Genomic DNA, 115,343 nt, shown 5'->3' with positions numbered 1-115,343 from the left:
GAGATCATTGATACCGATGCAGAGGGACGCTTAATTTTAGCTGATGGAATTGCCTATCTAAATAAGAACTACAGTCCGGATGTAATGATAGACGTGGCTACCCTTACCGGAAGTTGTGTGCAAACCTTGGGCTATGTAGCAGGCGGGTTATTTACGAACAATGATGACCTTGCCCATGGCTTAACGACTGCCGGAGACCGGTGTGGGGAACGTTTGTGGCGACTTCCTTTGTGGGATTCCTATGAGGGGGATATAAAATCCGATATTGCCGATGTAAAGAATTATAGTGGCAAGCCCATTGCAGGAGCTATCAGCGCTGCGAAATTTCTGGAGTTTTTCACCAATGCACATACCAATTGGGCGCATTTGGACATTGCTGGGGTGGCCTTTGGTGACGCGGAATTCTATACCCAGAAAACGGCAACCGCTTTCGGGGTTAGATTGCTTACAGATTTTATTGCCGGTTTGGAGAAATAGTTTCCTATAGGCCCATAATTTCCTTTAGCCTCTTTTTGGGTTTTGGCAACTTAATTGAAGGGTAACAATCTTAACTAGAATCTTAATAAATAGGATAGGAAGTTTTTTTGCATGGTTTCTGATGCTAATTAGGGATTATTGGGTATTTTACAGTTAATAAGTTATACCTCACTACCATGACAGGAAATTCCGATCAAACCACTTTTTTGTGTATTAGCAGTTTTTTTAAGGGAGAGGATTTTATAAGGTCCTGTAAGGCTTTGGGCAACAAGGTGTTGTTGATCACCTCCAAGGGATTGGAACACAAAAAGTGGCCTCGCGAATCCATAGATGAAATTTTCTATATGCAGGAAAAGAGGGAAGGGGTATGGAATATGGACGACCTTATTTCTGGTCTCGCTTTTTTAATGCAGAACCAGAAAATAGACCGGATAGTGGCCTTGGACGATTTTGATGTCGAGAAAGCCACTTTAGTGCGCGAGCATTTTAGAATACCTGGTATGGGGCAGACTACAGGCAGGTATTTTAGGGACAAATTGGCCATGAGAATGAAAGCTGCGGAGGCCAATATTCCAGTTCCATCCTTTACTCCATTGTTCAATAATAGAGAAATAGATGAATATACAAAACGTGTGCTTCCACCTTGGTTGATCAAGCCACGTTCCGAAGCTTCTGCCACGGGGATACGCAAAATATTCTCTAAGGAAGAGTTATGGGCAGTGTTGGAATCTTTGGGCGATCGTAGACATGAGTACCTGTTGGAGAAATTTGCTCCGGGCGACGTTTATCACGTAGATTCCTTATCTGTGGATGGTAAGATTGTTTTTACACTGGCTTCGCAATATTTAAGTACCCCTATGGACGTGGCCCACGGACACGGTATCTTTAGATCCGTTACATTGAAGATGGATTCTCCGGATTCCTTGGGCTTAATGGAAATCAATGAAGAAGTCCTAAAGGCCTTCGGAATGCGATTTAGCGCCTCGCACAGCGAGTATATTAAATCTCGGGATACTGGGGAGTTTTATTTTTTGGAAACGGCCTCTAGGGTCGGTGGGGCCCATTTGGCGGAAATGGTGTCCTTTGCTTCTGGAATTAATTTGTGGGCAGAATGGGCAGTGATCGAAGATGCCATGGCCAAAGGAAAACCATACAAGCTGCCCGCGGTAAAAAACCAATTTGCGGGTATTGTGGTTTCCTTATGCAGATTTCAATACCCTGACTATTCCTGTTTTACAGATCAGGAAATATGCTGGCAATTGCAGAAGGAGTACCATATAGGCCATATTGTACAATCGGAGAGTCAGGAAAGGGTGCTGGAATTGCTAAACGAGCATACCAGACGTATCCAAATCGACTTTCACGCAAGTACCTAATATGTCTTGGGAAGAGCTCTAAGGAGGTGAAAGATTTTAAAGTATCTCTAGTCTTCAAAGAAACCTACACTGGCCCCTACCCAATCTTTGTCTTTGTTATAGCGAACCCCGACCATTTCACCCTTGCTTATACGCACTAGATTGTTGACTACTCTGGCCTTTTTTTCGCCTTTTTCCCATATCATCAACATCCTGATTTCACATTTGGCCGGACCTGTTGGGGTCTTTATAGCCGGTGCATAAGCCACTTTTTTCTGCAAGATGTAGTTTTCCCTATCTTCTACTGCGTCAAGATCTTGTTTTGTGACATTGATGAGTACTCCCGATCCGGCAAATGAAAATAATGGCTTTAATACATAGTTTTCCAAGTCCTCTGGATACTTTTCCAATTGGTGCAAGAAATGGCAGGCGGGAACATAAGGGCTGTTGATCAAGGGCATAGTAAATTTACTTATCCTAAAAAACCAATTGGGATGCCCTATCCATTCTACATCGTATTCCTTGGTAAAATCGAATTGTCGCTGAAGATCGTCCCTTTTAAACAGCTCGTCAAAAATAACCCGATTATAAATTCGGTGTACTTGGACTTTTAGACCCTGTCCATTAAGGTAAAAAACATTTTTCCCTTCGGTAATCAATTCGCTTATACAAACTACTTTTATTCCCAAATGGTGGGCCGTCCCCAAAAAATCAATTTGGGTGGTCTGTTTATGAGGTTCAATTTCCAGAAGTATCACATTTTCCGGGGAACAGTCACCTACAATAATCTCCCTTAGTTTCTCAACATATTCTGATGAGGAAATGCCATGTAAATGATGATAGTTGGATGGAATTTTAAAGTGGTCCCTATAGCCCTTGGCCATTAGTTCCTGAAAAAAATAAAGGGTTGGAAAACCTTGCACTTCCACCATTTGGGGCATTAAATTTCCTTCCCTATCCAAGCATATTCCAAAGTCCATTTGAAGAAATGTAGTGTGTTCATCTTCCCCCGGGACCAATCTGGATATATCTTGAAGGGCGTTTTGGGTCAGCTCCTTAAAATTGGGACTGCAGATAACATTGTTCACCTCATCGCAGGCTTCCAATAATCTATGTTTTAGGTATTTGGGAATAAAGATAGGGGTCTCAGCGATGCGAAAGGAAGGTTTGTGGTTGTAGGTCGAACGGATCCCTTCTAAAAAAGTATTGTATTTATCATCCGTGAATGCGGCATTGTACTGCTGACGAAGATGTTCTACCATGAAAACCTATGTTATGAGAGTTGTTTGGATAATCCAATCTTTTTAATGGCATTGTCTATAAATCCCGGTATTATGGAATTGTAGGTAGATTCCAAATTGTCCGTATCCCTTATGTGGGTCATCATATTGTCATATTTCCTTTTCCCATAGGTGGCTACTACCTTTTCTTCGTTTTCCGGTTTGGCAAAGTGCGCTTCCATACTCACCGGTTCAGCCTCGGGATGAAATTGTACACCCACAAATTCATCGGAAAAACGAACCGCCATAATTGCCCTCTCGTATTCAACATGTGTCCGGATTTTCTCCAGAGCCAATATTTTGGCGCCTTTTTCCTCAAAAACCTTCAATCGTGGTTGAATAAGCTGCCAATCCCTGGAATCCACTGCAAAGAACGGATCGGGCAATTTGGAAAACAATGCATCGGCTTTACCATGTTTGGTCTTATGGATGGGTAAAACCCCAAAAGATGGGGATTTTCGTTTTGTAATTTCTCCTAGACCAAAATGATGACATACCATTTGATAGGAATGGCAAATAAAGAAAACGTATTTCTTGGGATAATTGCCATTTGCATTATGTTCCCATAATTGGTCTATAAGGGAATAGTATTTCTTATCCCATATGCCGTTTCCTTCCAAAGGATTTCCCGGCCCTCCGGAAGATATGTAAATATCATAGCTGGTATCGGGAATTTCATTTTTGGTCCTAACGTCAAAAAATTGGTAATCGGCTCTGGCGCTGAATTTATCCAAAATTTCACGTATACATCTGAGTCCTTGATTTGGAATTCCATTATATAGGTCCAAAACGGCAATCTTTTTTTTTCTATCCAACATTTTTCTTGTTCATTTAAATACCTGCAACCGTCTCCTTCAAAATAAAATCGACTACATCATTAAGGCTTTTGGTTTTTTCAAAAACGGCCAATTGTCTGTCCGCCCCTGTCCCTTCATTTAAAATTTTATGGATTTTATTGATTTCATCCCTGCTTCCGAGTTCATCTACCACATCATCTACAAATTCCAGCAACTCCAAAATTAATTCTTTTGTTGGAACTTCTATAGATTTTCCAAAGTCGATCATCTTGCCATCAATTCCATATCTTGAGGCCCGCCATTTGTTTTCGTTGATCAATGCCCTTTTGTAAATAATAAAGTTGAGGTTGCTTCTTCTTAGAATATAAAGCTTGGCCACCAAAGCCTGAATTAATGCCGTTATGGTAACGGTTTCATCTATTGTTAAGGGGACATCACAGATCCTAAATTCAATAGTCGGATAAAAAGGGTGCACCCTTACATCCCACCATATTTTCTTGGCGTTGTCTATGCACTTTGTCTGTACCAGAAGATTAACATAGCGCTCGTATTCCCCGGCACCTGTAAAGAAATCCGGAATACCGGTACGCGGAAATTTATCAAAAACTTTGGTACGGAAAGATTTAAAGCCTGTATTTCTACCCTCCCAAAAAGGGGAGTTGGTAGAGAGTGCGTAAATATGGGGCAAAAAATATCGCACGGAATTATAGATGTGGATGGCCATTTCCCTATCCTCAATACCCACGTGTACATGAAGTCCAAAAATGAGGTTGGACCGGGCGGCATCCTGCAATTCCTGAACAATTTCATCATATCTCGGGTGCACTGTGATTAATTGCTTTTCCCATTCCGAGAATGGGTGGGTACCTGCTGCGGCTATGCGTAGGCCTAGACCGGAGGCAACCTCCGATATTGTTTTTCGCAAATGTGTTACTTGGGACCGAACCTCTCTAATGTCCTTGCAAATGACCGTACCCACTTCAACTACGGCTTGGTGCATTTCTGCCTTTACTTGTCCTTCCAAGATCTCATCGGCAATTTCTACAATTTTTTGCTCATGGGAAGTCAGTTCACGAGTATTGGGATCTATTACTTGATATTCTTCTTCTACTCCTAATGTAAAATCCATTGGTCTCCAGGTATTTCAGTTTGGGCATTGTCAAAATTATTTTGACTTGCGTTTGGTTGTTGTGGCCTTTTTGACCGGTTTTTTGGTGGCGGCCGTTGTTGTCTTAGCTGGGGTTTCCTTTTTTGCTTTGGTCGCTGCTGCTTTTGCCGGAGCTTTTTTTACCGCCGTGGCTTTAGCGGCAGGTGTTGTTGTTTTTGCGGGGGCCTTTTTTGCGGGAGTTTTTTTGGCTGCAGGTTTTTTTGTGGTCGGGGCAACCGCATTCTTGACAAATGTTCCCCAGGTAAGGTTCATCTGGCCTGGTTTGTGCTCTTGTGCTCTTTTTATGGCCATATTTGCCGCTGTCTCCACAACCCATTCAAAGTTTTCTAGCCCAACGGAATTAATATCGGCATCCGGGGCAGGATTGCAAAAATCTATAGCGTAAGGTATACCGTCCCTTACAGCGAATTCTACGGTGTTGAAATCATACCCTAAGGCTGCATTTAGTTTTATGGTGTAGTCCTTGACCGTATCCAAAAGTTTTTGGCTCAAGGGAGGTCCGTCATGTACATATCTTAAATGGTGCGGGTTACGGGGTTCGTATTGCATAATTCGCACCTCATTACCGCCAAGGCAATAGCAACGGAAATATTCATTGAAGACGATTTCCTCTTGTAGCATCATTATAAGTTGTCCAGTTTCGCTGTGACTCTTAAAAAACTCATCGGCATTATTAAGTTTATAGACATTTTTCCATCCGCCTCCAGCAAAAGGCTTCATATATGCGGGAAAACCGATATGTTCAAAAATACCATCCCAATCCATGGGATATTTTAAATTTCTGAACGAATTTTCCGTGGTATCATCTGGTCTTTCCTTTGAAGGTAGAAGCACGGTTTTGGGTACTGGAACCCCAGTTTTTATGGCCAGTGCATTATTGAAAAATTTTTCATCCGCGCTCCACCAAAAAGGATTGTTGAGAACTGCTGTGCCCGATATGGCCGCGTTTTTTAGGTATGCTCTATAAAAGGGAACGTCCTGGGATATACGATCTATGATAACGGCATATTCCGTAGGGTCGGCCTGCATTACCTTGTCTATCATGACGGCCTCGGCCATTATCCCATTTATTTTTTTTTCATTTATTCTATCTATAAAGGCTTGGGGAAAGGTATTTTCCTGGCCGAATAGTATTCCAATTTTTTTCATACGGTTTATGTATTAAAGTTTACATTAAGGATAAATAATGGGGAAACATTTCGCGCCATATAGGCCAGTCGTGACTTGCATTGGGCCGATTGTCCAGCCAATGATCAATACCTTTATTGGATAATATTGCCGACATTCCGAGGTTGGCACCCAAACAAATATCATGTTCGCTGGTACCTAAAATTATTTTCATATTATACAGATCGGGATGATTCATGTTGGGCAGGTAATCCACAGGATTATTAAAATAAACATTGTCGTCGTAATACCCATCCAATTGGTCCCTGATGTCGAAAGCCCCGCTCATGGTGAATAGGTGGCTAACCTTTTCGGGATGTCTAAAGGCAAAATTTGCTGCGTGATAGCCTCCGAAGCTACAACCTGCAACGGCTACTTTGCCAATAGGGGATTCGTGTTGTACTTTGGCCACTACTTCCTCCAAAATCATTTTGTCGTACCAAATATGGTTTTTAACACGGTCCGCAGGATGTATGGACCTATTGTACCAACTGTATTCGTCAATACTGTCCAAGCAATATACCTTCACCTTGCCTTGTTCTATGAACCAGGCAATGGAGTCTATTAAATGAAAATCCTTGCTTTCGTAATACTTCCCTCTGGTTGTCGGGAAAATTAACAAAGGATAGCCCCAATGACCATAAACTATCATTTCCATTTCCTTGCTCAGATTCGGGGAATACCATTTATGATAGTTCTCTTCCAAAATGTATTTATTAAAGGTTGGGGAAGTATCTCCTTGTCTTAAAGTTAGCCAAAATTATGATGCCAACAAATCTGATTTAAGGAAAGATCGGCATTTATGGATGTGCCTCAAGGATAGTTTTTCCCCATCACAAGTGGAAATGATTCAAAAGCATTGATTATCAATGCCTTTGAATTTAGGTCAAAAATAGAAAGGAGTATCTGTAAAAGGTAAATTTTTGTTTTTCAGCCTCTATCACTGCCGCCTAATACTCATCCAAATGTTCTGGATATAGAAAGTTATTATATGGAAATCTGGTTATATGAATGTCCCGGACCTCGTCATATACACGTTTTCTGAATTCTTCCAAATTCTCCTTGTTCAGGGCCGAAATAAATAGGGCCCTATCCCCAACGCGTCGCATCCAGGTATTCTTCCACTCTTCAATAGTGAAGTGTTTGTTTGTTTTTTCTGTAATCAAATCATCGTCATCAATAGTCTTGTGTTCGTATTGATCTATCTTGTTAAAAACCATAATGGTTTTTTTGTCAGAACTTTTTATTTCGGTAAGAATTTGGTTTACAGAATCTATATGCTCTTCAAAATTGGGGTGGGAGATATCAACTACGTGCAACAACAGGTCTGCTTCGCGCACCTCATCCAAAGTACTTTTAAAACTTTCTACCAATTGTGTGGGCAGTTTTCTAATGAATCCCACCGTATCACTCAATAAAAAGGGAAGGTTGCCTATCACCACTTTTCTAACCGTGGTGTCCAAGGTTGCGAATAGCTTGTTCTCGGCAAAGACATCACTTTTACTAATAACGTTCATCAGGGTAGATTTGCCTACATTGGTATATCCTACCAAGGCTACACGGACAAGTGCCCCGCGATTACCTCTTTGTGTTTCCATCTGCTTATCTACCTTCAATAATTTTTTCTTTAAAAGCGAAATTCTATCACGGACAATACGTCTATCGGTTTCGATCTCCGTTTCACCCGGCCCACGCATTCCAATACCCCCCTTTTGTCTTTCCAAGTGGGTCCAGAGACCGGTAAGTCTTGGGAGCAAATATTCGTATTGTGCCAATTCTACTTGGGTACGGGCGTAACTGGTCTGTGCCCTTTGGGCAAAAATATCCAGGATTAGACTGGTACGGTCCAGGATTTTACATTTTAATTGTCTTTCAATGTTTCTCTGTTGTCCCGGTGTTAGTTCATCATCGAATATTACGGATCCAATATCATTGCTCTTCACATAGGCCTCCACTTCCAACATTTTACCGCTTCCAATATAGGTTTTAGGGTTGGGCAGATCTATTCGTTGAACAAAGCGTTTACAAACCTCACCTCCAGCAGTATAGGTAAGGAATTCCAGTTCATCCAGATATTCGTTTACCTTTTCCTCATTCTGGTCCTTGTTCATTACCCCTATGAGCACTGCCTTTTCATATTCTATGGTCTTCTTCTCTAGCATATACTTATTTAAAGTACAAATCTAATCAATACTTGCCAAGGGTTTTTCGTATTTTAGCAATGGATTAAATATTTTGGATGAAATTTTCATTTTTTAAGAAAAAATCGATCAATACTCTCCATACGGTGGCTTTCTATAATCTAGAAAACCTATTCGACGCCAAGAATGACTACAATACCTTGGATGATGATTTTACCCCCAATGGATCTAAAAAATGGACTCCAAAGCGCTATCAAAACAAATTGTCAAGACTTGCCAAGACCATAAGCCAAATTGGGCGGGAATCTGCAGGGTTTCCTCCTGTCCTTGTTGGAGTAGCCGAGGTTGAAAATGGAAAGGTGGTTCAGGATTTATTGTCTACAGATCCCTTAAATGGGTACAATTATCATTATGTTCACTATGATTCCCCGGATGAGAGGGGGATAGATAACGCCTTGCTTTACAATAGGGATAATTTTGAAGTAATGGGATCGGAGGCTATTCCATTGATAATACATAATGATAATGGCCAACGCGATACTACACGGGATATTTTATATGTAAACGGCGTTCTAAATGGGGAGGAGGTCCATATTTTTGTAAACCATTGGCCCTCCAGAAGGAATGGGGAGGTAGAAACCGATTATAAGCGGATTGCTGCAGCGAAAACCATTATTGCGTATATGGAAAACCTGGAGCAAAGTATTGAAAACCCCAATTATATTGTAATGGGAGATTTTAATGATGGTCCTACATCTGCCAGTCTCCAGACCCTGATGAGTAGGAATAGTTTGCACAACCCCATGGAGAGATTAAAGTCACCAGATCGGGGAAGTGCCAACTATAAGAGGTCTTGGAGCCTTTTCGATCAAATTATTGTATCCCATAATTTTTTCAATTACGAACGGGGCACCCATAGTTTTGCCGAGGCCAATATTTTTGATGAGGCCTTTCTCGCGGAATATAAGGGAAAGTACAAAGGTAGCCCACATAGAACCTATGTGGGAAGGCGATATATGGGAGGTTTTAGTGATCATTTTCCGGTTTACGTTCAATTTAAGTTCAATATTTAAAATAATTCTTTCCATAAAGTGAACCGTTCATGTTGTTTTTTTGACAGTTCACAACAAAACCATGCGGTTCATCGAATAAAAAGGTGCGTTAATCGATAATATTTGCTTGTTGTAGTATATTTGTAGTCCAAATCTTACTATAAACTTTATCATGGCTTACGCAAACCTTACTTTGTTAAAGATTAGCAGGAGTTTACTTCCAATAGCTTTTTGCCTTGCTACCTATAGCTCGTTTGCACAAACCGAGAAACAAATCCACATCATTAAGGATAAGTACCGCAGTTCAAAATTAGGCGTGTTTACCAATGACCTAAAAAGGAATTTTGATAAAGAAAACAATAACTTGTTACAGGCCGCTAAGACCAATGGCTGGAAATTAACGGAAAGATTGGCAGATGGAAATTTTAGCGAACTTACTGCTATTGGCGATGATGGAACACCTCTTTACTACAGTACTTTCAGCACAGAACTAAATACAGCTACTAGGGCCAATGCCTTGCATGATAATGGTTTATTGGATTTAGGTATTAACGGAGAGAACATGTTGGTAGGGGTTTGGGACGCGGGAGCAGTTCTAACAAACCACAAGGAATTTGGCGATAGGGTACAGACTTTGGATGAAAGTGAAATTGTGGATTCCCATGCCACCAGGGTCACAGGTATTTTGGTTGCGGAAGGTTTGGATAAAAAGTCGAAAGGAGTTGCTTACAAGGCAAAGGCCGTTTCCAATGACTGGAGAAGGGATAAAATTGAAGTTGCGGAAATGGCGGCCGATGGCCTGTTGTTATCCAACCATTCTTACGGAATTATGTCCGACCGCGTGCCGGATTGGTATTTTGGATCTTATATCCAAGTTTCTAGGGATTGGGACAAAATTATGTACAATGCGCCCTATTATTTAATGGTGACCGCCGCTGGAAATTCCCAAAAAAGCAAGGATAATGAGGCTCCAATTTTTGGTTCGGCTTCCAATGGTTTTGATTTGATGTTGGGATTTGCGACTTCCAAAAACGGAGTTACTGTTGCTGCGGCAGATATTGAGACCAATGATCAAGGGCAATTGTTAAGGGCATCTGTAACTACATATTCCAGTTTCGGACCTGTTGATGATGGCCGTATTAAGCCGGATATTGCCGCATATGGCACCAACATTTATACTACTGGAATTGCCAATGACACCAAATATGAGACCGCTAGTGGAACTTCGGTAGCTACTCCGGGTGTAACCGGATCTATGTTGTTGATCCAGGAATATCACGAACAAATGGAAGGTAGTTTTATGAGGGCCGCCACTTTAAAAGGTTTGGTTCTGCATACTGCAGACGATGTTGATGCTCCAGGTCCCGATTACAAAATGGGCTGGGGAGTTATTAATTCAAAATCGGCCGTAGAGGTAATAGCGAACAAAGGATTTTCCTCCATTATTTCTGAAGAAACACTTACAGAGGGCGAAACTAAAACCTATAAGGTTGTGGCAAATGGAACAGAACCATTGTCAGCCTCTATTTCTTGGACAGATCCTGCTACGGGAGCGGTAAATTCAGGAACTTTAAATGATATGTCGGCAGCCTTGGTCAACGATTTGGATATTCGTATCACCAAGGACGGCAAAACCTTTTTACCTTGGAAGCTTAATGCGGCCAAGTCAGATGCTCCAGCAGTTAACGGAGACAATAGGGTGGATCCATTTGAAAAAATAGATATAGAGAATGCCCAAGGGGATTATACTATTACAGTAACCCATAAAAATACCCTTAACCAAGGACCACAGAATTTTTCCATCATCGTTACGGGGGTTGCCCTTACCGACTGTGTTCTTGTTACTCCTGAAGATATTGAGCTGACCACTTCTGATGACACTGCGGTAACGCTAAACTGGACAGCCAATACGGATGCCCTTTTTCAAATTGAATACAAAGAGAAAGCTAGTAGCGAATGGAATGTGGAAACAACCTTCGATAACTTTATTAGCCTAAATAATTTAGTTGAGGGAATGGAATATAGCCTTAGGGTGAAAACATTTTGCTCCGAAAATATAAGTTCGGAATACAGTGAGGAATATGAATTTACCTTTAAGGGAAGCGAAACCGAACTTTTAGACTATATGGAGTATGAAACCTTAACTTTGGAGGTACAGTTTTCCATTTTTCCCAATCCGGTACAAACTTCAATGACCATTAATGGCGATGTTTCCGAAGATGCCATGTATAAAATAGTTTCCCTAAACGGGATCGTGGTGAAATCTGGAAAGGCCGAGCAAAAACAAATTTATATTGCCGATCTGACCACTGGCCTGTACGTGCTGACCTTAGCAGATCTGGAAGGATCAAAATCTATTAAGTTTTACAAGTCCTAGTCTTGAAAATATCTCTTGTAACTGCCCTAAATTCTTTTAATTTCACTTTCATCCAATAGTTCATCATTCCGTAAGCGTAGGAATACCTGCGCTGTTGTGATCACGTCCAATTCGCAATATTTTACAATGCGGTCCAGGTCCTTATCCTCATAGTAAACGGTTTTAACCATGCTGCCGTCTATATCCTCTTTTGGAGAGGGAATGCCTAGGATATTTGCCATAAGCTTAAGGGAGGTATAATGCTTGAAGTCTCCAAATTTCCACAGTTCCATAGTGTCCAAATGAGCTATTTCCCAAGGCTTTTTGCCAAAAAGATCCAACTTGTTGGGCAAATCTACCCTGTTGATGATCATGCGTCTTGCGATATAGGGAAAATCGAATTCCTTGCCATTGTGACCGCACAATAGGTGGTGGGGACGATTGAAATGCGTATCCAACAAATTTTTGAAATCCTTGAGGATCTTAATCTCTTCTCCATAAAATGAGGTAACCCTAAACGTTCGAGTGTTTCCTTTATAATTAAAATAACCAACGGAAATAGTAATGATCTTTCCGAATTCTGCCCAAATTCCCGCCCTGTCATAGTATTCTTCGGCCGTAAACTCATCTTTTCGTTGATAGTGCGACTTATGCTCCCAAAGTTCCTTTTTAACGTCGTCCAGCTTATTATAATTCTCTTCCTCAGGAACTGTTTCTATGTCCAAAAAGAGTATGTGCTCCAAGTTAATTTTATGTAACATCCAAAGTTGATTATGACGTAAATGGGTTGATTATAATTTTGATAAAACAAGGGGAATTATAAATATACAAACAAATTTAGAACTGTTGTACAGGGCATTTTACCTGTTGTATAGCGGCACTTTGTGGTATGCATGATTGGAAGAACAAGAAGGTATTAACCGACCATACGGTTGGTACACAACTTGGAATTACCGTGGCGGATTGGGGATGCTTCCATAAAGAACACAGATATATCGATGTAAGTCGGCAATGGCATAGAAATATGCCTGTAAAGGATGATGTACCGACCGAAGGGTCTGTGAAATTAAAAGAGGGTCTGTTGTTTTGCGGGACTTTCGTGTTCCAAAAGCCATTTTTTACGATGCAATCCACCCGCATATCCCGTTAAGGAACCATCGCTGCCTATAACCCTGTGGCACGGGACTACTATCCATAACGGATTTTGGCCATTGGCCGAAGCAACGGCCCTTATGGCTTTGGTATCGCCTAAGGTTTTGGACAGTTCCAGATAGGAAACTGTTTTACCATAGGGTATTTGTTGTAGGGCTTGCCAAACTTTTTTTTGAAAATCTGTTCCTTCGGGATTGAGTGTTAAGCTAAATTCCTTTCTTGTACCTTCAAAATACTCCCGAAGCTGATATACGGCATCTTCGAGCAATTCAGGAATAATATCAGATAGTTCTTCCTCACTATCATACACAGTTATAGAAGTTAACCCGTCTTCATCACCTTCAATTTTTGCAATACCCAAAGGTGTGTTGATATAAACGGCCTCCATTACTCCTGATTTTTATTTCCTTGAATTATTCCTAAACGTTTGGCCCTTTCGTTCCAATTTTTCCGCGCCAGATGTTGTAGGTTCTCAACATTGTCGCTTTCGTCCATTATTTCAAGGCCCAATAAGGTCTCCAATATGTCTTCCATAGTTACCACCCCACTAATGGAACCATATTCATCCACAACTAGGGCTATATGTTCCCTTTGGGAGATAAAGGTTTCAAATAACTCGGGTATCGGAGTTTGTCGGTTACTTACCAATATTTCCCTTTTAATACTGGAAAGTGGCGCGCTCCCATTTTTTTTAATTATTTCCTCCAAAATCATGTCCTTCAAAACAAACCCGGTTATGTTATCCATTTTTTTGCTGTAAACAGGAATTCTGGAAAATGGCATTTTGGGGTTGGCATTATAAAATTCCTTGATGGTGGTGGATTCCGAAGCAATTTTTACCACCGCCCTTGGGGTCATGATGTCCTTTACCTTAATTTCGTCAAAGTTGAGGAGATTTCTAATTATCGTGGATTCCGATTCTTGAAATACGCCTTCCTCGTGGGCAATATCGGTCATGGCGCTAAAATCTTCCCGGCTAAATACACTTCCATGAACGCCTTTTTTTCCGACCAGTCTTGTAAAAAGCTGCAATAGCCAAAGAATTCCGGTCCAACGAAGGGCCCAGACCATTATTTTTAGGGATGTTGTAGAGGCATGTGCCAATTGTTTCCAGTAGGTAGCACCTATGGTCTTGGGGATTATTTCCGATGCCACCAAGATCAGGATGGTCATGACGGTAGAGACCAATCCTACCATAGCGGCTTCCGTAAATTCCATACCTAAAATGGAGTTTACGGTATTTCCATATAATTCAGCATAAGCAACTTTTGCCTGCACACCCACTAGAATTGCCCCAACAGTGTGTGCTATGGTGTTTAAGGTGAGAATGGCAATAAGGGGCTTGTCCACATCTTTTTTTAAAGTTTCCAGCTCCTCGGCAAAGGATTTGCCTTCTTTTTTCTTTAGATTGATAAAAGTTTGTGGAACACTCAATAATACCGCTTCCAGAATAGAGCATAGAAAGGATACGAGGATGGATATAACTGCATAAAATATAAGTAACCCCATAAAAAAGTATAAAATACTAATGTACTAATAAAATAAGAAATTCTTAACTCAATCGATCAGAGAGTCGTAAAACACTTGCTGCACCGCGGAGCGAATATTAAATTTATAAATATTGGCATGCTCCCTGCTGGGGTATACCCGGTTGGATAGAAATATGTAAACCAATTGGGTTTGGGGATCGGCCCAAACAAAGGTTCCTGTAAACCCACTATGTCCAAAACTGTCCGGACTGGCACTTGGCGCAGGATAGGAATCGGCCAGAGTGAGCTCATGATTGTTTAGATCGGGCTTGTCGAAAATTAGACCTCTTCTGTTTTCGTTTTCCGGATATTGTACTTTGGTAAATTCCTTCACCGTAGCTTCGGACAAATACCGCTTACCACCATAACTACCATAATTCATGTACATCTGCATCATTTTAGCCAAGTCCGTTGCCGATGCAAATAGACCCGCGTTTCCGGAGACCCCGCCCATTAAGGCCGCGTTTTCGTCATGGACCCAGTCTTTGGTGAGCTCATGTCGGAATAAGGTGTCTATTTCCGTGGGCACTATTTTATTTTGATAGTTTTTGGTTTTGGGATTGAATCCCATAGTAGTTGCCCCAATAGGAGCATAAAAGTTTTGGGTTACATAGGTTTCGTAATCCGTACCGGTCAATCGTGAAATGATTTCGGGATAGAGCAAAAACGTAAGTCCGGAATATTTGTATTTTTTAATATCCGACACTTTAGACCTGTTGATCTTTCGGTATATTTTGTTCTTAAACCTATCCTTGATATATATATTATCATAGGCTTTGGTACTGAATCTACGACTGGGTTCATGTCTTACAAAACGATTTTTAACCGAACCATTCTTCTTCATCACCTCTTGAAGAAAAATGATATAGGGAACTAACCCGGCCTGATGCGCAAAGACTTCCCTTATGGTCAGTTCCTTTTTATCCTTTCTGTTGTTCCATTTAGGCCATAAGGTACTGAAGGGCGCATCCAAATCCAGTTTTCCTTCATCATGTAATTTCATCAAGGCGGGTAGCGGCCCCATTATTTTGGTTACGGATGCCAAATCATAGATATCCGTAAGACTTACAGCTTGTACACTGTCATAGGTATGAAATCCATAAGCCTTATGAAAAATGATCTTGCTGTTTTTGGCTGCCAAGACCTGTGCTCCCGGAAAGGCTTCCTCTTTAATGGCAAAGTTCATAATGGAATCTACCTTGGAGTGTATGAACAATGAATCCATTCCTACAGCAGAAGGATTTTCATAGCTAAGTGCCTCAGGATTGGGTGATTGTGCGTGGGATAGATGTGCGTTAAAAAATATACTTAACAGTATAATAATGGCATCATAATTACTTTTTTTCATAGCGAATCAGTTACCAACCCACATATGTTGGGGGTTCAATATTATTAAGGTTTAAATATACAATTAATTGTCCCCGGTGATGGGTTACATGGTCCTGTAACAGATTTAATATTTGTAGTTTGGTTTTTTCACCGGCGAAGAATTCCACATTTTCCGAAAGTGCCTCGGGAGGAAGGTTTTTCAAAATAGCGCTGACCCCATCAAATGCGTTGACCAATAATTTTATAGTCTCTTCCTTTGTTAATTTGGAATTATTGCCACTTCCCTTGTCGCTCAATTGCCTGCCAAAATAAGTACTGCTCAACCAATCCATATTTCTTTTTATATGTAGCAATTGATCTTGAAAACCCTTTTGTCTTTCGGTAGGTTTAAAATCATATTTCTCTGACGGCATGGCTTCCGCAATGGATACTAAATAAGATTTAGAATTTTCCCATTTTTCCAAAAAAGTGGGAATCACAAAGTCTTGGGATTGTAGCGGGTTCATAAAAAGAATTAGAAGTATAAAAAGTAAATTTTTCATTTAACTATTACATAAGTTGAGCGAAATAATAACTTTTGGCTGCCCTTAGGTGAAATTTTTTTGATCTGCCTTATCCCAATACACGGACTACATCCTTGGCAAAGTAACTGGCAATGATATTGGCACCGGCCCTTTTAATGGCGGTCAATTGCTCCATCATTACGGCATCATGATCCAGCCATCCTTTTTCGGCTGCGGCCTTTACCATGGCATATTCTCCTGATACTTGGTATACTGCTACAGGAACATCCACCTCATTTTTTATTTCCCTTACAATATCCAAATAACAAAGACCTGGTTTTACCATTACGATATCTGCACCCTCATCAATATCCATTTCAGTTTCCTTAATGGCTTCGAACCTATTGGCATAGTCCATTTGATATGTCTTTTTATCGCCAAAACCTGGAGCAGAATCCAAGGCATCCCTGAAGGGACCGTAAAATGCACTGGCATATTTGGCACTATAGCTCATGATTCCAGTGTCTATAAATCCTTCATCTTCCAAGGCTTCCCTAATGCTCAAAATTCTACCGTCCATCATATCGCTGGGTGCTACAAAATCCGCTCCAGCTTGTGCGTGGCTCACGCTCATATTGGCCAAAACCTCCACGGTGTCGTCGTTCACTATCTGTCCGTCCTCCACAATTCCGTCATGTCCATACGAGGAATAAGGGTCCAAGGCTAGGTCTGTCATCACCAGCATCTCGGGACAGGTATTTTTAACTGTTTTAATGGCCCTTTGCATTAGCCCCTTGGGATTTACGGCTTCCTTGCCTTTATTGTCCTTTAAATGGTCCGGGACCTTAACAAAGAGGAGCACGGATTTAAGTCCCATGGCCCAAAGGTCTTTTACCTCCTTTTCCAATAGATCTAAGCTATATCTGTAATAATTGGGCATGGACGCGATTTCTTCTTTTACCCCATGGCCTTCCACGACAAAAAGGGGCACTAAAAAGTCGTTAGGTGAGATAATGGTTTCTCTGACCAGTGATCTAATGGACTCATTGGTACGCAGTCTTCTATTTCTTCTTAATGGGTACATTTTATGTTTATTTTGAAATTCAAAGATAAAGGAACATGTCCTAAAATTTATAAATTGAATTGGTTAATCCTTTTATTATTTCGCTTGACCTAAATACATCCATAGGCCGTTTTCCTTTACGAATTCCGACTTTTCATGAATCACATCCACCTTGCCATTTTCAAAAAAATATGCGTTAAAGGTAACGGTGCCTTTCAGGTCACTTATTTCTCCCTTTTCCTTATCCAAAACTTCCAGCCTGATCCAACTTACGGATTTTGCCCAAGCTTCTATAGATTTCTTTTCCTTAACAGGCCTGGTAGAGGTGTGGTGACTATCCATCAAATAATTTCCATTGCCCATTACAAAAGCAGAGTATCGGGAACGCATTAATTGTTCCGCTGTCCTAACGGATTTGAGGTCTAAATGTGCCAATTCACAGCAATCTGTGTAGGATGTATGGGATCCACAGGGACAATCCATGTTTTTTTATTTAATGATTTATACTTAACTCAAGACTTATGCACAATTGATTAGTTATTGATCTGATCTTCCTCGGACTTATGTTGTTCCCGATGATTGGCCATAATGGTCTTTAGTCGCTCTTTACGGGTTTCCTTCTCTTTTTTTAGTTTGTTTTTTTTCCTGTTAAGGAGTTTGGTATGTTTTGCCTTGTTGAGCGTATTTTTTTCCTTGCCTTTTTTGCCCATAGTCCTACGTTTAGATTTGTTATACCCAGTCTTTGGGTTGGGCAAGTACTTTTAACAGCCGCTCTTCTTCACTCCCTTTAACTGGATGATGGTCATAAACCCATTGTACATGTGGTGGTAAGCTCATTAGGATGCTTTCTATTCTTCCATTGGTCTTTAGTCCAAATAAGGTGCCTTTGTCATGAACCAAGTTAAACTCTACATAACGGCCACGACGGATTTCTTGCCAATCCCTTTGTTCTTTGGTGTAGGGCAAGTCCTTTCTTTTCTCAACGATTGGCACATAGGCCTCCAAGAAGCTATTGCCCACTTCTGTTTCAAAATTGTACCAATCTTCCATACTCATCGTTTTGGTGGCTTTGCAGTAATCATAAAACAATCCCCCCACACCACGTGCTTCATTCCTATGTGTGTTCCAAAAATAATCGTCGCACTTCGCCTTATAAGTAGAATAGAAATCTGGGTTGTGTTTGTCACAGGCGTTTTTGCATATTGTATGAAAGTGTTTGGCATCCTCATCAAAAAGATAGTAAGGGGTTAGGTCTTGTCCTCCACCAAACCATTGATCAACCAATTTACCTTCCTTGTTGTACATCTCGAAATAGCGCCAATTGGCATGTACCGTGGGAACCATGGGATTCTTCGGGTGGATAACTAGGCTGAGACCACAGGCAAAAAAATCGGCGTCCTTCACTCCAAAATAATTTTGCATGCTTTGCGGGAGGGCACCATGGACTGCTGAAATGTTAACACCGCCCTTTTCAAAAACAGCGCCATTTTCAATGACCCTGGATCGTCCTCCCCCACCTTCTGGCCTTTCCCAATGGTCTTCCCTGAATTTTGCAGTTCCGTCCAAGGCCTCCAATTTGGAAGTAATCGTATCCTGTAGTTGTTGAATGTAAGCGTAAAATTTATCTTTCATTTTTTTTGTTTTCGGTTTTATCCTTAGACCTACAAGGTTTTTGAAACCTTGCAGGTCCTGTTTTGCGTTCTATTGGTTGCCTAACCTGCAAGGTCTTCCCGACCTTGTAGGTTTTTTTCCTTAGCCTGGAACAATCATTTTGTTCAGTTTTCAGTTTGTAGACCCACAAGGTTTTTTGAAACCTTGCAGGTCTTGCCAACTGCTCAACCTTGCAGGTCATTAATCCCAGTTCAATTTGTCAAGACCTAAGCTTCTTTTTTGCTCATGCAAATATTCAAAATTCTCAATATCCTCAAAAAGATTTATTACTTCTTCTTTTGCAATCGGCATTAATACCGTGTCGTTTGAATCTGAAATAGTGGTCTGAAAAGATGAATATTTGAATGTTTTATAATCTTCCGTGACTCCATGACTTTCCGGGTTTGTATTGATATAGATTATTAGGTTCCTTAAATAATTAGTGTCACCAATTTTAATCCTTCGAAAGTGCTTTTCAAAGAGACTTCCCGTTCTATTGTGCATTTTATTAAATGCTTTGGCATAGGCATTGAAAAGATTTGAAAATGCTTGGGTAACCATTTTTTCTTCTTCAAGGACCTGGATTGCCATATGGTAATGGTTGTCCATTAAACAATATGCAAGAATGGAAACTTTGTTGGACAAATACTTGTTAATCAACTTTAGAAAGTAGCTTTTGTTTTCGTTGGATTTAAATATTGGGCCACCGTTTATTCCTCGGTTGTATATGTGATAATAACAATCCTGTTCGAGTTTTTCTTGTTTCATTTTTTTTCTTGTTTCAGACCTACAAGGTTTAGGAAACCTGGCAGGTCTTGGCTTGCGTTCTGTTGTGTGCCTAACCTGCAAGGTCTTCCCGACCTTGTAGGTTTTGTTCCTTTGCCATCGGCTTATCGTTTTTCCGTTTTCTGTTTATAGACCTACAAGGTTTTTGAAACCTTGCAGGTCCTCTCAATCTCCTAGCATTTCAGGACCTGGGTTGTTTGCTTTTGGTTACCCAACCTGCAAGGTCTACTTGTCTTTATAGGTTTTGTTCCTTTGGTATTGACCAATCATTTTTTATTCTTAGACCTACAAGGTTTTTGAAACCTTGCAGGTCCACTCAATCTCCTAACATTTCAGGTCCTGGGTTGCTTGCTTTTGGTAACCTAACCTGCAAGGTCTACCCGTCTTTATAGGTTTTGTTCCTTTGGTATTGACCAATCATTTTTTCTGTTATTACCTCAGACCTACAAGGTTTTGGAAACCTTGCAGGGCTGGGAGTTAACCAATTTCTTTTTCCGATGTTATTAGTTCCACTGTCCTTATGGTTGCCGCTGTTACCGATAGTGGAAGCACTAGGATTACACCAATTACCGGAATAAATAGAAAGAGTATAAAAACAATTCCATTGCCTATGGCAATGCCTTTGTTCTTTCGAACAAAGTTGAGACTTTCTGCGTATTTAAAATGTCGCTCCAAGGTATAGTCCATATTGCCAAAACCGGCATAATAGGCCTGTATTAAAAATATAAGTACTGTTGAAACCAATCCGATTACCGGAATTAAACCAATTAACAGAATTGGGATGGTCAACAAAATTTCCATCATCAGGTTTCTTAGGTTGATGCGGATGCCGCGCCAAAGTTGTTCCGTGAAAGAAGTATCTCTATGGTTTACGTCCTTTCTTCCCAATAAATGAGCTTCTATTTTTTCTGAAACAGGGCTCATAAAAGGTGCTGAGAGCGCCATGACAATATGTTTGTACAACATAAAGCCAAATACAATTATTAGAAGGCCGCCAAAGATTTCGCTGATCAGAATCACTGTTTGCTTTCCCCAGTCCCAAGTCCACCATTGCGAAAGAAATCCACCAATATTGTCCGAGAGTCCATAAGCAGAGGTAAAAATTATGACGGCAATTACTACACTGATCAATATGGGAATCCAAAAATACCGCCAAAGTCCCAGCTGGGAAAGGATTTTAAAGGTGCCAAAATAGGCTTTAATACCACTTAGTATATGTTTGATCATACTTTTGGTTTTGCGTAAGCGATTGCAGTGACATCCTTTTATTTTTTGGAATTCTGTGTGCTGTGCCGTTTGTTTTTTAGATAAACAAGGCAACAGTTCCATAAAAATAAAAGATATAACGGAAAGCGCGACCCTTTTTTCCTGAAAGGAAGAAAAAAAGGGATACGCCCTTCTAATTCTGTCGGTACTCCTTTACCGAATCTATAAAGGCCTTGGCGTTGTCCAAGGGAACATTTGGCAAAATACCGTGGCCAAGATTTACTACATATTTATCCTTGCCAAATTCATTGATCATTTGAGTTACCATTTTTTTGATTACTGCCGGAGGAGAAAGCAATCTTGCTGGGTCAAAATTCCCCTGAAGGGTTATATTGCCTCCTGAAAGGTAACGTGCATTACGTGCGGAACAGGTCCAGTCCACTCCAAGGGCAGCGGCTCCTGATTTGGCCATATCGCCCAAGGCGAACCAGCATCCTTTACCAAAAACGATTACGGGAGCCTCGTCCTTAAGGGCATCTATAATCTGTTGTATATATTGGAACGAAAATTCCTGGTAATCTACTGGTGACAACATACCTCCCCAAGAATCGAATACCTGCACGGCATCTACACCGGCATTAACTTTTGCCTTTAGATAGGCAATGGTAGTATCGGTGATTTTTTGCAGTAGCTGATGTGCCGCAACTGGATCGGTAAAACAGAATTCCTTGGCCTTGTCAAAGGTTTTGCTACCCTGGCCTTGTACTACATAGCATAAAATGGTCCAAGGTGAGCCTGCAAAGCCGATTAAGGGGATATCATTGTTCAAAAGTTCCTTTGTCGCTTTTATGGCCTGCATAACATAATCCAGTTCTACGTTTACGTCAGGGACTATAACTTCATCCACTCCTTTTTGATCGTTTACAGGGTTTGGAAGATAGGGACCAAAATTGGGTTTCATTTGCACCTCTATATTCATGGCTTGGGGAATCACCAAAATATCGCTAAACAAAATAGCGGCATCCATGCCATACCTGCGTATTGGCTGTACCGTAATTTCACTGGCCAGTTCAGGGGTCCTACAACGGGTAAAGAAATCGTATTTCTCCCGAATGGCCATAAATTCCGGTAAATATCTTCCTGCTTGGCGCATCATCCAAACTGGGGGACGCTCTACGGTTTCTCCTTTTAATGCTCTTAAGAATAAATCGTTTTTAATACTCATAGTTTATAGCTGTATTATTGCCTAATTAGTTCATCGCATTCCCAACAATCAATTCGGCAGGGATGTCCGTTAAAGAGGCCATATTTAGTTCATTAATGTATTTCTATATTCTACCACCTTTTCCAAGACACTTTCTACCGTGGGTTTTTCAGCAATGATAATCCTTTTGGTGTGCTTTTGCGCTTCGGAGGCAGTGGTGGTGCCAATGCAAAAAGCAACGCTATTTCTTAATGTATTCCGGGCCGTAAAGCTAGCTATACCACTAGGGCTAAAAAACAATACGCCATCAAAATCGGAGGTAAAGGTAATGGGATTTGGACTATTTTGGTATACTATCTGTTCCTTAAATGTTACCTTATTTTTGGTTAGGAAGGAGGGAATTTCATTCCGTCTTTTATCACCGCACAGGAATAAAAAAGATTCAGTTAGGTACTTATTTACCAATATCTTCGCCAATTCTGCTCCATAATGTGTCATTTCCATGACATTTATGGCATTTTCTTCTAAAAGCGACTTTGTTTTTTCGCCGACGCAAAAGGCAGTGTATTTATTGTTTGCGAGGTTTTGGGTCCCTACTGTTTGTAGAAAAGCCTTTACGGCATTCTGGCTAGTGAAAATGATATTTTGGAAATTCTGGTCTATTTGGGTAGTTAGGTAGTCTATCTTGATGGCATCATAATCTTCAACCTTGATGTTGGCCTTGGTCAGGATGGATTTTTGGGAGGAAGTCAGAATTTTGGTGGATAGAATGGTCATGCTCATTGTACTTTGGGTTCTAGTTGCCGAGCAGGGGTTAAGCCAGTTCTTTTTTTATCTTTTTCATCATTTCCTTGCCTCCGTTATTTAAAATTTCCTGGGCGCACAGTTTTCCGAAGTCGGTATAATTTTGGGGGGAAATCGATTTTTTGATGGATAATTTTCGTGTCCCGTCCAAGGACAACAAAATTCCTTCAAAATGGAGCCTGTCCTTGTCTATTTTGGCCAAGGCGCCTATGGGTGCGGTGCATCCACCTTCCAAAACCTGTAGAAATTCCCTTTCCACATGGGTGCATATATCCGTATCGGAATCGTTCAGCTGGCGTACTGCATCCGTTGAAAACGTATCGTTTTCCATACTAACAACTACCATAGCACCTTGGGCCGGGGCCGGAACCATCCAATCCAAATCTATATGGTTCTGGGGAAGTACTTCTATGCGCTCCAAACCTGCCTTTGCAAAAATAGCACCGTTCCAAGGATTGTCCTGAAGTTTTTGAAGTCGGGTGTTTACGTTGCCCCTAAGGTCTACCACCTTATGGGTAGGGTACTTATTTAACCACTGGGCCTGTCTTCGTAAGCTTCCGGTGGCAATGGTGCCGTTGGATTTTAAAAATTCCAAATCTTTATAGACCAAAATATCTTGGGTATTGGCTCTTGGCAGAACAGCGCTTTGAACAATTCCCTTGGGAAGTCGGGTGGGAACATCTTTCATGGAATGTACGGCAATGTCAACGGTGCCATTGATCATTGCGATATCCAAGGTTTTGGTAAATATTCCAGTGATGCCCAGTTCATATAAAGGCTTGTCCAAGAGTAGGTCGCCGGTAGATTTTACGGAAATTATTTCGGTTTTATAGCCAAGGGATTCCAGTTGGTCCCGAACAGTATGTGCTTGCCAGAGGGCCAACTGACTATCACGGGTACCAATGCGTATTATTTTACTCATTTAGACTCCAATTCTAGTTGAAAAACTCGTTGTATAAGCTCTAAACTGGTATCGGAATCTATTTCGGTATCTTTAAGGTGATTGGCGAATTGTTTGGTGATTTTCTGAATTATGCGCTCGGAGATAATATCGGCCTGTACGGAATTGAAATCTACAAGTTTCTTGCTTTGGAAGTCCAATTCCTCATCCTTCATAGTCTTCAATTTCTTCTTAAGCGCCTTGATTACGGGAGCAAACTTTCTAGTTTCCAGCCATTTTATAAATTCGTCCTTTACTTCTTCAATGATTGCTTCCGCCTGGGGTACGGATTCCTTCCTTTTCTCCAAGGTGTCATCCGTCATTTGGGATAGATGATCTAGATGTATTACCGTAACATTCTCCAAATCCGTTACATTGTCGGATACATTTTTCGGAATTGAAAGATCCAAGATCAGCAAAGGCTTCTTGGTGTAGATCAATTCTTTAGAAATAGTGGGCGAGTGTGCACCGGTGGCTACTATAAGCACGTCGGTGTTTCTGATTTCGGTCTGTAGGTCCCCGTAATTTTTGACTACCAGATTAAATTTACCTGCTATGCGCTCAGCCTTGTCCTTGGTACGGTTAATAAGGGTGATGTGCGAATTTTTGGTATGCTTAATTAAATTTTCACAGGTATTTCTACCTATTTTTCCCGTACCGAACAACAATATGTTTTTTTCGGATATGTCGGGAATGTTATTTATGATATACTGTACCGATGCGAATGCTACCGATGTGGCACCCGAAGAAATATCGGTTTCGTTTTTTATTCTTTTACTGGCTTGGATTACGGAATTGCACAAACGCTCTAGAAATGGGTTGGCTATTTGCTGCTTTTTTGAACGGTTGAAGCTCTGACGTAATTGACTAATAATCTCAAAATCGCCTAAAATTTGACTATCCAAACCTGTACCCATCCTGAATAGATGATTAATGGAGTCGTTATTCTTATACACATAGGCTACCTCCTGGAACTCCTCTACGGTGCCATGAGTATTATCGCACAATAATTTTATTAACTGGTAGGGGTGCTGTGCAAATCCATGCAATTCGGTACGGTTACAGGTAGAGGTTACCAAGAGACCGTCCAGGCCTATCAATTTGGCCTGTTCCAATATGCGTTCTATGGCATTCTCATCCAGGCTAAATTTACCACGCACTTCGGCATCCGCCTTTTTGTAGTTAAGGCCAATGGTATAAAATGAATTATGTTTGGAAATATGATAATCTTTCATATGTACTCTTGAGAGCGCCACAAAAATAAGTGCATCAAACTTATAAAAATAACGCTAGAGGAACAATTAGTATCGTTTGTGGTTTTTTAACGCTGTTTTGGGTGTTAAAACCCCTGAAATAGTATATTTTAGCGGTGTTAAGGGAATTCTTGTCAATAGTAATTTAGAACGTTTCTAAATAGATAAATTTAATATAATGTCGACATGGAGGAAGAAAATATCGCTCAAGGGTCATTCGAGGAAGTGTTAATTGAAGACGGGTTCTACGTATTAAAAATCCAAAACGATGGTATTCATAACCAGACGGTTACCCGAGAAATTGACAGTTCCTTTATTCAGTTTCATTTCTGTTTGAAGGGCAGTGCCAAGTTTGTATTCAATGAAGGACGGTATGCCTTGGAGGTCAATGAGGACAATTCCCTTCTCTTGTACAATACCCAGGTAGATTTACCGCTTAATCTGGTGTTAAATGCCAATTCCTGGATGGTCTCCATAATAATGACCATCCGCAAATTCCATTCCCTATTTTCCAAGGAGGCCGATTATATACCTTTTTTAAGTCCGGATAACAAAGACAAAAAATACTATTCACAAGAGGCCGTATCCCCTGCAATAGCTGTTGTTTTGAGTCAGGTAATGAATTATAACCTTCATCGTTCCATAAAGGGGCTGTATATAAAGGGGAAGGTATATGAATTGATTTCACTGTATTTTAATAAGAGTCAGGATGCCGATGTGGAACAATGCCCTTTTTTGGTGGACGAGGATAACGTTAAACGCATTAGGAAGGCCAAGGAAATAATTATTTCTAGAATGGCAGAACCACCTAGCTTACAAGACCTTTCGGAAGAAATTGGGCTTAGCCTTAAGAAGTTGAAAGAAGGATTTAAGCAGATATATGGGGATTCTGTATATAGTTTTTTATTCGATTACAAAATGGAATATGCCCGTAAAATGTTGGAATCGGGCAAACACAATGTAAATGAAGTAGGCTTAAAAGTGGGTTATAGCACTTCTAGTCATTTTATAGCTGCCTTCAAGAAAAAGTATAGTACCACTCCAAAAAAATACCTCATGTCCTTGGCCAACGGATAGCTTGGTATTGTTGTTCAGCTTATATTTTTCCCAATATTCTTAGTTTTTTGATTTTGTACTTTACACTTCATAACCTTTAAAGTTGGAGATTTTTATTTCTAACAAGAAGGAGTATTATTGTGAGAACTCTGGTATATTTTGGAAATAATGATAAATTTTGTGTTTTGTTGCCTTAAATTTTAGATATTTAGAACTTCAAATTGATAATCGAAAATTTTTATGCGCTTATTTAGATGTACTATTGCTTTGATTGCGCTAGTAACGGTGATTGGATGTGGTAGCACCAAAATACAGGAGGAGGTTACTTTAAATCCAAACCTTCATAATACGCCTGTACAAATTCCAGAAAAAATAATTTCTGCCAATACATTGGCAAAAGATAGGGTTTTGGTATTTTCCAAAACCAATGGTTTCCGCCATAAGTCCATTGAAAAGGGGGTAGCCACCTTTGTGAAATTGGGCGTTGCCAATAATTTTGCGGTGTCCCATACCGAGGATTCGCTTCAATTTAATAGCGAAAATCTTAAAAAGTTTAAATTGGTGGTTTTTTTAAGTACCACTATGGATGTGTTGGGAGACGAACAACAAGCGGCTTTTGAGAAATATATACAAGACGGCGGAAGTTATATGGGGGTTCATGCTGCGGCGGATACAGAATATGAATGGCCTTGGTATAACAAATTGGTTGGGGCCTATTTTTTAAGTCACCCCAAACAACAAACGGCTACGATAAACGTAGTGGATCATAACCATCCAGCAACCAAACATTTGGCCGATATCTGGACCCATTTTGATGAATGGTACAACTACAAAAATATTAATTCAGAGGTAAATGTGCTCATGAAACTGGATGAAAGCTCATATGAGGGGGGTAAAAATGGTGATAACCACCCCATTGCCTGGTACCATGAGTATGATGGCGGACGCGCCTTTTATACTGGCTTGGGACATACGGAGGAAGCTTTTGACGACCTTAATTTCCGTCAACATTTGGTGGGCGGAATCGAATATTGCCTGAAGAGGGATTAACTCTTAAGCAATTACAAAACAAAGTTAAATACCAATACTTTGTAATTTTAATAACCACCAACCTTTACTGTAGTCCTGCAAGGTTCTATCGACATCCAATCAACCAATACTAAAATTTATTTAGTGTGTCGGTAACAATCTCGCAGGACTTTTTTTCTTCAATTTTCTCTGGACCCTTTTTAATGGATGATTTGTGAAAGCTGTTTGGTTATAGGGCATATGCCCCCTAAAACATCTAAGCTGTTGAAAATGCCTCTCAATTCGGCTCAAATTAAATATTTATAGCAGGGAAATCTGTATTATTTAAGGTCTTAGAACAATTTTAAAATAGACCGGATGGTCGGTTAGATATGTTTTTGGGCAACCAGACGATAAAATAGCGGTATTTCATAGATTTTGTTGCGTTTTATATCGAAGTATCATGGCCAATCTAGATGTTTGGATTCAACGGGAACCGACCAAGCGGTTGGATTTGAAATTTTGCACAAAACCGTATGAGGAGGCCAAATATGGAAGTTAATAACCAGGTGAAAGATGCTAACCTTAGTTCTTTTTGGGGCTTTTTGGAAAATGTACTTCTACCTTGTCGTGCATGGTATATAGTCTAAACTGGTCTCCATCGGGAACTAGGATTCCACTTGATCTATTTTCCTCCATTATTGGATTTTGAGGGTATTTTTTCCAATGCACCAAGTCTTTGGATGCTGCTACATTGGTAGACCACAGGCTCCAGTCTTCGAAAGGGGTGCCATGGTAATAAGCATAATACCATCCTTTGTATTTGATGATTTGATTTAGGGCTACGCCATATTTATCGTACTCTTCGGGTCCCATAGTTATAACGGGTTCATCCTGAACATTGGTCCAAACTTTTAGATCTTTGGAGGTGGCGAGCCATATCCCCAAGTCGTTTCGCTCATAAAACAGATACCATAGGTTGTTTTCCCGCCAAACGGTAGGGGTGCCATAAGGTCCTTTGCTCAATGGGGAACCATCGGCATGGCGTATGTCCAGCGATCCATGGTCTGTCCAATGAATGCGATCGGTAGAGGTAAGCCTATGGGCTACATCATTTTTTCCTTCGGCAAACATATGATAGGTGCCATCCACTTTTATGACCATCATGTCCTCGGTCCAACTCTCATCAAAAACGGGGTTACTTACATGGCGCTTCCAAGAAATGCCGTCTAAAGAGGTGGCATAACCTAGGGAAAGCAACTCTTTTTCCTTATTAAAGCCTGTATACCACATATGGTAGCTGCCCTCTTCCTTTAGGATATACCCACGTTCACGAATTTTTTGATCCCAAGTATCCATACCTGTGCCCGTAAAAATTGGGTTTTCGTCTGGGGTTTGAAATTGTGTCAGTTCCCTTGGAAATGGTACGGAATCTTTGGGTGTAACAATGGCAACTTGCTCAGAGTTCACATTTTCTTTGTTTTTTTGTTGGTCTTTGCAGGACAGAAGAAATACTATCAGGGACGTAAGCAGAAGGAGAGGTGTTTTCATAATCCGGTTATTTGTATTGAGAGGGTTTGTTATGGTTATTTGGTACAAGTAAGATAATAATTCCTTTTTATGCGGTGCAGATTAATGGTAAAAAATAGTCAATCCATATGCTGTGCTGTGTGAGGGATAGCAGTGAAAAGCCCACAGGCCTGCAGCCGAGGACTTGAAACGGATAGCCCGGCCCGCTAGGGACACACCAAAACTCTTTACTTACAAGGTGGAATTTGGACGCTCCGTAGCTTGCCCGACCAAATGTTAGTGGTGGTTTTCTTCCGATGTCTCGTGGGCATACATTTTTTTGCAGAAAGGCCTGCCCATAGGTAAGTGACATAATGGTTAAAATTGTAACAGTTTTTGATAGAATCTGCCAGATAATCTCGCTTTAGGAGTGTTACCTTGCTTTTGATCCAAACCGTTTATGAAGTGTTGTTTTGGCCTTGGAAATTTTCCATTGAACAAGTATCGGCTTAGAAGTACTTTTAGTCAAATCTTTTATTGTGTACAATCTTTAAAGCATACAAATCCATTCCTATGAAATTAACGCCTGTATTTTTATTCCTGTTTGTTATAGGATTTGCCTTTGCACAACGCCCGGCCCAGGGACCTATGTCCAAAAAACGGTTCAATCCTGAAAAGCAGGGTTATAAATTGGTATGGGAAGATCAATTTAAGGGCAAATCTTTGGATACTTCTAAGTGGGCCGTTCGAGGAGTGGGGCCAAGGGCCATAGCTTTTGTATCCCAGGAGGCTGTAAAAGTGGAAAATGGATATTTAAAATTATACATCCTTAAAAAAGGAGATTCACTTTTGGGCAGTGCCGTAGGTACCCAAGGTAAGTTCATGTCCAAGTATGGCTATTATGAATGTAGGGCCAAATTACAGAAATCACAGGGGGTATGGGCCGCATTTTGGCTGCAGTCTCCCCAGATTAGCCAGGGGGAAGATCCGTCCAAATTTGGGGCCGAAATAGATATAATGGAGTTTTTTAAAAAATTGGGTACCGATATTGTATCCCATAATGTGCATTGGGCCTACGGACCCAATCAACAATCTACCAAGGGTATGCAGAGTTACCGTAGAGGGGTAAGTTTAGGGTTTCATACTTTTGGATTGGAATGGTTTCCGGACAAATATATTTTTTATGTGGATGGGTATAAGTATTATGAGGTTACGGACGGTATCTCCAATATAGAGGAGTATATGATCTTGAGTATGGAATATCCCAGTAAAAAGGAAGAGATTTTAAAAACCATTTTTCCCGATGTTTTTATGGTCGACTATGTTAAGGTTTACCAAAAGAAGGAAGGCTATTAAAAATGACCAAATAAGTTTAATTAAATTTGCAAATTATCATAACCCTAAGTTTTTAATTTTAAATAAGAACCCATGAAAATAGCCCTACTACAAGAATCCGATATAAACCCAGATCTGGAACAACAGTTGGCAGGATTGTTCCGCCAATTGAATGCCGACATAAAACAGATAAATCTTAAACAGGTACTCGACCCTGAAAATCCTATATGCCTTGTATATTGCAGGGAAGGTAATAAGGTGTTGGGAATGGCTTTAATGTGCACCTATACCGTAATATCCGGTATTAAGGGCTGGGTTGAGGATGTTGTGGTAGATGTGGAACACCGGGGAAAGGGCATAGGTAGGAAACTAATGGAAAAATTGGTGGAGTTGGGAAAGGATAAAGGACTTACCGAAATCCTTCTTTTTAGCGCAGATAAGCGAATAGAAGCTATAAATCTGTATAAAAGTTTGGGCTTTAAGGAAAAGGAAAGTCGCATTTATGTGCTTAAAACGGAAGCTCTGATTAAAAAGGAATAAACCTTATAGCCATGCATTACAGCTGCAGCCTTGCCTCTTGCTGCAGCTGATTATAGAATACAGTCGATTTACATTGAACCTACCGAATCTGCCCAGGAAATTGCGGGGGATCCTCCCATGGCATGATGTATATTGGAAACTGGCCCATAAATTTTTACACTTAGATGGGGTTAAGAAGCGACTTTGGCAGTTTTTCTTAATTTCTCTACCTCTCCAGTGCAACATAGGCACGGTTTTTTCCTAGGGTTAAAATTATAGTAGTTTTTGAGAGAATCTCAGACATTATGTTTGCGGATATGTTTTATATTGCTATATCCCTATGATTGTTGTACTTAGGTGTATGATAATGTTGTTGTAGTAACTGCAGCTATCATGGATTTTTGTGGATAAAATAGTCAATGTAAAAATCTAATAATCTATAATTATGCAGAAGAAAAAATCTAAAAAATCTGTGGATTCACGCAGATCATTTATTAAAAAAGGTGCTATGGCTTCCTCCATCTTTTTTGTGCCTAGGCATGTACTTGGGGGTGTTGGGTATACAGCTCCAAGTGACCGATTGAATATTGCAGCTATTGGTGCTGGAGGAAAAGGGGCCAGTGATATCCGTAATGCCTCTGTAGGAGGAAGGGAAAAAGTAGTAGCCTTGTGCGATGTGGATTTCTCCGGATCGGCTAAAAAATCAGTTGAACTCTTTCCAAAAGCAAAACTTTATGCGGATTTCAGGGAGATGTTGGACAAGGAAAAAGGGATCGATGCCGTTACCATTTCCACCCCAGATCACGTTCATGGACCGGCAGCTGCTTATGCTATGGAGCGCGGGGTACATGTATATGTGCAAAAACCAATGACACACAACATACGGGAGGCAAGAATGCTTACCGAGATGGCTAGAAGCAAGAAAATAGTGACCCAAATGGGGAACCAAGGAGGTTCCAACCCCTTATTGGGCATGGTTCAAAAATGGGTGGATTCCGGGGAGCTTGGTAAGATTTCAAAGGTACAGGTATGGACCAATAGACCTGTTTGGCCACAAGGTGGTGCGTTTCCCAAACCAGATCCAAGTGCAAAACCTAAGGACCTTAATTGGGACCTATGGTTAGGGCCATCGGAATTTAGACCTTATACTCCCAATTTACATCCCTTTGGATGGAGAGGTTGGTGGGAATACGGTACCGGGGCGTTGGGAGATGTTGGATGTCACTTAATCGATATTCCTTTTAGGACCTTAGGACTCAAGTATCCAACAGATGCGGAATGCAGTGTAGGTGCAGTTTACACCAATATGTGGAATGCCGATTATCATCCGGAAGGTTGTCCGGCTTCGTCGTTCATAACCTTACATTTTGGGGCTACGGATAAGAGCAAATCACCGATTGAGATGACTTGGAGCGATGGAGGTATAAGGCCTGCACATCCAGAAATTATTCCGGCCGATCATGAAATTGGTGGAAATGGAAGTCAGAACGGGGTATTGATGATAGGGGAAAAGGGAATTATTTCTACCAATATCAACGATAGCTCCCCATTAATGCCAAAGTTGTATATGAACGATGGCTCAACGGATTTTGGTCCTGAAGTGGAGCCAAATGATGAGCCGGAATACGGACATCAACGCTTATGGATTGATGCCTGTAAGGCTGGGTTTGGTAGCAAGGAGCACCTTGGTCTAACATCTTCCTTTGATTATGCCGGACCTATGACGGAGACCGTTCTTATGGGGAACCTTGCCATTCGCAGTTATTTGTTACAAAGGGAAAACGAGAAAGGAAAAATGGAGTTCTTTGCCCGTAAAAAATTACTTTGGGACGGGGAGAATATGCGCATAACCAATCTTGAGGAAGCAAATCAGTTTGTTACAAGAAATTACAGGCCTGGCTTTGTGGTTTAATAAATAGCGTAGATTATTGAACACCCTTAACGGCTTTTAAGTAAGTCTTTAAGGGTGTTTTGTTTTGAACAATTAACTAAAATTTATAAATCCATTGGAATTATGGTATTAGACGACGTTGGGTATTTTGCTATATTTGGCCCTTAAAAAAGAATAACTATGAAGATTACACTTTTTGCTATGGCCCTCGTGCTTTTTATTTCTTGTGATACCGAGAAGAAAACCGAGGAGGACATTGATTATGTTGCCAAGAACGAGGCGGATATCCAGGCATATGTTGAGGAGAACAATTTAACAGCCGTACGGAGCAATTCAGGACTATATTATGTAATTGAAGAAGAAGGCACGGGAACACAGGCAGAGGCCAATTCCAATGTAACGGTGGCCTATAAGGGGTACTTTCTTAATGGATCGGTCTTCGATCAAAGTGATGCAGAGGGAATTACTTTTGGTTTAAACCAAGTTATAGCCGGTTGGACAGAGGGGATTACCTACTTTAAGGAAGGTGGCAGCGGAATATTATTGGTGCCCGCCCATTTGGGATATGGCAGCAGGGATTATAACGGAATCCCAGGGGGCTCTGTACTTATTTTTGAGGTCTCTTTGATTTCTGTGAATTAAGAACACTTATCTTTTTTACTTGCTCTTTGGCATTCGCCCAAAAGTAAGAACAATTTCAAAAACCAACCGCAAGGTTGGTTTTTGCTTTTGGTCGAGTATGGAATTTTGATAAAATATCAGATTTAGTGTTTTATTTGCCGACGAAGAGCCTTTTTTAGAGCTGTAATCGGCCCAATATGATAATGAACCGACCAACTGGTTTGATATTGAATCTCAGAAAAGTAATAATTCTTTCTTTTTTTACTGCATAAAAGTGGATACTTACTTAAAATTCTTCTTCATGATACATCATGTCCTTATATTTAAAGTTTCGAAATAATCCCTGGATAGTTAAAGCATCCCGGTATTAAAAGTTTACCAAAAAGTGAAGCTAAAACGGAGAAGAAAACCGATTACTTGTCCAAATATTTTGGATCAGTCTGTTCGGTTTAATCCCTTTGTGTTCAGTCGCACCTTTTTGTTGTGGGCCGTTCTTGGTTTGATGGGCGGATTTATTATTCCTTTATTTTTTGAGGGGGTTAGCCTGGGGTTAATTTTGTATATATTGTTCCCCTCCATTAACCCAACCTTGGCCATAATAAGTTGTATGGCTGCCATAAATGCCTGTGTTGCCGTAACGCCGATGAGCACCACAATTCTTTTGGTTACTTTGATAGGCTTTGGTTAATTTGTCCTTATTTTGTTAACTAGTCTTACTGGCTATGTTTTGGCCCCTAGAATGACTTTTATGAGTTCCCAAATGGAAATAATATTTAATGGTCTTAATAATATAGGTGAATAGGTCACATGGGTTTAGATTTGTTTAGAGGTATTGAAGTGGTAGCGGAAAAAAAATTGATCGGCAACCGATTGGTAATGTCTTTGGCAGATGATAGAACCAAAGAACTTTGGCAGGGATTTATGAGCAGAAGAAAGGAAATTCGGAATCCTTTGTCCAAAGACCTGATAAGTATGCAGGTATATGATCGTCTGTTGAGTTTTACGGAATTTAATGATACCACCCAATTTGAAAAATGGGCAGTAGTTGAGGTTAAGGATTATGCCAAAATACCTGAAGGAATGGTTTCTTATACCTTGTCCGGAGGTTTGTATGCCGTTTTTGTACATAGGGGGTTGCCCAGTTCCTTTCCAAGGACGGCGCAATATATTTTTGGGGAATGGTTGCCAAAAACAGAATATCAATTGGACCATAGGGAGCATTTTGAGATTATGGGAAGTAAATACAGGAACAACGACCCAAGTTCGGAAGAAGAGGTCTGGGTACCAATTAAAAGAAAAAATCAAGAATAAAGAGATATGGAAAGAAAGTCATTTTTAGGTTTATGGGCAATAATCCTGTTATTTCAATTTTCAATGGCCCAAGAGAATGTTGCTATTTCTTGGTGGAATCCCGCAGAATCCAATTCCCTGGAAATTGAAGGACAAGCCTGGCCGGGTCAGGTTGCCTCAACTTATCATCGTTTACCAAAGCAGGCCGGGGGAGTAGTCCGGGAAGCGGTCTGGAACTTGTCCAAACATTCGGCAGGACTTTCCCTTAGGTTTAGGACTAATGCAAAATCGATTACGGTACGGTATAAGGTTAAAGGGAACCATGCCATGCCCCATATGCCGGCAACCGGAGTAAGCGGGGTAGATCTTTATGCCAAGACCAGTGATGGGGATTGGAGATGGTTTAGAGGCAAATATTCCTTTGCCGATACCATTCAGTATAAATATTCCAATATCGATCCTAAAGAGAAATACCATGATAAGGGAAGGGAGTACCAGTTATACCTGCCATTGTACAATGAAGTGGAATGGTTGGAGATCGGTGTACCGGAAGATGCGGTAATGGAACCTTTGCCTTTAAGGCAGGAGAAACCTATAGTGGTTTACGGAACATCTATAGCACATGGGGCCTGCGCTTCGCGCCCAGGAATGGCGTGGACCTCTATTTTAGGGAGAAAAATGGATAGGCCGCTTATTAACTTGGCATTTTCGGGAAATGGCAGAATGGAAGAAGAGGTAATCAATTTTATTACGGAATTGGATGCTAAAATCTTTGTATTGGATTGTTTGCCAAATTTGGGCGCGACCATAGATCGTTCGTTGGACGATGTACGGCAGCTTATTATGTCTGGTGTAAAACAGATAAGAACAAAGCGTCCCTCAACGCCAATTTTGTTGGTGGAGCACGATGGGTATTCTGATGGTGCCGTGGATGCTGATCGTTACAAGACCTATATGGATTTAAATAGAATAGCCAAGGAGGCCTTTGCGCAATTAAAGTCTGATGGGCTAAGGGATATTCATTTATTGACCAAGGAAGAACTGAATCTGTCTATGGAGAGTTTTGTGGATGGTACCCATCCAACGGATTTGGGAATGATGGAATATGCCTTTGCCTATGAAAAAGCCTTACGGGAGATATTAAAGGAGCCCATAGGAAGCATTTCCACGACTATTCCGGTAACCCAAGCCAGGGAGCCAGAAATGTACCCTTGGGAGGGACGTCATCAGGAATTGTTAAGTATGAATAGGGATAGTGCTCCCAAAATATGTTTTTTTGGAAATAGTATAACCCATTATTGGGGCGGTTCTCCAAAAGCAATTTTAAGCAGTGGGGCAGATTCCTGGAAGGCCAATTTAGACGAATTGGAGGTACGGAATTTTGGTTTTGGTTGGGATAGGGTGGAAAACGTGCTCTGGAGAATATATCACGATGAATTGGACGGTTTTGAAGCGGAGCAAATAGTCCTGATGATCGGGACCAACAACGAACACCTAAATACGGATGAAGAGATTCTCAGTGGATTGAAAATGGTGATCAATGCCATAAAAGAGAGACAGCCTAAAGCTAGGTTGTTGTTGCTTGGGTTATTTCCAAGGGTAGACAAGGAGGAGCGTATGCGTAATTTAAACACGGGAATAGCTGCATTGGCGACCGCTAAAAATGTGGATTATGCAGATATCGGGGCAGTGCTGTTGGACAAGGACAATAAAATTGATGCCAGTCTTTTCTCGGATGGTTTGCATCCCAACGCAATGGGTTACCGAAAAGTGGGCAAAAAGCTGAATGCCATCCTTAGGGAAGGCACTAAATAGAAGTTTCTAAAGTGAAATCGTATTATCTTTAATAGTTTCCTATTTATTGGATGGTGGTAGTAAAAATAGATACTTGGCCAAACCATTTAACAAAATCCAATTCTGGGTCAAGGGTTCACTGACCTATAGGGGTCGTGCCACCATTATCCCCGTATTGCTTTTTATGCCTTTTAGGTAATCGGCCAAGGGTTGTTTCGAGACTTCTACCTCCATGGATCCTGTGGAAGCATGTAGCAAATGTATTCTCCCGTCAGCTTCCCTTGTGGCGATTCCGGTATGCGTAATATCCAAACCTTTTATGGAAGTGGTCAGAGCTATAATGTCGCCAGATTGTATCAAATGCTCATTCGCTTGGATCTGGTCCTGAGGAAGGATACAGATGGACTGCGATTTAAGAAATTCCTCCGAAGCCTGAATTTTCCCATAGTTATCGGCATCTTTGAGAAAAGGGTATAGTTCCCTATGTGTACTCATAAAATTAATGGCCTTTTGGCTTTCCACACCTCCTATTTGGGAGGTCATATCCTTTAACAGGCCCTTATGCTCATTGTTGGCGATCCATTCCGAAAAATAATGCAGTCGTGAGGCGTAACCATTGAGCTTTCCGTCTTTATACCGAATGGTTTCTAAATAATCGGTAAAGGCGTCAAAATCTTGTTTGTTGTGCTTTCGCATAAGGGAAAATGCCAATACATTTTCTACAAAAGTAGTGCAGTCCAATCCTTGTAAATTAATGACCAAGGATTCCTTTTCTCCAATTTCCAAAGTTTTGGCTACATAAGGAATTCCTATAAAGGTCTTCCCAATGGACACCATATTTTCACCAACCGTCTGTTTTTCCAAATTGGAAATAGCCTGCATCTTATTTTCAAAGGCATTCCTGTCTTGAGGAGAACATATTAGATTTTGGGCAAATCCGCTAGGGATAAGTGACAAAATAAGAATCAAAAAGAGGAAATGTTTCATAGAATATTATTAAAATTTTACTTTACATAAACCTTTACAACTATTTGTAAATATGGTGTTTAAATTTTATAGAATATAAATTTATTCTAAACGGTTTTTTATTCAATAAATTTATAAGGACCCTACCTTGTCCATTTGGAGCAATGGGATTTTTTGCAGGTAAACCACTATTCATTACATATCATTAATCAAGGTATTATATAGGTTTTTCCGTTTCCACATCTAATGCATAAAGCCACTATAAATCGATGGATTGTTCACTATGGCACGTTGCCTGTCTTTTAAATTATACTCTTCGGTCGTTAAGTGCAATACTTCTTCTTCAGTATTAATGTCCGTTATATTGAACCCTTTGTTGATATAGTAGGGTTTGCTATGAATATGATCAGAATCTTTGAATACTAACATAAACATTTTTAAATTGTTACTATAGTTGTCCTTATCTTTTACTTTAAAGTAGTAACCATGATAATTAGTGGATGGATAATACATTTTTTGGTCCTTGACGAATTCAATGGAATGCTGTTCGGGGTCTAATTCCAAGGCCTTGTGGAGAATGGATTCTGCTATGGCCTTTTGGTTTCTATAATTGGAAGGGAAAAAATCCAGTTTACCAATTTTTTGCAATTTTTCAAAAAGCAGTAAACGGGTTTCTGCATTTTCAGCCAGTGAATTTATGGAGCTTGCCGATATTTTATTGTGACCGAAAAATGGATTTTCTTCGTTTTTCAGACGAAGGGCCACATATGAGGCTTGTATTTGTGGGTCGTTTACGGTGGACAAGCGTTGAAAGAACAGGGCTACCTCACTTTCTTTGATATAGGGGTATAGTAACACGGTATAATTCTCTAGTATCTCGTAATTATTATTGCTGCTGCTACTGGCAATATCCTCGTTCAATAAGTCCATGGTAAGGCCTAGTTGCCTCTTCAACTGGATCTTGGCGTCGTTGAGAATCTGATTTTTATATTTTTTGTAGCTCTTTGGCTTTATCAATCCGCGGGCCTTAAGCTTAGCTAGCATGGAAAAGATAGGCGATTTATACTCTTCTATGGCACTGTAATCCAATATTTCGGGGAATAGTTTGCGGGCCAAGGGCAGACTGTCCAGATAGGGCTGGAAAATATTCTGTATCTCCTGCTTGCTCGATACCAAGGGCAAGTCGGTGGACATAAGCCGTAAGAGTAGTTCTAATGACGTTTCATTTTGGTTTTTGCTAATGGCCTGTAGGATTTTTGTTTGTGCCTTGGAGTTGTTGTAGGACCTAGCATAGTAGTTCTCAAAGAAGCTCGTGGCATCAATGTCTGGCATTTCGGCCAATTTTTGGATTAAATGAGCCTGAAGATATTTCTGATTGTCTTTAAAGTCGAACTCCGATATATAGTATTTTAAGGAATCGGCGTGCTTTTTATTGAACTTTAAAAAAGCATACCCATCATGGACTATACTGTCGTTCTGTCTAATGGCTTTAAAGAAATCGGAGGTTTTATCGCTTACGATAGAAGAACCTACCAAGGTGTCTGTAGGTGTAAAATTGTTGAAGAAATCCTTGACGAATCTGCTGGGGGGTTTAACGGTATCTATTAAGGCCTTTACTTCGTATAATAGTCCGCCCTTAACAATGTTCTTTATCAATATTCCCCTGGTACTGGCGGTATCTGTTAGGGTTAGGTTTATTTCATGATATTTTTCATTGTACTTGGGGCGTTCCTCCCTAATAATGTTAAAGGTATTCTGACGGTACAATTTTCTTCTTAGTAGCCAAACAGAATCGATATTGGGAAACATTAGAAAATCATGGGCCTTGTTTACCGTCACTAAGATGGCCTCATTATTTACGTTCTGGTAAATGGATTTTTTGGTGTAGGCACTATAGGGCTTGGGTTTCTTGTGTCGTTCGTAGTAATTATTACTGTTTTCAACAAATTTTGGTGGATCAACGGGGCTTATGGTAGAAAAGAATAAAGCGGTATCCTGTATTTTTTTAAACTCTTCGGTATAATTTTGTTTCTTAATTTTGAATGAGTCGAAATATTGCTGTGCTTCAGTACTGTCTTTAGTCACACTACCCAGAAGATAGTAGTTGTTTTCCCAAATAATGGTCTTTAAATAAAGTCGATTTAGGCCAGTGGGGTCAAACTTTGCAGAAGAGGATAGGCTTTGGCCATCGAACGGACCATATTCCGGTTCCAACTTTAGATCTTGATAAAATCTGTTTTGAATTTGTTTTAGCTCGAAGGTATCTTGCTCAATAAAATTAAAATCGTTTAGGGTGGCTTTCTTAAGAAAGAAATAGGAGGAAGTTTCTGGATTAACTGCCTCAATAAATCGATTGCCTTTTCTTTTGCGGTTGGTAAAATTGTAGAGGGAAGGCATTTCAATTTCAAAGTCATGAAATTCCGAAAAAAGTACCGTTCGTTTTTTTTCTAATGATTTGAAGCTGATGCTGTTAAAAATAGTATCGGAATGTTTTACCACATAATCCCCTTGCCCGCTCATTTTAAAAATTAGTATTTCCAAAGGGGTGATGTAGATATGGTACCGTTGAAAATCGCCGTTTTTCAATTGATTTTTTATGTCCAAGCCGGGATATGTCCCGTTTTCTATTTTGTTCTTTTCAAGGATTTTCCCGGGAATATTCTCGAACAGTAATTTGTCCACATCATCCAAAGAGTAGGTGTAGTCCTTTTTTAAATAGGTAAAAGTGGGAATTCGATTCACCATTATATAGCTTCCATTGGCCAAATCGGGCGAAATATAGGTGGTATTGGTATATTCCGCTATTGGATATAGCTTGTTGGGCAAAAGAAGGCTAAAATGCCCATCATCGGGAGTCCTGGTACTATATTCATTACTAAGGGTTTTGGTTTCCAGGGAATCCTTTAAGGCGCGACCTTTGTATGTAAACCGGGAGGTAAGCGGTTTAACTTCGTAGCCCATATTTCTAAGAAGTTGAATAACCCCCTTTTTTCCAGGGAGGTGGGCAGCTCCAATCCCAGCGAATACTTTTGCCGTATGCATTAAGGAGTCCAAACGTGCCGCCATATTTTTGTTACGGGCATAGAGCATGTTCTGCAAATAATGCTCGGTATACATGGCCTGGTCCAAGGAATCAATTAGATTGATATTACGCTCCCTATAGGCATCTTGCAAAAGCGACATTACATCTTGGGTCTGCATCTTTTTTTGAAGCCATTCGTCCGGTTTGGGTTTCATGGCATTCATGTTGGCCCTACCAACCAAGGCAGTGGATTCCTCCAAATCCTCCAAGGCCCTTATAGGCTTGGAATACTTTTTCCCGGCTTGATAAATGAACATGTCCAAATAGGTTTCTTCCTCAAAATTTTGGGAACTTTCATTGGTTCGGTAAAGGATATTGTTCACAAGCCGATCATCCAAAGAAAGATAAGAGGAGACTATTTCCTTACTAGGGTTTTTAATGGCAAAAGGATAGATATAAAATCCCTTGGTTACAAATCCGGTTCCAAAGCCTATGCCGCTACCGCGCATTTTACCATAATCATCCAACCAAGTATCCGGATCCGATTCCAGAGCCACAATTTCACTTTTGTCCAAGGCTTCGTAAAAAACATCGTCCAACCTAAAGGCGATTTTTTGGCTTACGTGCATGGTTCCGTACAAATACGAGGATTTCTTCAGGTTATTCCCCGATATTTCCCAAAGAAGACTGTTCTCCTCCTGGGCAAATAATCCCTGGGAAATCATTAGAAAAAGAAAACCTAAGTAAATGCGCATACCAGAATTCAAATTTTAGTTAAAAATGCTTCAAAATTTATTAGGAATAAAAGCTTAAGGCATAATTAACGTTTTATTTGTATTAACGCACCATGTTTCATGCCACACTTAATGCGTAGCCGTCTATTTTTGGAAAGTTTTGGTTGTAAGTCCGTCTTTAAGGTACAAACGTGTATGAGGCAGGCTTTCCGGGTAATTTTCTTGTAAAAAACCAATCAGTTTTTCCCGTACCAAAACTCTTAAATCCCAGGCCGTGGGTGAGTCAACGGCACTCATTAGTGCCCTAATTTCTACACTTTGGGCTTTGGCATCCGTTACTTGAAGCACATTCACTTTTCCATCCCATAGATCTGTGGACGACAATATCCTGGTGAGTTCCTCCCTAAGCTTATCGAAGGGAACACGATAATCTGTATGTATAAAAACGGTTCCCATTAAATCTGCGGATGTTTTGGTCCAATTCTGAAACGGTTTTTCTATAAAATAGGTGGTTGGAACTATAAGTCTCCTTTTGTCCCAAATTTTAATCACTACATAAGTCAGTGTAATCTCCTCAATGCGTCCCCACTCACCTTCAACAATCACCACGTCATCAAACTTTATGGGTTGGGTAAAGGCTATCTGTATGCCGGCCAGAATACTTCCAATGAGCTTTTGTGCGGAGAAACCAATGATTATACCCGCTACCCCTGCAGAGGCAAAAAGACTTACCCCAATTTCCCGGATACTTTCAAAACTCATCAAGGCTGCTCCTAAGGCCAATACTATGACCACTACAATAAAAATTCGTTCAAGAATATTAAATTGGGTATAAATTTTTCGAGCTTTTAAATTATCTGAAGTTCCTACATCATAGTTATTGATAATCAAATTTTTGGAAACCTTTAAAGCTACTAAAATCAACCAGGTTATTGAAAATATGATCAGCAGGGTACTGGATTTTTTAATTACAAAACTATAATCGTTCAGGTATAATAAAGTGTGAAGCGATTTTGAGCGTAATAAAAAGGACAGGAATAGTATAAAAAGTGGTTTACTCACCCTTTTCATGGCATCCTTGGGGACTAGGTATTTTGGGTTACTCCCCAATTTGCGCAGGATAAAATAAGTGCTGATATATAGAATGGTCAAAAGGACAAAAGTGCCTGTAGCGTATAGGAGGGTCTGGTTGTCTATGTTTTCAAATATTTGCTCCATAAAGGTCCTGCTTAGGTTAATAATGACCATAACTTAGTAAAATCCATTCAATATAAAAATTTCGGGCAGGTATATTGTCTTTATTAACCTTCAAAAACTTCTAAAGCTGCATATTATATGCCTGGAGGGGACCGATTATTAAATAAACCAGGCCCCGGCATCTTAAAAATACTTAATGGTATTAAAATAGATATGCTGTGTCCATACCATTAAATTGGTGCTGTCTATGGAGGTATAGATAAACTATTTAATGGATTTAAATTATAGTTGGTCTGCAAGTGTTATTTTTGTTGCACAGGTAAATTGATAAAAAAAGGAAGAATGAAAGGAGTTTTGTTGGTTAACTTAGGTTCCCCGGATAGTCCCACACCTAAGGATGTTAAACCTTATTTGGATGAATTTTTAATGGACGAAAGAGTTATTGATGTTCCCAAATGGTTAAGGAATATAATAGTACGCGGGATTATTCTGCAAACCCGGCCTAAAAAATCGGCCGAGGCCTACAAAAAGATATGGTGGGAAGAGGGGTCCCCCTTAATTGTAATCTCTGAGCGGTTTGCCGATAAGGTAAAGAAGCAAAGTGAAATTCCGGTAGCCTTGGGGATGCGTTATGGGAGTATGACGATAAAGAATGCCCTGTCAGAGTTATCCGAAAAAGGGGTGGACGAGGTACTATTGGTGCCATTATATCCGCATTACGCCATGTCTTCCTATGAAACCGTTGTGGTAAAGACCATGGAGGTCAAGGATGAATTTTTTCCTAAGATAAAAATAACAACACTACCCGCGTTCTATAATAACAGGGATTATATTGAGGTACTTTCAGAAAGTATTGCGGCAGGGTTAAAAGGGTTTGAATACGATCATATCTTATTTTCCTATCATGGTATTCCTGAAAGACATATTAGAAAGTCCGACCCCACAAAATTTCATTGTAAGATAGATGCAAGTTGCTGTAAGACCAATTCGGTGGCACATCATACCTGTTATCGCCATCAGTGTTACGAAATGACAGAAAAAGTAAAGGAGAAACTGGGTCTTTCCAATGATAAGGTAAGCCTTTCCTTTCAGTCCAGATTGCCCAACGACCCTTGGTTAAAACCGTATACCGACTTTGAATTTGAGCGTTTTGGAAAAGAGGGTATAAAGCGTTTGGCAGTAATTACGCCGGCCTTTGTTGCAGATTGTCTGGAAACCTTGGAAGAGATCGCCATGGAAGGGAAACACCAGTTTCAGGAAGCAGGTGGTGAGGATTACAAGCATATTCCCTGTCTCAACGATAACGAGGCATGGGTGAATTTAATGGTGAAATGGATCGGGGATTGGCAGACTAAGGAAACACTACCAGTGTAATGGCCAAGGTTTCCTCAGAACAGTTGGGCCGTGAACCTATAGGGAAATTGTTGGTTAAACAGGCAGTTCCCGCCTCTATTGGTATTTTAGTAATGTCACTGAACGTTCTGGTGGATTCTATTTTCGTCGGCAACTGGATAGGTTCCATAGCCATAGCGGCGATCAATGTAGTACTGCCGGTTTCCTTTTTTATAGCGGCCCTAGGTATGGCCATTGGTATTGGGGGTTCTAGCATTATTTCCCGTGCCCTGGGTGAAAACAACAAGGAAAAGGCCTTAAAGACTTTTGGAAACCAAATTAGCTTAACACTTCTGGTCACCATTGTCATGGTGATATTGGGGCTGTATTATGTAAATAGCCTTATCCCGGCCTTTGGTGGCAAAGGGGATATTTTTGGGCCTGCAAAGATATATTATACCATTGTTCTGTACGGGGTGCCGTTTCTGGCCCTATGTATGATGGGAAATACGGTTATTAGAGCTGAGGGCAAGCCAAGATTTGCCATGAACGCCATGATAATTCCTTCGGTAGGAAATCTTTTGATGGATTATATCTTCATTTATGTCTTTGACTGGGGAATGGAAGGGGCGGCTTGGGCAACCACCATTGGGTATGTTCTTTGTTTTGCGTACATCCTGTATTTTTTTCTTTCCAAAAATTCGGAACTAAAATTGAATTGGTCACATTTTGGATTGGATCGTCCAATCTTAAAGGAGATTGGGGCTTTGGGATTCGTTACCTTGTCCAGGCAGGCCGTAATTAGTTTAATTTATTTGTTGATGAACAATATCCTTTTCGGTTTGGGAGGGGAGGCTATGATAGCGGTCTATGCCATTATTGCTCGGATGCTTATGTTTGCCCTCTTCCCTGTTTTTGGGGTAACCCAAGGTTTCCTGCCCATTGCGGGATTCAATTATGGGGCCAGAAAATACCAAAGGGTACGAGAATCGATCAATACCGCCATCCTCTATGCCGCAGGCTTGGCATTTATAGTGTTTGTGGGACTCATGATTTTTCCTGCAGAGATCGCCGCTCTGTTTTTGAGCAACCAACCAGATATGTCGGCCTCGGAACTGGCCATGAATTCGTATGTTTTGGAACATACCCCCTCGGCCATGCGTTGGGTCTTTGCCGCGACACCTATCATTGCCGTTCAATTGATAGGAGCCGCCTATTTCCAGGCCATAGGTAAGGCAGTACCGGCTCTATTGCTGACCTTGAGCAGACAAGGCTTCTTTTTTATACCGCTCATTTTAATTTTGCCAAATTATCTGGGAGAACTAGGGGTTTGGATCTCTTTTCCCATTGCAGATGTCCTGGCCACGCTGGTTACGGGCTATTTTTTAAGGAAAGAGGTGAGGTCGACCTTAGTCACAGCCAAGGATAGGCTTTGACTTGATAAACTAATTTTGGAAAATTATGTAGTCCCGATACTTATATTAGTTTTTCAGAAATCCGTCTACTATCTTTACGCAACAATAGAACTTTTATGACCGATTATTACAACTATATAAAAGCCTTGCACCTCATTTTTGTTGTTACTTGGTTTGCGGGCTTGTTCTATATACCTCGATTGTTTATCTACCATATCGAAGCCAACCAAAAACCGTCACCGGAGCGGGAGATTCTGAGCCATCAATTGAAATTGATGACCAAGAGATTGTGGTTTATCATAACTTGGCCTTCCGCCGTTTTAGCTACCTTCTTTGCCATATGGTTATTGTTTTTGTATCCAGCCTGGTTGCAACAACCTTGGATGCATATAAAACTTGCCTTTGTGCTATTGCTGATAGCCTATCACTTAAAAAATCATCAGATATTCAAACAGTTGCAGCGCGATGAAGTGAAATACACTTCCAAATTTATGCGTATTTGGAACGAAGGGGCGACCTTAATTCTTTTTGCCGTGGTTTTTTTGGTGATTTTAAAGGGCACCTTCAATTGGATTTTTGGCGTTGTCGGTATTATTGTGCTGGGAGTTCTATTAATGTTGGGTATAAGGCTCTATAAGCGTATCCGTGAAAAAAATCCGGAGGCTTAAGTACTACTTGACCTTATATGGATATCCTTTTTGGCGTGATAATTGTTACCTTTATGATTTAAAATAGATTTCAATTGTTGAGAAACATTTCCTTGCGTTCCCGAATTTTTATCTCCATGATTTTTTGGGTGGTAATTGCATTTGTTTTGATTGCGTCGGTTACCATTTACCAATATAGCGAGCAAAATAGGGATTACCATGCCGAACGTATGGAGCGTAAGGAGGAGCAGATTAAACAGAGTATAGATCTGGCGCTTCAAAAGACTACTTATCCGGTAACAACAGAGAACTTGGGCCATATTTTTCGTGATGAGATTTATGAGATAGCCCTAGTTCAGAATATTAACTTTAATATTTATGACCTGCAAGGCCAGTTAATTAAAAGCTCCAGGCCTAAATTTGAAGTGGATTCCATTTCCACATGTTTGGATGCGGAGGTATTGAACAATTTGGCTTCCTCGCCCAACAAGAGATATGTGGAACAAAAATCGGCAGCAGGCTATAACTATCAGGCGTCCTATACCTACATAAGCGATAAAAGGTTCAAGAATGTGGGAATATTAAACCTGCCCTATTTTGAAGATAATTCATTTAATGATAAGGAGTTAAGGGAGATACTGTTAAGGCTTACAGGAGCTTATTTGTTGTTGATGCTCTTGGCCATTGGTCTTGCCTATTTTATTTCCAAATATATCACTAGATCCTTGCAGACCATTTCCGAAAGGTTAAATCAGACAGATCTTACCAAAAGAAATGAAAAGATTATAGTAGAGAATCCCAGCGAGGAAATTGGGAAATTGATTACCTCCTATAACGAAATGATCGATGAACTGGAAATAAGTGCGGCAAAATTGGCCAAAGGGGAACGGGAGCAAGCATGGCGTGAAATGGCAAAACAGGTGGCTCATGAAATTAAGAATCCGCTTACCCCTATGCGTTTAAGCGTGCAGAATTTTGAACGAAAGTTCAACCCTAATGATCCGGATATTGCAAAAAGGGTTTCTGAGTTTTCAAAAACATTGATTCAGCAGATCGATACTATGAGCAGTATCGCTTCTGCGTTTTCCAATTTTGCCAATATGCCTGCCCAGCAAAACGAGACTTTAAATGTGGTAAAGATCGTAAAAATGGCCGTGGATATTTTTGATGAGAACTATATTCATTTTTTCTCCGAGGAAGAGGAAATAATAGCCAAATTAGATCGTACGCAATTGATAAGGGTAGTTACCAACCTGGTTAAAAATGCCACGCAAGCCATTGTAAATGTAGATTCTCCCAAGGTTTTGGTAACAGTCTCCAAAGATGGGGATTTTGTAAAAATGACTGTGGAGGATAATGGTATGGGAATCTCAATGGAATCAAAGGAAAAGGTATTCGAACCCAAGTTCACCACCAAGACCAGCGGTATGGGACTTGGACTTGGGATGGTCAAAAATATTGTGGAAACTTACAAGGGAACCATCAACTTTACTTCTGAACCTGGTAAGGGCACCGTATTTACGGTGCGTTTTCCCATTGCCAACGGGGCGTAAAAATTTAGGTTGCTAGAGGCAAGTAATGTATATTCAATATTTTAGGAATTTTAGAGGAAAATTAATTTTAAAGCAATGAAATACGAAAATTTACTTATTACTACAGACAAAGAGGTGGCCATCATTACTATTAATAGGCCTACTAAGTTAAATGCACTTAATAAAGCAACCATAGAAGAACTGCACTATGCGTTTAAGGATTTGGGGAAGGATAAAAAGGTGAAGGTGATTATTTTAACCGGAAGCGGGGAGAAGGCGTTCGTGGCAGGGGCCGATATTTCCGAGTTCGCCAATTTTTCCGAAAAAGAGGGCGCCAAATTAGCCGCCAAGGGCCAAAAACGATTGTTCAATTTTATAGAAAACCTATCCACGCCGGTCATTGCGGCGGTCAACGGATTTGCTTTGGGAGGTGGATTGGAATTGGCCATGGCCTGTCATTTTAGGGTGGCCAGTCATAATGCCAGAATGGGCCTTCCCGAAGTTTCCCTAGGGGTTATACCAGGTTATGGGGGAACACAGAGACTACCACAGCTTATAGGCAGGGGTAGGGCCATGGAAATGATCTTAACAGCTAGCATGATAGATGCAGCCAAAGCATTGGAGTTCGGTTTGGTCAACTATGTGGTGGAGCAGGAACATCTTATGGACCTTTGTCAGAAATTTGCAGGTAAGATATCGAATAATTCACCTGTAGCCATTAGTTATGCAATAAAAGCCATAAATGCTGGTTTTAACAATAGTATTAACGGGTATGAAACGGAAATAGAGGCTTTTGGCAGTTGTTTTGGCACTTCAGATTTTAAGGAGGGAACCACTGCTTTTTTGGAAAAAAGAAGGGCCAATTTTCCGGGTGCTTAGAAAGATACCCTAAATAGTTTGTTATGAATATTGGGAAAAACCTTGTATTGCCGTGTTTCTTTTTATGCTTTTTTTTCCTTACCCAGGCCCAGCAATTGCCTGTAAAATATAGCTTTGGAGAAAAATATAATGATAGGTATAAATATTCCAATTTGTTGGAAATTTCGGATGACGGAATGGGGGGCTCTATTTTGGTGCGTTCCTATTACACCGGTATAATCCTGAAGCCCAAAGGTTATTATATTGAGCATTACAATAAGGATTTGGAACTGGTAGGAGAGTATAATTACAAGCTAAAGGGCCTCGACTTTGTAAATGCCTTTGTAAAGAACGGACAGCTTAATATCCTGTTCTTGGATTATAATCTTGGCAAGGGTGCCTATGATTACGTGGTGCATAGAAGTCCATTGGACAATTTTAATTTTACCCAGGAGACCATTCTTTCCATACCCTCTCAGCCAGTAAACGATCCTCTGGACCATAATTACTATAGAAGGAATTTTTCATCAGGTTTTACTACTACGGCTTTTCTCAATGAGGATAAAACCGCAATCGCTATCAGTACCCACTATAAAAAAGGGAAAGAGGAAAAACACTTTGTATATCTATTCAACAGTAGCTTGAACAAACTTATAGAATATGATTTTTCCGCAGAAATAGAAGAAAAGAACTATGCCTTTGAAAACATGGTTACTTCAAAAGATTTAAACCAAGTCTATCTGGTTGGTAAGGCCTATTATAAAAAGAAGCGTTTCGCGGCTACGGAACGCAAATTTCAATATGAATTATTGAAGGTTGCCAAGAACGGGGCCATTACACAGACTTTTGATGACCCTGGTAAATTTTCAGAAGCCTTAAAACCCATCATTGTAAACGATAAATTGATCTGCGTTGGATTTTATGCGGACAGAAAGGACAATAGATATAATGGCTTGGCCTATTTTGAACTGGATAGAAACTCCCTAGGCATCAAAACCAAAAAGTATAATGCCTTTTCCCAACAGTTTATGGAGGATAAGTTTGGCAGGGAAGACGACACGGAAATTAAAAATCTGGTCTTCAAGAATGTCAGTGTTACCAAGGATAATTCCATTCTTTTTAATGCGGAGGAATATTTTGTTACCTCCAGTGTGCAGCAGGACCCAACCGGTTCCAGGGTAAAAATAGAAAGGTTTCATTACAACGATATTGTTAGTGCCAAGTTAAATCCGGAAGGAGATATTGTATGGGCAAGAAATATTAATAAGTCGGAGGTAACCCAGGGAGACGGGGCATATGCCTCTTATAGTTCTTGCGCCAGTGGCGATAACACCTATTATCTTATCAGCACGGCTGCAGAAAACCCACAATTGTTAAGTGGTGAAAGATTGGTTTTTAAACAGGGTCTTAGTCGCAACAGAAACGTATTTATGATCCAATTAGACAAGGAAGGCAAGATAAGTTATGAAAAGGTAATAGACGATCATGAAGCACGCCTTCCGTTAATGGTTTCCATGCCGCTAATAGACAAGGAAAACAGTAATATGCTTTATTATGCCAAAAGGGGATCTAAAAAGCAATTGGTAAAAGTGGAAATTAACACTCCATAACACCTTAAGATCAGGGTTGTCCTCCCGATTAGTAAATGCTATGGTTCTTTCGGGGTCATTGGTTTATTGCCAAAACTGGAGTAACGCTTTGCGCCAGGCGGCAAGGGGCCTCTAATTTGTTGCCAATAGTCTGTTCCGTATTCCTTATCTATGCCCAAGTATAAACTATCCAGTTGTTCACCGGTAGGTTTGGTGGCTCCGAGTTTTCTGTAAAAATCACCAATCTTTTTTGCTATCTGTCCTTCTTGCGATTGCTGGTAAGCGGCCATTTCTGCGACCGACTTTTCAAATTCGGCTTTGGTCATGGGTATTAAAGGTGGTTGGGAAAGGCTTTTGGCCAATTCAGGATTTGTGTCCATCAACGACGGATTTATGGAATCCCTTGGGTGTAATATAATGCTGCCTTCCAATAAGTTGTATTTGTCAATAATAGCTTGTGCCTCTTCTATGGTAAAATTAATATCATTATCCCCATCCTTTTCTTGTTGTGCATATAAACCATAAGCTGTGGAAATAAATAATAATATTATAAATCTGGTTGATCTAAAGTTCATCTGTACAAAATATATTACAACAATATAGCTATTATTATAATTTGCATATAAAAAGCGATTAATATTAAGAATTTCTTGCAGGATTAAATTCCATTTCGAAGTGTATAAATTATTGTTTTTTTTGGATTAGTTATTGGATAAATTCCATAAATTTGGATAAAGTCCAAATATTGTGAAACCAAATGAATATATCAAGGGTCGTGGAGCCCAAAAAAATACTGACAATAGGTTTGCCCAATTCTCCAATGAATTAAGGGACGATTTTTTGGAATTCTGCCGTATTGAAGGGGAAATATCGGATCGCAATAAGACCCAGTACCTTCCCATCTTTCCAAAGACGATTGTAAACAAAGTAGATAGTCCCGATGTGGGCATGAATTATTCCCTCAATCCTTATCAGGGTTGCGAACATGGATGTATTTATTGTTATGCTAGAAATACCCACGAATATTGGGGTTATAGTGCTGGACTCGATTTTGAACGCAAGATTTTGGTCAAAAAGGACGGCCCGGCCTTATTGGAAGCTAAGTTGAAAAGCCGAAGTTGGAAGGCTGCTACCATTGTACTCTCAGGGAATACCGACTGTTACCAACCTGCAGAACATCAATTTAAGATTACCAGGGCTTGTTTGGAAATTTTTCTAAAGTACCGTCATCCTGTAGGTATAATTACCAAAAATGCACTGGTATTAAGGGATCTGGATATCCTTACTCAATTGGCGGCCGATAATTTGATAGGGGTAAATATTTCCGTAACCTCCTTGTCCGAAGAAACCCGGCGCATCCTGGAGCCTAGGACCGCTACTATTAAAAGGCGTTTGGAGACCATTCGCCATTTGTCCGAAAATCATATTCCCGTAAATGCAATGTTGGCGCCGATTATACCGGGTATCAACAGTCATGAAATTCTTAATTTGGCCAAAGCCGTATCCGATGCAGGTGCTCTTTCCTTTGGGTTTACAGTGGTTAGGCTCAATGGTGCCATAGGTCGGATATTTGAGGATTGGATAAGAAAGACCTTACCCGATAGGGCCAATAAGGTATTGCAACAGATTGCAGACTGCCATGGTGGCTCCATGAACGATAGTCGCTTTGGTATTCGCAACAGAGGTGAAGGTAAAATTGCACAGCAGATTAAGGATTTGGCCCATTTGGCGCGACAAAAATATTTTAAGGATAAAGTATTTCCAAAACTTAGCACAGAGCTTTATGAAGCGCATAAGGGAGGTCAGTTGAAGTTATTTTAACATATGGTCCTAGTTAACCTTGGAGCTGGTATGGGTCATAAGCTTGTTTGTAGACCGATGTAAAATAAGTAGGAGGCTATAATTATACCAAAAGGTATTTGAATTGATTATCAGGCGTTACCGTTCCATTCCTTATAGAATTGCTCCAAATAGTCCATCATGAATTGGTGCCTTTTTTCTGCGAGTTTCTTTCCAGACTCAGTATTCATCTTGTCTTTTAGGAGCAGTAATTTTTCATAAAAATGATTTATGGAAGGAGCTTGGGATTTTTTGTACTCCTCCTTGGTCATTTGTAGGTTGGGGGCAATTTCAGGGTTATATATTTCCCTATTCTTATACCCACCGTAGTTAAAGGCACGGGCAATTCCAATGGCCCCAATGGCATCCAATCGATCGGCATCCTGTACTACCTGCAATTCTTTGGACTCAAATGACTTTTTAGAATCCAAACTGGACTTAAAGGAGATATTTTCAATTATTTTTACCACATGTTCTATGGCCTTTTTGTCTATCCCCAAAGAAATCAAAAAATCCTTCGCCATACGGGGGCCTACAGTTTCATCCCCTCCATTAAATTTTGCATCTGCAATATCGTGTAGTAATGCACCTAGACTAACCACCAGTACATCTACCTTTTCATCTTTCGCTATAAGAAGGGTATTCTTAAAAACACGTTGGATATGGAACCAATCGTGTCCTCCTTCGGCGCCCTTCAGTGTTTCTTTAACAAAGGCAATGGTTTCTTCAATGATTTGGGTATTGGTCATGTAGATGTAATTATGGCCTTGGTTATGGTTTTTTCAATTTTTTCTATGAGCACTTCCACATCGCCTTTGTTTTCAAATGGCTTGTGCACCTCAAAGCTTATGTGATTGCCAATTCCATACGGAAATTTGCCATATTTCAGCATTTTCCAGGAGTTGTTGATACTAATTGGTATAATTAGGGCAGAGGGCGCCTTTTTTAAAAGAACCTTTAATCCTGTAGTGTGGAATTTTTTCGGTTGTCCGTTCTTGCTTCTGGTGCCTTCCGGGAATATGACTGCGGAACGCTTGTATTTCTCAATATAACCGCCCAGTTTTGCTATTTCGGTTAAGGACTGCCTACTGTCCTTTCTATTGATGAGTACCGAACCGCCATGCCTTAGGTTATAGGATACGCTGGGTATTCCTTTGCCCAATTCCATCTTACTCACAAATTTGGGGTGATGTTTTCGCATGTACCAAATAATGGGGGGAATATCGTGCATGCTTTGATGGTTGAGCACAATTATGGCCGGTCTATCTGTTGGTATATTATGTGGGTTGATAAAGGTATATCGGGTGCCAAGAACATGGGTACAGCGCAGGAGGCAGAGGTTCAATAGGGCCACACTTTTTCTGTGCGCATTATAGCCGAACCAATTGAAGCAGACCCATTGAATGGGATGAAACAGAAGCAATGTTAGCCCAAATAATATGAGGTAAAGGGCAGACAATGGAAATGCCAATACTTTTTGCATGTTACAAAAATAAAAAACCGCTCTTTTACAAAGCGGTTTCATTCAAGAATATTTATTGAATATTAATGGGGTAAGGCCACATTAACAAAATTCGTTGTAAGCTTCCATTAAATTCTCTGCAATTACTTCTGCGGGTCTACCTTCAATATGATGGCGTTCTATCATATGTACCAATTCCCCGTCCTTGAACAGGGCCATACTTGGTGAAGATGGAGGAAAAGGAATCATCGCATTCCTTGCGGCATTCACGGCCTCAGTGTCTACACCAGCAAAAACAGTAACCAAATGGTTTGGTTTTTTTGGATTCTGAAGGCTCATTTTGGCAGCAGGTCTTGCATTGGCCGCAGCACATCCGCAAACCGAATTGACCACTACCAGGGTAGTTCCTTCTTTACTTAGGGCACTTTTAACCTCATCGGCCGTATATAGTTCTTCAAAACCAGCTACTGCTAGGTCTTGTCTCATAGGTTTTACTAATTCTGCAGGATACATAGTATATATTTTTATTCGATTATTGATAAAGTTTTCAAAGATAACCATTTTAGAACATCCTCACTAAATACCTTAACTTTTCATTAGAGCTTCTATTGTACCTTAAAATTATATCTTTGCCAAAATTTGAAATAAAGATGATTAAATGGTTTGCCGCAATTTTGGGGTATTATGTCTTTAGATTTCCCGGGGCTATCCTGGGATTTATTATTGGTAGCTTTTTCGATAATTTAAAAAGTTCTGGCAGTGGGGGAGGGCGCTCAGTGTTTAGGGATATTACACAGCAGCATGTGTCTCCCGCCGATTTCGAGATTAATTTACTTTCCCTATGTTCCATTGTAATAAAGGCGGACGGTTCCGTTAGCCAGACCGAGATGGATTATGTACGCCGATATTTTGTAAGCACCTATGGTAAGGATAAGGCCAATGCCATCTTTAGGACCTTTAATGAGGTTGTTAAGAAAAGGGAGGTCTCTGCAGAACGTATATGCAACTATCTAAATCAGCGCACAAGGTACGAAGTAAGGCTTCAGCTATTGCATTTTTTGTTTGGCATAGCCCAGGCGGATGGTACCCTGCGTCCAGCTGAAATCGATAAAATATCCGAAATAGCACGATATTTTAGGGTAAGCAACATAGATTTTGAAAGTATTAAGGCCATGTTTATCAAATCGGCCGATAATGCCTACAAAATATTGGAAATTGATAAATCGGTAACGGACGAAGAAGTTAAAAAGGCCTATAGGACCATGGCCAAAAAGTATCATCCGGATAGGGTAAATACCGAAAATGAAGCTATTAAGAAAGGGGCCGAAGAAAAATTTAAGGAAGTTCAAAAAGCTTATGAGATAATTCAACAGGAAAGAGGTCTTTAGGACACGTATTAATAATCTAAATTTTAATCTGGACAATGGGGAATTTTTGGTTTTACATTCAGATGGGATTGGAGCATGTTTTGGATTTGGATGCTTATGACCATATTTTATTCTTGGCAGCCCTGGCGGTTCCGTTTACCTTTGCAAACTGGAAAAAAATATTGGTGCTTGCCACTATTTTTACAATTACTCATTGCGCCTCCCTTGCCCTGTCGGTCTATGATGTATTGTTGGTTGATGTTGGGTTGATAGAGTTTCTTATTCCCATTACTATCTTCTTTACGGCCATACACAATCTATTCCATGCCAAAAAATCGGCAGAGCACAGGAATATGGTCCTTTATAGCGTAGCAACAGGATTTTTTGGTCTCGTTCATGGCTTTGGATTTTCCAATTATTTTAAAATGCTAATGGCCGGGGAAGAGGAAAAAATTTCTCCCTTACTGGGTTTTGCTGCCGGGATAGAATTTTCCCAAATATTGATCCTACTGGCGGTATTGTGCGCCAATTATATCGTTAGATCTTTATTTGCGGTAAAACAGCCCCTTTTTACACAGGCAATGTCGATTATTATACTGTTTATTACAATACCTATGTTGTTTGCAACGTTTCCTTGGTAAGGTTTGGCTAAATCTTAACCTTTAGGCATTGTTTGGGTTGCGGGTAGCAGCTATCTTAGTAAGGAAAAGTTATTTATTCCCAATTGGCTAATATTTTCAATAAAAAGTTCCCGTACCTTTGTAAAAGCAAACAATAGGGTTGGCGCTAAGGGGTCCAGGGACATTTAAAAGGGACTTCGGCTCATGGATTAATGGGAAATATCAACGGATGAAGGAACGTAAACAGGAAAAGTACGACAAGGCGTATTTGCGAATGGCCAGTGAATGGGGCAAACTTTCGTTTTGCAAGCGCAAACAAGTAGGTGCCATAATTGTAAAGGATAGGATGATTATTTCCGATGGATACAATGGAACTCCGACCGGATTTGAAAATATTTGCGAGGACGAAGAAGGATATACCAAATGGTATGTGCTTCATGCCGAAGCCAATGCCATATCCAAGGTAGCCTCTTCTACGCAGTCCTGTGAAGGAGCCACATTGTACATAACATTGTCTCCGTGCAAGGAATGTAGTAAATTAATACACCAGTCTGGCATAAAACGTGTAGTATATCAGACAGCATATAAGGATAACTCTGGCTTGCAATTTCTTGAAAAGGCCGGAGTGCAGCTCGTTCACCTTCCCATTATTGTGAACGTGTAATTGCTATTTTGAATCATGAAAAGAAAAAATTCCTACATATGGCCCACAGTAATTGCCCTGGCTTTGGCCGCGGGTATATTCGTGGGTGGAAAATTGAATTTTAATGATTCACCAGAGAAGCTTTTTACTACCAATTCAAAAAAGGATAAACTCAACAGATTAATAGATTATATAGACTACGAGTACGTAGACGAAATCAATACGGATAGTATTGTAGATGTCACTGTAAACAATATTTTAGAGAAATTGGATCCCCATTCGGTATATATACCCAAACAGGAGATGGATAAGGTCTCCGAGAATATGAAGGGCGATTTCGTGGGCATAGGAGTTAATTTCTATATGTACAAGGATACCATTTCCGTGATTAGAACCATTGAAGACGGACCAAGTTTTCTCAAGGGCCTTCAAGCTGGTGACAGGATATTAATGGCGGACAATGACACTTTGTACGGAGAGAACATCCCCAATAACTTGGTTGTTGAAAAGCTAAAGGGCAAAAAGGGTACTCCAGTAAGATTGCAGGTTTATAGGAAGGACGACAATAGGACTTTCAGCGTAAACATTAAAAGGGATGTGGTTCCGATAAAAAGTGTAGAGGCCTATTATATGCTTACCAGGGATATGGGTTATATCAAGGTAAATCGTTTTGCGGAATCAACTTATAAAGAGTTTAAGTCGGCCTTAAGGAAATTGGAGGCCCAAGGGGCTAAAAAACTAACCCTGGATCTAAGGGATAACCCCGGAGGGTATCTGGGCATTGCCGAACAAATGGCGGATGAGTTTTTGGCAGACGGAAAATTGATTTTGTTCACCAAAAACAAAAAAGGCAAGATAGATAAGGTTTTTGCCACCAAAAAAGGCGATTTTGAGGATAAGCCCGTGTACGTTTTAATTAACGAGCGTTCCGCCTCCGCCAGCGAGATCATAGCAGGATCCTTACAGGATAATGATATAGGTACTATTATTGGCCGTAGGTCTTTTGGAAAGGGCCTGGTACAGCGCGAAATGGATTTGGGGGACGGCTCTGCCGTGCGCTTGACCGTATCCAGATATTATACGCCTACCGGACGTTCCATTCAGAAATCGTACGACAAGGGAAACAAGGATTATTATCAGAAATTTACCGATCGCTTCCATAGTGGGGAACTAATTTCTGTGGACAGTATTAAAGTGGCCGATTCTTTAAAGTTTAAGACCCCAAATGGCAAGGTGGTTTATGGCGGGGGAGGTATTATCCCGGATGTATTTGTACCCATTGGTTCCAATGAATCGGAGTATTTTGAGAGCATGGAAAGTTTGGGCTTCCTGTCCTATTTTGTATTTGAGCATTTGGATGGCAACAGGGCCCAGTACAAAGGGTATTCCAAGGAAGAATTTATAAATAACTTTAGGGTAGATGATATCCTTTTTGAGGTCTTTATAGACTATTGTCTGGCCAGAAATATTAAGTTGGACTTCTATGCTTTCGAGGATAAGATAAAACTATATATTAAGGCTACCCTCGCAGAACAATTGTTCGACCCCAATGTCTACGCCAAAATAAAAAGTGGCGGGGACGACATGTTGAAGAAGGTGCTGGAATTGGATAAACCAACTATAAGCCAAAAAGAGGCAGATAGAATTGAATCCAATAACTAGTCCTGTTCAATTTTTTTCTGGATTTTCTTGGAAGTACTATAAATCAGTAAAAGTGCTATGGCACATAGGGCGGCCAATATTCCTATAAGGGCTATTATGCTATTTCCCTGAAAAGGGTCCTTAAAATCCACCAAGGTCACGTTATAGGCTATTAATCCCAATCCCAATACAATGAGTACTATTATTACAATTTTGTTCATCAGATCAATTTCTTTAAAGTTTAAAATAACTGGTTGATATTCGAAGTAAATAGCTTCACAGCGATGGCTAAAAGAATAACACCAAATATTTTCCGGATTACATTGAGTCCGTTTTTGCCTAAAATATGCTCTATTCGCCTAGAGGATTTCAGGACAAAGTATACAAAAATAACATTTATTATAATGGCAACAATGATATTCTCTACGTAGTACTCGGCCCTTAAAGAAAGTAAGGTAGTTACCGTACCGGCACCGGCAATCAAAGGGAAAGCAATAGGTACTATAGAGGCACTTTCGGGTTGATCGTCCCTGTAAAGGGTGATTCCCAAAATCATTTCTATGGCCAAAAAGAAGATTACAAAAGATCCGGCAACCGCAAAAGAGTTAACATCGATCCCTATTAAATTTAGGATTTCTTCTCCAACAAACAAGAAGGCTACCATTATACAGGCCGAAACAACAGAGGCCTTACCAGATTGGATATGTCCTACCTTGTTCCTTAGGGATATTATAATGGGAACACTCCCAATGATATCTATTACTGCAAAAAGAACCATACTGGCAGTAACTATTTCCCGAAAATTAAAATTGAATTCCATAATAAAAAAATAATCCTAGTTTCTAATATACGTGTTTCGCCTTTCCGCGCTAAGACGCGGCAAATTTACGTTTAATTAGGGGTATTTGGATTTATTTAAAGGAAATTATATCCCTTAAAGAATTATATTTGTCGCCTAATAAAATGGTATGTTCCAACTGGGAAAAACAATAGTATCGGAGGAAATTATAGAGAACGATTTCGTTTGTAATTTAAATGCCTGTAAAGGGGCCTGTTGTGTTGATGGGGAAGCCGGAGCTCCTCTTGAAGATAAGGAAACGGAAATTTTGGTAGACATCTATAGCAAGGTAAAACCCTTTTTACGGCCCGAAGGCATTGCTGAAATAGAAAAGCAAGGGGCCTTTATTCGAGGTGAGGATGGTGAATGGGAAACACCCTTGGTGAATGGCAGTGAATGTGCATATGTAATTTTTGACGACAAAGGAATTACTAAATGCGGCCTGGAAGAGGCATATAATAAAGGCGCTACCAAGTGGAAAAAGCCTGTTTCCTGTCATTTGTACCCCATACGTGTACGGGAGTATTCGGAACTCACCGCAGTGAACTACCATAAATGGGAAATATGCGATCCTGCATGTTCCTTGGGCAACGAGCTTAAGGTGCCTATTTACAAATTTGTAAAGGAGGCCTTGATTCGCAAGTTTGGAAAAAAATGGTATTCGGAATTGGAACAAATTGCCTTAGAGCATACTAATGGGTAGGGATGTGTAGGACCACTTTGGTGCCCAAGGCCACTTTATTGGAATCATATAAGTCTATTATTTCTACCTGAAATGAATTTTCGAAGTCTTTGGAGAAATTGGCCAACCTTTCCTTGGTAATATCGATGCCAATGGACTTTCGCTTCAGGATCTTGCTTTCCTTTATCCTTTCTGAGGCCTCCCGGCCAACGCCGTTGTCGGTGATGCTTATTTGAATAAATTTTTCATTTTCCCGGCTAACGTGCAAATGGATCTTTTTTTCTCCCTCTTTAGAGGAAAGTCCGTGCCAGAGGGCATTTTCCAGAAAAGGCTGTAGAATCAACGAAGGTATCTTAACGGTATGCTCATCAATGGGTTCGTCTACCCGTACCGTGAAATTTATCTCGTGTGAAAATCTAATATTTTCAATGTTCATATACAGCTCAATGGTTTCCAGTTCATCGGCCAGGGATATTTCCTTTAATGAGGAAGCTTCCAGAATTTTGCGGACCAGCTTGGAAAATTTATTAAGGTAGTGTACCGCGTTTTTCTTTTCATTATTAATGATATATAGTTTAATGGAATTTAGGGAATTGAACAAAAAATGAGGGTTCATTTGGCTGCGCAACATACTTTGCTCCAGGGTTAGGATCTGTTTTTCATTTTTCAGCTCTTTTTGCCTATAAAGTATGTAAAGGATAAAAGTTAAAAGGGCCATTCCCAAGGCCCCAATGATCAGGGTATTTGTTTTCTTGCGAAGTCGTAGGTTCATGAATTCGTTTTCCCTGGCCAAGGCTTCTATTTGATTGGTTTTTTTTTCGGTTTCATATTTTATGATCAAATCGTTGATATAACGGCGATTGACCTCACTATTGATTTCTTCGTTAAATGCTTCCGCCATTTGGTAGTACTCCAAAGCATTCTGGTAATCGCCTTTATAAGTGTGTAATTTGGACAAATAATTATACGCATGGGCAATATAACTAGGCAAATGATGTTTTTTGGACATTTCCAATCCGGTAACCAGATATTTTTCGGATTCTGCATACTGTTTCAACTCCATCAACGCCCAGCCAATATTGATGTTTATGGCAGCTATGATAGACATGTCCCCCAAGGTTTCTGCAGCCAACAAGTTGGGTTCAAGGATATCCAATGCCTGTGTTAGTTTGTTTTGCTTTATGTAGATTTGGGCGATACTATTCTTACATATAACCCGGCCCTTGTCGCTGTCAATTTCATTATTGTAATCCAAAGAAGTTCTGTAGTAGTGTAACGCCTCTTCCAATTCACCCTTATATTCAAGGCATTCCCCAATATTTTGATAATTAATGGCAAGGCCTAGCTTATTGCCAAGCTCCTTGGCAGAGGCCATTGCCTTTTTAAATTGAGCAATGGCAATGTCGTATTGCTTCAGGATTAAGTAAAGATTCCCTATGCTGTTCAGGGAAACGTTAATACTTTTTTTAAGATCTTTGGAAGGATTGTTGACGGTTTCGGCCAGTTCCAAAGCTTCTTGGTGGTAATCCAAGGCAATTTTTATGGCATCACTTCTTCTGTAGACTACGCCCAACATATTTAAACTATAGACCCGGAATTCCAAGTTATTGGCTTCCAAAGCGGCCTCTAAGGCCTTTTCATGGAGTTCAACGGCCTTGGGGTAATTGGAAATATCCCTATATTTTCTCCCAAGCTGGTTAAGTGCGTAGGATTGCCCTATGGGGTATTGCTTTATTGTCGCCTCCTTGTTGAAATAGCGCATGTAAATGGTATCCGTTCTTTTGGTATTCAGTACGGAATCCAGTCCTTCATAAGTGGCTGGCCTTGCTTTTATAAGACTATCGGTTATCCTTTTAAATTCTTCTGAAACTACTTGCGAATTGGCCTTGCTAAGGGATAGGGTGGTAAATACTAAAAAAAAAAAGAAGTTACCTTTATTTAAGTATGGAAGTCGACAAATGAAATAATAAAACAACGAGGGAAATTTCATAATGATAGATTATATTAAATCTAGAAAGTCGGACTTTTTCTGTCTTGAAACAGGTATTTTATGGTTGGATTGCAAAATTACGTAACCATCTGTTTTAAGAAATTCCTTTATTTTGTTAAGGTTGATGATAAAGGAATTGTGAATTCTAAAAAAAGTATCTTTGGGCAGTATCTGATTTACCTCCTTCAATTTTTTGGTAAGCAAAATCTTTTGTCCGTCACTTAAAAATAAGGTGCTGTAATTGCCATCGGATTCCGCAAAAAGAATTTCATCACTTTGTAAAAATAATAATTTCCCGTCTGTATTTATGGTAATCTTTTTTTGAAGCGAATCGGAATTGAATTTCAACAGTATTTTCTCCAGCTTTTCCGCCGTATAATTTTTGCTATTGAACTTTTTTATTTTTGCGATGGTGGCATTTAGATCATCCGTATCTATCGGTTTTAGAAGATAATCTATTGCTTCGTTCTTCAGCGCTTTTATCGCATATTGGTTGTAGGCAGTGGTGATGACTACCGGGAATTCCTTGTTCTGCAATTTCTGAATAAATTGAAATCCGTCCATTGTGGGCATTTCTATATCCAGGAACAAACAATCCGGCGGATATTGCTCCAAGTATTTTAAAGCCTCAAAGGGATCCGTAAAGGAGGCTACCACTTTAATCTCATCACTAAAGTTGGTCAGCTCCCAAGAAAGACTCTGTAGGGCTTTAATTTCGTCATCTACTAAAACTGCTTCTAACATAGTATAGGAAAGATACTCAAAATTAGAAATATAGTTCGTTAAGCTTTTAATATTTTGTGTCAATGGAATTGAATTGAGTATAGTTGGCGCTTATTGGATTAAGATTGGGCCTTTTGGGAAAGGTGCGCTTTATTAAATGGTTTTTGTGGGAAGGAATTACATAAATACAGAATTTTCCTTATGTCATTTATACAGGAAATTTTACCATTTACACAATTACGCAGTGTAGGCTCTTACATTTCATATACATTTGGTTCACCAATTGTTTTCTTTACAGGGAAACAAATTGGATCTGATAGAACCAAAACCCAGGTGATGAATAAATGTATAGCCTTTTTTATCGTTTTAGTTTTAGTCCTTGTTGTAGCTGTTCTTACGGACAATGAGCGCACAGCTTCCCATGAAAACAATTTAGTGGAACATAAGGTAGATACAAATAAGAATAGCCCACTTGTTGCTAATAAGGCAGTATCAGGCAGGAGTTATTAAGGGTTTAATATGTACATACAGTAGTAGTCCATAAATAGTAAATATTAAACAAGAGCATTCAATGACCATAATTATTAATAAGTAAAATTAACTGCCAAAAAAAGTGCGGTCCTGTAGGATTTTTTTAAATACGAACATGTCATTGTTGCAAAACTATCCGAAGGATGTCGATGTAAATTTGAAAAACGCAATCAACTTGTAGGTTTTGGAATGCGCATAGTATTTAGGTTTCGGGGGAACTACCTAAACTTGTGTTTCCGATTCTCGTAATTCATAAACTCATTGCATCTATTGGATCGCACCAATTTGGCGGTTATTTTTTTCTTCTCTAAATGAATTTTAGTAATGGGCCTAGCCTCCCAGGCAGTAGTTCTTATGTGGTCTATATTCCTAAAAAAATATTTTCATTGATTTCTTCTCGGATATATCTTATCTTGTAAGTAACCAATCAGGATAGAACTAACCGTGGGCAAGAAAAAATCAACAAATCATATCTTCATGATATTTGTTGGCACAATATATTTTATTTGTGCACAATTGCTTTATTCCCAAGATCAAATCAAATTTAGACAGCTCTCGGTTAATGACGGACTTTCGCAGAACAGTGCGGTATCCATTGCCCAGGATAGTATAGGGTTTATGTGGATAGCCACTCAGGATGGCCTTAACAAGTACGATGGCAGTACATTCAGCATTTATCCTTTTACGTTTACAGATGTTACTAGGGCCACACATAGTTATTTAGGGAAGGTTTATGTAGATAGAAAGGGTCATGTATGGGCCATTCCCAATGATCGAATCCCATATAAACTGGATAACCAATCCAATATTTTTGTTCCACTTCAAGGAATTAACGATGCAAGTTCCATTTTCATGGATGAGGATTATAATCTGTGGATAGGCACTTACTCCAATGGACTTTATGTAAAAAAAGTGGAAGAGGAAGGGGTTAGTCAAATATTTTCATCCAACATTGCCGGGGGTACTATATATAACATAACCCAAAATGAAAAGGGTGTCCTATTATTGTGCATGGACAATGAAATTGTGGAATACGATTACAAGGAGGTACGCTTGCAAAAAGTAAAGGCCAAAACAACAACTGGCAATCCTATAGTTAGCAATTACAGTGATATTGTTATGGATAAGCAGTCCAGGGAATGGATAGGTACTTTTGGCGCCGGACTTTATTTTAGGAATTCCGGGGAGAGAGTGTTTAGGCGTGTGGAAAATCTGGGCTTTAAAGACAGCTTGCCAATGGATTTGAACATAACGGACCTGCATTTGGATACATTGGGAAGACTATGGATCGCCACCTATGGACAGGGGCTATATCTTGTTAATTTTGAACAACTATCCATTACACATTTTAGTACAGCAAAGCATAATCCCACTGCACTTCACTATAATGATATCCTGAGTATTTATGAAGATTATTCAGGAACCCTATGGTTTGGCACGGATGGGGCGGGAATCAGCTATTACGATCAGTATTTGGAAAAATTTAATTCCTTTACGGATTATCAGACACCGGAGAATATTAGTATAGATGTTGTTAGGTCTATTGTGGTAGATAGGAAGAACTCGGTTTGGATAGGTACTTCGGGCAAAGGTCTAACCCAGTATATCCCAGAGGACGATAGTTGGAGGACTTTTAAGACGGGAACCGAAAGTGAAAATACCATTTCTTCCGATCGCGTCATGAGTTTAATGATAGATAAAGAGGATAATTTATGGATAGGGACCCAGGACGGTGGCCTAAATATGCGCGATACCGAAGGTAACTTTGTGCATTTTTCCGATACCGGTGATAGTTCTCTTTCAGCAAATACCATTTGGTCTATTTATCAGGATGAAGAGAAAAGGATCTGGCTGGGCACACGAGACGATGGCCTTATTCAATTTGATAAGGATAAGGGTGAAGTAAGAAGGTACGCTTACGATCCGAATCTTCAAAATGGCATACCCAGCAATAATGTTAGGGTCGTTACCTCGGATGGTAAGGGAAATTTGTGGATTGGCACAGAAGGCCATGGAATTTCAAGGTTCAATATTGAGGAGGAGACATTTACGAACCATCAATTTGTGAGCAATGGAACCTCCTTGTCAAGCAATAGGATAAAATGCCTTTATTATGCTCCCAATGACATACTCTGGATCGGTACCAATGGTTCGGGACTCAATGCGTATGACATAGAAAATAACCTGTTTTATGAGTACAGTGTAAGGGACGGTCTTGCCAATAATGTGATTTACGGTATATTGCCGGATAATGAAGGAACCCTATGGCTGAGCTCCAATAAAGGTATAACCAAATTTACCCCTGCAGCTAAATTGGAAGCCGCGCCTAGTATTGTAAATTACAACAATTACGAAGGCTTGGCAACGGAATTTAATACCGGTGCGTATTTTAAGGATGGTGATGGCAATCTTTATTTTGGTGGTTTGGACGGCTTCTATTGGTTTAAACCCAATAAAATAAAGGAAAATACCACAGTGCCAAAAATTGCGATCACTGGTTTTGATGTATATAATACGGCCTTCCCAATTGCGGATGGGCTGGCTTTGAAAGCAAATCAGAACACGTTATCCTTCAGCTTTTCCGGCCTTCAATTTTCGCTCCCGGAAAAAAACCAATACCAATATAGATTGGTGAATTTTGATAGTGACTGGGTGTATGCCGGACAAAAGAACTTTGCACGTTATACGCGTTTACCTCCCGGCGAATATGAATTTCAAGTAAAGGCCAGTAATTATGACGGGGTCTGGAACGAAAATCCAGTCGGATTTTCTTTTTCCATTATGTCGCCGTGGTATTTGACGTCTATAGCCAAATTTTCTTATGTAATCCTGTTTTTATTATTGGCCTACGGCGTTTACAGTTACTTAAAATGGCAATGGCAATTACAATTGAACCTTCGTTTAAAAATGGAGGAGACCGAACGGTTTAAAAAGTTAAACCGCTTTAAATCAAAGTTATATACGGATATTTCACATGAATTTCGAACTCCCCTTACCTTAATTTCTGGACCGGTGGATGCGAAATTATCCCAAGGCGGGCTGTCGGATATGGATTTTGCCAATTTTTCCATGATCAAGAGGAATATCAATCGTTTAATTGCCTTGGTGGATCAACTGTTACATTTGGCAAAGTTGGAAAAGGGTAAATTGAAATTAAAAATTTCCAAGGGCGATATGGGCCTCTTTTTGGGAATGCTAACCTCTTCTTTTAGGTATAGGGCCAGTATTAAGAGAATTGATTATGTGGTGGAAATAGACGAGTTGAGGCCTGTTTGGTTTGATGAAGATGCATTAGAAAAAATTATAATCAATCTTCTTTCCAATGCTTTTAAATATGTAAGTGAAGGAGGAAGGTGTCAGTTTGTAGCAAGAAGGGATGGTGGTAAAGTGCGGATCAGTGTAAAAAATACTGTAGGACAATATTCAGAGGTGGATCTGGATAATCTTTTTACCCGTTTCTATCAACAAGATGAGTATTCGGAAGGTGCAGGGGTGGGGCTATCCGTGGTAAAGGAATTGGTGAGTTTGTATCAAGGAACCATAACCGTGGAAATGGAGGAGCCAAAACTGATACATTTTTCGGTGAGTTTGCCCTTAAGGAAATCCCATTTTACAAATTTGGCAGTTGTGGAATTGGTGAAGAAGGCGGGCGAGCCTAATTTAAATCCAGATTGCAGCGGCCATATAATGCCTATACCGGATGCGGTTCATGGGGACGGGTCAGACGACCTGCCTATTCTATTAATTGTTGAGGACCATAAGGAGATACGGGAGTTTCTAAATTCGGCTTGGAAAACTAGGTACAGGATTATGGAGGCAATCAATGGTGAGGAAGGAATCAATACCGCTTTGGAAGTGGTTCCGGATATTATAATATCGGATGTACGAATGCCCCTTTGTGACGGTATAGAACTATGTAACAAATTAAAGACCGATGAACGAACCAGTCATATCCCTATTATTTTGCTGACAGCTGGAGTAGGCGAAGAGCAGGAGCTGCTAGGCCTACAATCCGGGGCAGATGATTTTATTACCAAGCCATTCAAACTAAAAATTCTTCAAGCACGGGTGGATAACCTTATTGGAAACAGAAAAATGTTGCGGAACCGGTATAGCCATGAGTCAATTTTGGAGGCCAAGGATATAGCAATTACCCCTACGGATGAAATGTTCTTAAATAAGTTGCAAAGCGTGTTGGATGATCATCTGGCCGATCCCAACTTTAATGCGGAGGCCTTTTGTGAAAAATTGGCCATGAGCCGTATGCAGCTTCACAGGAAACTATTGACCTATACCGGACTATCTACAACTGCTTTTATTAGATCACAACGATTAAAACAGGCCGTTCATATTTTAAAGACTTCCGATGCCTCGATCAGTGAAATAGCTTATGCCGTAGGATTTAATACACCTTCCTATTTTATTAAGTGTTTTAGGGAAACCTACAATAAGACTCCTGCGGAATATCAGAACACCTAAGAAGTATAGCAACGGAATGCCAATGTTACATTTATTGCACACTTTGTTACATATTGGATATTCTTTTTGGATTAACTCGGATATATTTGATATGTAGATGATTTCCCAGCTAATATGCCGGAATCAAGGTTTTAGAGGCTGGCATCCTAAATAGCTAGGATTTATGTGAACATTATTATTTCCATTTGGTTAAAACCTTGTGCGAAGTATCAAAATACTATATTAACTCAAACTCCACTATTATGACAATTTCAAACATCAAAGCAGTAAGCTTAGTTTTTTTAGCAATGATTGCAATCTCGGTATTTATGATCTTGGCCGCATTGTCTCTATAATATTTAAAACCTAAAATGAAATAGGGAAAAGGCAATTTCGGGATACATCTCCATATAAACCAAAGGTTGGTTTTTGGTAATGAAGCACATAAACCAAAGAGTATGTTTTTTATATACTTTTTGGTTTATTTTTTTGGGATAATTTTTTCAAGGAAACCATTGGTATTTTTTCCATTTCACTTTGTACTATAAAGGTAATGAACATCACTAGCGAGGTAACATTTCAACATTTTGTGTTAAAAACTTTGTGGTTAATAATGCTTATTTGGCTTTAGTTATTGGGGGTATTTTGCAATCTTTGTTATCTCCTATCGAGGGCAATTTTTCGCCTAAGTTTAAGAAACCCTATAAATCTAAAAAAGATATGTCAGCAGCTATAGAGCCGATTCTGAAAGAAAACCTTAACCGATTTGTTATTTTCCCTATTAAACACCATGATTTGTGGGATTGGTACAAGAAATGTGAGGCTAGTTTTTGGACTGCTGAAGAAATTGACCTGCACACGGATCTTAATGATTGGAACAACAAGCTGAATAGCGATGAGCGTTATTTCATTAAGCATATCCTTGCGTTTTTTGCCGCGTCCGATGGTATTGTAAATGAAAATCTAGCGGAAAATTTTGTAAGTGAAGTTCAATATGCCGAGGCAAAGTTCTTCTACGGTTTCCAGATAATGATGGAAAATATCCATTCTGAAACCTATTCCCTTCTGATAGATACCTATGTAAAGGATGAAAAGGAAAAGGATTTGCTTTTTAATGCCATTGAGAATTTTCCGGCAATAAAGAAAAAGGCGGATTGGGCATTGAAGTGGATAGAGTCTCCAAGTTTTGCAGAACGTCTAATTGCCTTTGCTGCGGTGGAAGGTATTTTCTTCTCTGGCGCATTCTGCTCTATATTTTGGCTAAAGAAAAGAGGGTTGATGCCTGGACTTACTTTTTCCAATGAATTAATTTCGAGGGATGAGGGGATGCACTGTGATTATGCCGTTCATCTTCATAACAAGCATCTTATAAACAAGGTTCCCAAAGCTAGGATTACCGAAATTTTGGTGAACGCCTTGAACATAGAAAGGGAGTTTATTACAGAATCGCTTCCAGTAAGTTTAATAGGAATGAATTCTAAGTTGATGACTCAGTACCTTGAGTTTGTAACGGACCGTTTGTTAGTGGAATTGGAATGTGATAAAGTTTACAACTCTACCAATCCTTTTGATTTTATGGATATGATTTCCCTACAGGGGAAAACCAATTTCTTTGAAAAAAGAGTGGCCGAATACCAAAAGGCCGGAGTCATGAACAAGGATAAGGATGACGATTCCCAGAAAATCAGCTTCGACGCGGATTTTTAAGAATAGGTATAATAATAAATAAGAGTCCCCTTTGGGTTATAAGGGGATTTTTATGCGATGAATTTGATATGTTAACGTTTTTAACATATTGGGCCATAACCCAAAATCAAGTATTATTTAAATAAATTGTAGCAACATGTACGTAGTAAAAAGAGATGGAAGAAAAGAGCTGATGATGTTCGATAAGATCACGGCCAGAGTAAGAAAATTGTGTTATGGTCTTAATGACCTGGTGGACCCATTGAAGGTTGCCATGCGGGTTATAGAAGGACTATATGATGGTGTAACTACCTCGGAGCTGGACAATCTAGCGGCCGAAATAGCAGCTACAATGACTACTTCCCATCCGGATTACGCTAAATTGGCGGCCCGTATTTCTGTTTCCAACCTACATAAGAATACCAAGAAATCCTTTTCCGAAACGATGAAGGATCTTTATGAATATGTTAACCCTAGAACCGGAAAAAAGGCACCTTTGCTTTCTGATGAGGTTTATGAGGTTGTTGCTGCGAATGCGGATAGGTTGGATTCTACCATTATTTATAACCGGGATTTTGGCTACGATTATTTCGGATTTAAGACTTTGGAACGTTCATATCTTTTGAAACTTAATGGAAAGATTGCCGAAAGGCCACAGCATATGTTGATGAGGGTATCCATTGGGATCCACTTGAACGATTTGGATTCGGCCTTGGAGACCTATGAGTTGATGTCCAAAAAATACTTTACCCACGCTACACCTACCTTATTTAATTCAGGGACTCCAAAACCTCAAATGTCTTCCTGTTTCCTTTTGGCAATGAAGGACGATAGTATTGATGGTATTTATGATACGCTTAAACAAACGGCAAAAATTTCCCAATCTGCCGGAGGTATAGGTCTTTCCATACACAATGTAAGGGCCACAGGTTCTTATATTGCCGGTACCAACGGAACGTCCAATGGTATTGTACCAATGCTACAGGTGTTTAACGATACCGCAAGGTACGTAGATCAGGGTGGTGGAAAGCGTAAGGGGAGTTTTGCGATCTATGTGGAACCATGGCATGCGGACATATACGATTTCTTGGATCTAAAGAAAAATCACGGAAAGGAAGAAATGAGGGCTAGAGACCTGTTTTATGCCATGTGGATTCCGGATTTGTTCATGAAAAGGGTTGAGGCCAATGAAAATTGGACCCTAATGTGCCCTAATGAATGTCCCGGACTATTTAACCATCATAGTGAGGAGTTTGAGAAATTGTATATCCAATACGAAGCACAAAATAAAGGGCGTAAAACCGTTAAGGCCCGTGAGCTTTGGGAGAAGATTTTGGAATCACAGATAGAGACCGGAACGCCTTATATGCTTTACAAGGATGCCGCCAATAGGAAGAGCAACCAACAAAACTTGGGAACTATTCGTTCGTCCAATCTATGTACAGAAATACTGGAATATACTTCCCCGGATGAGGTAGCGGTATGTAATTTGGCTTCCATTGCACTTCCCATGTTTATTAAGAATGGAGAGTTTGATCACAAGGAATTGTTTAGGGTAACAAAACGTGTTACCAAAAATTTAAATAGGGTAATAGATAGAAATTATTACCCCATTAAGGAGGCCGAAAATTCCAACATGCGCCACAGGCCTATTGGTTTGGGTGTGCAAGGTTTGGCAGATGCATTTATTATGTTGAGATTGCCATTTACCAGTGATGCTGCCAAGGAATTGAACCAAGAAATTTTTGAGACGCTATATTTTGCTGCGGTTACAGCTTCCATGGAAATGGCAAAAGAGGAAGGCGCATATTCATCCTATGAAGGTTCTCCAATATCCAAAGGGGAATTCCAGCATAATTTGTGGGGTGTTAAGGATGAAGAGCTGTCCGGTAGATGGGATTGGGCAAAATTGCGCAAAGAAGTAAAAAAGAACGGAGTTCGTAACTCTCTATTGGTAGCCCCAATGCCTACCGCTTCAACATCGCAAATACTGGGTAACAATGAGTGCTTTGAACCATATACCTCTAATATATATACCCGTAGGGTTTTGTCCGGTGAGTTTATTGTTGTGAATAAGCACCTTTTGGAAGATTTGGTAAATCTTGGACTGTGGAACGAGAATATGAAGCAGGAATTAATGCGTGCCAATGGTTCAGTACAGCACATAGAGAATATACCTGCCGAGATTAAGGAGTTGTACAAAACGGTTTGGGAATTGAGTATGAAGGATATAATTGATATGTCCAGACAACGAGGATATTTCATAGACCAGAGTCAGTCCCTAAACTTGTTCATGGAGAACGCAAACTATTCCAAATTGACTTCAATGCATTTCTATGCATGGAAGAGCGGACTTAAAACTGGTATGTACTACCTAAGGACCAAAGCGGCTGCAGATGCCATTAAGTTTACTTTGGATAACAGCAAGAAGCAGGAAGTCCCTGTGATTGCAGAAGTGGAAAGCACTGTAGTGGCACCCGCTGTTGCCAAGACGATTAAAGTCGAGGCTACTTCAGCCAATCCACAAGAATTGGATGTTCAGCCTTTGACAGCTGCTGAGATGAAGGAATTGATAGCCAAGGCAAAGGAGGGTCAGGCAGACGACGATTGTTTAATGTGTGGCTCCTAAATGGCTTATAGAACATAGTTGAGAAACAAATAATCCCCGAAGTATTCTTCGGGGATTTTTTTATTGTATGGACAGGGAAAATATGGAACGATCATTCCCTTTATCTACTGATACGTTGTTCTTATTTATTGGATATATAGGGTTTTAGTATAAACGCACATAGGAACGCTATACAATAAATGACCAGAATAGTGATGTAATTATCCATTTTGCCCCGACTTAAAATAGCTTATTAATTAATATACGATGCGAATTGAAAAATAGATCATAATTATCTCAAAAACAAGAATATAACGCAATGCACCATGTTCATTTTTTAAAATGATGGTGATATATTATTCGCCCTAGGACAAACAATATTAAATAAATCGCTATGGTATAAAAATAAAGTTCCATCTTGTTCCTTTGACGGGGAAACAAGATGGAAACTTTCTAAATGCAAAGTTAAATAAGTGGCCTTAGAGTCCTAAAATGTAGTTCGTACTACAAAAAATTATCTTCTGATTTGTAGGCATTGATTACGGCCATTTCACCTTCCTTGTCCGGTTTGGAATTACCGTGTTCCATACCCAAGACTCCTTTAAAACCTTTACTGTGTATATATTTAAATACATTTTTGTAATTAATTTCTCCCGTAGTGGGCTCCTTTCTACCAGGATTGTCCCCTATTTGGATATAGTCGATCTCATCCCAAGTAAGTTCCATATTGTGGATCAAATGACCTTCAGTTTTCTGCATATGGTAGATGTCGAACAATATTTTACAGGAAGGACTGTCCACCCCCTTGCAGATCATATAGGTCTGATCGGAATTCTGTAAATATAGATCGGGGGAGTCGGACAAAGGTTCCAATACCATGACCAGGCCGTGGGGTTCCAAAATCTCAGCACCCCTTTTCAATGCTTCTATAACATTGCCATCCTGAATACCTATCGGCAATTTTCTTTCAAATCCACCAGGAACAACGGTCATCCATTTGGCGTTGACGCGTTTGGCTACCTCTACAGCTCTTTTGCATCCGTCCAAAAAGATGTCAATGTATTCTTGTTTACCGGCAGCTAAGGTGTTGGCCATGTTGCCCCCCTTGTCTATCACAAAGACACCCATGGTCATATTGCGTTTGGCCAAGGTTTCTCCAATTTTGGTTTGGGTTGCCACATCCCTGCCCATCATGCCGTTGTCTTCAAATGCAGTAAACCCTTGGTCGGCCATGAAATTTATTTGGTCAATAAGGTCATCCCCTGCAAGGTTCTTGAACATTCCGAAATGTGGGGCGTATTTTAGGTTGAACGTATGTTTCATGTCTAGATTGGTGTTGGCCCCATAGGCTAAAGATCCTCCTAAGGTAACCGCACTGCTGGTTAGGGCAGTTTTTTGTATAAAATCTCTTCTTTTCATTTTTTTTGGATATGGTTGGATTTTTATAATAAAACAATGCTAAAAGAACCTGATGGCCATAAGCTATCCCAGTCCTTTTAGCTTTTTCTCAATTTTTGATGATCATACTTTTTACAGGGACCAAACCTTTCCGCCACTAAGTTCCTGAAGGTCTCCACAGGCAATATATTCACCTGGAACAGGTAAATAGGGCAATACATTTTCACCTACAAACTCGGATGATTTATAGCCCAATATCACCAACCCCCTCAAATTATTGGCGAAGGCGAATCTTGAAGCCTCATCATCCAAGGTGGCAGTTTTTCCGGCCTTTACGGCTTCGGTATAAGTATTTATTACCTTAAAGTTTTTGGCTTGATCTTCTTTGGAAATTTTGAGGGCACTGGCCAAAACCGGTTCCAAATCTTCAGGGGTTAGGTCCGCGATTTCCTTCTTACCGGAATCCTGTAAGGCCTTGTCCGTGAATTTCCCCATGGTCATCTTTAAAAGATCTTGTTGTTCCTTTTCCATTACCTGATCGGCAAAACGGTCTATAAAGATATGGACCTGTACTTCGGAAGCTGAAGGCGTATCCGTCTTAGGCATGATAATATCTACCAAATGGGTCAGAACAGATCCTTCGGCAGATGTTAGAAAATCCGGGGTCCAAACAATTGCAGCATCTTTTTTACAACTTTGTACAATACTGATCAAGGTGGGGGTGGCAACAGTGTATCCTAATGCCAGCCCCATATTTTTGAGTGCTTTTCTTCTATCCATTATATATTTCCTTTTTTAAGTTCTTTAACCGCATGATCGGCGGCCCTGGCAGTGAAGGCCATGTAAGTCAATGATGGGTTTACACAACTGGCAGAGGTCATAAACGCCCCATCGGTAACGTAAACATTGGGCACATCGTGTATTTGATTGTTACCGTTAAGTACAGATGTTTTTCTGTTACGGCCCATTCTGGCAGTACCCATTTCGTGAATGCCCAGCCCTAAGCCGGTAGGACCATCATGTCCTTTAACATCCCGTAATCCAGCTTTTTCCAGCATTTCAACTGCAGATTCCTGCATGTCTTTACGCATGTTGAATTCATTTTCCTGTAAATCGGCATCAAAAGTTACCGTAGGCAATCCCCAGCTATCCAATTTGTCGTAATCCAAGGTCATTCTGTTGTCCTCATAGGGGAGTACCTCTCCAAAACCTCCAATTCCCATTCTCCAACCTCCAGGTTTAAGCATATTTTCCTTAAATTCTTTACCGTAAGAGAGCTCTGCAACCGTTTCTTCCCAATTGCCCCTACTGGCGCCACCTTGATAACCGAAGCCACGCTTGTAGTCTTTTCTATCGGTAGCACCTCCTAGGTTCCTAAATCTGGGAATATATATCCCATTAGGTCTTCGGCCTTTATAATATTTGTCCTCAAAGCCATCGAATTTACCGGAAGCACCTACCCCTAAATGGTGGTCCATAATATTGCGGCCCAATTGATCCGAGTCGTTGCCCATACCATTTGGAAATCTGTCGGATTTGGACTGCATTAAAATGGCTGTAGATGCAATGGCAGAGGCGCATAGGAAAATGACCTTTGCCTTAAATTCATGTGTTTCCTTGGTAAGTCTGTCTATTACCTTTACCCCTGTTGCCTTCTTGGTATTGGGATCGTACATAACTTCATGGACAATGGAGTCTGTACGCAATGTCATATTTCCAGTTGCTTCTGCCGCTGGGAGGGTAGAGGACAGACTGCTAAAATAGCCCCCAAAAGGACATCCTCTGATACATCTGTTTCTATATTGACATTTGGTACGTCCGTCAAAATTTTTGGTCCCTGTAATATGGGCAACCCGACCTATGGTTACGGCACGGTCTTCAAAGCCCTCGGTTACCCTGTTCTTAAAATGTTCTTCCACACAATTCATTTCCATGGCAGGCAGAAAATCACTATCGGGCAATTGAGGTAGGTTAAGTGCCTCTCCACTAACGCCAATAAAGTTTTCCACTTTTGAGTACCATGGCGCAATATCCTTATATCGAACTGGCCAATCAACGGCAATACCTTCTCTTTGGTTGGCTGTAAAATCGATGTCGCTCCAACGGTAGCTCTGACGTCCCCATTGTAATGACCGCCCACCCAAGTGGTAACCTCTCATCCAGTCAAATCGTCTTATTTCATTGTATGGATGCTCCAAATCGTTAACAAACCACATTTTACTGGCTGCATTGGTGGTATATCCCGTTCTGTTCTGTTTAGGTTGTTTTTCAATATCTTCCCTGGTAGGTTCGCCGGCATTAGGAAAATCCCAAGGATCTAGATTGGCTGTCTCGTAGTCCTCAATGTGTTTTACCATTCTTCCACGTTCCAGAACTAGGGTTTTGAGTCCCTTTTCACATAATTCTTTGGCGGCCCATCCTCCGCTAATGCCTGTGCCTACGACAATTGCATCATAAGAATCCTGCACTTCATTGTTATTGAACTTGCTCATTTATGAAATTGTTTATTTAATAAATTTATTAAATATAAAATTAATTTTTTACATTTAAACCCTATATATATTAATACTATGGCACTATAACGTTATAGTAATTGTTAATTCTTGGATTTAATCACAAAACTTAAAAATGGAGCAAAAAAATTTGAAAATCAAAGGGATCAAGGTGGTAATGGTTGCCTTGTTAATGGGTGTGTTGTCTTGTAAGGAAGCCCCCAAGGAGCAGCCTAAAGATGTGGAGACCGCTGAGGTATCCGCTAAAGCCACAGAACCTTTTTTTAAATTGTCATTGGCCCAATGGTCAATGCATAGAATGGTACGTGAAGAGGGTGTGGATCCATATACTTTTGCTGAAAAAGCCAAGAATTGGGGTTTTACAGGTTTGGAGTATGTAAGTGGTTTATATTATAAGGAATTGCAGGCTGCAAATTTTTCCAAGGAAGCCATGGCTGCCTTCGTTGAAAAATGTAATGCAGAGAGCAAAAAACATGGTATGCAAAATGTCCTGATCATGATCGATGGTCAAGGGGATCTTGCTACAACGGATGATAAAAAAAGAAAGGAAGCTGTCGAAAACCATTATAAATGGGTAGATGCCGCTGCGGATATGGGTTGCCATGCCATTAGGGTAAACCTATCTGGGAGCAAGGTTCCCAATGAGTGGATGGCCGGTTCCGTAGATGGTTTAACCCAGTTGGCCACCTATGCCAAAGGAAAGAATATTGAAGTTTTGGTAGAAAACCATGGTGGCCTGTCGTCCAATGCGGCTATGTTGGCAGAGGTTATGACCAAGGTAAATATGGACAATTGCGGTACCCTTCCTGATTTTGGCAACTTTTGTATAGAAAGAACCAAGGATGGCTGTGCCGAGGAGTATGACATTTATAAAGGAATTAGTGAACTAATGCCGCACGCCCTGGCCGTCAGTGCCAAGTCCTACGATTTTGACGCGGAGGGCAATGAAACCAAACTGGACTACCCTAGAATACTTAAAATAGTTAAAGATGCCGGTTATACAGGTTTTATTGGTGTGGAATACGAAGGTAGCGCTCTAAGTGAGGAGCAAGGGATAATCGCTACCAGGGATTTATTGATAAAAGCCGGTAAAGAACTTAATTAGTAATATTTTATATGAAGGCTTTTTTCAATCAGCTATTCGATTATAACTTTTACTGCAATAAAAAATTGATTGAAGAGTGCCAAAAGCTGGAGAATGTTCCAGAGAGGACCACGGAACTCTTCAGTCATATATTAAATGCGCACCATATATGGAATGCCAGAATTCTGGGTAAAAAAGCAGAATACGGTGTATTTCAGTTGCAATCGTTAAAAGATTGGGGCGATTTGCATTATGAAAATCAAAGAAGCTCTTTTGAAATTATTACCAACGTGGATAGTTTTGAAAAGCGCTTGGATTATGAGAATTCCCAGGGGAGGTTGTTTACCAATACCATTCAGGATATGTTATTTCATATCATAAACCACTCAACCCACCACAGGGCTCAGATTTCCGTTGATTTCAGAAACAACTCCATTGAACCCTTGGTCTTGGATTATGCAACTTATAAGCGATAAATATACCACCTAAACGTGAATGTAAAGACCAAAGTTCAGCTGTCCTTAATGATGTTCCTCGAATTTTTTATTTGGGGAGGTTGGTTTGTAACATTGGGCACTTTTTTGGGACATAATCTTAAGGCTACCGGGGCAGAATCGGCCATGGCGTATTCCACCCAATCCTGGGGAGCCATAATTGCACCTTTTATTATAGGTTTAATAGCGGATAGATATTTCAACGCAGAGCGAATTCTAGGGGTTTTGCATCTTCTGGGTGCGTTAATGATGTATCAAATGTATATGGCCGTGGACTTTGCGGGTTTCTACCCTTATGTACTTGGTTATATGATTCTATATATGCCAACTTTGGCCTTGGTGAATTCCATCTCCTTTAGCCAAATGAAGAACCCTGCCAAGGAGTTTTCCTTTGTGAGGGTTTTTGGTACTATAGGGTGGATTGTTGCAGGACTAATCATTAGTTTTGTGTTCCTATGGGATTCCGAAACCTCTAGGGAAGAAGGCCTTTTGAAAAATACTTTTTTAATGGTGGCTATTGCCTCCGCCATATTGGGGATATTTAGTTTTACCCTACCGAAAACACCACCAAAGGTGAAAACGGATGAAAAGATATCCATTTCAAGTATTTTGGGGTTGGATGCCCTGAAGCTCTTAAAGGATAGAAATTTCTTTATTTTCTTTCTTTCATCTATTTTGATTTGTATTCCATTGGCCTTTTATTACCAAAATGCAAATCCATTTTTGTCGGAGATCGGAATGGAAAATCCCACTGGTAAAATGACCATTGGCCAAGGTTCGGAGGTTTTATTTATGTTGTTATTGCCATATTTCTTTAAGAAATTTGGATTTAAAAATACCCTGATTGCCGGGATGCTGGCATGGACCGTTAGGTATCTCCTATTTGCATACGGAAATGCCGGGGATTTGGCCTTTATGTTAATATTGGGCATAGCCCTTCACGGTATATGTTATGATTTTTTCTTTGTATCCGGGCAGATTTATACGGATTCAAAGGCGGGTGACAAATTTAAGAGCGCTGCCCAGGGATTGATAACCTTGGCAACCTATGGTGTTGGAATGTTGATTGGTTTTTGGGTGGCAGGAAAAATAACCGATAGCTATATAATTGGCGAAGGGGTGCACAGCTGGACGGATATCTGGACATTTCCTGCTATTTTTGCCTTAGGGGCAATGATATTGTTCGCAATATTTTTTAAGAACGAGGAAGTAGAATATAAAGAGTAACTTAGGAATAAATACATTATGAGCAAGAAAATTAGATTAGGAATTTTAGGGGGTGGAGGAGACTCCCTTATTGGGGTTTTGCACCGAGTGGCATCCCAAATTAATGACAATTACGAAATTGTTGGTGCAGTGTTTAACCCGGACTTTGAAGCCAATGTTGCTTTTGCCAAGGAAATAGATGTACCTACCAATAGGATTTATAAGGATTTTGATACCTTGGTGGAAGAGGAATTAAAACTTCCGAAGGAAGAGCGTATTCAGGTATGTTCCGTACTTACCCCAAACTTTTTGCATTTTCCTATGGCCAAAAAGTTGTTGGAAAATGGGTTTCACGTAATTTGTGAAAAACCTATGACCACCACTTACGAGGAGGCTAAAATATTACAGGCTACCTTGGAAAAGGCCAAGACCGTTTTTGCGGTTACCCATACCTACACGGGATATCCTATGGTTAGGCAAATGAGGGAGATGATTAAGGCAGGTGCTATTGGGAAAATACATAAGGTGGATGCGGCATATTATCAAGGCTGGATCAACTCTATTATCCACGACAAGGCCAAACGTTCAACAGTTTGGAGGTTGGACCCCAAAAAAGCAGGTATCAGTTCCTGTATGGGTGATATAGGGGTGCATGCCTTTAATATGATTGAATATACTACCGGATTGACCATAAAATCCATTCTGGCCGATTTCAATTATTTGTACGAGGATAACCAAATGGATGTAGACGGTACGGTATTGATCCGTATGGACAAGCATGTGAAAGGGGTTATTCGTTCCAGCCAGGTGGCTACAGGTGAAGAAAACGGACTTACCATTGCTATTTATGGTGAGAAGGGCGGACTTAGATGGGAGCAGGAAAATCCCAATTATCTATATGTCCTAAGTGATGATAAACCTCTTCAGGTCTATAAACCGGGACATGCCTACAATTCCAAATTATCCTTGGGAGGTACTAAATTGCCTCCAGGGCACCCTGAAGGAATTTTTGATTCCATGGCCAACATCTATTTGGGGGTTGCAAGGGCAATTCGTGGTGAAAAATATAACGATGGCGAATTCCCTACCATGATGGACGGTGTTCGCGGTCTGGATTTTATAGAGAGTTCTGTGGAGTCCAACAAAAAGGGCAATGTTTGGATCAATCTGAAATAAATTTAGGATTAAGTGTAAAGAATAAGGGCCGCAATTGCGGCCCTTATCTATATATAAAAGATGTTTAAGTTTATCCGTATACCTTTTCAAACTCTACACAGACCACGATCATACTATCCCTGGGGACACGATTAAAAGGGGCCAATTCTCGGGAGAAATAATCCCAATGGTATTTTTTCCAATATTCCAGGCTTTTATCCCCTAGGCCATCCATTTGAACATATTCTTTGGTAATACTAAAAAAGGGCTTCAGCTTTACAGCGGTTGTCCTAACAATGCATTTTGCCTTGCCGTTCCAATCCGTAAGGATCATAAAAGCACCTACTTTGGGGAGTGGCTCTTTTCTGTGCTGCATGCCCAAAAGGGAAAAGGAAGCGGCATTTTTAAGGTTTTTAAGAACAAGACCCACACTGTGGTCTGTATCTTGTTCATTGTCGCTGAAGTGAAGCACTTTAGGTGCTTCTACAAAAGCGAATTCCAAATGGGCGTCCAAATAATCACCCCACATATTTCTAGCCGAAGCATTGTCCATTCTAATTAGGTCTAAGGTTTAACAGTAACGGTAAAATACATTAATTATTTCTCGAAGTATGTTATGAAAATTTACCAGCTTTCAATTGTTTGGAAGCGTGATTTGCTGCCCTGGCCGTAAACGCCATATAAGTCAGTGATGGATTTACACAATTGGAAGAGGTCATAAAGGCGCCATCGGTGACATAAACATTGGGAACCAGATGCACTTGATTGTATTTATTCAATATTGAGGTTTTTGGGTCATGCCCCATACGGGCTCCACCCATTTCATGTATACCCAATCCCGGTCCCGAAGGTTCCTCATAGGAACGTACATCTTTAAATCCGGCAGCTTCAAACATTTCAATAATAACTTTAATGATATCCTTGCGCATATTCAACTCGTTCTCCTTAAACTCAACATCAAAGGCCAATTGCGGAAGTCCCCATTTATCTTTTTCGGTAGGGCTTAAGGTAACCCTATTATCGTCATATGGCAGGAACTCTCCAAATCCAGTGACCCCTATCGTCCATTGGCCGGGCTTAAGAATGCTTTCTTTGAGTTCTTTTCCGAATCCCAATTCCCCAATGGCTTCCGACCAATCGCCTCTACTGGCAGTACCTTGAAATCCGAATCCACGGATATAATCATTGCGTTTGGTCTTTTCGTCCATATTTACGAATCGCGGAATATAGAAACCATTGGCACGGCGACCTTTATAATATTTATCCAAATACCCATCTACTTTGGCAGTTGCCCCTAATTTATAATGATGGTCCATGATTCCTCTTCCCAGGGCATCCGAATCATTACCAAGACCGTTGGGAAAGCGTTCACTTTTTGATTGCAGTAAAATACCGACGGAAGCCATGGCTGAAGCACAAAGAAAAATAACACGGGCCTTGAATTCTATTTTTTCGTTGGTCACCGCATCTATGATTTTTACTCCGGTGGCTTTTTTGGTTTTATCGTCATAGACCACTTCATACACAATGGAATTGGGTCTGAGCGTCATATTCCCAGTTCTTTCTGCGGCTGGTAAAGTAGATGAATTGCTGCTAAAATAGCCTCCAAAAGGACAACCGCGCCAACATCTATCTCGATTTTGACACACTCCGCGACCTTCAAAATCTGCATTGGGATCCGTAATGTGTGCAGTACGCCCAATGGTCACCAAACGGCCATCATCAAATTTTTTTTCGATCGATTTTTGAAAGTCCTCTTCTACACAGTTCAATTTCATGGGGGGTTGAAATTTGCCATCGGGCAACTGTTCAAGCCCAAGGGCTTGGCCACTGACCCCTATATATTCTTCAACCTTGTCATACCATGGTGAAATGTCCTTGTATCTAACAGGCCAATCAACCCCTATGCCTTCTTTTTTATTGGCCTCAAAATCGATATCACTCCAGCGGTAGCTTTGTCTTCCCCAGGTTAAGGAACGCCCGCCAACCTGATACCCTCTTATCCAATCAAATCTTTTGGTTTGCACATAAGGGTGCTCCAAATCGTTTACAAAGAAATGCTTATTGCTCTCATCTGGTGCCCAATTCAACCTACTTTGTATGTGATATTTCTCTTTATCGGATTTGGATAATTCGCCTTTTAGCGGGTAATCCCATGGGTCATCGTTCATTGTGGGATAATCCTCGATATGCTTTACCATTGGCCCCCTTTCCAGCACCAAAGTCCTTAACCCATTCTCGCAAAGTTCTTTAGCTGCCCAGCCTCCACTGATACCGGTACCTACAACAATTGCATCAAACATTTCACTCTGATTCATTCTATATTTCCTGTTTTAATTCTGATGCTTTTCCTATATTTATAACTTCGCATTTGTAGGTATATGCTACAAACTTTAAATATAGGATTTTTATCCTAAATGTTAACGAAGCTTATTTTCAATTACACTTAAATAATAAAATCAAAATGAAGACAATTAAAGGGCCAGCCGTATTTTTAGCACAATTTGTTGATGAAAAAGCACCATTCAATTCTTTGGATGGCATTTGTAAATGGGCATCCGATTTAGGATATAAGGGAATACAGATACCAACTTGGGTCGATTTTCTTATCGATTTGGATAAAGCAGCCGAGAGTCAGACCTATTGTGACGAATTAAAGGGAAAGATAAATTCCTATGGGTTGGAAATTACAGAGTTGTCTACGCATTTACAGGGACAATTGGTTGCTGTAAACCCTGCTTACGATTTGATGTTCGACAATTTCGCACCGGACAAGGTAAAGAACAACCCAAAAGCACGAACCGAATGGGCCATCGATGTTGTTAAAAAAGGAGCCACCGCGAGTCGTAGACTAGGACTAAATGCGCATGCCACTTTCTCGGGCTCCCTACTATGGCATACCGCCCACCCATGGCCACAAAGACCTGCCGGATTGGTAGAAATGGGCTTTGAGGAGTTGGCAAAAAGGTGGTTGCCCATCCTAAATCACTTTGATAAGGAAGGTGTGGACGTATGCTACGAAATCCACCCTGGGGAAGATCTTCACGATGGGGATACTTTTGAGCGTTTCTTGGCCGCTACCGGTAACCATAAACGGGTTAATATTCTGTACGATCCAAGTCATTTTGTACTTCAGCAATTGGATTACATAGCCTACATAGACCATTATCACGAATTCATAAAATCGTTTCACGTTAAGGATTCCGAATTTAACCCAACGGGAAAAAAGGGTGCCTTTGGAGGCTTTAACGATTGGGGCGACCGTGCAGGCAGATATCGTTCCCTTGGGGATGGGCAGATTGATTTTAAGTCTATCTTCTCTAAACTAACCCAGTATGGATGCGATGTTTGGGCGGTAATGGAATGGGAATGCTGTATAAAGAGTCCGGAACAGGGGGCCAGGGAAGGTGCCAAATTTATCCAGGACCATATTATTGAAGCCACAGAAAAGACCTTTGATGATTTTGCAGGGGCCGCCATAGATAAAACGGTATTAAAAAAGATATTAGGACTTTAATTTCAACAAATAAGAAGATGAAAAAATTAATATTTAGTGCCTTGATAGCCGTTATGGTAATAGGTTGTAAGGATAAAACGGATAAAAATAACATAGACTTAGACTCAGATCCCCTTGCCAATTCTGAGAAAACAACTCCACCTCCAACAGCCCTAATTGAAGGGGAATGGAAGGTACTTTTTGACGGAACCAATTTCGATGCCTGGAAACGGTATAAGGAAGATGGGGTCGGGGAGGCCTGGAAAATAGAGGACGGTGCCATGGTCTTTTATCCACCTAAGGAACGGGAAAAAGGCGAGAAATATAATTTAGTGACCAAAGAGGAGTTTACCAACTTTGTTCTATCCATAGATTGGAAAATCTCAGAGGGGGGCAACAGTGGTATTTTCTGGGGAGTGCAAGAAATTGAAAGCCTTCGTGAGGCTTACCACTCTGGACCGGAAATACAAGTTTTGGACAATGAAAAACACCCTGATGCAAAAAATGGACCTGTAAGACAGGCAGGGGCTTTGTACGATATGGTTGGTCCTAGTGAGGACGTAACCAAACCTGTTGGGGAATGGAACACCTGTGTTATTACCGTAGACCATATAACCAATAAAGGGAATGTTTTGTTGAATGGTACGGAAATAGCTTCTTTCCCGGTACATGGAGAGGAATGGGAGGCAATGATTGATAAGTCTAAATTTAAAGGGTCGGAGCATTTTGGCAAGTATAAGACTGGTAAAATAGGATTACAGGACCATGGTGATATAGTTTCCTATAGAAATATTAAGATAAAAACATTGGATTAAAATATTATTGGATATGCGTATGCGGATAAATTCTTTTTATATCCCTTTAATTTTGTTGACGGCATTTGCGTGCAAGGAAAAGGTCAATGTGGATCCATTGGAACCAAAAAAACCAAAATCAACGGGGGAGGAAATAGTAGTACACGATGAATACTCCGGTACTGAACCTACTACACCCGAAGAGACCGAAATTTATAAGCCCGTGCCTCCAGTAGTAAATCCATTTGACCCTATAAAAAAAGCACCCAGTGATGCTATTGTACTTTTTAGTGGGGACAATTTGGACAATTGGATCAGCTCTAGGGATAGTACGGCAGCCAAGTGGATCGTAAACAATGATGGTAGTATGACCGTTAACAACAAGACGGGTGATATACAGACGGTCCAAAATTTTGGAAGTATACAATTGCACTTGGAATGGAAATCCCCGGCAGAAGTTCAGGGAAAAGGACAAAGTAGGGGCAATAGCGGGGTCTTTTTAAATGGACTGTACGAGGTTCAGGTCTTGGACAACAATGATAATGATACCTATGTAAACGGCCAAGTGGGTTCAATCTACAAGCAACACGTACCGCTCGCCATGGCATCGGTGCCTACAGGGGAATGGAATATCTATGATATTGTTTATCACGCACCGGAGTTCAATGATGCGGGGGATAAAATTAAATCCGGAACAGTAACGGTTTTGCATAATGGTGTGCTGATTCAGGATAATGTTGAAATTAAGGGAACCACCCCCTACATAGGTTGGCCCAAAAACCCCGCACATGGAAAGGGCCCTTTAAGACTTCAGGACCACGGGGACAACAGTAGGGTAAGTTACAGGAATATATGGGTAAGGGAGCTTTAGATGGAGTGGGTGTTTTTCTGTTCAGCAACAGCGCCCGGTCTAGTTTTAACCATTATTTCCTGGATCTATAAAGTACATCCACCCAAGAGCATCAATTACCTCTATGGCTATCGGACGCGTAGAAGTATGCGGAACCAGGAAACTTGGGATTTTGCCAATTACATTGGGGCCAAGATGATGTTGTGGGTTGGAATTTCAACTTTTATAGCGGGTGTAATTGCCTATTTCATTACTCCCCGTTGGGCTATGGGTATTTCTGCTTTTTTCTTAATCGTAGCCATATTTGCGGGAATTTTTTGGTGTGAGCGCCAATTGAGGATTAATTTTGACAAAAACGGAAGGCCATTATTAGATAAGGACCCATCCAATTTAGGATGATGTTTTATATTAAAAAAATAGGTTATTTGTAAGGAATTATTCAGGTCCCATACCATCCTTTATACAAACCCCAATTTTATTTACCTTTGACAAATTCTAAAAACAATTTATGATCCAATCAATGACAGGGTTTGGGAAGCATGTAATTCAACTTCCATCTAAAAAAATTACAATAGAAATTAAATCCCTTAACAGCAAAAGTCTCGATTTAAACGCTAGAATTCCTTCTACATACAGGGAAAAGGAATTGGAATTGCGCAGGACTATTGCAGGCTCATTGGTCAGGGGCAAGATAGATTTTGGACTTTATATTGAAAATACCGGCACAGAGACTTCTTCTGAGGTAAACGAAGTAGTGGTTAGGCAATACATGAAGCAGTTGGGACATATTGTTTCAGGTAATGAGATGGGTCTTTTGGAAATTGCTATGCGTATGCCCGATACTATGAAAACGGAACGGGAGGACATTGATGAGGAGGAATACAAGGTCATTAAGGAATCATTGGAGGAGGCCCTAAAGGAAATAAACATTTTTAGAACGGAAGAGGGAAAGGTTTTGGAAGCCGATTTTGAGGCCAGAATAGGCGTTTTAAAGAGCTTATTGGAACAGGTGGCACAAATGGACCCCGATAGGCTTCTAACGATAAGGGAACGGCTGGAAAAGGCTGTTGCCGACTTAAAGGCCGATCTTGATACAAACCGTTTTGAACAGGAGCTTATTTATTATCTGGAGAAATATGATATCACTGAAGAAAAAGTCCGTTTGCTGAACCACTTGGATTATTTTGCCGCCACCCTTAAATCGGACGACTCCAATGGTAAAAAGCTGGGCTTTATTAGTCAGGAAATAGGAAGGGAAATCAATACCATTGGTTCCAAGGCAAATTTTGCCCCTATGCAACAGCTGGTGGTGCAGATGAAGGATGAATTGGAAAAGATTAAGGAACAAATGCTTAACGTTTTATAATGAAAGGAGGAAAGCTAATTATTTTTTCTGCCCCCTCGGGCAGTGGAAAAACTACTATCGTCAAACATTTATTAAATCAGCCGGAGCTCAATTTGGCATTTTCCATTTCTGCCACCTCCAGGCCTAGGAGGGGCAAGGAAAAGCATGGCGAACATTATTATTTTATGACCTTGTCCGAATTTAAGAGGCACATTAAGAACGATGACTTTTTGGAATGGGAAGAGGTGTATAGGGATAATTTCTACGGGACTTTAAAAAGTGAGGTAGACCGACTTTGGGCAGAAGGCAAGAACGTAATTTTTGATATAGACGTGGTTGGTGGCCTGCGTATCAAGAAGAAGTTTCCAGATCAGACACTTGCCGTGTTTGTAAAGCCTCCCAGTGTTGATGAACTTAAAATTAGGTTGAAAAAACGCAGTACGGAGTCCGAGGATAAAATTAACATGCGGATTGCGAAAGCTTCAGTGGAGTTGGCCACTGCTCCCCAATTTGATGTGGTTATCAAGAATTACGATTTGGATACCGCCCTGGAGGAAGCACATAGGTTGGTAGCGGAGTATGTTGGTGTTGAAGTTAAAAACAAAATATAGGAAAACAGATCCCGGTTCGGATTGCCCAGTGCTGTTACATCTTGGGAGGACTTCTTTGAAAAATGGTATTGAATCAAACTTCGCATGAATAAAAAAATTGGACTTTATTTCGGCACCTTCAATCCTATCCATATTGGGCATTTGGTGATTGCCAATCATATGGTAGAGTTTTCTGATTTGGATGAGGTATGGTTTGTGGTTACTCCACAAAGTCCGTTTAAAACCAAAAAAAGTTTGTTGGACAATCATCATCGATATCAGCTAGTTGCTGAAGCTACCTTGGATTATCCCAAATTAAAGCCGAGCAAAATAGAGTTTGATCTTCCCCAGCCCAATTATACCGTAAATACCCTTGCTTATCTACTTGATAAGTATGATGACAAATATAATTTCTGTTTAATAATGGGGGAGGATAATTTGAAGGGACTGCATAAATGGAAGAATTATGAAGTAATTCTTGAAAACCACTTCATCTATGTCTATCCAAGAATTTCTGAAGGAGAGGTAGTACATCGTTTTAGAAATCACGATAAGATTCAACACGTGGAAGCTCCTATCATGGAAATATCCTCAACCTTTATAAGGGCACAACATAAATTGGGCAAGAATGTGAGACCTATGCTTCCGGAAAAAGTCTGGAAATATATGGATGAAATGAATTTTTATAGATAGATCACCGGGTCTATTTACTCAAAATATCGGTGCCTAAATATTGATCGTTCCTGTTGTAGTACCACGCCCTGTTCTTGGGCATTTTAACATCGTTGATGATCTCTTCCCCTGTCAATACAATGTATTCCCCATCATTTTTGGTTTCATCATGGAAGAATTGATAAGCTTTCATGGCATAGCTGTTAGGGTCAAAATAGAAATACCAGGTATCCCTTCCCACATCCTCGGTATATGTCACTTTTAGTGTCAAATATTCCTTGTCCCTAATGGTTTTGGTTTCAACATTTGGGTCTATAAGGGTTCCCGGGTCCCTTAATTTCATAGGAAGGCCATAGAGATAGGTGTAATAGTCCCTCATTTTTTTGGCACGTTCACAGGAGATATCATGGGATGCCATATCCTGTTCTGAAGTAATGTCTGTACCATCAACTTTTAAAAGGCATTTATCACCAATCACCATCTGTTCCGTGGTTTTTCCTGCCTTATTTGTGGTTAGCTTAAAGGAGGATGCGGGACGGTCAATATTTATCCGGCTTATTCTTTTATCCCCTTTGGGCGATTCCAAGGTCACCGTAAATTCACTTTTAAAGGATTGCCAATGGTCATTGGGGTCATGATATTCAATGGCCTTGGCCAAGAGTTCGGAACCGGATATCCCCTGTCCCAAACACCCTGTAGTTGTAACAAGACTTACCAATAAGAAAAAGTATTTCATGCAAACCCTTAATTGTGATGTGCCCTATTGCATTTCCAACTTGGCAGGTTCCACCGTACTATCGTGCTCACTGTAATAAAGCTCCAAAAGATTCATTGTAGCATTAATAAAATCTTTTGTTTCCAAAAGAAAGGTAAAGTACAAAGTAGTATTTTTTGGACTGGACTCTTCGGTACGTGTCCTAGCGATCTGTTTTTCTATTTTTTGTGAAACCATATCCAATAGTTCCTGTTTGCTGGAAAAAATTACACCAATTCGTTCAAAGGAACGGGTTTCAAATGCAGCCTTTGTGGCACTCAACAATTTCTGTAATTCCAGATCAATTTCCTTTAGTTCTTTGATCTGGTTGTATTTTAATTTTTTATGGTTATTGTGGATGTGCTTATGGCTTATCTTGTTCAGATATTCCAACGATTGGGCCATATCCTGTAGATACCCCAATATGTTAATATAAAGGTTACTGGCGCCAACACTGGCCTCATCCAAATTCTTGATAAAATAGAAGATATGATCTCTTAGTTCGTCTATTTCCGCAGAAAGTTTAACAACCTGTTTTTTGTTCTTTTTTAGAAGCTCCAAATCCTGTTTGGCCAATCCGTCGATAATATGTGTGTAAATCTTATTACTTCTTTTTGCCACATTGGAGATATTGTCCGCACTTTCTTCTATCACCCCTTGGATAGAGCTGCTTTCGGCCTTTCTTAAACTGTCTTCAGCCCTTATTTCCTTGGATTTTTTATTATGTGATATGTAGTTCCTCACTAGCAATAAAACCGCTATCAATAATAGAATGGCCACCATGGATGGTACATGTATATTGATTAGGGAAACTATAACCGCGGCAGAGACAAAGGCTATAATGGCTGTAAAGAACCATCCTCCAATGACATTCAATACCCCGGCAACCCGGTAAACGGCACTTTCTGCTCCCCATGCCCTATCGGCCAAAGAGGTTCCCATGGCTACCATAAATGTTACATAAGTGGTAGATAATGGCAATTTGTAAGAGGTGGCCACAGAGATCAGTACCCCGGCAACCATCAAGTTAACGGAAGCCCTTACCATATCAAAGGCCGGCATTTCAAAAGTTTTATCTTTAGAAAGGGGTATAACGGGTTTTTTAAAATTGGAATCTATTTTTTCCTGTAAGACTTTTGGCAAAAGGGCATTGGTAACAGTAGACAGCATCATAGCCGACCTTACTATTCCCCTTGATAGGAAATTGGGCTGAAAGCGTTCCTTGGATTCACCTTCCCTGGAAAGGTTAATTTCCGTTTGGGTAACGTAACGTGCCTTTTTGGAGAACCAGAGGGTAAGAACCATGACCATACCTGCTACAAACAGCAAAATAGTGGGGGTAGGAACCTTTTCGGCCAAAACTGTCATGCTAAATTCGGTTGCAGGAATCCCTGAAGCCTGCCAAGCCTCAAAAGACTGCCAAGCGGCGATGGGGACCCCGATAAAGTTAACTAGGTCGTTCCCGGCAAAGGCAAGTGCCAAGGCAAATGTTCCTACTACAATAATAAGTTTGTACACGTCGTATTTTAATAATACCGAAATAATATAGGATACCAGGGTCCAAAGCACAAGGCTTCCAATGATAATCGTGGAGGTATTGCTCTGGATATATGCTATAAGGTCGTCACTTACAAAAGTGGCGCCCTTCAAACCTTTAATTAGGATGAAATAGGTGATAGCTGTCAGGGCGATACCTCCGAAAAGTGCTCCAATTATCTTAGCCTTTTTTCTAAAGTCGAATGAAAGTAGAATACGGGACAGATATTGCACCAAGGCTCCTATGGAAAAGGCAATTACAACGGAAAGCAATATGCCCAAAATAATTTCAGTGGCCTTTGACGTATTTATATAATTATAAATATCGATATAGTCACCGCCACTTGAGGCAATTTTAATAAAGGACATGGCTACCGAGGCACCCAAAAGTTCAAACACTATGGATACAGTTGTGGAGGTAGGCATTCCTACCGTATTGAAGAAATCCAATAGAAGAATATCGGTAATCATGACGGCCATAAAGATGATCATGATCTCGCTGAACATAAACTCACCCGGATGAAAGATCCCCTTTCGGGCCACCTCCATCATACCACTGGAGAAAATGGCTCCTATGGCTATCCCCAAACTGGCCACGATCATAATGGTCTTGAACGAAATGGCCTTGGAGCCAATTGCGGAATTTAAAAAGTTAACGGCGTCATTGCTAACTCCAACTACTAAATCTGCTATTGCCAAGAAGGCAAGGGCAATGATCATTAATAAATATATATTGTCCATTATCTTATAAAAATAGTTTGCAAATATCTAAAGTCTCTAGGTTTGTAACGTTATCTTAAGGTTATATTTTTCACTAAAAATGTACGTCCAATTGTAGTCTATACATTAATTCATCAGGGCCGTTATTAACGGAAAGATAGCTCATATCTGTTTGCACCTTCAATTTGTGGCCTACAATATATTTGGAAAGTCCCAGTGTGTATTGATTTTCTGGGTTTTCACCGGTAATATTTTTGTTCAATTTTACATTGGTATACCTCCCGGATACCTCCCAATTGCTCTTAAAAAGATAGCCGGCTTGCAGATTTAATCCGTGGCCTACCTGAACCACTTCTCCGGTCAAGGAGCCATCGATATTTCTGGCAAATGGGTCTTGGGCATCCCTATGGGCATATTCTCCCATAAAAGAGAATCCGTTATATTTAAAAGCGGCATCGATGAACAAGGTATTAATGTCTGTTTGGTGAAAACCATAATCGGTTTCCATATAAGTCCCCTGACTACCCCTTGTCTTGACGGCGTTAAGATTTAGGTTGTAGGTAGCGGCCAACATCAGTTTAGGGGATTTTTCCCTTTTTAAATCGCCTCCACTGTATTCGTCGCCCCCTTCGAACTCGCCAAATGGAAGTAACTCCAAACGTCCGCTGTATTGGTGTCCGCCTAGATTTCCTGTGGTGATGTTTCTACCTTCGCCTTGCGAAATGGAAAGTATTTCCCGCATGACAAAGGTATCCGTTAAGTGGGTGTAATGCCTAAGCTGTATGCCCATATCCCTGTCCAAAGTAAACTGGCCATTTAATAAGGACCGATCCACCAATTGAAGGTTTCCAGAGGATATAACCCGTTCTATGTTGCCAGGGAGTTTGGTCTGGCCTGCCCATAGTTCAAAATTTTGATAAAAATTCCACATTATTACCGCATCCAATATATATCTTGGAGCATCGCTTGTGAATTTGGAGCTACCGGAGATATCCCTATTGGATAAACCCAACTCAAGTTTGTAGCTAAGTTTAGGGGAATAGACAAACCCATCAAATTTTAATCTGGCCCGTCTAATCAGTGCATTGAAATGGGGATCGGTATAATTGCCATTGGAATTTTCTGTCCAAGTGGTACTACTCAAAAGTTGCATCCTAGCGGCAATTTTGGCGCTCCAGGTGCTATCCTTACCCATTAAATTAAAAAGACCTTTGCCAAATTCGGGGGAATTGGTTTCCTGAGAAAAAGAGGTGAAAAATGAGCACATCATTAGCCCTAGGGCCAAGAAATTCATTTTCATGATATATTAGTTTTTGTCGAGAACAAAGAACTAACATAAATGTTAAGTTAGTGTTAATTTAGTAACAATATTACTTTAAATAAAATAAGCTACCTTGGCCAGAGGTAGCTTTGGATTTCAATTATATAGTCGACAAAAACTAATATTTAAAATGAAACCAACTTAGTCTTAAGACAATTGCTAAGATGGGGATATGGATTGAATCCAGTGTAATCTTAAGTTTAATTAATCGTTAAAATTGGGGTCTAGGTTTTGAGGTGTCTAAAGTGGAAACTGGTTTTATTATGTGTTGAATTGTTAAAAATGTATCTTGCGGCCACTAAAAATAAATTATGCATTGGGAACAGCTTCTTTCCTTAAAACGTTTTGGTGATACCCACAAAAGAATAAGAAAGGAACAGGATGAAACCCGATTGGGTTTTGAAGTGGATTACGACAGGGTGATATTTTCCGCGGCATTTAGGAGCCTACAGGACAAGACCCAGGTAATACCCCTTTCCAAAACCGATTTTGTGCATACCCGTCTTACCCATAGTTTGGAGGTCTCGGTGGTAGGAAGAAGTCTGGGAAGGATCGCTGGAAAGAAAATTTTGGAAAAACATCCTCATTTGCGTGAAGTACACGGCTATCATTTCAACGATTTTGGCGCCATTGTTGCGGCCGCGGCCTTGGCACATGATATTGGAAACCCTCCTTTTGGGCATAGTGGCGAGAAGGCCATAGGGGAATACTTTAAAACTGGCAAAGGCAAACAATTTGAAGCGGCATTAACGCAAAAAGAGTATCAGGACATCATAGATTTTGAAGGTAATGCCAATGGATATAGATTATTAACGGAATCCCGCCAGGGTGTTGAAGGTGGATTAAGACTTAGTTATGCCACCTTGGGTGCCTTTATGAAGTACCCAAAGGAATCCCTGCCCAAAAAACCGACAAAACATATTGCGGACAAGAAATTTGGATTTTTTCAACAGGATGTGGCCTCTTTTCAGGAAGTGGCCGCTGAACTGGGACTGGAATCGAGGGGAAAGGGCAAGGACGTTGGTTTTTGTAGACACCCACTTACCTTCCTGGTAGAGGCTGCGGATGATATTTGTTATACCATTATCGATTTTGAGGACGGAATCAATTTAGGTCTTATATCGGAGGATTATGCCTTGGAATATTTAATAAAGTTGGTCAAGGACAGTATCAATATAAAGAAGTATAATAATTTGGTCTATATGGAAGATCGTCTGAGCTATTTAAGGGCTTTGGCGATCAATACCTTGATTTCTGATGCCATTGCAATTTTTATTGAAAATGAGGAAGCTATCCTCAATGGGGAATTTTCGGTATCCTTATTGGATAAAAGCAAGTTCAAGGCCCAGATAGAAGATATTATTACCTTAAGTGTGCAGAAGGTCTACCGGTCCCATGAGGTTTTGGAAAAGGAAATAGCAGGCTATAGGATTATCTCGGACATTTTGGATGTGTATGCCACGGCATTGATCAGGAATAAGCAAGGGACTAGCTCCAATTATGACCGACTAATGATTTCTACCTTGCCCGAACTTTACAGGGCGAACACGGGTTCTACATACGACATACTCTTGGGTACCTGCTGCTATGTTGCCAGCTTATCGGATAGTGCAGCGGTTCATATCCATAATAAGATTATGGGAAAACAGCTTTAGAAATCATAGACCAGACCAACGCCCAGCAATTGTTTAAATTGTACTTTTCGCTTTCCGGGGGTTGTAATGGTACCGTCTGCAGCTTTTACCTCGTCGAAAATAATGTCGTGGTCATATAGAACATGGGTACCTATGGACGCCTTTACATATTTGTTTACGGTCAGGTCCACGTTTACTTCCCAGTCAACATCTATGTTTCCGAAATTCTTTACGTAATCCGAGTACAATTGCAGCCTGTGATTTAATTTCACATTTTCATAAACCATGGTTTCCCAAGTGTTGGACACCAAAAAACCAAACTCCAGATAAACATTTTCGCCCTCTTTAATTATGTTGCCATCGGTATCTATCAGTGCTCTTTGTACCCCAAAGGCGCCGTTATTGGCCAAGGTTTGGTCCAGCACAAAGGTAGATTTGAAGGTAAGGGGGGCTAAACGAAGGTTAAATTTTTTGCCTTCGGGAATATAGGAGGTACCAGCACCTAAAAGGGCATACCCAGGCGCCATAAACCGGGAAATGGGTTTATCCCTATCGGGGTATTTGTAACCATTGGAGAACTGTGTCCTAAACTCCGCGCTGGCAGAATAGTACCAATTGCTTATGGTATCCCTACGGAACGCAAAAGTGGAGGAAAACCGAAGTGCATCGTCCGATTTTCTTAATTTAAAGCCTTCTTGGGCATTTAGACCGTATCGTATGTCCAAATTATTGTTGAGTTGAACGTATCGAAATTTATAATTTCGGACAAACTTGGCGCTGGCCAATCCGGAAATGGAATTGTTTCCCCCTGCATTCCAGTTTACAAAGGCTACCTCACTAAAATTAAATCCAAGTTTGTTCTCCTTTTCCCAAAATGACGGAATTCTAAAACGTCTATACTTTTCTTCCAGTGGCTTGGTACGTTTAAATGAAACAACCGGATTGGTCAGGTCCGCACCTCGGGGAATGTACTTTATTTTGTCCTGCAAGGTCCGTATTACGATGGTATCGATACGCATGGAATCTACGCGCATAGAATCTACTTGGGTGGAATCCCTGGGTTGTGGAGCGGGAATGGTATCTTGTGCGAATAAAAAATTAAAATTTAGGAACAGAAGGACAATAATGAAAATTTTACCGTACATGCTAATCAGTGTTCAAGAGGTTGTTAATATAATTTTTTAAGGTCGATATATCTATTTTAGCTATTTTATGGAGCTCTTCAATGGTTCCCTGCTCTATAAAAACATCTTCAATCCCAAAAACCCTTATGGGGACAAAACTATGCATCTCATTGGCATATTCCAAAATTGCACTTCCAAATCCCCCCATTTTACAGCCGTCTTCAATGGTGATGATGTACTCATAGGTCGAAAATACTTTTTGCAGCATATCGGTATCCAAAGGTTTTACAAAACGCATATTGTAATGGCCAATCTGGTCCGTATTGTGCATGCTTTTTAGTAAATCTGTGACCATATTCCCAATATGGCCGATCGAAAGTACCGCAATTTTCGTTCCTTTTTTTAATTCTTGGGATATTCCTATCGGAATTTTATTAAATTTTTGTTTCCAATCCAGTGTTACGCCCCTTCCTCTGGGATATCTTATGGCTATGGGGTGATCTAATCCTAGCTGTGCCGTAAACATAATATCCCTGAGCTCAATTTCGTTTAAGGGTGCAAAAATAATAAGATTTGGAATACACCTTAGGTATGCCATATCATATATTCCGTGATGGGTGGCACCGTCCTGTCCAACTATGCCCGCACGATCCAAACAGAAAATAACGGGAAGATTCTGTAATGCTACATCATGTATGATCTGGTCATAGGCACGTTGTAAAAAAGTAGAGTAGATATTACAAAATGGGACCAGGCCTTCTGCAGCCATTCCACCAGCCATGGTTACTGCATGTTGCTCCGCAATGCCCACGTCAAATGCCCTATCAGGGAGTTGTTCCATCATGTATTTCAGGGAACTTCCGGTAGGCATGGCCGGAGTTATGCCCACTATTTTTTCATTCTTTTTGGCCAATTCCACAAGGGTATGCCCAAATACATCCTGATATTTTGGAGGCTGTAATTCAGAGGTTTTGGGCCAAAGGTCACCTGTTACCTTATTAAATTTTCCAGGGGCGTGATAAACAACTTGATTCTCCTCGGCCTTTTTGAGACCCTTGCCCTTGGTGGTTATGATATGTAGCAATTTTGGTCCTTCAATGTCCTTTAGTCTCTTTAGTTCCTTTATTAGGGCTACCAGATCATGCCCATCCATGGGACCGGAATAGTTAAAATTTAAACATTCGAATATGTTCTCATCTTTGGCCGTTCCTTTTTTAACATTGGTAAGGTATTTTTTCAAGGCCCCTACGCTAGGGTCTATTCCTATGGCATTGTCATTTAGTACAATCAGTATGTTGGCATTGGTGTCTCCGGCATGGTTAAGTCCTTCAAATGCCATACCACTTGCAATGGAAGCGTCGCCAATGACCGCTATGTGCTGTAAATTCTTCGAACCCTTGATTTGGGAGGCCAAAGCCATTCCTAGAATTGCCGAAATGGAGGTGGAACTATGTCCGGTCCCAAAGTCGTCATAGGGGCTTTCCGTGCGTTTGGGAAATCCGCTTATCCCCCCCAATTGCCTATTGGAATTGAATATTTCCCTTCGTCCAGTTAATATTTTATGGCCGTAGGCCTGATGTCCCACATCCCATATTAATTTGTCTTTTGGGGTGTTGAATACATAATGGACAGCAATCGTTAGCTCCACTACGCCCAGGCTAGCCCCTAAATGTCCTTCTTTGGTAGCAACAATATCTATGATAAACTCCCTTAATTCTTGGGCAAGTTGTAATAAATCGACTATTTCCAAGGATCGAATATCCTTAGGGTCGTTAATATGTTGTAGAATTCCCTTGGGCATACTAAAAATGTTACGCAAAACTAATGTATTTAAACATGGGTTGGTATGTTTTTAAGTGTTTGATTGGCTGTTTTTCATGATATTTTAAACAAATCGTATTTTTTTTGAACCTTCACCATTATTGTTTACTATTGTGCCTTAAAATGTTTCAAATGATCAATCCGTTCGATGATGCTTATTTTATGAAGAAGGCCTTACAGGAGGCAGAAGCTGCCTTTGAGATTGGGGAGGTGCCCGTTGGGGCAGTCATCGTTGTTGAGAATAGGATCATTGCCAGGGCACACAATTTAACTGAACGTTTAAACGATGTTACGGCACATGCAGAAATGCAGGCCATAACTTCGGCCGCTAATTTTCTGGGGGGGAAATACCTTCACAATTGTACCCTATATGTTACCTTGGAACCCTGCCAAATGTGCGCTGGAGCCCTATACTGGAGCCAAATTTCCAAAATAGTCTACGCGGCAAAGGATATGGATAGGGGTTTTGTAACCATGGGTACCAAAATACACCCCAAGACCGAATTGGTGAATGGAGTATTGGAGGAGGAAGCTTCGGCCATTTTGAAGCGCTTTTTTATTCAGAAACGTAATTTAAATTAGAAAGGAACCTTTTTGGGCCAACCAAAAACGCAACTTATTGCCTGATTTTGTATCTACTTTTTAGTTCAACAATCTAGGTTATTATGAAAATATGCGGATTAATGTTCTTCTGGGTTTTGATTTTGGCCTTTAACGGATGTTCCACAGACCTAACACATGAAGGAAACGATAAAGTTAATGGAACTTGGAGTCTGATAAATGTTAGTGGCGGATTCGCTGGGGTTGACGATGACTTCGAAAAAGGTAAAATTGTTTGGAAATTCAACGCCGCTGATGGGTCATTGACCGTTACCAACAATGATGCGTCCAGCGCAATTTACAATGGCTTGCCATCTGGAACCTATACTTATTCCATTATAAAGGAGAAAGACCAATACTATTTGTTATTAAATGACAAGGAGATTGGTGGGGTCGATGTTGCCAAATCACAACTCATTATAGATCAAAATATCACTACCTCGGGGAGTGGGGCCGATGGCTTTGTACTGGTATTGATAAAATAGGCAGGTTACCAATAGGTTGGTTAAAAACAAAAAACCCTTAGGGTTGCCAAGGGTTTACACTTTTTCAAAATAAAATAGTATTAGCCGATTACCTGCACTTTTGCAGCAACTATACCCTTGCGCCCTTCTTCTTCCTGGTATTCTACTTTGTCTCCTTCGTTAAGTTCAGTTCCGTTTAATGCAGTAGCATGAACAAAAATGTCCTTACCCGTGTCATCGTTGGTAATGAAGCCATATCCCTTGGATTCATTAAAAAATTTTACTGTTCCAGTCATTCCAATTGAATTAAAATAATAATCGTTTAGATTACTAATTTATGTTTTTTTGGTCAAAATGGCCATAACCAATTTAAAAAAATATCAAAATTACTGCTTGTCTTTGGGGTCCATTTCCTTTCCCTGCATTTTTCTGATGTTTTCCTCGGTGAGCATATAATCCTTCATTTTTTTGCCTTTGCTCACCTTGATAAGAAAGAGGGGCATGGCTATCAAAAATATTCCGACGGTACCAAAACCAATGCACTTATTGGATAAGGCCAAATCTTCCTCATTAATGCTAAAGCCGTAAATAATGGAAGCAAAGGAAGCTAAGAGAATTAAAGAAATAATATATTTCATTCCCAACCTGGGTTTTAGGAGGTTAAATTTATTAATTTTCTTCTATATGCGGTCAAGAGCTTGGATTTGGAGATAAAGCCAATATACTTTTCATCCTTAATAACGGGCAGGTTCCAAGCGCCGCTGTTTTGAAATTTCTCCATAATGTCCGTCATTTTATCCTTGTCCATTTCAATAATTTCAGGGGGGGTGTTCATAATGTCGGCCGCCATTACATCCTTGTACAGTTTCTGATCGAACATAATGGGCCGAATGTCATCCAACAAAATAATCCCTAGAAGGGTGTTGTCCTCCTTATCAATCACCGGGAAAATATTTCTATTGGATTTTACCACCGCTTGGTGTACAATGTCCCCCAAGTTCATCTCGGGATATATGGGTACAAAATTGTCTTCAATAACCTTGTCTATATCCATCAAGGTTAAAACGGCATGATCCTTATCATGCGTAATTAATTCGCCCTTTCTTCCCAGTTCCATGTTATAGACAGAATGTGGGTGTACATATTTGGTTATGGAAAAGGAGATAGCCGAGGTTACCATTAACGGAATAAACAATTCATAACCTCCGGTAACCTCTGCAATAAGGAATATGGCTGTAAGTGGAGCGTGAAGTACCCCTGCCATGAGGCCGGCCATGCCTACAAGGGTAAAATTGCTTTCAGAAATTTGGTTTTGGAAGATTCCTAAACTGTTAATTGCCTTGGCAATACAATTGCCCATTATGCTTCCCATAAAGAGTGTTGGGGCGAAGATGCCCCCAACGCCCCCCGCACCAAAAGTAAGGGCACAGGCTATAATTTTAAAAAATACCAATCCGGCGAGTAAGCCTATTACCATCCAAACATTGGAAAGGTCCAATTGAAAAATGTTGTTTTCCAATACCTTTTCGGGATTGCCTTTGATGAGGTTGTTGATGACATCAAAACCTTCACCGTATAGGGGAGGGACCAAATAAACCAATATTCCAATGGCAATACCTCCATAAAGCAACCTTTTTATGGGAGAACCTATTTTGTCGAATAGCTTTTGGACCCGCTCATAGACTTCTGTGAAATATATGGAAGTTAAGCCTGCAAACAAGCCTAGGACAATGTAAAAGGGTATGTCTGACATCATAAAGTCATCTTCCAGCTTAAAAGGCAAAAGAATATCATTCCCAAAGAAAAAGTAGGAAGTAATGATTCCCGAAAGTGATGCCAATAGTAGGGGCAACATGGACGCAATGGTAAGGTCCAGGCTAAATACCTCAATGGCAAAAATTATGGCCGCAATGGGGGCTTTAAATATGGAGGACATTGCTCCTGCTGCCGCACATCCAATAAGTAAGTTCCTTGTGGTCTGGTTTACGTGGAACATTCTTGAGATATTGGAACTTATTGCTGCACCAGTGGCCACAGTAGGGCCCTCCAATCCAACAGATCCTCCAAAACCAACAGTAATGGGCGCAGTAAGAATGGATCCGAACATTTGATATTTCCGCATGATTCCCTTTTTTTTTGATATTGCGAAAAGGGTAGATGGGATACCATGGCTCACTTTGTTGCGGATAACATATTTAATGATCAGATAAACAAGGGTTAGACCAATGATGGGAAAGACAAAATAAAAGGCGTTGTGATAATACCTTACCAAATTGCCTTCCAATAAATGTTGAAAAAAATGTGTTAGATTTTTAAGGATAACCGCACCGATCCCCGAGGTAAATCCTACCAAAATGCTGAGTAGGTAAATAAATTGCCTTTGGGAAATATGTTTTGCGCGCCAAACCAAAAAGTTGGTAAGCCAAGATTTTTTTAGTGCTGTCATGCTATTGAAAAAAATCCCGCTAGTTACTGGACTAGCAGGATTTTAAAGATATGATTATAAATCCAATTTTAGGTGAAGTTCCTTCAACTGTAAATCGTCAATCGGGGCAGGGGCATCGATCATGACATCGCGGCCACTGTTATTTTTTGGAAAAGCAATAAAGTCACGAATGGTTTCCTGTCCACCTAAAATGGCCACCAACCTATCCAGGCCAAATGCCAAACCACCATGTGGAGGTGCCCCATATTGAAAGGCGTCCATTAGAAATCCAAATTGAGCCTTGGCCTCCTCTGGGCTAAAGCCAAGATGTCTAAACATTGTGGATTGTATCTGCTTATCGTGAATACGTATGGAACCACCTCCAATTTCATTTCCATTCAATACTAAATCATAGGCATTGGCTTTTACCGCTCCCGGATCGGTATCCAGCAATTCCAATTGTCCAGGTTTTGGTGAGGTAAACGGATGGTGCATGGCATGGTAATGCCCGGTTTCCTCGTCCAGCTCCAACAATGGAAAATCTATTACCCAAAGGGGTGCAAACTCATTCTTTTTACGTAATCCTAGACGTTGGGCAATTTCCATTCTAAGCGCACTTAACTGTGTGCGGGTTTTGTTGGCATCTCCGGACAGGACGCAGATTAAGTCGCCCGCCTTCGCTCCTGTGACTTCTGCCCATTTTGCAAGATCTTCCTGATCATAAAATTTGTCCACCGAAGATTTAAAGGAACCATCTTCGTTACATCTGGCATAGACCATGCCTTTAGCCCCTATTTGTGGTCTGCGTACCCAGTCTACAAGCGCGTCTATTTCTTTTCTGGTATAGGCCACTCCCCCAGGTATGGCAATACCTACTACCAATTCGGCCTCATTGAATATTCCAAAGTCCTTATGTTGTGCAATGGGGTTAAGTTCGCCGAATTCCATCCCAAATCGGATATCCGGTTTGTCGTTGCCATATTTTTTCATGGCCTCATCGTAAGTCATTCTAGGGAACTTGTCAATAGAGACCCCTTTAATTTCTTTTAACAAATGTCTGGTAAGGCCTTCAAAGACGTTTAGGATGTCTTCTTGTTCCACAAAGGCCATTTCACAGTCGATTTGAGTAAATTCCGGTTGCCTGTCCGCCCTAAGGTCTTCGTCCCTAAAGCATTTAACGATCTGGAAGTATTTGTCCATTCCGCCCACCATTAGTAATTGTTTAAAGGTTTGGGGCGATTGTGGCAAGGCATAAAACTGGCCTTCGTTCATTCTGCTTGGAACCACAAAATCTCGGGCGCCCTCCGGGGTAGACTTTATCAAATAAGGCGTTTCAACTTCAATAAAACCTTGGTCGGAAAGGTATTTTCTAACCTCAATGGCTACTTTGTGCCTAAAAATAAGGTTGTTTTTTACAGGATTTCTTCGAATATCCAGATATCGGAATTTCATCCGGATATCTTCGCCACCATCGGTCTGGTCTTCAATGGTGAAAGGAGGAACCAGGGATTTGTTGAGGATTTTGATCTCAGAAACCAGAACTTCGACATTGCCGGTAGGTATGTTTGGGTTTTTGGAAGCTCTTTCAATCACGGTTCCTTTGACTTGTATTACAAATTCGCGGCCCAAGGATTTTGCGATTTCCATAATCTCCTTTGAAGAACGTTCCTCATCAAAAATGAGCTGGGTAATTCCATATCGGTCCCGAAGATCGGCCCATATAACAAAACCTTTGTCTCTTACTGTTTGTACCCATCCTGACAAGGTTACTTGTGTCTGTTGATGGGTTTCCCGCAATTCACCGCAATTATGACTTCTATACATTTTTTATATCATCTAAGAAAAGGCAAATGTAAGAAGTAATAGGGTAAGCTGAAAAAAATATGCTCAATTGAGGAATTGCGAATTTGCATTACAAAATTTTATCATATTCTAAATTATTTTAGAGAATATTAACAAAACTTACTTATTTTAGTATATAATTCTAACGAAACTCATTAATATGAAACAGAAATTATTTAAGAAGAACATGTTCTTATTTTTCTTAATGGCACCTTTGATGTTATTGGCTCAGGATGTTGTTAAGGGAAAGGTAACGGACTCGGGTCTGGGAGATCCACTTCCTGGGGTGAATGTGGTTATTAAGGGAACCACTACGGGTACTACTACAGATTTTGATGGTAATTATGAACTTTCGGTTGATAATTTTCCATCCATTCTTGTGTTTTCCTCCTTGGGGTATGCCTCAAAGGAAATGCAGGTAACCGGTCCTACTACTTTGAACGTTGCCATGGATGAATCGGCAACAGGTTTGGAAGAAGTTGTCTTGTTGGGTAACCGTTCCAAGCCAAGAACAGTTATAGGATCACCTGTGCCTATTGATAATATAGGTGTTGCAGAATTAAAAAGTACCGGTCAACCCACAGTTGACAAAATGTTGACTTATAAAGTTCCATCTTTTAACTCTACCACCCAGGCAATCTCAGATGGTACAGCACACTTTGATCCTGCTGATTTGAGGGGATTGGGTCCAAGTAGGACTTTGGTGTTGATAAATGGCAAGCGTAAAAATTTGAGTGCTTTGGTATATATCAATGATACTCCTGGTAAAGGGGAAGTAGGGGTGGATTTGAAAAGTGTTCCCTCTGCGGCAATAGAAAGGATAGAGGTTTTAAGAGACGGTGCTTCTGCCCAATATGGTTCAGATGCCATTGCTGGAGTCATTAATATGGTATTGAAAAGAAATGTTGAATATACTACTGTGGGTGTTAGTTCCGGAATCACCACAGAAGGGGATGGCTTTAATTTCGCTGCAGATGTGAATAGTGCTCTAAAACTTGGTGAAGATGGAGGGTATCTAAACTTGACAGTGGGCTATTATAATCAAGAAAAGACCAATAGAGCTGGAACGCCGGGAGAAGATGGTTTGTTTGGGGTACCTGCAAATGATCCCGACTGGGGATCCTGGCTGTCTCAAAACCCAGATTTGGGAATGACTATTGGTCAACCTGAACTAGATAAAATGGATGTGTTTTTTAATGCTGGTATTCCTTTTAAAAATGGCAGTGGGGAGATCTATACTTTTGGAGGTCTTACTTATAGAAAGGGAAAAAGCTTTGCCTTATACAGACCACCATATTGGGTTTCCGATCCATATAACTTATTGCATGAACCAGGAACTACTTATCAAGGATTTCAGCCAACTTTTGAAACTGATATAAGGGACAATAACGCAACTGTGGGGGTAAAATGGAAATTGTTCACCTTCGATGTGGATTTGAGCGGTACTTATGGTAGAAATGCTGTTAATTACGATGTAAGAAACACACTAAATGTTGTTTTGGGGGCCAATAGTCCTACATCTTTTGATGTAGGGGCCTATTCTTTCAGCAATACCTTGGGCAATTTGGATTTTTCCAAAAATTTGGGGACGGTCAATATTGCTTTTGGTGCCGAGATTAGGGGAGAACGCTTTACTGCTTTGGCAGGTGAGTCTGCCTCTTTTGCGGGGCAAGGCGCTGTATCCTTTCCAGGATTACAACCAAGTAATGCGGTAGAAGCTACCAGGGATAACTATGGTCTTTATGGAGATTTGGAATGGGAGCCTACCGATAAATTACTTTTGGGCGGGGCACTGAGATACGAGGATTTTAGCGATTTTGGGGATAATACTTCCTGGAAGGTTAACGGTCGATATCTATTGGGAGAGCGAAAAGGAGCCATTAGGGCCTCTTATAGTACAGGTTTTAGAGCACCGGCATTACATCAAATTTATTTGAGTAATATACAAACATTGGTATCCGGTGGGACTATTTCCAATCAGGGGACTTTTAACAACGTTGATCCAATAATCAGGGATGGTTTGGGAGTACCACAGCTAACTGCTGAAACTTCAAAAAATATTACGGCTGGTTTTACATTCAGTCCGCTTACCAATTTATCTTTAGCCGTGGATTTTTACAATGTTAAAATTGATGATCGGGTATTGTTTACCAATGAGATTGGGTTCGATGGTGATACTGCGAACGATAATCCTGTTGAGGAAATATTATTGGACAATGACATAACCAGTTTAAAATTCTTTGTAAATGCTGTAAACACCAACACTACTGGAGTTGACATAGTGGCCAATTATAAAAATATTGCTATGGGTGCTGGAGTTTTGGGTGCCACAATAGCTGCCAATTTCAATAAGACAGAGATTGAAGGGCAAATTAAAACACCTAGTTTATTGGATGCCAATGGTTATGAGATTTTCAATAGAAAGGAACAGGCCAGAATCACAACGGTTAGGCCAAAATCCAAAATTCTTCTTGGGCTTGACTACAATATCGAAAAATGGAATTTTATTTTAAACAACACCTATTTTGGGGAGGTTAAATGGGACCACGGTTCAGATCCCTTAAAGGATCAGGTCTTTGCAGGTAAGGTTATTACCGACCTAATATTGGGTTATGAATTTTCACAAAAAATATCCGCTACTATAGCAGTAAATAATTTATTGAATGTCTATCCGGATGAATTGGATCCCAAAGGGGATGTTGTTACAGATCTTGGAGGAAGGTTTAAGTATCCTTGGGAAGTAAATCAGTTTGGTTTTGCCGGCACTATCATAAATGCCGGACTTACTTTTAAATTTTAAGATTTGAATTAATAGCGACAATAGAACCATTTTATCGATTAAACCAGAAACTACCTATTATAGGGAGTTTCTTTGTTTTGTAAACCTCTTAAAAACAGATGTTTAATGTTTCAATGTAAATTTAATGTTAACTAAAGGTTTCTTTTTCGTAAAATATATGTATCTTTAATTCGTTAAGAGATAATAGATAAACATAAAATCCCAAAAAAATGAAAGGAATAACACTAGTTTTAGCACTAATATTTTCAGTTGTAATCAACGCACAAGATATAAAACCTGTTTTTGAACAAGATGGTGAAATGTTAAAAGCCACCTATTTCCATGACAATGGGGTAGTTTCCCAAGAGGGACATTTCCTAAACGGAAAACTACATGGCGAATGGAAGATGTTTGGTGAAGATGGAAAGAAAATAGCCATGGGTGAATATACCGAAGGAAAGAAAACAGGAAAATGGTTCTTCTGGGATGCGAAAAAATTAAAAGAAGTAGATTTTGTTGACAGTAAAATTGCCAATGTAACCGAATGGAACAGTATGGGCCAATTAGCGGTCAACAAATAGTAAATAATTTCTACAGTTGTAAACCCGGCGATATTCGCCGGGTTTTTTTGTTTTGGATCTTGTGGAATCGGTTTTGGAAGGATTATTTTATACGGGAATATGATTTTGGAACCTATCGGTACGCTAAAACCTAACACATAGGATTTGCCTTTGGTCATATATTCCCGAATTGGATGGTAGCCTCTAATAACTACTAGAGTACGTTCTAAGGATATTTTTGCTATAGTTAAACTGAGAGGAGGAATAGTGCAATAAAAAAAGAGCCTGTTTAATTAAACAGGCTCCCTTTTCTTTTGGTGCAAATAACTTAGGCAGTAGCTACTTCCTTAGTTTTTGTCTTGCTACTACCACTGCCCCTAAGGGCTATTTTAATCCTGTAGGTAATATTAAATAGTACAGGAACAATAATCAATGTTAGGAAGGTGGCCACTATCAACCCGAAGATTACCGTCCAGGCCAAAGGACCCCAGAACACCACGTTGTCACCTCCTACATATATGTGTGGGTTAAATTCCGAAAACAAGGCAAAGAAATCGATATTTAAACCGATTGCCAGAGGAATCAATCCCAATACGGTGGTTATGGCAGTAAGAAGCACTGGTCTTAGCCTAGCTTTTCCACCCTTAATGATGGCTTCTGTTGCATCTTCCCTTGTCAATAAGGCTTTATCATCCATACCTAGCTTAACCTTCCTACGGTCAATTAAAATCTGGGTATAGTCCAATAGAACCACTCCATTGTTCACCACAATACCGGCCAAGGAAATTATTCCCATCATCGTCATCATGATCACAAAAGACCATCCGGTAATCATTAGACCTCCAAATACCCCAATAAAACTCAGGAAAATAGCAATCATAATGATCAGTGGCTTGGAAATACCGCCAAACTGAAATATCAATATCAACATAATAAGGCCTAAACCGGTGAAAAATGCACCTACAAGGAACATCATCTGTTTGTTCTGCTCCTCTATTTGCCCAGTGTAGTCTATTTTGATATCGGTTGGAAGGTTTTCAAATTCTTCCATTTCCTTTTGTATCTCGGCTACAATGGCTGCCGCATCCGTAAACCCAGGCTGAAGTCCGGAATAAACAGTAACCACACGTTTGTTGTCCCTATGTTTAATGGCACTAAAGGCAGAAGTATTTCTTTCGGCGGCCACGGCAGAAATAGGAATTTCCTTGATTTTGCCGGTAGATTGGTCCCTAAATATGATATTTTGGTTGAAAAGGGCGCTTTTATTATACCTTAAATCTTCGCTAAAGCGGACATTGATATCATAATCATCCCCATCTTCCTTAAATACACCGGCTTTTTCACCAAACAAGGCCCTTCGCAATTGGCTCCCCACTTGCCCTACAGAAACCCCTAGCTCACCTGCCTTCTTACGGTCTACGGCCACTTGCATGGAGGGCTTACTCTTGTTTACGTCAATTTTTATTTCTTCTATACCCGCGATATTTTTGGTATTGATAAAGTTTCTAATGTCCTCCGCGGTATTGATCAATTGGTCGTAATCCTTGCCTTCCAATTCAATGTTAATCGGATAACCGGCCGGTGGGCCATTGGCCTCTTTTTCTACCGAAATGGCTACCCCGGGATATACGCCGCTTAGTCCGGCCTGAACTTTGGCACGGATGTCCTCGGTGTTGACTCCCCGTCTATACTTAAATTCACTGAAATTGACCGTAATTTTGCCCTTATGGGGCATTTCTGCCGAAGAACCTCCATCTGCCAAAGGGTTACCGGCACCTTCACCAACTTGGGATACGGCCGTGGTAACAATAAAGTTTTCCCCATTGTGAAAATAAGCCTGGTCATTGACAATGCCATATACCTTTTTCTCAATATCAAGGGTAATTGCATTGGTCTTTTCTATGGCAGTACCTTCAGGGTATTCTATATAGACATATATTTCATTGGGGATATTGTCCGGGAAGAATTCTATTTTGGTTCTCCCACTGCCTACGGACATACCGAAAAGCATGAATACCACGACCAATAGCATAGCCGTAATTCCAAAATACCAGTATACATTTTTTCCCCTTAAGGCATGGATCAATCTTATCTCATACCAGTTTTCGAAACGGGTCATGGTATTTTTTTGAAAACGCAGGGCCCATTTCTTCAGTACATATTTGTAAACCCAGAACATGGCCGCCGTTAAGATCATGACCGATCCCAATCCCCTCATTGCTCCACCGAACAATAAAATCAATAGTCCAAGTCCGCCCAAAACAATACTGATACGAATCAGCTGTTTTACGGTAAGTTCCTTTTCATCGGTATCCATAAAATTGGATACCAACATGGAGTTCATAAATATGGCCACAAACAGGGAGGATCCCAATACTACCGATAAGGTAATTGGAAAATAGATCATAAACTGCCCAAATATTCCGGGCCATAGCCCAAGTGGAACAAAGGCTGCAACAGTGGTGGCCGTGGAAATAATAATGGGAAAGGCAATTTCACCGATTCCCTTTTTCGCTGCTTCAATACGGGGCATTCCCTCATCCATTAAGCGATACACGTTTTCTACCACAACGATACCATTATCTACCAACATTCCCAGTCCCATAATCATTCCAAATAGAATCATGGTATTAAGGGTGTAGCCCAACCAGGACAGGATCATAAAAGACATAAACATGGACATGGGTATGGCAAAGCCAACGAACAAGGCGTTTCTGAACCCTAAAAAGAACATTAGGACCCCAACCACCAAAATAATTCCGAAAATAATGTTGTTGACCAAGTCATCTACCTGGTTAAGTGTTCTTGTAGAGGAATCATTGGCAATGGAAATGTGAAGATCGGGGGGGAAATAGTTGGCCTTTGTGGTCTTGACTATTTCCTTAATTTGATCTGATGCCGATATGGCATTTTGGCCTGCACGCTTTTTAACATCGAGCATCACAACGCTTTCCCCAAATTCCCTGGCATAGGTAGTTTTATCCTTTTCGTCAAAATAAACGGTAGCGATATCTTTTAAATATACTGCCCCGTTGTCTGATTTTACCACAAAATCGTTCAGTTGGCTGGGATCTTCTATCTCGCCCAAAATGCGTATGGTTCTGCGTTGGCCACCAATCTTTAAATTTCCTGCGGACATGGTCATATTACCATTGCCAATGGCCTGCATTACATCGTCAAAACTAACCTTGGCTGCCATCATTTTATAGACGTCTACCGCAACCTCCACTTCTTTTTCCTGAGCTCCACGGATGTCTGCCTTTTTTACTTCAGGAAGATTTTCTATTTCGTCCTGTAGGTATTCTGCATATTCCTTCAATTTTTCTACCGGATAATCGCCGGTGAAGTTGATGTTCATTATAGGAACTTCCTCGGAAAAATTTAGGTCGAACACATTGGGTTCTACCTTGGCTCCGTTAAAGGTGGGCCAATCCTCACTGGCTTTCTCGCCATCAACCTCGTCCTTTACCTTTTGTTTTGCCGCTTCCACGGTAATTTCTTCGTCGAACTCAACGGTGATAATGGAATAATCTTCCTGTGAGGTGGAAATAATTTCCACAACATTGCTGATATTCTTTAGTTCATCCTCCAAAGGATCTGTTATCAACCTTTCAATATCCTCCGCTGTATTACCAGGATAGGGGGTACTGATATAGATCTTGGTTTCTATGATTTCTGGGAAGTCTTCCCTAGGCATGGCCAGATAGGAAGAAAAACCGATCCATAGAAAGATACCGATCATTACATAGATAACAGATGGGTTATCTATTGCCCAAGACGATAAACTAAATTCTTTGTCTGCGTTTTTTTGTAGTTTGCTCATGGACTTTTTAGTTTAAAACTTTCACTTTTTGACCATCTTTTACGCTTCTAGCACCCTCTTTAATGATGTGGTTTCCATCACTGATTCCCGAAAGAACTTCCACATAACCATTTTGGGTCTTACCAGTGGTAATGATTTTCTTCTTTACTATGGCTTCGTTTTCGTCATTTAGTTCTTCGGCCACGTAGGCGTACTGCTCTCCATCGGCATTTTCCGAAACAATACTTTGTGGAATAAGAATGGCATTTTCACTGCTATAGTCGTTCAATTGTACTTTTGCGCTCAAGTTGGGCTTTATGGTACCCGTCTTGTTGGGTACAGGTATTTCTACGGTAAAGGATCTGTTGCCAGGATTAATAAAGTTTCCTGTTTGTCTAATATTGGTCATAATGCTATCGCCTAAAACAGGGAAATATACTTTGGCTTCCTTGCCATTTTTTATGCTTCCCAAATAGGTTTCCGGCACCTCTACTACAATGTACATGTCCGAAAGATTCACTATTCGGAAAATTTCGGATCCAGGACCGGGGGCAACCACTGTTCCCTGGTCTTTGATAACATCGTCTATAATTCCGGAAAAAGGTGCCCTAATAGTGGACTTTCCTAATTGACTTTCCATTTGTTTAACCGAATTTTCGCTGGCTTCATAGTTGGTCTTTGCCTGTAAATACTGAATTTCGGAACCTATCTTTTGTTCCCACAATCTTTTTTGACGCTCAAAGGTGGTTTTTGCCAATTGTGCCTGGGTTTTTAATTGCTCCAGTTGGCTGCCCATACCGCCATCATCTATGCTCGCCAAGATTTGACCCTTAGTTACTTCTTGTCCCTCTTTTACATAAACTTTATGCAGGACGCCTTGCATTTCGGGATAGATCAGTACATTTTGTTTTGTCTTAACGTCCCCCTGTAAATCCAAGAAATGGTCAAATTTTTTGGGATTGGCAATAATTGTGGTAACCAAGGGAAGGTTTTCATTTCCGCTTAATGATCCAATTACCGAATCCAGTTTTTTCATTTCAGATTCCAATGCTTTTTGTTTCTCGAAGAGTTCACTTTTTTTAGTGCGCAAGGCATTAATGTCCCCTCCAGATATAAGGTCGTCTACTGTTTTTTGATTATCGCTTCCACAAGAAACCAATAAGGTTCCCAATACGAATATTTGAAGTATTTTGTTCATAGTTATAATTTCTAGGTTGATGTTATAGTTTGCTGTTAAGTACTGTCTCCAAGGCTGTTTTATTGTTTATTACCTCTACCATGGATTGCAGGTATTCCTGCTGTGCATCATAGAGCTGTGTTTGTGCCTGTCTCAGCTCAAAGCTGGTGGCAAGTCCTTCCGAGTATTTTATTTCGTTTTTCTTTTCAATACGTTCCGCCAAGGCCAAATTTTCACTTGCCGTATTATACTGCTCAATGGAAAAGAGATAGTTGCTCTTGGCTGTTTGGTGTTGTAGACGAATACTTTGTTCCGTCTCGGATTTCTGTGTTCTCGCTTTTTCAAGTGCAATTTTTGCCCTTGCGGTCTTGGCGCTCCTTCCTAAAGAACTGAAAATAGGGATGCTAAGGTCGAATCCCAGGATGGAGGAATCAAACCATTCAGAATCGTTGCCCAAAAAATTAAACCTGTCGCTATAAGAAGTACTACCGTAATTTATAAAGGCATTCAAGGTTGGCAGGGCCAAACTTTTCTGCAGCTTTAGCTCCAATTCCCTTTGTTGGTTGAGATTGTCCACTATTTTAAAATCTATATTGTTGTCCATGACCAAATCTTCATCCAATAGATCCAGGCGAATTTGGTCCTGGGCCAAATCGGACAGATTTTCCTTTAGTTGGGTAGGTGCATCTATATCCAGCCCCATAATCAGATTAAGCATCTGAAGAGTAATGGATTGTAGGCGTAAGGAATTTTTTAATTGATTATCTACCGAGGACAGGGTAATCTGCAATTGCTCTACACTTTCCTCATCGCCAAGACCATTTTCGAAAAGTTTCTGCGTTTCAAATAAATTCTTCTCCAAGTTGGCCTTGTTCTTTTCTAGAATGGCGATACTTTCTTGTGATAACAACACATTGCCATAGGCTTCCACTACCGATTTACGCACATCCAATTCGGTCTTTACCTTATTGTTGTCGCTGTAGGCAATAAAGGCCTTGGTGGCTTGAATGCCCACAATATATGACCCATCAAATATTTGTTGTTTTAGGGTGGCGGTGGCACTGGCCGTTTGTGGCTGACTAAAGATTATAGGGATAAAGGTTCCCGGTTCCTGCCCTGCCAATTCCCCTGGTAATAGGGAAACAGGCTGCTTTAATTGGTTTTGATAGCTCACGGCACCACTTATTTGGGGTAGTCCTGTGGCAATGGTTTCCCATTTTTGCTTTTGGGCATCCAAAAGATCTCTGTCCGCATTAATAGCCCCATAGTTATTTTCAATGGCGAAATTAATGGCTTCCTCCAAGGTGAAACTATAAGTTTGTTCCTGGGCGTAGGACCAAGATGCTATAAATAGCATCAATAGTGCTAAAAAACTGTTTTTCATAAAATTGGCTTTATAGTTTTTTATTTGGGTCATTTAACTTATTATTTAATCCTGTGTTGAATTGATTATATCATTTAGTATCTTTCTGCCCTTTGGTGTTACAATTCCCCGCAAATGATATTCAAGAAAATAATCCTGTAATTCCTTTGCTGTGAAATTGCCTTGCGGGAAAAAGCGCTCGTCCTTAATACTGGCCACACCGGAAATATAGATTCGAGATACAAATTCCACGTTTAAATTTTCCCTGTATATACCCGTTTCCAAACCTCTTTTGATATTGTTTACAGTACATTCCTGCATAAGCTCATATTGCTTTTTACTAAGGTTGTCAAATATTTTGGGGTAGTATTTTTGCAACTGGTATTGGGGGGAAGATTTTTCATCCTTCAATTGTGAAATGACAAACTTTTTAATGTCGTACAATTCTTCAATAGGATTCTTGCCACTGGAGCATATTAAATCTATTCCAAAATTAATTTGATTCAATAGGCCGAAAGTGCACTCTTGTACCAACTTGGTCTTGTTTTCAAAATGGGTGTAGATCGTTTTTTTTGATATCCCCATTTCATTAGCCAAATCGTCCATGGTAACACTTTTGAACCCAAGGTTCAAAAACATGTCCGTTGCTTTTTCTAAAATTTTTTCCTTCATAGAGGCCGCAAAGATAATCGTGGAAACTTATAAAACAAAAAAAGTTTCCTAAGTTTTACGTTTTCTTAACATTTTAGTCAATCCCCTTCTTTTTGCATCGTATTTTGTTTCCCTATGGTAGGTGATTTCTTTTAATGTATTTTTGAAGAAAATTGCCGTTATGCATAGTATTGAACAGTATAGGGCCCAGTTTTTGGCCCATATGGAGCAGAAAGTGAAAATAAAGGAACCTGTAAATCTTTATAAGCCAATTTCCTATATATTGAATTTAGGGGGAAAACGATTAAGGCCTGTGTTAACATTGATGACTACTGATATTTTTGGAGGCGATTATAAGAAGGCTTTGGATGCCGCATTGGCTGTAGAGGTATTTCACAATTTTTCGTTGGTTCATGATGATATTATGGATGAGGCCCCATTAAGGAGAGGGAAACAGACCTTGCATAAAAAATGGGACCTAAATACCGGCATTTTATCAGGGGATGCCATGTTGATATACAGCTATCAACTATTGGAAAGTTACCCTGCCATGACATTTAAGAAATTGTTGCAGGTCTTTAGTCAAACCGCTTTAGAGGTTTGTGAAGGGCAACAATACGATGTGGACTTTGAGAACAGGGAAGATGTTACTATTCCGGAATACCTGATCATGATCCAAAATAAAACTGCTGTATTGGTAGCAGCGGCCATGAAAATGGGAGCCATAATTGCCGAAAAGCCAGACGAGTTGCAAGATTTAATATATGACTTTGGAAAGAATCTAGGTATTGCCTTTCAGTTACAGGACGATTATTTAGATGCCTTTGGGGATCCCAAGAGTTTTGGGAAACAGGTTGGGGGCGATATTATTGAGAACAAAAAGACCTATTTGTACTTGAAGGCCTTGGATATGGGAACCCCTAAACAGGCTCAGGAGTTGGAACACTTGTATTCCATTAAGCCTAAAGACGCCAAGGACAAAATAAGCACGGTAAAGGAATTATTTGTAGAAACTGGAGCAGTATCCAGAACTATCGAAGAAATAAAAAGTTATACCGATAGGGCCTTCACAACTTTGGAAATGCTGAACCTGGAACCTGGGAAAAGGGACCTATTAAGGCAGTTTGGCACTGCCTTAATGAATCGCGAGGTTTAAGGTGGCATAGAGTGTTATTTTGGTTTGGGTCAATTCTTTTTCAAATTGGCCAAAAACTCTATTACATCCCTAATTTCCCTTTTGGACATTACTGTTCCCATGGGAGGCATGCCAGAGGCCATATTTTGTCTTTTGTCTATCCTGGACAAGGCAATTTCCATGGGTTCCGCATCCGAAGTTTTTAGTATTAGCTCATCCTCGGTTTCCTCTTCCAATATTCCTGTAACTGTTTGTCCGTCCTTTAGGGTAACGGTAACCATTCCATAACCTGGTGATAAACGTGCACTAGGATTTATCAAGGATTCAAGGAGCTGTTCCCTGCTCAAAATGTCACCTATGTTGTCCAAGGCCGGACCCACAGCTCCGCCTGCACCGCCAAGGGCATGGCATCTAACGCACTGTCCGGCGGAATTGGTGTTGAAATATTGATAACCCGCCCGTCTGTTACCTCCATTTAGGGTTTCCGTATAGGCTTCCAGCCCATCTCCATGGGCTTTCAAAATGCCCAATTGGGAAATTAGCTCCTCGGATTTGGTAGCTTCTACAGCCTCTGTTAAATCTAAAATGACCCCGTTGGAAAGTTTTTTGTTGTTCCCCTGTTTTATTAGGGAGATTAAAACGTCCTTGCTTTTTTCTAGGGGCATTTCTCCCAGTACACTCAACATTTTCTGTTGCTCTACAATAGATCCACTTTTAAATATAGGTTCCACAATAGCGGGGAGCTTTTCTTTGGGGAGATCTACCTGTGTTACCAATCCGACCGCCACGGTACGTACATCCCTATCTTTATCCGCCATGCCTATCCTCATAGCCTCCTCTATTTTGGTGTAATTCAAATCCCCCAGGGCCGCCAACATGGCCGAACGTACCTCTGGGGAAGCATGGCTTTTCATGATCTGTGCCAATTGGGCATTATATCCTTCGATCTTCAATGAGCTTAGGGCCTTAGCTGCAGCCACCAAAATATCCGGATTTTTATCCTTTAGGAAGTCGGGAATATACTTTTCTATCTTCTGTTTTACAACAATGGCATCCCTATTGATCTCGCCCCTGTAGCGGCCATCAACCCTATCCAGTACGGAAGGGGAGGCCCAAGTACCAATGGCTGCCAATGCCTCGCCCCTAAGATTGCTTGAAACGGATGCTCTTTTTGCAAAGTTGATTAGCAAGTCCAGTTCTTGTTCTCCACCAACCCTAAGTGCAGCATTTATACTCCTGCGCAATAAAGGCTCTGAAGTATATTTTTCCTCCTTCAGCAATGAAGCCAACGAGGGTAGGGCAAGTTCAATGGACCAATCGTCGTTGATGGCCCTGGCTGCCTCGGTTACTATATATTCATCCTGGTCCTGTAAAAATAAAGTCAATTGTTCATGCTGTAGACGTCTTAACACCAATACCGCTGCTATGCGCAAACTTCTGTTTTCGCTTTTGGCCAAGGCAACAATTGGGGCAACTTCCCCTATTCTTGATAATGCCAGTACCCCGGCATGTCTTAGATAGAGGTCTTCGTCATTATTGGTTTCCAACATTTTCAGAAGGGGCTCAATTGCATTTTTGTCCTTTATCCTGCCCAAGGCCTGGGCTGCAAAGAAACGGACACGGGCGTTGTCGTGTCCAAGTAATGAAATTAAATCCTTCCCTGCATTATTGTATTTTACATCGCCCAAGGTTTTGGCGGCCTGTGCCACTATTTCCGCATCACCATCCTTTAAAAGACCCATTAGTGATTGGGCCCTTTCCAAATTTTTTCTTGCCAACTGCCCAATTCCCCAAATACCATGTACCCTGGCCAATTGGTTTTGCTTTTGTGCAATAGCTTCCGTAAAGGCTTTTAACCCTTTGTTGTCCCTATTGGCCAACTCGAACTGTGCTTTTTGACGGATGCGCATGTCCGGATAGGATAGGAATTGGGTCAATTTATCCTCGCTTTGATCTGTATAATCCAAGGCCATGAGTCGCTCTGTCTCTTTTCTTTCAGCCTCTAAATCGTTCTTGTTCGGTGCCACATCCAACTTCCAGACCCGACCGTAATTTTTGGTGTCCCATCCATTCATCCAATCGGCAATATACAGTGCGCCATCCGGGGCGAACCGGATTCCCGTGGGCAAAATTCCGCTAAGGATATCCTGTTCACTTTTCAATTCAAAAGAAGCGCCCTTTGTTTTTAGGTCAAAACTCCATATATGGGACCTACTTGGATTGCCGACAAACTCTACCAGGAAAAATTTGTTTCTCCATTCTTTTCCCAGGGCAGTTCCCGGATTGTATGCCATTCCTGTGGGGCCATTGTGAAAATTCATTATTGGAGGAATAATATAAGCGGCCTGACCCTCCCAATGTGGGACATATAGCTTTTCATCCATCCAAACGTTGTACCCATTGTTTTTTGGGTCGGTGTATTTGCCATACTGCCAATTGGAGCGCCATCCCGCATCGGAACCTTCCACAATATAAACCAAGCGTTCACTCTCCCCCCGGTGATCCCCATCATTGTCTGCAGTAATAATATTGCCGTATTCGTCAAATACAAATTCGTGGGTGTTACGGACCCCGGCTGCAAAAACTTCAAAATCACTTCCGTCAGGATTGGATCTAACAATAACCCCTTGATTGGGGTATTTATGATGTATCCCATCCGCCGTAGTAATATTGGCACCTATATCGCCAATACCCCAATATATTCTTCCGTCAGGACCTTCAATGGCGCCCGACATTCCATGACCTCCAAAACCTATATGAACCCCATAACCATGGGAAATGGAAGTTTTATCGCTCATAATGCCATCACCATCCTCATCTGTAACTCTCCACATATCCGGGGCAATACCCACGAACATATCATTTTTCCGAACCAATAATGCCCCGGCTACGTCCGATACTTCATCATGAAAATCATTAAGGATTCTTGTGGCAACATTGGCCATTCCATTACCATTTTGGTCTTCCAGTTTCCAAATTTCTTCTTTTTGAACTGTAAGATCCTTCCAATCATGTATACTATCCCCGTTGAGGTCCTTTAGCCATTCGTTTTCTGAACTTTTTTCAGTAGCGAAGGTTTCATGTAAGAATTTTTTTCGATCTTCCACGGATTGCAGGGCTATGGACGGTGTCATCCAATGCCTAAACCCCCTTATATCAAATTCTGAGTTCTTCTGACGATTGGTCCTTGTAAGGTATATATTGCCCTCATCATCCACGGACATGGCCACCGGATCCGGAGCCAAAGAATCCGAAGCCCATAAGGTCAGAGTAAGTCCGTCAGCAACTTGGGCGGGAACGCTTTCCCTAATTTCCTTAAATCTAGTCCGGGCAGTTGCCGTATCCTCTTTTATAACCAACAAAGGTTCTTTTGGTTGTTTGGGTTTTTTATCGCAGGAAATGGCGAAAATCCCAAAAAGGGAA

General features: G+C 40.4%; 97 protein-coding genes and 1 pseudogene (2 of these 98 only partly in view). 46 read left to right on the top strand and 52 right to left on the bottom strand.

What is annotated here, in order from left to right:
* On the top strand, nucleotides 1-477 hold the final stretch of the coding sequence (locus BUA60_RS01780) for a leucyl aminopeptidase family protein (RefSeq protein ID WP_072860028.1). It extends 1,020 nt beyond the left edge of the window; 477 of the gene's 1,497 nt are visible here — the last part of the coding sequence; the start codon falls outside the window, past its left edge; its stop codon occupies nucleotides 475-477.
* A gap of 176 nt (nucleotides 478-653) precedes the next feature.
* Nucleotides 654-1,853 carry an ATP-grasp domain-containing protein gene (locus BUA60_RS01775; RefSeq protein ID WP_072860027.1) on the top strand — a complete coding sequence of 400 codons (1,200 nt, stop codon included), beginning with the start codon at nucleotides 654-656 and terminating at the stop codon, nucleotides 1,851-1,853.
* 47 nt (nucleotides 1,854-1,900) lie between these two features.
* On the opposite strand, the gene BUA60_RS01770 is transcribed toward BUA60_RS01775, so the two are convergent.
* The 6 genes from BUA60_RS01770 to hflX form a co-directional block, all read right to left on the bottom strand.
* Entirely contained in the window at nucleotides 1,901-3,094 is a 1,194-nt protein-coding gene (locus BUA60_RS01770) for a hypothetical protein (RefSeq protein WP_072860026.1), read from the bottom strand.
* An 11-nt stretch (nucleotides 3,095-3,105) separates the two neighbouring features.
* Entirely contained in the window at nucleotides 3,106-3,930 is an 825-nt protein-coding gene (locus BUA60_RS01765) for a type 1 glutamine amidotransferase (RefSeq protein WP_072860025.1), read from the bottom strand.
* Nucleotides 3,931-3,943: 13 nt separating this feature from the next.
* Entirely contained in the window at nucleotides 3,944-5,038 is a 1,095-nt protein-coding gene (locus tag BUA60_RS01760) for a carboxylate-amine ligase (RefSeq protein ID WP_072860024.1), read from the bottom strand.
* Between the two features lie 36 nt (nucleotides 5,039-5,074).
* Nucleotides 5,075-6,226, bottom strand: a complete 1,152-nt coding sequence (locus BUA60_RS01755) for an ATP-grasp domain-containing protein (protein ID WP_072860023.1) — start codon at nucleotides 6,224-6,226, stop codon at nucleotides 5,075-5,077.
* A gap of 19 nt (nucleotides 6,227-6,245) precedes the next feature.
* Nucleotides 6,246-6,950 carry an esterase family protein gene (locus BUA60_RS01750; protein ID WP_072860022.1) on the bottom strand — a complete coding sequence of 235 codons (705 nt, stop codon included), beginning with the start codon at nucleotides 6,948-6,950 and terminating at the stop codon, nucleotides 6,246-6,248.
* Nucleotides 6,951-7,194: 244 nt separating this feature from the next.
* Nucleotides 7,195-8,406, bottom strand: coding sequence for a GTPase HflX (gene hflX / locus BUA60_RS01745; protein WP_031446235.1), 1,212 nt, complete (start codon nucleotides 8,404-8,406; stop codon nucleotides 7,195-7,197).
* Nucleotides 8,407-8,483: 77 nt separating this feature from the next.
* Between hflX and BUA60_RS01740 the strand changes: the two genes are divergently transcribed.
* Complete coding sequence (locus BUA60_RS01740) at nucleotides 8,484-9,458, top strand: endonuclease/exonuclease/phosphatase family protein (RefSeq protein ID WP_072860021.1); 975 nt, start codon at nucleotides 8,484-8,486, stop codon at nucleotides 9,456-9,458.
* Nucleotides 9,459-9,609: 151 nt separating this feature from the next.
* Nucleotides 9,610-11,814 carry a S8 family serine peptidase gene (locus BUA60_RS01735; RefSeq protein WP_072860020.1) on the top strand — a complete coding sequence of 735 codons (2,205 nt, stop codon included), beginning with the start codon at nucleotides 9,610-9,612 and terminating at the stop codon, nucleotides 11,812-11,814.
* Between the two features lie 26 nt (nucleotides 11,815-11,840).
* Here BUA60_RS01735 and BUA60_RS01730 read toward each other — a convergent pair whose 3' ends face one another.
* From BUA60_RS01730 to hemA, 15 genes are all read right to left on the bottom strand, one after another.
* On the bottom strand, nucleotides 11,841-12,554 hold the full coding sequence (locus BUA60_RS01730; protein WP_072860019.1) for a 3'-5' exonuclease: 714 nt from the start codon (nucleotides 12,552-12,554) through the stop codon (nucleotides 11,841-11,843).
* A gap of 305 nt (nucleotides 12,555-12,859) precedes the next feature.
* The gene (locus BUA60_RS01725; RefSeq protein ID WP_072860018.1) at nucleotides 12,860-13,333 is read right to left on the bottom strand and encodes a methylated-DNA--[protein]-cysteine S-methyltransferase; all 474 of its coding nucleotides are present in this window, start codon (nucleotides 13,331-13,333) and stop codon (nucleotides 12,860-12,862) included.
* Nucleotides 13,333-14,454, bottom strand: coding sequence for a CNNM domain-containing protein (locus tag BUA60_RS01720; RefSeq protein WP_072860017.1), 1,122 nt, complete (start codon nucleotides 14,452-14,454; stop codon nucleotides 13,333-13,335). The genes BUA60_RS01725 and BUA60_RS01720 overlap by 1 nt, the downstream gene beginning before the upstream one ends.
* A 48-nt stretch (nucleotides 14,455-14,502) precedes the next feature.
* Nucleotides 14,503-15,822 (bottom strand): serine hydrolase domain-containing protein, encoded by a 1,320-nt coding sequence (locus BUA60_RS01715; RefSeq protein ID WP_072860016.1) that lies wholly within the window; start codon nucleotides 15,820-15,822, stop codon nucleotides 14,503-14,505.
* Nucleotides 15,823-15,832: 10 nt separating this feature from the next.
* Nucleotides 15,833-16,345, bottom strand: a complete 513-nt coding sequence (locus BUA60_RS01710) for a DinB family protein (RefSeq protein WP_072860015.1) — start codon at nucleotides 16,343-16,345, stop codon at nucleotides 15,833-15,835.
* 70 nt (nucleotides 16,346-16,415) lie between these two features.
* Nucleotides 16,416-17,390 (bottom strand): porphobilinogen synthase, encoded by a 975-nt coding sequence (gene hemB, locus BUA60_RS01705; protein ID WP_072860014.1) that lies wholly within the window; start codon nucleotides 17,388-17,390, stop codon nucleotides 16,416-16,418.
* 75 nt (nucleotides 17,391-17,465) lie between these two features.
* Complete coding sequence (locus BUA60_RS01700; RefSeq protein ID WP_072860013.1) at nucleotides 17,466-17,852, bottom strand: YchJ family protein; 387 nt, start codon at nucleotides 17,850-17,852, stop codon at nucleotides 17,466-17,468.
* Between the two features lie 50 nt (nucleotides 17,853-17,902).
* Nucleotides 17,903-18,079: a hypothetical protein gene (locus BUA60_RS22940; RefSeq protein WP_178346949.1), complete on the bottom strand. Its 177-nt coding sequence runs from the start codon at nucleotides 18,077-18,079 to the stop codon at nucleotides 17,903-17,905.
* Between the two features lie 19 nt (nucleotides 18,080-18,098).
* A complete protein-coding gene (gene hemF, locus BUA60_RS01695) occupies nucleotides 18,099-19,001 on the bottom strand; it encodes an oxygen-dependent coproporphyrinogen oxidase (protein WP_072860012.1) in 903 nt (300 codons plus the stop codon).
* Between the two features lie 219 nt (nucleotides 19,002-19,220).
* Nucleotides 19,221-19,787 carry a transposase gene (locus tag BUA60_RS01685; RefSeq protein WP_072860010.1) on the bottom strand — a complete coding sequence of 189 codons (567 nt, stop codon included), beginning with the start codon at nucleotides 19,785-19,787 and terminating at the stop codon, nucleotides 19,221-19,223.
* A 495-nt stretch (nucleotides 19,788-20,282) separates the two neighbouring features.
* Nucleotides 20,283-21,032, bottom strand: a complete 750-nt coding sequence (locus BUA60_RS01680) for an EI24 domain-containing protein (RefSeq protein ID WP_072860809.1) — start codon at nucleotides 21,030-21,032, stop codon at nucleotides 20,283-20,285.
* Between the two features lie 172 nt (nucleotides 21,033-21,204).
* Nucleotides 21,205-22,236 carry a uroporphyrinogen decarboxylase gene (gene hemE / locus BUA60_RS01675; RefSeq protein ID WP_072860009.1) on the bottom strand — a complete coding sequence of 344 codons (1,032 nt, stop codon included), beginning with the start codon at nucleotides 22,234-22,236 and terminating at the stop codon, nucleotides 21,205-21,207.
* Between the two features lie 84 nt (nucleotides 22,237-22,320).
* The gene (locus BUA60_RS01670) at nucleotides 22,321-22,998 is read right to left on the bottom strand and encodes a uroporphyrinogen-III synthase (protein WP_245802486.1); all 678 of its coding nucleotides are present in this window, start codon (nucleotides 22,996-22,998) and stop codon (nucleotides 22,321-22,323) included.
* A 31-nt stretch (nucleotides 22,999-23,029) separates the two neighbouring features.
* The gene (hemC, locus tag BUA60_RS01665) at nucleotides 23,030-23,941 is read right to left on the bottom strand and encodes a hydroxymethylbilane synthase (RefSeq protein ID WP_072860008.1); all 912 of its coding nucleotides are present in this window, start codon (nucleotides 23,939-23,941) and stop codon (nucleotides 23,030-23,032) included.
* Complete coding sequence (hemA, locus tag BUA60_RS01660; protein WP_072860007.1) at nucleotides 23,938-25,194, bottom strand: glutamyl-tRNA reductase; 1,257 nt, start codon at nucleotides 25,192-25,194, stop codon at nucleotides 23,938-23,940. The genes hemC and hemA overlap by 4 nt, the downstream gene beginning before the upstream one ends.
* A 204-nt stretch (nucleotides 25,195-25,398) precedes the next feature.
* On the opposite strand from hemA, the gene BUA60_RS01655 reads away from it, so the two are divergent.
* Both BUA60_RS01655 and BUA60_RS01650 read left to right on the top strand, forming a co-directional pair.
* The gene (locus BUA60_RS01655) at nucleotides 25,399-26,289 is read left to right on the top strand and encodes a helix-turn-helix domain-containing protein (protein WP_072860006.1); all 891 of its coding nucleotides are present in this window, start codon (nucleotides 25,399-25,401) and stop codon (nucleotides 26,287-26,289) included.
* Nucleotides 26,290-26,508: 219 nt separating this feature from the next.
* A complete protein-coding gene (locus BUA60_RS01650) occupies nucleotides 26,509-27,318 on the top strand; it encodes a ThuA domain-containing protein (RefSeq protein ID WP_084532451.1) in 810 nt (269 codons plus the stop codon).
* A gap of 543 nt (nucleotides 27,319-27,861) precedes the next feature.
* On the opposite strand, the gene BUA60_RS01645 is transcribed toward BUA60_RS01650, so the two are convergent.
* The gene (locus BUA60_RS01645) at nucleotides 27,862-28,827 is read right to left on the bottom strand and encodes a glycoside hydrolase family protein (protein ID WP_072860005.1); all 966 of its coding nucleotides are present in this window, start codon (nucleotides 28,825-28,827) and stop codon (nucleotides 27,862-27,864) included.
* A 531-nt stretch (nucleotides 28,828-29,358) separates the two neighbouring features.
* Here BUA60_RS01645 and BUA60_RS01640 point away from each other — a divergent pair.
* The 7 genes and pseudogenes from BUA60_RS01640 (at nucleotide 29,359) to BUA60_RS01610 (ending at nucleotide 36,256) form a co-directional block, all read left to right on the top strand.
* Nucleotides 29,359-30,141, top strand: a complete 783-nt coding sequence (locus BUA60_RS01640; RefSeq protein ID WP_072860004.1) for a glycoside hydrolase family 16 protein — start codon at nucleotides 29,359-29,361, stop codon at nucleotides 30,139-30,141.
* 72 nt (nucleotides 30,142-30,213) lie between these two features.
* On the top strand, nucleotides 30,214-30,660 hold the full coding sequence (locus tag BUA60_RS01635) for a GNAT family N-acetyltransferase (RefSeq protein ID WP_072860003.1): 447 nt from the start codon (nucleotides 30,214-30,216) through the stop codon (nucleotides 30,658-30,660).
* Between the two features lie 424 nt (nucleotides 30,661-31,084).
* Nucleotides 31,085-32,551, top strand: coding sequence for a Gfo/Idh/MocA family protein (locus BUA60_RS01630; protein WP_072860002.1), 1,467 nt, complete (start codon nucleotides 31,085-31,087; stop codon nucleotides 32,549-32,551).
* Between the two features lie 159 nt (nucleotides 32,552-32,710).
* Nucleotides 32,711-33,172, top strand: coding sequence for an FKBP-type peptidyl-prolyl cis-trans isomerase (locus BUA60_RS01625; protein WP_072860001.1), 462 nt, complete (start codon nucleotides 32,711-32,713; stop codon nucleotides 33,170-33,172).
* A 475-nt stretch (nucleotides 33,173-33,647) separates the two neighbouring features.
* A pseudogene (locus BUA60_RS22725) lies at nucleotides 33,648-33,953 on the top strand (chloride channel protein); the annotation flags it as partial.
* 5 nt (nucleotides 33,954-33,958) lie between these two features.
* Nucleotides 33,959-34,462 (top strand): GyrI-like domain-containing protein, encoded by a 504-nt coding sequence (locus BUA60_RS01615; RefSeq protein WP_072859999.1) that lies wholly within the window; start codon nucleotides 33,959-33,961, stop codon nucleotides 34,460-34,462.
* A gap of 6 nt (nucleotides 34,463-34,468) precedes the next feature.
* Nucleotides 34,469-36,256: an SGNH/GDSL hydrolase family protein gene (locus BUA60_RS01610; RefSeq protein ID WP_072859998.1), complete on the top strand. Its 1,788-nt coding sequence runs from the start codon at nucleotides 34,469-34,471 to the stop codon at nucleotides 36,254-36,256.
* A 123-nt stretch (nucleotides 36,257-36,379) separates the two neighbouring features.
* On the opposite strand, the gene BUA60_RS01605 is transcribed toward BUA60_RS01610, so the two are convergent.
* The 3 genes from BUA60_RS01605 to BUA60_RS01595 form a co-directional block, all read right to left on the bottom strand.
* A complete protein-coding gene (locus BUA60_RS01605) occupies nucleotides 36,380-37,222 on the bottom strand; it encodes an N-acetylmuramoyl-L-alanine amidase-like domain-containing protein (RefSeq protein ID WP_072859997.1) in 843 nt (280 codons plus the stop codon).
* A gap of 222 nt (nucleotides 37,223-37,444) precedes the next feature.
* Nucleotides 37,445-40,978: a TraB/GumN family protein gene (locus BUA60_RS01600; RefSeq protein ID WP_072859996.1), complete on the bottom strand. Its 3,534-nt coding sequence runs from the start codon at nucleotides 40,976-40,978 to the stop codon at nucleotides 37,445-37,447.
* A 123-nt stretch (nucleotides 40,979-41,101) separates the two neighbouring features.
* A complete protein-coding gene (locus BUA60_RS01595) occupies nucleotides 41,102-42,175 on the bottom strand; it encodes a mechanosensitive ion channel family protein (protein WP_072860806.1) in 1,074 nt (357 codons plus the stop codon).
* Between the two features lie 321 nt (nucleotides 42,176-42,496).
* Between BUA60_RS01595 and hemH the strand changes: the two genes are divergently transcribed.
* From hemH to BUA60_RS01565, 6 genes are all read left to right on the top strand, one after another.
* Nucleotides 42,497-43,528 (top strand): ferrochelatase, encoded by a 1,032-nt coding sequence (gene hemH / locus BUA60_RS01590; RefSeq protein ID WP_072859995.1) that lies wholly within the window; start codon nucleotides 42,497-42,499, stop codon nucleotides 43,526-43,528.
* Nucleotides 43,528-44,922, top strand: coding sequence for an MATE family efflux transporter (locus BUA60_RS01585; protein WP_072859994.1), 1,395 nt, complete (start codon nucleotides 43,528-43,530; stop codon nucleotides 44,920-44,922). The genes hemH and BUA60_RS01585 overlap by 1 nt, the downstream gene beginning before the upstream one ends.
* Before the next feature lie 95 nt (nucleotides 44,923-45,017).
* Nucleotides 45,018-45,569 (top strand): CopD family protein, encoded by a 552-nt coding sequence (locus BUA60_RS01580; protein WP_072859993.1) that lies wholly within the window; start codon nucleotides 45,018-45,020, stop codon nucleotides 45,567-45,569.
* A gap of 116 nt (nucleotides 45,570-45,685) precedes the next feature.
* Entirely contained in the window at nucleotides 45,686-47,101 is a 1,416-nt protein-coding gene (locus BUA60_RS01575) for a sensor histidine kinase (protein ID WP_072859992.1), read from the top strand.
* Between the two features lie 75 nt (nucleotides 47,102-47,176).
* A complete protein-coding gene (locus tag BUA60_RS01570; protein ID WP_072859991.1) occupies nucleotides 47,177-47,959 on the top strand; it encodes an enoyl-CoA hydratase/isomerase family protein in 783 nt (260 codons plus the stop codon).
* Nucleotides 47,960-47,982: 23 nt separating this feature from the next.
* On the top strand, nucleotides 47,983-49,548 hold the full coding sequence (locus tag BUA60_RS01565; protein ID WP_072859990.1) for a hypothetical protein: 1,566 nt from the start codon (nucleotides 47,983-47,985) through the stop codon (nucleotides 49,546-49,548).
* 38 nt (nucleotides 49,549-49,586) lie between these two features.
* Here BUA60_RS01565 and BUA60_RS01560 read toward each other — a convergent pair whose 3' ends face one another.
* Complete coding sequence (locus BUA60_RS01560) at nucleotides 49,587-50,102, bottom strand: hypothetical protein (protein WP_072859989.1); 516 nt, start codon at nucleotides 50,100-50,102, stop codon at nucleotides 49,587-49,589.
* 172 nt (nucleotides 50,103-50,274) lie between these two features.
* Between BUA60_RS01560 and BUA60_RS01555 the strand changes: the two genes are divergently transcribed.
* Complete coding sequence (locus BUA60_RS01555; RefSeq protein WP_072859988.1) at nucleotides 50,275-51,348, top strand: PA0069 family radical SAM protein; 1,074 nt, start codon at nucleotides 50,275-50,277, stop codon at nucleotides 51,346-51,348.
* A 110-nt stretch (nucleotides 51,349-51,458) separates the two neighbouring features.
* Here BUA60_RS01555 and BUA60_RS01550 read toward each other — a convergent pair whose 3' ends face one another.
* The 3 genes from BUA60_RS01550 to BUA60_RS01540 form a co-directional block, all read right to left on the bottom strand.
* On the bottom strand, nucleotides 51,459-52,115 hold the full coding sequence (locus BUA60_RS01550) for an HD domain-containing protein (protein ID WP_072859987.1): 657 nt from the start codon (nucleotides 52,113-52,115) through the stop codon (nucleotides 51,459-51,461).
* Entirely contained in the window at nucleotides 52,112-52,849 is a 738-nt protein-coding gene (locus BUA60_RS01545) for a lysophospholipid acyltransferase family protein (RefSeq protein WP_072859986.1), read from the bottom strand. The genes BUA60_RS01550 and BUA60_RS01545 overlap by 4 nt, the downstream gene beginning before the upstream one ends.
* 81 nt (nucleotides 52,850-52,930) lie before the next feature.
* A complete protein-coding gene (locus BUA60_RS01540; protein ID WP_072860805.1) occupies nucleotides 52,931-53,341 on the bottom strand; it encodes a BrxA/BrxB family bacilliredoxin in 411 nt (136 codons plus the stop codon).
* A gap of 137 nt (nucleotides 53,342-53,478) precedes the next feature.
* Between BUA60_RS01540 and BUA60_RS01535 the strand changes: the two genes are divergently transcribed.
* From BUA60_RS01535 to BUA60_RS01520, 4 genes are all read left to right on the top strand, one after another.
* Nucleotides 53,479-54,216 (top strand): tellurite resistance TerB family protein, encoded by a 738-nt coding sequence (locus BUA60_RS01535; RefSeq protein WP_072859985.1) that lies wholly within the window; start codon nucleotides 53,479-53,481, stop codon nucleotides 54,214-54,216.
* A gap of 35 nt (nucleotides 54,217-54,251) precedes the next feature.
* Nucleotides 54,252-54,836: a HupE/UreJ family protein gene (locus tag BUA60_RS01530; RefSeq protein ID WP_072859984.1), complete on the top strand. Its 585-nt coding sequence runs from the start codon at nucleotides 54,252-54,254 to the stop codon at nucleotides 54,834-54,836.
* 208 nt (nucleotides 54,837-55,044) lie between these two features.
* Nucleotides 55,045-55,479 (top strand): deoxycytidylate deaminase, encoded by a 435-nt coding sequence (locus tag BUA60_RS01525; protein WP_031446277.1) that lies wholly within the window; start codon nucleotides 55,045-55,047, stop codon nucleotides 55,477-55,479.
* A 15-nt stretch (nucleotides 55,480-55,494) separates the two neighbouring features.
* A complete protein-coding gene (locus tag BUA60_RS01520) occupies nucleotides 55,495-57,120 on the top strand; it encodes a S41 family peptidase (protein WP_072859983.1) in 1,626 nt (541 codons plus the stop codon).
* Here BUA60_RS01520 and BUA60_RS01515 read toward each other — a convergent pair.
* Both BUA60_RS01515 and BUA60_RS01510 read right to left on the bottom strand, forming a co-directional pair.
* Nucleotides 57,117-57,320 carry a hypothetical protein gene (locus BUA60_RS01515; protein ID WP_072859982.1) on the bottom strand — a complete coding sequence of 68 codons (204 nt, stop codon included), beginning with the start codon at nucleotides 57,318-57,320 and terminating at the stop codon, nucleotides 57,117-57,119. The two genes, BUA60_RS01520 and BUA60_RS01515, sit on opposite strands and share 4 nt — an antisense overlap.
* Nucleotides 57,321-57,340: 20 nt before the next feature.
* A complete protein-coding gene (locus tag BUA60_RS01510) occupies nucleotides 57,341-57,919 on the bottom strand; it encodes a MarC family protein (protein WP_072859981.1) in 579 nt (192 codons plus the stop codon).
* A gap of 148 nt (nucleotides 57,920-58,067) precedes the next feature.
* On the opposite strand from BUA60_RS01510, the gene BUA60_RS01505 reads away from it, so the two are divergent.
* Nucleotides 58,068-58,640: a DUF3109 family protein gene (locus BUA60_RS01505; protein ID WP_072859980.1), complete on the top strand. Its 573-nt coding sequence runs from the start codon at nucleotides 58,068-58,070 to the stop codon at nucleotides 58,638-58,640.
* On the opposite strand, the gene BUA60_RS01500 is transcribed toward BUA60_RS01505, so the two are convergent.
* Nucleotides 58,630-60,609 carry a tetratricopeptide repeat-containing sensor histidine kinase gene (locus tag BUA60_RS01500; RefSeq protein WP_072859979.1) on the bottom strand — a complete coding sequence of 660 codons (1,980 nt, stop codon included), beginning with the start codon at nucleotides 60,607-60,609 and terminating at the stop codon, nucleotides 58,630-58,632. The two genes, BUA60_RS01505 and BUA60_RS01500, sit on opposite strands and share 11 nt — an antisense overlap.
* 9 nt (nucleotides 60,610-60,618) lie before the next feature.
* On the bottom strand, nucleotides 60,619-61,353 hold the full coding sequence (locus tag BUA60_RS01495) for a LytR/AlgR family response regulator transcription factor (RefSeq protein WP_072859978.1): 735 nt from the start codon (nucleotides 61,351-61,353) through the stop codon (nucleotides 60,619-60,621).
* A gap of 180 nt (nucleotides 61,354-61,533) precedes the next feature.
* Here BUA60_RS01495 and BUA60_RS01490 point away from each other — a divergent pair, with 180 nt between their 5' ends.
* From BUA60_RS01490 to BUA60_RS01475, 4 genes are all read left to right on the top strand, one after another.
* Complete coding sequence (locus BUA60_RS01490; RefSeq protein ID WP_072859977.1) at nucleotides 61,534-61,842, top strand: hypothetical protein; 309 nt, start codon at nucleotides 61,534-61,536, stop codon at nucleotides 61,840-61,842.
* Between the two features lie 498 nt (nucleotides 61,843-62,340).
* Nucleotides 62,341-66,342: a two-component regulator propeller domain-containing protein gene (locus BUA60_RS01485; RefSeq protein WP_072859976.1), complete on the top strand. Its 4,002-nt coding sequence runs from the start codon at nucleotides 62,341-62,343 to the stop codon at nucleotides 66,340-66,342.
* A 699-nt stretch (nucleotides 66,343-67,041) separates the two neighbouring features.
* Nucleotides 67,042-68,028, top strand: coding sequence for a ribonucleotide-diphosphate reductase subunit beta (locus tag BUA60_RS01480; RefSeq protein WP_072860804.1), 987 nt, complete (start codon nucleotides 67,042-67,044; stop codon nucleotides 68,026-68,028).
* A 136-nt stretch (nucleotides 68,029-68,164) separates the two neighbouring features.
* On the top strand, nucleotides 68,165-70,636 hold the full coding sequence (locus tag BUA60_RS01475; RefSeq protein WP_072859975.1) for a ribonucleoside-diphosphate reductase subunit alpha: 2,472 nt from the start codon (nucleotides 68,165-68,167) through the stop codon (nucleotides 70,634-70,636).
* 483 nt (nucleotides 70,637-71,119) lie between these two features.
* On the opposite strand, the gene BUA60_RS01470 is transcribed toward BUA60_RS01475, so the two are convergent.
* The 3 genes from BUA60_RS01470 to BUA60_RS01460 all read right to left on the bottom strand — a co-directional run bounded on the left by BUA60_RS01470 (nucleotide 71,120) and on the right by BUA60_RS01460 (nucleotide 74,505).
* Entirely contained in the window at nucleotides 71,120-72,034 is a 915-nt protein-coding gene (locus tag BUA60_RS01470; RefSeq protein ID WP_072859974.1) for a hydroxypyruvate isomerase family protein, read from the bottom strand.
* A 111-nt stretch (nucleotides 72,035-72,145) separates the two neighbouring features.
* Nucleotides 72,146-72,793 (bottom strand): gluconate 2-dehydrogenase subunit 3 family protein, encoded by a 648-nt coding sequence (locus tag BUA60_RS01465; protein WP_072859973.1) that lies wholly within the window; start codon nucleotides 72,791-72,793, stop codon nucleotides 72,146-72,148.
* Complete coding sequence (locus tag BUA60_RS01460; protein ID WP_072859972.1) at nucleotides 72,793-74,505, bottom strand: GMC oxidoreductase; 1,713 nt, start codon at nucleotides 74,503-74,505, stop codon at nucleotides 72,793-72,795. The genes BUA60_RS01465 and BUA60_RS01460 overlap by 1 nt, the downstream gene beginning before the upstream one ends.
* 136 nt (nucleotides 74,506-74,641) lie before the next feature.
* Here BUA60_RS01460 and BUA60_RS01455 point away from each other — a divergent pair, with 136 nt between their 5' ends.
* From BUA60_RS01455 to BUA60_RS01440, 4 genes are read left to right on the top strand one after another with little or no spacing between them, the layout of a single operon-like run.
* Nucleotides 74,642-75,631: a sugar phosphate isomerase/epimerase family protein gene (locus BUA60_RS01455; protein ID WP_072859971.1), complete on the top strand. Its 990-nt coding sequence runs from the start codon at nucleotides 74,642-74,644 to the stop codon at nucleotides 75,629-75,631.
* A gap of 11 nt (nucleotides 75,632-75,642) precedes the next feature.
* Nucleotides 75,643-76,086 carry a DinB family protein gene (locus tag BUA60_RS01450; protein ID WP_072859970.1) on the top strand — a complete coding sequence of 148 codons (444 nt, stop codon included), beginning with the start codon at nucleotides 75,643-75,645 and terminating at the stop codon, nucleotides 76,084-76,086.
* Nucleotides 76,087-76,101: 15 nt separating this feature from the next.
* Nucleotides 76,102-77,331: a nucleoside permease gene (locus tag BUA60_RS01445; RefSeq protein ID WP_072859969.1), complete on the top strand. Its 1,230-nt coding sequence runs from the start codon at nucleotides 76,102-76,104 to the stop codon at nucleotides 77,329-77,331.
* 18 nt (nucleotides 77,332-77,349) lie between these two features.
* Complete coding sequence (locus BUA60_RS01440; RefSeq protein WP_072859968.1) at nucleotides 77,350-78,486, top strand: Gfo/Idh/MocA family protein; 1,137 nt, start codon at nucleotides 77,350-77,352, stop codon at nucleotides 78,484-78,486.
* Between the two features lie 70 nt (nucleotides 78,487-78,556).
* Here the strand turns inward: BUA60_RS01440 and BUA60_RS01435 are convergent, their stop codons facing one another.
* The gene (locus BUA60_RS01435) at nucleotides 78,557-79,018 is read right to left on the bottom strand and encodes an ASCH domain-containing protein (RefSeq protein WP_072859967.1); all 462 of its coding nucleotides are present in this window, start codon (nucleotides 79,016-79,018) and stop codon (nucleotides 78,557-78,559) included.
* 61 nt (nucleotides 79,019-79,079) lie between these two features.
* Entirely contained in the window at nucleotides 79,080-80,783 is a 1,704-nt protein-coding gene (locus BUA60_RS01430) for a GMC oxidoreductase (protein ID WP_072859966.1), read from the bottom strand.
* Between the two features lie 146 nt (nucleotides 80,784-80,929).
* On the opposite strand from BUA60_RS01430, the gene BUA60_RS01425 reads away from it, so the two are divergent.
* The 7 genes from BUA60_RS01425 to nadD all read left to right on the top strand — a co-directional run bounded on the left by BUA60_RS01425 (nucleotide 80,930) and on the right by nadD (nucleotide 86,233).
* Complete coding sequence (locus BUA60_RS01425; protein WP_072859965.1) at nucleotides 80,930-81,982, top strand: sugar phosphate isomerase/epimerase family protein; 1,053 nt, start codon at nucleotides 80,930-80,932, stop codon at nucleotides 81,980-81,982.
* Between the two features lie 17 nt (nucleotides 81,983-81,999).
* Nucleotides 82,000-82,776 carry a 3-keto-disaccharide hydrolase gene (locus tag BUA60_RS01420; protein WP_072859964.1) on the top strand — a complete coding sequence of 259 codons (777 nt, stop codon included), beginning with the start codon at nucleotides 82,000-82,002 and terminating at the stop codon, nucleotides 82,774-82,776.
* Nucleotides 82,777-82,789: 13 nt separating this feature from the next.
* Nucleotides 82,790-83,626 (top strand): 3-keto-disaccharide hydrolase, encoded by an 837-nt coding sequence (locus BUA60_RS01415; protein ID WP_072859963.1) that lies wholly within the window; start codon nucleotides 82,790-82,792, stop codon nucleotides 83,624-83,626.
* A complete protein-coding gene (locus BUA60_RS01410) occupies nucleotides 83,627-84,004 on the top strand; it encodes an SdpI family protein (protein WP_072859962.1) in 378 nt (125 codons plus the stop codon). It begins immediately after the preceding gene.
* A 109-nt stretch (nucleotides 84,005-84,113) separates the two neighbouring features.
* Nucleotides 84,114-84,971, top strand: coding sequence for a YicC/YloC family endoribonuclease (locus BUA60_RS01405; protein ID WP_072859961.1), 858 nt, complete (start codon nucleotides 84,114-84,116; stop codon nucleotides 84,969-84,971).
* Nucleotides 84,971-85,561, top strand: coding sequence for a guanylate kinase (gene gmk, locus BUA60_RS01400; RefSeq protein WP_072859960.1), 591 nt, complete (start codon nucleotides 84,971-84,973; stop codon nucleotides 85,559-85,561). Before BUA60_RS01405 ends, gmk begins: the two co-directional genes overlap by 1 nt.
* 84 nt (nucleotides 85,562-85,645) lie before the next feature.
* The gene (gene nadD, locus BUA60_RS01395; RefSeq protein ID WP_072859959.1) at nucleotides 85,646-86,233 is read left to right on the top strand and encodes a nicotinate (nicotinamide) nucleotide adenylyltransferase; all 588 of its coding nucleotides are present in this window, start codon (nucleotides 85,646-85,648) and stop codon (nucleotides 86,231-86,233) included.
* A 10-nt stretch (nucleotides 86,234-86,243) separates the two neighbouring features.
* Here the strand turns inward: nadD and BUA60_RS01390 are convergent, their stop codons facing one another.
* The 3 genes from BUA60_RS01390 to BUA60_RS01380 form a co-directional block, all read right to left on the bottom strand.
* On the bottom strand, nucleotides 86,244-86,948 hold the full coding sequence (locus tag BUA60_RS01390; protein WP_072859958.1) for a DUF6503 family protein: 705 nt from the start codon (nucleotides 86,946-86,948) through the stop codon (nucleotides 86,244-86,246).
* Between the two features lie 24 nt (nucleotides 86,949-86,972).
* Nucleotides 86,973-89,243, bottom strand: a complete 2,271-nt coding sequence (locus BUA60_RS01385) for an inorganic phosphate transporter (protein WP_072859957.1) — start codon at nucleotides 89,241-89,243, stop codon at nucleotides 86,973-86,975.
* A gap of 73 nt (nucleotides 89,244-89,316) precedes the next feature.
* The gene (locus BUA60_RS01380; RefSeq protein WP_072859956.1) at nucleotides 89,317-90,522 is read right to left on the bottom strand and encodes a porin; all 1,206 of its coding nucleotides are present in this window, start codon (nucleotides 90,520-90,522) and stop codon (nucleotides 89,317-89,319) included.
* A gap of 332 nt (nucleotides 90,523-90,854) precedes the next feature.
* Here BUA60_RS01380 and dgt point away from each other — a divergent pair, with 332 nt between their 5' ends.
* Complete coding sequence (dgt, locus tag BUA60_RS01375; protein ID WP_072859955.1) at nucleotides 90,855-92,198, top strand: dGTP triphosphohydrolase; 1,344 nt, start codon at nucleotides 90,855-90,857, stop codon at nucleotides 92,196-92,198.
* On the opposite strand, the gene BUA60_RS01370 is transcribed toward dgt, so the two are convergent.
* Nucleotides 92,195-93,322 carry a DUF3078 domain-containing protein gene (locus tag BUA60_RS01370; protein WP_072859954.1) on the bottom strand — a complete coding sequence of 376 codons (1,128 nt, stop codon included), beginning with the start codon at nucleotides 93,320-93,322 and terminating at the stop codon, nucleotides 92,195-92,197. The genes dgt and BUA60_RS01370 overlap by 4 nt on opposite strands.
* Before the next feature lies 1 nt (nucleotide 93,323).
* The gene (locus BUA60_RS01365) at nucleotides 93,324-95,102 is read right to left on the bottom strand and encodes a 1-deoxy-D-xylulose-5-phosphate synthase (RefSeq protein WP_072859953.1); all 1,779 of its coding nucleotides are present in this window, start codon (nucleotides 95,100-95,102) and stop codon (nucleotides 93,324-93,326) included.
* Nucleotides 95,103-95,254: 152 nt separating this feature from the next.
* Between BUA60_RS01365 and BUA60_RS01360 the strand changes: the two genes are divergently transcribed.
* Nucleotides 95,255-95,704, top strand: a complete 450-nt coding sequence (locus tag BUA60_RS01360) for a nucleoside deaminase (protein ID WP_072860803.1) — start codon at nucleotides 95,255-95,257, stop codon at nucleotides 95,702-95,704.
* An 83-nt stretch (nucleotides 95,705-95,787) separates the two neighbouring features.
* Nucleotides 95,788-96,207 carry a hypothetical protein gene (locus BUA60_RS01355; protein ID WP_072859952.1) on the top strand — a complete coding sequence of 140 codons (420 nt, stop codon included), beginning with the start codon at nucleotides 95,788-95,790 and terminating at the stop codon, nucleotides 96,205-96,207.
* Between the two features lie 80 nt (nucleotides 96,208-96,287).
* Here BUA60_RS01355 and BUA60_RS01350 read toward each other — a convergent pair whose 3' ends face one another.
* The 4 genes from BUA60_RS01350 to aspS form a co-directional block, all read right to left on the bottom strand.
* The gene (locus tag BUA60_RS01350; protein ID WP_031441862.1) at nucleotides 96,288-96,482 is read right to left on the bottom strand and encodes a cold-shock protein; all 195 of its coding nucleotides are present in this window, start codon (nucleotides 96,480-96,482) and stop codon (nucleotides 96,288-96,290) included.
* A 90-nt stretch (nucleotides 96,483-96,572) separates the two neighbouring features.
* The gene (locus BUA60_RS01345) at nucleotides 96,573-96,824 is read right to left on the bottom strand and encodes a hypothetical protein (protein WP_072859951.1); all 252 of its coding nucleotides are present in this window, start codon (nucleotides 96,822-96,824) and stop codon (nucleotides 96,573-96,575) included.
* Nucleotides 96,825-96,838: 14 nt separating this feature from the next.
* On the bottom strand, nucleotides 96,839-98,632 hold the full coding sequence (locus BUA60_RS01340) for a chloride channel protein (protein WP_084532449.1): 1,794 nt from the start codon (nucleotides 98,630-98,632) through the stop codon (nucleotides 96,839-96,841).
* Nucleotides 98,633-98,686: 54 nt separating this feature from the next.
* On the bottom strand, nucleotides 98,687-100,435 hold the full coding sequence (gene aspS, locus BUA60_RS01335; RefSeq protein WP_072859949.1) for an aspartate--tRNA ligase: 1,749 nt from the start codon (nucleotides 100,433-100,435) through the stop codon (nucleotides 98,687-98,689).
* Nucleotides 100,436-100,613: 178 nt separating this feature from the next.
* Here aspS and BUA60_RS01330 point away from each other — a divergent pair, with 178 nt between their 5' ends.
* Together BUA60_RS01330 and BUA60_RS01325 are read left to right on the top strand one after the other, a co-directional pair.
* On the top strand, nucleotides 100,614-103,253 hold the full coding sequence (locus BUA60_RS01330) for a TonB-dependent receptor (RefSeq protein ID WP_072859948.1): 2,640 nt from the start codon (nucleotides 100,614-100,616) through the stop codon (nucleotides 103,251-103,253).
* 209 nt (nucleotides 103,254-103,462) lie between these two features.
* A complete protein-coding gene (locus BUA60_RS01325) occupies nucleotides 103,463-103,813 on the top strand; it encodes a toxin-antitoxin system YwqK family antitoxin (protein WP_072859947.1) in 351 nt (116 codons plus the stop codon).
* Nucleotides 103,814-104,120: 307 nt separating this feature from the next.
* Here the strand turns inward: BUA60_RS01325 and BUA60_RS01320 are convergent, their stop codons facing one another.
* From BUA60_RS01320 to BUA60_RS01305, 4 genes are read right to left on the bottom strand one after another with little or no spacing between them, the layout of a single operon-like run.
* Nucleotides 104,121-107,615, bottom strand: a complete 3,495-nt coding sequence (locus BUA60_RS01320) for an efflux RND transporter permease subunit (RefSeq protein ID WP_072859946.1) — start codon at nucleotides 107,613-107,615, stop codon at nucleotides 104,121-104,123.
* 7 nt (nucleotides 107,616-107,622) lie between these two features.
* The gene (locus BUA60_RS01315; protein WP_072859945.1) at nucleotides 107,623-108,792 is read right to left on the bottom strand and encodes an efflux RND transporter periplasmic adaptor subunit; all 1,170 of its coding nucleotides are present in this window, start codon (nucleotides 108,790-108,792) and stop codon (nucleotides 107,623-107,625) included.
* 22 nt (nucleotides 108,793-108,814) lie between these two features.
* Nucleotides 108,815-110,155: a TolC family protein gene (locus BUA60_RS01310; RefSeq protein WP_072860802.1), complete on the bottom strand. Its 1,341-nt coding sequence runs from the start codon at nucleotides 110,153-110,155 to the stop codon at nucleotides 108,815-108,817.
* A gap of 45 nt (nucleotides 110,156-110,200) precedes the next feature.
* Nucleotides 110,201-110,806, bottom strand: coding sequence for a TetR/AcrR family transcriptional regulator (locus BUA60_RS01305; protein ID WP_072859944.1), 606 nt, complete (start codon nucleotides 110,804-110,806; stop codon nucleotides 110,201-110,203).
* Between the two features lie 160 nt (nucleotides 110,807-110,966).
* Here BUA60_RS01305 and BUA60_RS01300 point away from each other — a divergent pair, with 160 nt between their 5' ends.
* A complete protein-coding gene (locus tag BUA60_RS01300; RefSeq protein ID WP_072860801.1) occupies nucleotides 110,967-111,941 on the top strand; it encodes a polyprenyl synthetase family protein in 975 nt (324 codons plus the stop codon).
* A 29-nt stretch (nucleotides 111,942-111,970) separates the two neighbouring features.
* Here BUA60_RS01300 and BUA60_RS01295 read toward each other — a convergent pair whose 3' ends face one another.
* Nucleotides 111,971-115,343 carry the 3' portion of a HEAT repeat domain-containing protein gene (locus BUA60_RS01295; RefSeq protein ID WP_072859943.1) on the bottom strand. Its footprint extends 38 nt past the window's final position, so 3,373 of the gene's 3,411 nt are visible here — the last part of the coding sequence; its start codon lies off the right edge, out of view — the gene reads right to left on this strand; it ends in the stop codon at nucleotides 111,971-111,973.

Origin of the sequence: Arenibacter palladensis (assembly GCF_900129275.1) — a bacterium.
Taxonomy (GTDB): Bacteria; Bacteroidota; Bacteroidia; order Flavobacteriales; family Flavobacteriaceae; genus Arenibacter; species Arenibacter palladensis.
Note: the sequence above shows the minus strand (reverse complement) of the source record. Positions and strands in the feature narration are given on the sequence as shown.

Bases quoted from the DNA above. Each gene is read 5' to 3' on its own strand.
- BUA60_RS01455 (WP_072859971.1), top strand. From the start codon at position 74,642: ATGGAGCAAAAAAATTTGAAAATCAAAGGGATCAAGGTGGTAATGGTT.
- BUA60_RS01525 (WP_031446277.1), top strand. From the start codon at position 55,045: ATGAAGGAACGTAAACAGGAAAAGTACGACAAGGCGTATTTGCGAATG.
- BUA60_RS01465 (WP_072859973.1), bottom strand. From the start codon at position 72,793: ATGGATAGAAGAAAAGCACTCAAAAATATGGGGCTGGCATTAGGATAC.
- BUA60_RS01655 (WP_072860006.1), top strand. From the start codon at position 25,399: ATGGAGGAAGAAAATATCGCTCAAGGGTCATTCGAGGAAGTGTTAATT.
- BUA60_RS01580 (WP_072859993.1), top strand. From the start codon at position 45,018: ATGACCGATTATTACAACTATATAAAAGCCTTGCACCTCATTTTTGTT.
- BUA60_RS01315 (WP_072859945.1), bottom strand. From the start codon at position 108,792: ATGAACAAAATACTTCAAATATTCGTATTGGGAACCTTATTGGTTTCT.
- BUA60_RS01715 (WP_072860016.1), bottom strand. From the start codon at position 15,822: ATGAAAAAAAGTAATTATGATGCCATTATTATACTGTTAAGTATATTT.
- BUA60_RS01625 (WP_072860001.1), top strand. From the start codon at position 32,711: ATGAAGATTACACTTTTTGCTATGGCCCTCGTGCTTTTTATTTCTTGT.
- BUA60_RS01595 (WP_072860806.1), bottom strand. From the start codon at position 42,175: ATGGAGCAAATATTTGAAAACATAGACAACCAGACCCTCCTATACGCT.
- BUA60_RS01380 (WP_072859956.1), bottom strand. From the start codon at position 90,522: ATGAAAATGAATTTCTTGGCCCTAGGGCTAATGATGTGCTCATTTTTC.
- BUA60_RS01475 (WP_072859975.1), top strand. From the start codon at position 68,165: ATGTACGTAGTAAAAAGAGATGGAAGAAAAGAGCTGATGATGTTCGAT.
- BUA60_RS01640 (WP_072860004.1), top strand. From the start codon at position 29,359: ATGAAATTAACGCCTGTATTTTTATTCCTGTTTGTTATAGGATTTGCC.
- BUA60_RS01345 (WP_072859951.1), bottom strand. From the start codon at position 96,824: ATGAAATATATTATTTCTTTAATTCTCTTAGCTTCCTTTGCTTCCATT.
- BUA60_RS01520 (WP_072859983.1), top strand. From the start codon at position 55,495: ATGAAAAGAAAAAATTCCTACATATGGCCCACAGTAATTGCCCTGGCT.
- BUA60_RS01490 (WP_072859977.1), top strand. From the start codon at position 61,534: ATGTCATTTATACAGGAAATTTTACCATTTACACAATTACGCAGTGTA.
- BUA60_RS01605 (WP_072859997.1), bottom strand. From the start codon at position 37,222: ATGAAACATTTCCTCTTTTTGATTCTTATTTTGTCACTTATCCCTAGC.
- BUA60_RS01765 (WP_072860025.1), bottom strand. From the start codon at position 3,930: ATGTTGGATAGAAAAAAAAAGATTGCCGTTTTGGACCTATATAATGGA.
- BUA60_RS01770 (WP_072860026.1), bottom strand. From the start codon at position 3,094: ATGGTAGAACATCTTCGTCAGCAGTACAATGCCGCATTCACGGATGAT.
- BUA60_RS01405 (WP_072859961.1), top strand. From the start codon at position 84,114: ATGATCCAATCAATGACAGGGTTTGGGAAGCATGTAATTCAACTTCCA.
- BUA60_RS01680 (WP_072860809.1), bottom strand. From the start codon at position 21,032: ATGATCAAACATATACTAAGTGGTATTAAAGCCTATTTTGGCACCTTT.
- BUA60_RS01435 (WP_072859967.1), bottom strand. From the start codon at position 79,018: ATGGACAATGCTTCGGCTAGAAATATGTGGGGTGATTATTTGGACGCC.
- BUA60_RS01310 (WP_072860802.1), bottom strand. From the start codon at position 110,155: ATGAAAAACAGTTTTTTAGCACTATTGATGCTATTTATAGCATCTTGG.
- hemA (WP_072860007.1), bottom strand. From the start codon at position 25,194: ATGAAAGATTATCATATTTCCAAACATAATTCATTTTATACCATTGGC.
- BUA60_RS01460 (WP_072859972.1), bottom strand. From the start codon at position 74,505: ATGAGCAAGTTCAATAACAATGAAGTGCAGGATTCTTATGATGCAATT.
- BUA60_RS01350 (WP_031441862.1), bottom strand. From the start codon at position 96,482: ATGACTGGAACAGTAAAATTTTTTAATGAATCCAAGGGATATGGCTTC.
- BUA60_RS01550 (WP_072859987.1), bottom strand. From the start codon at position 52,115: ATGACCAATACCCAAATCATTGAAGAAACCATTGCCTTTGTTAAAGAA.
- BUA60_RS01415 (WP_072859963.1), top strand. From the start codon at position 82,790: ATGCGTATGCGGATAAATTCTTTTTATATCCCTTTAATTTTGTTGACG.
- BUA60_RS01510 (WP_072859981.1), bottom strand. From the start codon at position 57,919: ATGGAATTCAATTTTAATTTTCGGGAAATAGTTACTGCCAGTATGGTT.
- hemB (WP_072860014.1), bottom strand. From the start codon at position 17,390: ATGTACCCATTAAGAAGAAATAGAAGACTGCGTACCAATGAGTCCATT.
- BUA60_RS01755 (WP_072860023.1), bottom strand. From the start codon at position 6,226: ATGAAAAAAATTGGAATACTATTCGGCCAGGAAAATACCTTTCCCCAA.
- BUA60_RS01450 (WP_072859970.1), top strand. From the start codon at position 75,643: ATGAAGGCTTTTTTCAATCAGCTATTCGATTATAACTTTTACTGCAAT.
- BUA60_RS22940 (WP_178346949.1), bottom strand. From the start codon at position 18,079: ATGGGCAAAAAAGGCAAGGAAAAAAATACGCTCAACAAGGCAAAACAT.
- BUA60_RS01410 (WP_072859962.1), top strand. From the start codon at position 83,627: ATGGAGTGGGTGTTTTTCTGTTCAGCAACAGCGCCCGGTCTAGTTTTA.
- BUA60_RS01370 (WP_072859954.1), bottom strand. From the start codon at position 93,322: ATGTACGGTAAAATTTTCATTATTGTCCTTCTGTTCCTAAATTTTAAT.
- BUA60_RS01610 (WP_072859998.1), top strand. From the start codon at position 34,469: ATGGAAAGAAAGTCATTTTTAGGTTTATGGGCAATAATCCTGTTATTT.
- BUA60_RS01485 (WP_072859976.1), top strand. From the start codon at position 62,341: ATGATATTTGTTGGCACAATATATTTTATTTGTGCACAATTGCTTTAT.
- BUA60_RS01730 (WP_072860019.1), bottom strand. From the start codon at position 12,554: ATGTTACATAAAATTAACTTGGAGCACATACTCTTTTTGGACATAGAA.
- BUA60_RS01355 (WP_072859952.1), top strand. From the start codon at position 95,788: ATGAAAATATGCGGATTAATGTTCTTCTGGGTTTTGATTTTGGCCTTT.
- BUA60_RS01600 (WP_072859996.1), bottom strand. From the start codon at position 40,978: ATGCGCATTTACTTAGGTTTTCTTTTTCTAATGATTTCCCAGGGATTA.
- BUA60_RS01720 (WP_072860017.1), bottom strand. From the start codon at position 14,454: ATGGGGTTACTTATATTTTATGCAGTTATATCCATCCTCGTATCCTTT.
- hemF (WP_072860012.1), bottom strand. From the start codon at position 19,001: ATGAAAGATAAATTTTACGCTTACATTCAACAACTACAGGATACGATT.
- dgt (WP_072859955.1), top strand. From the start codon at position 90,855: ATGCATTGGGAACAGCTTCTTTCCTTAAAACGTTTTGGTGATACCCAC.
- BUA60_RS01670 (WP_245802486.1), bottom strand. From the start codon at position 22,998: ATGAGCATGACCATTCTATCCACCAAAATTCTGACTTCCTCCCAAAAA.
- BUA60_RS01630 (WP_072860002.1), top strand. From the start codon at position 31,085: ATGCAGAAGAAAAAATCTAAAAAATCTGTGGATTCACGCAGATCATTT.
- BUA60_RS01570 (WP_072859991.1), top strand. From the start codon at position 47,177: ATGAAATACGAAAATTTACTTATTACTACAGACAAAGAGGTGGCCATC.
- BUA60_RS01735 (WP_072860020.1), top strand. From the start codon at position 9,610: ATGGCTTACGCAAACCTTACTTTGTTAAAGATTAGCAGGAGTTTACTT.
- BUA60_RS01585 (WP_072859994.1), top strand. From the start codon at position 43,528: ATGGCCAAGGTTTCCTCAGAACAGTTGGGCCGTGAACCTATAGGGAAA.
- BUA60_RS01360 (WP_072860803.1), top strand. From the start codon at position 95,255: ATGATCAATCCGTTCGATGATGCTTATTTTATGAAGAAGGCCTTACAG.
- nadD (WP_072859959.1), top strand. From the start codon at position 85,646: ATGAATAAAAAAATTGGACTTTATTTCGGCACCTTCAATCCTATCCAT.
- gmk (WP_072859960.1), top strand. From the start codon at position 84,971: ATGAAAGGAGGAAAGCTAATTATTTTTTCTGCCCCCTCGGGCAGTGGA.
- aspS (WP_072859949.1), bottom strand. From the start codon at position 100,435: ATGTATAGAAGTCATAATTGCGGTGAATTGCGGGAAACCCATCAACAG.
- BUA60_RS01330 (WP_072859948.1), top strand. From the start codon at position 100,614: ATGAAACAGAAATTATTTAAGAAGAACATGTTCTTATTTTTCTTAATG.
- BUA60_RS01480 (WP_072860804.1), top strand. From the start codon at position 67,042: ATGTCAGCAGCTATAGAGCCGATTCTGAAAGAAAACCTTAACCGATTT.
- BUA60_RS01575 (WP_072859992.1), top strand. From the start codon at position 45,686: ATGATTTTTTGGGTGGTAATTGCATTTGTTTTGATTGCGTCGGTTACC.
- BUA60_RS01740 (WP_072860021.1), top strand. From the start codon at position 8,484: ATGAAATTTTCATTTTTTAAGAAAAAATCGATCAATACTCTCCATACG.
- BUA60_RS01775 (WP_072860027.1), top strand. From the start codon at position 654: ATGACAGGAAATTCCGATCAAACCACTTTTTTGTGTATTAGCAGTTTT.
- BUA60_RS01635 (WP_072860003.1), top strand. From the start codon at position 30,214: ATGAAAATAGCCCTACTACAAGAATCCGATATAAACCCAGATCTGGAA.
- BUA60_RS01495 (WP_072859978.1), bottom strand. From the start codon at position 61,353: ATGTTAGAAGCAGTTTTAGTAGATGACGAAATTAAAGCCCTACAGAGT.
- BUA60_RS01300 (WP_072860801.1), top strand. From the start codon at position 110,967: ATGCATAGTATTGAACAGTATAGGGCCCAGTTTTTGGCCCATATGGAG.
- BUA60_RS01565 (WP_072859990.1), top strand. From the start codon at position 47,983: ATGAATATTGGGAAAAACCTTGTATTGCCGTGTTTCTTTTTATGCTTT.
- hemE (WP_072860009.1), bottom strand. From the start codon at position 22,236: ATGAGTATTAAAAACGATTTATTCTTAAGAGCATTAAAAGGAGAAACC.
- BUA60_RS01700 (WP_072860013.1), bottom strand. From the start codon at position 17,852: ATGGATTGTCCCTGTGGATCCCATACATCCTACACAGATTGCTGTGAA.
- BUA60_RS01530 (WP_072859984.1), top strand. From the start codon at position 54,252: ATGGGGAATTTTTGGTTTTACATTCAGATGGGATTGGAGCATGTTTTG.
- BUA60_RS01710 (WP_072860015.1), bottom strand. From the start codon at position 16,345: ATGAAAAATTTACTTTTTATACTTCTAATTCTTTTTATGAACCCGCTA.
- BUA60_RS01515 (WP_072859982.1), bottom strand. From the start codon at position 57,320: ATGAACAAAATTGTAATAATAGTACTCATTGTATTGGGATTGGGATTA.
- BUA60_RS01540 (WP_072860805.1), bottom strand. From the start codon at position 53,341: ATGTATCCTGCAGAATTAGTAAAACCTATGAGACAAGACCTAGCAGTA.
- BUA60_RS01320 (WP_072859946.1), bottom strand. From the start codon at position 107,615: ATGAGCAAACTACAAAAAAACGCAGACAAAGAATTTAGTTTATCGTCT.
- BUA60_RS01615 (WP_072859999.1), top strand. From the start codon at position 33,959: ATGGGTTTAGATTTGTTTAGAGGTATTGAAGTGGTAGCGGAAAAAAAA.
- BUA60_RS01385 (WP_072859957.1), bottom strand. From the start codon at position 89,243: ATGGACAATATATATTTATTAATGATCATTGCCCTTGCCTTCTTGGCA.
- BUA60_RS01340 (WP_084532449.1), bottom strand. From the start codon at position 98,632: ATGACAGCACTAAAAAAATCTTGGCTTACCAACTTTTTGGTTTGGCGC.
- BUA60_RS01685 (WP_072860010.1), bottom strand. From the start codon at position 19,787: ATGAAACAAGAAAAACTCGAACAGGATTGTTATTATCACATATACAAC.
- BUA60_RS01325 (WP_072859947.1), top strand. From the start codon at position 103,463: ATGAAAGGAATAACACTAGTTTTAGCACTAATATTTTCAGTTGTAATC.
- BUA60_RS01440 (WP_072859968.1), top strand. From the start codon at position 77,350: ATGAGCAAGAAAATTAGATTAGGAATTTTAGGGGGTGGAGGAGACTCC.
- BUA60_RS01505 (WP_072859980.1), top strand. From the start codon at position 58,068: ATGTTCCAACTGGGAAAAACAATAGTATCGGAGGAAATTATAGAGAAC.
- BUA60_RS01760 (WP_072860024.1), bottom strand. From the start codon at position 5,038: ATGGATTTTACATTAGGAGTAGAAGAAGAATATCAAGTAATAGATCCC.
- BUA60_RS01365 (WP_072859953.1), bottom strand. From the start codon at position 95,102: ATGCCCAAGGGAATTCTACAACATATTAACGACCCTAAGGATATTCGA.
- BUA60_RS01645 (WP_072860005.1), bottom strand. From the start codon at position 28,827: ATGAAAACACCTCTCCTTCTGCTTACGTCCCTGATAGTATTTCTTCTG.
- BUA60_RS01420 (WP_072859964.1), top strand. From the start codon at position 82,000: ATGAAAAAATTAATATTTAGTGCCTTGATAGCCGTTATGGTAATAGGT.
- BUA60_RS01425 (WP_072859965.1), top strand. From the start codon at position 80,930: ATGAAGACAATTAAAGGGCCAGCCGTATTTTTAGCACAATTTGTTGAT.
- BUA60_RS01500 (WP_072859979.1), bottom strand. From the start codon at position 60,609: ATGAAATTTCCCTCGTTGTTTTATTATTTCATTTGTCGACTTCCATAC.
- hemC (WP_072860008.1), bottom strand. From the start codon at position 23,941: ATGAGTAAAATAATACGCATTGGTACCCGTGATAGTCAGTTGGCCCTC.
- BUA60_RS01725 (WP_072860018.1), bottom strand. From the start codon at position 13,333: ATGGAGGCCGTTTATATCAACACACCTTTGGGTATTGCAAAAATTGAA.
- hflX (WP_031446235.1), bottom strand. From the start codon at position 8,406: ATGCTAGAGAAGAAGACCATAGAATATGAAAAGGCAGTGCTCATAGGG.
- BUA60_RS01430 (WP_072859966.1), bottom strand. From the start codon at position 80,783: ATGAATCAGAGTGAAATGTTTGATGCAATTGTTGTAGGTACCGGTATC.
- BUA60_RS01545 (WP_072859986.1), bottom strand. From the start codon at position 52,849: ATGCAAAAAGTATTGGCATTTCCATTGTCTGCCCTTTACCTCATATTA.
- BUA60_RS01390 (WP_072859958.1), bottom strand. From the start codon at position 86,948: ATGAAATACTTTTTCTTATTGGTAAGTCTTGTTACAACTACAGGGTGT.
- BUA60_RS01650 (WP_084532451.1), top strand. From the start codon at position 26,509: ATGCGCTTATTTAGATGTACTATTGCTTTGATTGCGCTAGTAACGGTG.
- BUA60_RS01535 (WP_072859985.1), top strand. From the start codon at position 53,479: ATGATTAAATGGTTTGCCGCAATTTTGGGGTATTATGTCTTTAGATTT.
- hemH (WP_072859995.1), top strand. From the start codon at position 42,497: ATGAAAGGAGTTTTGTTGGTTAACTTAGGTTCCCCGGATAGTCCCACA.
- BUA60_RS01305 (WP_072859944.1), bottom strand. From the start codon at position 110,806: ATGAAGGAAAAAATTTTAGAAAAAGCAACGGACATGTTTTTGAACCTT.
- BUA60_RS01470 (WP_072859974.1), bottom strand. From the start codon at position 72,034: ATGAAAAGAAGAGATTTTATACAAAAAACTGCCCTAACCAGCAGTGCG.
- BUA60_RS01560 (WP_072859989.1), bottom strand. From the start codon at position 50,102: ATGAACTTTAGATCAACCAGATTTATAATATTATTATTTATTTCCACA.